Below are 113,437 nucleotides of genomic sequence, written 5' to 3'. Positions count from 1 at the left end.
ATGCCCAGGTCGGGCGCGACGACTCCGGTCAGCTGCTCGTACGCCTCGTCCGCGGCGTACCCGAGCTCCTCACCGTCCCCGTCGAGGTCCTCGTCGAAGTCGTCCAGGAGGTCGGCGAGCGTGTCGGGATCGTGCATCGCGCCCTCGAAGACCTCCCGGCCCTGGCCGATCAGCCAGCACCGGAAGAAGTCGAAGGCGTCGTCGCTCACCCCGTCGAGCAGGACCCACGCCGCGCCCCACAGATCCCAGCGGTAGGCGCGGTTGTAGCGGGCCTCGAAGTGACGGGCGAAGTCGAGCACGGCGTCCGGGTCCAGCTGGACGAGCCGTTCGACGAGCAGATCGGCGTGGTCCTCGGGGTCGCCCTCGACGGCCTCGCGGGTCGTGTCCACCAGCTCCCAGAACTCCGTCTCGTCCATCACGGGTCCAGCATCGGGCCTGAACGGGAGTGACGCACGCGGAGTGCCGCAGATTGTTATGCGCGCACATGCCGACGGTAAAACCGCCAGCTACGAGGCGTCTTCCCGCTCACTGGTACAGCGCCGCCAGCCGCGCCGCGTCCCTCGCGAGCCGGTCCCGCAGTGCCGCGGGGGAGAGCACCTCCACCTCGGGCCCGAGCCCCGTCAGTTGCCCATGGGCGACCTCCTCGGACTCGACGGGGAGGGTGACCGTCACCCAGCCCCGCCCGTCGGGGTCACCGCACTCGCCCAGCGCCTGTCTCGCGGACGCGGGGTCGACGACGTACGCAAGTCTCCGCACGCCCTCCGGAGACAGCCGTACGACGGCCTCCGCCCGCAGGAGGGACCGTGCGAACTGCTCGGCCCGCTCCGCCCAGAACCCGGGCAGGTCGAACCCGTCCTCGCGGGTGAAGCACTCCGTGGCGGGCCGCACCTCCGTGAAGCGGTCGATCCGATAGACCCGGAAGGGGCCGGATCCGGCCGCCCCGGGCTCGGGCACCCGCGCGCACAGGTACCAGACGCCCGCCTTCAGTACGAGCCCGTACGGTTCGAGGACCCGCTCCACCTCGGCCGTCCCGCGCCGGTACCCCGCGGTGATCCGACGGTCGTCCCAGACCGCCTCCGCGACCGCGGGCAGCAGCTCGGGCGTCTCGGGCTCGTTGAACCACGCGGGCGCGTCCAGATGGAACCGCGCTCCCGCCGCTCGCGAGGCGTCCCGCAGGGAGGGGAGGAGGGCGGCGGAGACCTTCAGGCGCGCGGCGGAGGCGGCGTCCTGCAGGCCCATGTCCCGCAGGGCCCCCGGCACCCCGCTCAGGAACAGCGCCTCCGCCTCTGTACGCGCCAGGCCCGTCAGCCGGGTGCGGTAGCCGCCGATCAGGCGGTAGCCCCCGGCCCTGCCCCGGTCCGCGTACACCGGAATCCCCGCCTCCGACAGTGCCTGCGCGTCTCGCGTGATCGTCCGTTCGGACACCTCGAGCTCCCGCGCCAGCTCGGCGGCGGTCATCGACGGCCGTGACTGGAGCAGCAGCACCATCTTGATCAGGCGGGCAGCACGCATACGGCCATGATGCCGGGCCCCACTGACAGCGAAGGGGCGCGCGGGAACGCCGAAGGGCGCGGCGGCCGTAGCCACCGCGCCCCTCGCGAAACACCGGAAACAGGCGGACCGTCAGAGTCCGTAGCGCTCCCGCGCTTCCTTCACCGCGGACGCCTTGACCTCGCCCCGCCGTGCCAGCTGCGCCAGCGCCGCGACGACGATCGACTGCGCGTCGACGCCGAAGTGGCGACGGGCTGCCTCACGGGTGTCGGAGAGGCCGAAGCCGTCGGCACCGAGCGAGGAGTAGTCCTGCTCGACCCACTGCGCGATCTGGTCCGGGACCTGGCGCATGTAGTCGGAGACCGCGAGCACCGGACCCTCGGCGCCCTGCAGCGCCTGGCGGACGAACGGCACCCGCTCCTCGCCGCGCAGCAGGGCCGCGTCCGCCTCCAGCGCGTCGCGCCGCAGCTCCGTCCAGGAGGTCGCGGACCACACGTCGGCGGCCACGCCCCACTCCTCGGCGAGCAGCTTCTGCGCCTGGAGGGTCCAGTGGATCGCCGTGCCGGAGCCAAGGAGCTGGATGCGCGGGGCGTTGGCGACGGGGGACAGGCCCGCCGACTCGGCCGTGTTGAAGCGGTAGAGGCCCTTGACGATGCCCTCGTCGATACCGAGGCCGCCCGGCTTGGCGGGCTGCGGCATCGGCTCGTTGTAGACCGTCAGGTAGTAGAAGACGTTCGAGTCCTCGCCCGGAGCCGCCTCGCCGTACATCCGGCGCAGACCTTCCTTGACGATCGTCGCGATCTCGTACGCGAACGCCGGGTCGTAGGACAGCGCGGCCGGGTTGGTCGCCGCGATGACCGGGGAGTGGCCGTCGGCGTGCTGGAGGCCCTCGCCCGTCAGCGTCGTACGGCCGGCCGTGGCGCCGACCAGGAAGCCGCGGCCGAGTTGGTCGCCGAGCTGCCACATCTGGTCGGCCGTGCGCTGCCAGCCGAACATCGAGTAGAAGATGTAGAAGGGGATCATCGCCTCGCCGTGCGTGGCGTACGCGGTGGACGCGGCGATGAAGTCCGCCATGGAGCCGGCCTCGGTGATCCCCTCGTTGAGGATCTGGCCGTCCTTGGCCTCCTTGTAGTACATCAGCTGGTCGCGGTCGACCGGCTCGTACGTCTGGCCCTTGGGCGAGTAGATGCCGAGGGAGGGGAAGAGGCTCTCCATGCCGAAGGTGCGCGCCTCGTCGGGGACGATCGGCACCCAGCGCTTCCCGGTCTCCTTGTCACGGACGAGGTCCTTGACCAGGCGGACGAAGGCCATCGTGGTCGCCAGGTTCTGCGAGCCGGAGCCCTTGTCGAAGGACGCGAACGCCTTGTCGGCGGGGGCGGGCAGCGGGGCGAGCGCGTGCGTACGGCGGGCCGGGGCCGGACCGCCGAGGGCCGCGCGGCGCTCCTGGAGGTAACGGACCTCGGGGGAGTCGGCGCCCGGGTGGCCGTAGGGGACCACGCCGTCGACGAACTGGCTGTCGGAGATGGGCAGCTCGAGCAGGTCACGCATCTGCTTGAACTCGTCCGTCGACAGCTTCTTCATCTGGTGGTTGGCGTTCTTGGACGCGAAGCCCTGGCCGAGCGTGAAGCCCTTGACCGTCTGGGCCAGGATCACCGTCGGCGCGCCCTTGTGGGCGAGGGCGGCGCGGTAGGCCGCGTACACCTTGCGGGACTCGTGACCGCCGCGGGAGAGGTGGAAGCACTCGGTGATCTTGTCGTCACTGAGCAGCTTCGCCATCTCGACGAGCGCCGGGTCGGAGCCGAAGAAGTCCTGGCGGATGTAGGCGGCGTCGCGGGTCTGGTACGTCTGCACCTGCGCGTCGGGTACCTCGCGCAGGCGGCGTACGAGCGCGCCCGTGGTGTCGAGCTGGAACAGCTCGTCCCAGGCCGAGCCCCACAGCGACTTCACGACGTTCCAGCCGGCGCCGCGGAACTGGGCCTCCAGCTCCTGCACGATCTTGAAGTTGGCGCGGACCGGGCCGTCGAGGCGCTGCAGGTTGCAGTTGATGACGAAGGTCAGGTTGTCCAGGCCCTCGCGGGAGGCGAGTGCGAGTGCCGCGGTCGACTCGGGCTCGTCCATCTCGCCGTCGCCGAGGAACGCCCACACGTGGGACTGCGAGACGTCCTTGATGCCGCGGCTGGTCAGATAGCGGTTGAAGCGCGCCTGGTAGATCGCCGACAGCGGGCCGAGGCCCATGGAGACGGTCGGGAACTCCCAGAGCCAGGGCAGGCGCCGCGGGTGCGGGTACGACGGGAGGCCGTTGCCGCCCGCCTCCTGGCGGAAGTGGTCGAGGTGCTGCTCGGTGAGCCGGCCGTCGAGGAAGGCGCGGGCGTAGATGCCGGGGGAGGCGTGGCCCTGGATGTAGAGCTGGTCTCCGGAGCCGGGAGCCTCCTGGGACTCCTTGCCCTTGAAGAAGTGGTTGAAGCCGGTCTCGTAGAGCCAGGCCGCGGAGGCGAAGGTGGCGATGTGGCCGCCGACGCCGTGTTTCGCGCCCCGGGTCACCATCGCGGCCGCGTTCCAGCGGTTCCAGGCGGTGATCCGGGCTTCCATCGCCTCGTCGCCGTCCACGACGGGCTCGGCGGCGGTGGGGATGGTGTTGACGTAGTCGGTCTCAAGCAGCTTGGGCAGCGCGAGACCGTTGCCCTCGGCGCGCTCCAGCGTGCGGCGCATCAGGTACGCGGCACGGTGCGGCCCGGCCGCCTGGGTGACGGCGTCCAGGGAGGCCTGCCATTCGGCGGTCTCCTCGGGGTCGCGGTCCGGGAGCTGGTCGAGCTCGCTCGGCTGGATTGCGGTGAGGTCGGTCATTGCGCCGCCTTCCGGATGCGGAGGGGGGTTCCCTCATCGGCAAGGGGTTTTCGGGGGTGCCCTTATGTCTTTGGCAGGACAGGGCGGCGGGCTCTGGTGGGAGCCCAGCGATGACTGTAACTCCCTGATCGATGATCGATCAAAGGGTTGAAGGTGAAAACCTCTTCGTATCGCGAAAGTCGGCACGGGGTGCCTTGACAACAGGCACGCGGTGCCTTGGATTCCCAGGGTTTCCCCAGGTGAGCGTGGGTGCGCTCGGCTGTGTCACGGGCGCGGCGCGCAGCCCAGCACATGCGCCTTCACCAGGTCGGCGATCAGCGGATCCCGGCGCCGGAACGCGTCCACGAGTGCCTCGTGCTCCTCCGCGTACGACTGCTGGACGGTTCCCAGCCAGCGGATGGACAGGGCGGTGAAGACCTCGATGCCCAGGCCCTCCCAGGTGTGCAGGAGGACGGAGTTGCCGGCGGCGCGCACGAGTTCGCGGTGGAAGGCGACGGTGTGACGGACCTGGCCGGTGCCGTCCGACAGCCGGTCGGCCTCGTACAGTGCCGTGACGTGCGGCTCCAGGGCCGAGCAGTCGTGGGCGAGCCGCTCGGCCGCCAGCTCGGCCGCGATGGCCTCCAGACCGGCCCGTACGGGGTAGCTCTCCTCCAGGTCGGCGGCCGTCAGGTTGCGCACGCGCACACCCTTGTTGGGCGCCGACTCGATCAGCCGCAGCGACTCCAGCTCGCGCAGTGCCTCCCGCACCGGGGTCTGGCTGACCTCCAGCTCGGTCGCGATCCGCCGCTCGACGATCCGCTCACCCGGCTTCCAGCGCCCGCTGACGATCCCCTCCACGATGTGCTCGCGGATCTGTTCGCGCAGCGAGTGGACGACGGGCGCGGTCATGAGGGGCTCCTTCGCGGGGGGCGGGCCGGACCCAAGGGCGTTTGACCTTTAGACAATAAGGCCGCAGCGCCGTCGGAGAGAGGCGTACGGGGGCGCTTTCATGCAGGTGAGACGAGACTTACACGCTGTCAGAGCGGCCGCGGACGTAAAGACCCGTACCGGGTGGGGTCCGGAGGCGTCACGTCCGTGTCACCCGGAGAACCCGCGGGCCCCGCACGGTGTGTGGGTCGGCACAGGGGTTTCGGCGCGGGGGTTTCCACGGGGCTCCCGCGAACGCAAGGGGGTCGGCATGGGCGGACGGGGACGGAAGCGGGGGCTGCGCTGGGCCGCGGCGGCCGGGGCGGTCGCGGCCGCCGCGGCCTGCGGGCCCGTGGACACGGGGGCGGCCGTGCGGCCGAGTGCGACGCGGGCCCACGGCACCTCGGCCGCCTCCGGCGGGGCGTGTGTCTTCGTCAAGCCGGACGGCGCGCAGAAGTTCGGGCACGTCGGCTGGGGCTTGCGGATCACCGGCACCGGCCGCTGGGTGTACGGCGCGGTGGAGAACCCGTCGAACGCGCTCTACACCGCGCCCGGCGGCGACATCGGCGCCTGGCACGCGGAGGGCACGTACGCGCGGATGCTCAGCGACATGTCCCGGGACGCGCACTATCCGGGCAGGTCCACCCACCCGTACAGCCGCTACCGCTGCACGGACTCCTCGACCAGTGACGTGAACTCCGCCCGCGCCATGATCCGTACGGTCGAGAAGCGGGGCTTCCTCGTCGGCGTCGACCCGCGGACGGGGGACCTCGGCTCGCGCGACTGCCTGGACGCCACGTACGACGTCCTCAGGGCGTACCGGACGCGGCACCTGGCACCCGCGTACCCGACGGAGATCCCCAACCTGTGGGTGGAGACGCTGGTGCTGTGGTCGGACCACGTGCTGAAGCCGCGGTGACCCGCGGCGGAAACGCGAAGCCCCCGTCCGGAAGGTTCCGGACGGGGGCTTCGCGCGAGCGGGGGTGGTTACAGGCCGAGCTCGACCTCGAACTCGCCCGCCTCCAGGATCGCCTTGACCGCGGTCAGGTAACGGGCCGCGTCGGCGCCGTCCACCAGACGGTGGTCGTAGGAGAGCGTCAGGTAGGTCATGTCGCGGACGCCGATGACCGTACCCTCCTCCGTCTCGATGACGGCCGGACGCTTGACCGTGGCACCGATGCCGAGGATCGCGACCTGGTTCGGCGGCACGATGATCGTGTCGAAGAGCGCGCCGCGCGAGCCGGTGTTGGAGATGGTGAAGGTCCCGCCGGACAGCTCGTCCGGAGTGATCTTGTTCGCCCGGACCTTGCCCGCCAGCTCGGCGGTGGCCTTGGCGATGCCGGCGATGTTCAGGTCGCCCGCGTGCTTGATGACCGGGGTCATCAGGCCCTTCTCCGAATCCACCGCGATACCGATGTTCTCGGTGTCGAAGTAGGTGATCGTGCCCTCGTCCACGTTGATCCGGGCGTTGACGGCCGGGTGGGCCTTCAGCGCCTGGGCCGCGGCCTTCACGAAGAACGGCATCGGGGAGAGCTTGACGCCCTCACGTGCCGCGAAGGAGTCCTTCGCCTGCGCGCGCAGCCGCATCAGGCGGGTGACGTCGACCTCGACGACCGAGGACAACTGGGCCTGCTCGTGCAGGGCCTTCACCATGTTGTCGCCGATGACCTTGCGGATGCGGGGCATCTTGACGGTCTGACCGCGCAGCGGGGAGACCTCCAGGGCCGGCGCCTTCTTGGCGGCATGGCCACCGGCAGTCACAGCGGCAGCGGCCGGAGCCGGGGCAGCGGCGGCGGCCTTCGCGGCCTCGGCGGCGGCGAGGACGTCCTGCTTGCGGATACGGCCGCCGACGCCGGTGCCCTTGACGGAGGCCAGGTCGACGTAGTTCTCCGCGGCGAGCTTGCGCACCAGCGGGGTCACGTACGCGCCGTCGTCACCGGCGAGCGCGGCGGGCGCGGGAGCCGGGGTGACGGGAGCGGCAACCGGCGCGGCGGGCGCGACCGGGGCGGCGGCCTGGACCGGAGCCGGGGGCGCGACCGGGGCGGCCGGAGCCACCGGGGCCGGGGCGGGCGCCGGAGCCGCGGGGGCGGCCGGAGCCGGGGCGGCAGCGGCGGGGGCCGGAGCCGCGGGAGCCGGAGCGGCGGCCGGAGCCGCGCCCGGGGCACCGATGACGGCGAGCTTCGCGCCGACCTCGGCGGTCTCGTCCTCGCCGACCACGATCTCCAGCAGCACGCCGGCGACCGGCGCGGGGATCTCGGTGTCGACCTTGTCCGTGGAGACCTCGAGCAGCGGCTCGTCCTCCGCGACCTCCTCGCCGACCTCCTTCAGCCAGCGGGTGACGGTGCCCTCGGTGACCGACTCGCCCAGCGCGGGCAGCACGACGTCGGTACCGGAGGCGCCACCGGCCGGAGCGGCGGCGGGGGCCGGGGCGGCCGGGGCCGCGGGGGCCTCGGCGACCGGGGCGGGAGCGGCCGGAGCCGGGGCGGCCACGGGCTCGGCCGCCGGAGCCGGGGCGGCGGCGGGCGCGCCCGTGCCGTCGTCGATGACGGCCAGCTCGGCGCCGACCTCGACCGTCTCGTCCTCGGCGACCTTGATGGAGGCGAGGACACCGGCGGCGGGGGAGGGGATCTCGGTGTCGACCTTGTCGGTCGACACCTCGAGCAGCGGCTCGTCGGCCTCGACGCGCTCGCCCTCGGCCTTCAGCCAGCGAGTGACAGTGCCCTCGGTGACGCTCTCACCGAGCGCCGGAAGGGTTACGGAAACCGCCATGGTTTCTGTTGCTCCTTACGAATGGTGCGGAAGTCTGTGGTCGTCGTCGCGCCCAGGGGCGACGCGATGACTGAATTCAGCCGGGGACTGGATCAGTCGTGCGAGTGCAGCGGCTTGCCCGCGAGGGCCAGGTGGGCCTCGCCGAGCGCCTCGTTCTGCGTCGGGTGGGCGTGGATGAGCTGGGCGACCTCGGCGGGCAGCGCCTCCCAGTTGTAGATCAGCTGGGCTTCGCCGACCTGCTCACCCATGCGGTCGCCGACCATGTGGACGCCGACCACGGCACCGTCCTTCACCTGGACGAGCTTGATCTCGCCCGCGGTGTTGAGGATCTTGCTCTTGCCGTTGCCCGCGAGGTTGTACTTCAGGGCGACGACCTTGTCCGCGCCGTAGATCTCCTTGGCCTTGGCCTCGGTGATGCCCACGGAGGCGACCTCGGGGTGGCAGTACGTCACCCGGGGGACACCGTCGTAGTCGATCGGAACGGTCTTGAGACCGGCCAGACGCTCCGCCACCAGGATGCCCTCGGCGAAGCCGACGTGCGCGAGCTGGAGCGTCGGGACCAGGTCACCGACCGCGGAGATGGTCGGGACGTTCGTCCGCATGTACTCGTCGACCAGGACATAGCCGCGGTCCATCGCGACGCCCTGCTCCTCGTAGCCGAGACCGGCCGAGACCGGGCCGCGGCCGACGGCGACGAGCAGGACCTCGGCCTCGAACTCCTTGCCGTCGGCGAGGGTGACCTTGACACCGTTCTGGGTGTACTCGGCCTTCGAGAAGAAGGTGCCCAGGTTGAACTTGATGCCGCGCTTGCGGAACGCGCGCTCAAGAAGCTTGGAGGAGTTCTCGTCCTCGACCGGGACGAGGTGCTTGAGGCCCTCGATCACCGTCACGTCGGTGCCGAAGGACTTCCACGCGGAGGCGAACTCGACGCCGATGACGCCGCCGCCGAGCACGATCGCGGACTGCGGGACGCGGTCCAGGACCAGCGCGTGGTCGGAGGAGATGATCCGGTTGCCGTCGATCACCAGGCCCGGCAGCGACTTCGGCACGGAGCCGGTCGCGAGCAGCACGTGGCGGCCCTGGATGCGCTGGCCGTTCACGTCGACCGAGGTGGGGGAGGACAGTCGGCCCTCGCCCTCGATGTACGTCACCTTGCGGGACGCGATGAGACCCTGCAGGCCCTTGTACAGGCCCGAGATGACCCCGTCCTTGTACTTGTGGACGGCCGGGACGTCGATGCCCTCGAAGGTGGCCTTGACGCCGAACTGCTCGCTCTCGCGGGCCTGGTCGGCGATCTCGCCCGCGTGGAGCAGGGCCTTGGTGGGGATGCATCCCCGGTGCAGGCAGGTGCCTCCGACCTTGTCCTTCTCGATCAGGGCGACGTCCAGGCCCAGCTGCGCCCCGCGGAGCGCCGCGGCGTAACCGCCACTGCCACCGCCGAGGATCACTAGGTCGAAAACGGTGCTGGCGTCGTTCGCCACGTCACGTCCTCCATGCATGTGCGCCACGCCGGTCTCCAGTGACCGGTCGGCGGCTGGTGTCCGGCCGCTCTTCTTCGGCCCTGTGGTGGGGGCCCTGTCCTGCCGAGAACCCATCTTCGCACTTGTCGGGAGCGTTCGAGACGCCGGGCCCGTGTGTGAGACGTCGCACTGTCCGAATACGGCGGTACCCCCGTGCCCTTGGCAGGGCGCGGGGGTACCGCGCGTCGGCCGTCAATCACCCGCGGCCGCGGAACTTCCTCAGCCGAGATCGCCCGCGGCGGTCAGCTCGGCGAGCCGCACCAGCGTCCGCACCGCGGACCCCGTGCCACCCTTCGGCGTGTAGCCGAACGGGCCGGACTCGTTGAACGCCGGCCCGGCGATGTCCAGGTGCGCCCACGTGATGCCTTCGCCCACGAACTCCTTCAGGAACAGACCGGCGACCAGCCCGCCGCCCATCCGCTCACCCATGTTGGCGATGTCGGCGGTCGGGGAGTCCATCCCCTTGCGCAGGTGCTCCGGCAGCGGCATCGGCCAGGACTCCTCGCCGACCTCCTCCGCGGCCTCGACGATCGCCGTACGGAACGAGTCGTCGTTGGCCATCACGCCGAAGGTGCGGTTGCCGAGCGCGAGCACCATCGCGCCGGTCAGCGTCGCCACGTCGATGATCGCGTCCGGCTTCTCCTCGGACGCCTTCCACAGCGCGTCGGCGAGTACGAGACGGCCCTCGGCGTCGGTGTTGAGGACCTCGACGGTCTTGCCGCTGTACATGCGCAGCACGTCACCGGGGCGGGTGGCGGAACCGGAGGGCATGTTCTCGGCGAGCGCCAGCCAGCCGGTGACGTTGACCTCGAGGCCGAGGCGCGCCGCGGTGACCACGGCGGCGAAGACCGCCGCCGCGCCGCTCATGTCGCACTTCATCGTCTCGTTGTGCCCGGCGGGCTTGAGGGAGATGCCGCCCGAGTCGTAGGTGATGCCCTTGCCGACGAACGCGAGGTGCTTGGCCGCCTTCGGCGAGGTGTACGACAGCTTCACCAGGCGGGGAGCGGCGGCCGAGCCCGCGCCGACGCCGAGGATGCCGCCGTAGCCGCCCTTCGCCAGTGCCTTCTCGTCGAGCACCTGCACCTTGATGCCGTGCTCCTTGCCGGCGGCGGTGGCGACGGCGGCGAAGGCCTCGGGGTAGAGGTCGTTCGGCGGGGTGTTGATGAGGTCGCGGGCGCGGTTGAGCTCCTCGGTCACGGCGGTGGCGCGCGCGAGGGCCGCCTTGTACGCCGCGTCCCGGGGCTTGCCGCCGAGCAGCGTGACCTCGGCGAGCGGGGCCTTGCCGTTCTTCGCGTCCTTGCCGTTCTTGCCGTTCTCCTTGTAGGCGTCGAAGGCGTACGCGCCGAGCGCCGCGCCCTCCGCCAGGACGCCCGCGTCGGCGGCGTCGGTGATCGGCAGGGCGAAGACGGCCTTCTTGGCACCGGCGAGCGCGCGGGCCGCGGCACCGGCCGCGCGGCGCAGCGCCTCGGCACTGAACGTGTCGTCCTTCTCCGGGACGGCTCCCAGTCCGACGGCCACGACGACGGGCGCCTTGAAGCCGGTCGGCGCGGGCAGCTTCGTCACCTCGCCCTCGCCGCCGGATGCGCCGAGGGTCTCCAGGATCCCGGCGAGTGCGCCGTCGTACGCGTTGTCCACGGCCTCGGCACCCGGTGCGACGACCGGGCCCTTGGCGCCCTTCGCGACACCGACGACGATCGCGTCGGCCCGCAGGCCGGACGCCGCGGCGGTGCTGAGAGTCAGAGCAGTCACTGTGGTGAGATCTCGCTTCCATTGTTTTGCTGCGGCCGAGTAGGGATGGGTCGACCGGGCCCTGACGAATGACCCTAGATCCGGCCTCAGGGAGTGTCTTTACCTGGGTGGCACATACTCGGGACGAGCCTACGCGCGCCGCCGGGTTTCGCTCATTCCTACGCTCGCTGGAAGTTCAGCCGAGGGAGAGCGCCACGAGGGCGGTGGTCGCCGCCGTCTCGGCGAGGCCGCCGAAGACATCGCCCGTGATGCCGCCGAAGCGGCGTGTGCAGTGGCGCAGGAGCAGTTCGGCGGTCGCGCAGGCGGCGAGGACGGCCAGGATGGCGCGTACGAGGTCGTACGTGCCCAGGAGCGCGCCGGCGCCGGCCGCCGCGACGGTGACGGCGAGGGTCACCAGCAGGGCGCCGCGCACGGGCACGGTGCCCGCGACCGCGGCACCCAGGCCCTCGGGGCGGGCCGGGGGCACCCCGGTGCGCGCGGCCAGGGTGAGGGCGAGTCGGGCCGCGGTCGCCGAGACGACGGCCGCGAGCACGCCCCGCGCCCACGAGGCCTCGTAGGCCTGGAAGAGCGCGGCGACCTGCGCCAGCAGCACGAAGAGCAGGGTGATCACGCCGAACGGGCCGATGTCGGACTGCTTCATGACGCGCAGCGCGTCCTCGGCGGGCTTGCCGCTGCCGAGGCCGTCCGCGGTGTCGGCCAGTCCGTCGAGATGCAGACCACGGGTGAGCGCGGCCGGTACGGCGGCGGTGGCGACGGCGGCCAGCAGCGGGCCCGCGCCCATGGCGAGCAGGGTCACGCCCACCAGGGCCGCGCCCGCCCCGACGACCAGCCCGGCGACGGGGGCGCACAGCATTCCGCCGCGCGCCGCCTCACGGTCCCAGCGGGTGACCGTGACCGGGAGCACGGTCAGGGTGCCGAAGGCGAAGCGGAGGCCGTGGGGGAGAGGGGTCCTGGACACCGGCGCAGGGTACCCGGGGAGGTGGCGGGCCGGTCGAGGACGGGTGCGGCGGCCGGGCGCGAGAGCCGCGGATAAAGTGCGCATTATGGGTCATTGGTTGCAGAGGAACATCATCGAACCGGGAAAGCTGCCGCTTCTGCTGGCACTCGCCTCCTTCGTGCTGACCTTTGTGATCACCCGTGTCGTCGTCCGCCTCATCCGCGCGGGCAAGGGTCCGTTCGGCAACGTCAAGGCGGGCGGTCTGCACATCCACCACGTCGTACCCGGTGTCGTCCTGACGGTGATCGGTGGCTTCGGCGCGGTGGCCAGTTCCCGGCACGGCTTCGGCGCCGCCCTGTTCGCGGTGGTGTTCGGGATGGGCGCCGGGCTGGTGCTCGACGAGTTCGCGCTGATCCTGCACCTCGACGACGTGTACTGGAGCGAGGAGGGTCGCAAGAGCGTCGAGGTCGTCCTGGTCACGGCGGCCCTCGTCGGCCTGGTGCTCGGCGGGTTCCTGCCGTTCGGGGTCAACGACATGACCCAGGAGGAACTCCACGACCGGGGCGGGGTCGTCCTGAGCGTCGCCGTGAACTTCCTCTTCGCCCTGGTCGCCCTGAGCAAGGGCAAGGCCCGCATGGCGATCTTCGGCGTGATCGTCCCGTTCGTCGCTCTCATCGGCGCCGTCCGGCTGGCCCGGCCCTTCTCTCCGTGGGCCAGGCGCTTCTACCGCCGCAGGCCGCGCGCCCGGGCCAGGTCGATGCTGCGCGCCTACCACCGCGACCGCCGCTGGTTCGGTCCGCGCCGCAGGCTTCAGGACTGGATCGGCGGGAAACCGGATCCCGTCCGGTCCCTGCCCGACCGCCGGTGAAAGTGACGGCGGCGGTGGCGGTGGCGGTGGCGGTGACGCAGGATCGAGATCCCGTACAGCACGAAGACCGCGGCGAGCGCGGCGATGTGCTCCTTGCCCGCGAGGTTCCCCTTGAACGCCACCTCGATCACCATCGCCGCGACCACCCCCCACCCCGTCCAGTAGGCGCGATAGCGCCAGGCGACGAAGACGGCGAGGCCGACCACGGCCGCCGAGGGCCCGGTGTCCACGACCTGTGCGTCCGTCACGGGCAGCCCCAGCGGGTTGCCCGGGCTCAGTGAGATCGCCTCGCGCGCGTAGAGCGTGCCGGCCAGCGTGGCGGCGTACGCGATGACGAGCATCCGCCACCAGCCCAGACAGATCTCGGCGATCCCGAACACGATGAGAAGTTGCAGCAGCGCGCCCCACACCGGCAGGTCGAGGGCCGGCACGAACAGGGAGAGCGGGGTGCGCAGCAGGGCCAGCCACAGTGGCTCCTCGGCCCGCACGGAGCCGATGTCCTGCACGAACTGGAAGCCCCAGGGCTGGTTCTGCACGAACTGGAGGACGGCCGTCAGACAGACGGCCCCGAGCGTCACCGGCATCGCCCGCCATCGCTGTCTCGCGAGTGCCTCGCGCACGGTGACGTACAGCAGTCCCCATTCGGCGCGGGCGAGGCGGGCGAGGGTGTTCATGCAGCGGTTCCCATCCGTCCTGCGGTCCCGGTCCCGGGCCGGCAGGTTTTCCCTGTCTGTCCGGCTGTCCTCATCGGTGCGACTCCAGGTGCCTGCGGTGCAGCCACTTCGGCAGTCCGGGCGCTTCGAGAAACCCTTCGGCGCGCGCGGCCGCGAGGCCGATGCGCAGCAGGTCCGCGCTCTTCTCGAAGAGCAGGAACCGGGGTTCCCAGATCGGCCGGTACTTGGCGTTGGCCCGGTACAGCGACTCGATCTGCCACCAGCGCGAGAAGAAGCTGAGCAGCGAACGCCACAGCCTCAGCACCGGCCCGGCACCGAGGCGTCCACCTCGTTCGAAGACGGAACGGAACATGGCGAAGTTGAGTGAGACCTGGGTGATCCCGATCTCCTGGGCGCGGCGCAGGAGTTCGATCACCATGAACTCCATCAGCCCGTTCTCGGCGTCCCGGTCACGCCGCATGAGATCGAGCGAGAGCCCCTGCGGCCCCCACGGCACGAAGGACAGCAGCGCCCGCAACTCCCCCTCGCCGTCGGTGCATTCCAGCATCACGCACCGCCCGTCGCCCGGATCGCCGAGCCGTCCGAGCGCCATGCTGAACCCGCGCTCGGTGGCCCCGTCCCGCCAGTCGTCGGCACGCTTCAGGAGGTATGCCATCTCGTCGGCCGGGATGTCCTCGTGCCGCCGGATGCGCACCTCGTACCCGGCCCGCTTGACCCGGTTGTAGGCCTGCCTGACCGTGCGCATGGCGCGTCCCTCGAGGGTGAACTCGGCGGTCTCGACGATCGCCTCGTCACCGAGTTCGAGGGCGTCGAGCCCGTGCCGTGAGTAGACGGTCCCCGCCTCCTCGCTCGCTCCCATCACCGCCGGGATCCAGCCGTGCGCGCGGGCCTCGGCGAGCCAGGGTTCGATGGCGCCGGGCCACGCCTCCGGGTCGCCGATCGGGTCGCCGGAGGCCAGCGAGACCCCGCCGACGACGCGGTACGCGACCGCGGCCTTGCCGGTCGGCGACCAGATCACGCTCTTCTCCGGGCGCAGCGCGAAGTAGCCCAGCGAGTCGCGGTCGCCGTGCCGGTCGAGCAGGGTGCGCAGCCGTTGCTCGTCGTCCTCGGTGAGCGGGTCGACGGCTCGGCGGGAGCGGAAGGCGGCGTAGAACACGGCGAGGACCAGCAGGGTGCTGAGCACGTTGATGGTGACGTTGACCCAGTTGGCGATCTCCAGACCGCGGAAGCGGGAGTCGTCGGCCGCGACGGAGACCAGTCGCAGGGCGCCGTAGCGCCAGCGGTCCCAGAAGGTCGAACGGTACGCGTCCGGCGCGCTGTTGGTGACCGTCACCAGCAGCGCGGCGAGCAGGGAGGCGACGAGCAGTCCGCCGACGGCGACGGCCGCGGCGAGTTTGGGGTTCGAGCGGTCGCCCTTCGCGTAGAACTCCCGGCGGCCGACGACGAGCGAGACGACGAAGGCGGCGGTCAGGACGATCGAGACCCAGTTCTGGGCGTACTGGCGGATCTCCGGGAACGTCATCGCGACGGCGAACAGCATCAGGAACAGTCCGCTGAGCACGAAGTTCAGGATCCACGCGGCCCGCTTGCGGCGGCGCATCGTGATGGCCAGGAACATGGTGAACACACCCGACGCGAATCCTGCCGTCAGCAGGTACGGGGTGAAGAAGTTCTCGGTGTTGTGGCGCCGTACGTCCTGCCCGAGCGACACCCACGCGGCGCTCAGGAAGTTGATGAACGCGACGGCCCGCAGGTACCAGACCGCGAAGGCGGCGGCTCTGCGCGACGCGCCCGTGGACAGGTGGTCCCCTTCACCCCGACGGGCCGGGACCCGCTCCTGGTCAGCGGCAATTCGGGCATCTCCCATAAAGGGCGATGATATGGGGCGGGGCGCGTCGTGCGGGGGAGGGGCGGTACGGGTGATGCGGTCCGGGGTTTTGTTGCGGGGTGGGTTTTCGCCCGTAGTTCCTCGGCCGCGGGCCGGTGGGGCTGGTCGCGCGGTTCCCCGCCCCTGAAAGCCTCGGGGTGGACGGTGTTCGCGGGCAAGGCCGGAGGCTGCCCCACCCGCCCCGGCCCGCGTCCTTCAGCCCGTCCGACGTTCGTGGGCGAGGCCGTTCACTCGTTCTGGTCGGAGACCTCGGGCTCGGGGTCGGGCTCGGGGGCCGGAGTTTCCGGGAGTTCGGCGGAGAGGGCGGCGGCGGCCTGGACGAGGGGGAGCGCGAGGAGGGCTCCCGCGCCCTCGCCGACCGTGACGCCGTGGTCGAGAAGGGGTTCGAGGGCCATGCGGTCCAGGGCCTTCGCCTGGGCCGGCTCGCCGCTGTTCTGGCCGGCCAACCACCAGTCCGGCGCCCGGAAGGCGACCCGCTGCCCCACGAGGGCGCACGCGGCCGAGACGACGCCGTCGAGGATCACCGGCATCTTCCGCACCGCGCTCTGCAACAAGAACCCCGTCATCGCCGCGAGATCGGCACCGCCCACCACCGCGAGCAGCTGCAGCTGATCCCCGAGCACCGGCCGGGCCCGCCGCAAGGCGTCCCGCACGGCCGCGCACTTGCGCATCCACGCGAGGTCGTCGATGGGCCGCCCGCCCCGCCCGGTGACCACGGACGCGTCGGTCCCGCACAACGCCGCGACCAGCACGGCCGCCGCGGTGGTCCCGCCGACGCTCACATCGCCGAGCACCACCAGATCCGTACCGGAGTCCGCCTCCTCGTCCGCGACGGCGACCCCCGCCCGGAAAGCGGCCTCGGCCTCCTCCAGGGTCAGCGCGTCCTCGACGTCGATCCGCCCCGACCCGCGCCGCACCCGATGCCCTGCGACCTCCGCGGGCAGCTCCTGCGGATCGCAGTCCAGCGCCATGTCGACGACCCGTACCGGCACACCGAGCCGGCGCGCCAGCACCGCTGCGGGGCTCGCGCCCTCCAGGACCGCCCGCACCAACCGGTCGGCGGTGCCCGCGGGCCGCGCCGACACACCGAGTCCGGCGACCCCGTGGTCCCCCGCGAACAGCACCACACGCGGGTGCTCGATCGGCCGCACCGGCACCGCGGACTGCGCCGCCGCCAGCCACTCACCCAGTTCGTCGAGGCGGCCGAGCGCCCCGGGCGGCACGATCTGACGCTCCCGGCGCGCCTCGGCGTCCCGGCGCACGCCTCCGTCGGGGCGCTCGATCAGATCGGTGAAGTCGTCGAGATTAAGCGAGCTCATTCGCCGAACAGTACCGGCAGCGATCGAACACGTCCGCGCCACGTCGTTGCACCCCGGATCACGATCCGCTCCGTACCGTTTGTGTCGGATTGTCGTACGGCTCGCTCGCACGCCCCGCCGTCCCCCCACCCTGCCGTCCCCAGGAGCGTCCATGCCCCCCACGCCACCCCCGAGCGCCGAGCGCCGCGCCGCCTACGCGGCCGAACTCGCCCAAGGCACCGACCGGTTCCACGAACCGCGCCGGGAAGACTGTCCCTGGTGCGGCTCGAAGCGGCTGCGCACCCGGCTGCGGACGCCGGACCAGGTGCAGCGCAAGCCCGGCACGTTCGTCGTCGACGAGTGCGCCGACTGCTCCCACGCCTTCCAGAACCCCCGGCTCAGCGCGGAGGGGCTGGCCTTCTACCACCGGGACTTCCACGAGGGACTCGACGGCCTCACCGACCGGCTCCTGGGCGCCCGGGGCAGCAGAGGGCGCCACCGGGCCGCCGCCCGCGCGCTGCTGCGCCACGCCGAGCCGGAGAGCTGGCTCGACGTCGGCACCGGGCACGGGCATTTCCCGGCCGTCGCCCGGGAGGTCCACCCGTACACGTCCTTCGACGGCCTCGACCCCACCCGGCGGGTCGAGAAGGCACGGGCGGCCGGGCACATCGAGGAGGCCCACCGCGGCCGGCTCACCGACCCCCGGATCATCGGGCGGCTGAGCGCCCGCTACGACGTCGTGAGCATGTTCCACCATCTGGAGCACACCCGAGACCCGCGCGAGGAACTGCGCGCCGCCCTGACGGTCCTGCGGCCCGGCGGCCACCTCCTCGTCGAAGTGCCGGACCCCGACTGCGCGTTCGGCGCACTGCTGGGCAGGTGGTGGGTGTCGTACGGCCAGCCGCGCCATCTGCACCTGATGCCGCTGTCCAACCTGCTGGGCGAACTGGAGTCCCTCGGCTGCGAGATCGTCGCGACGGACCGCCGTGAACCGCACATCCCGTACGACCTCGCCGGCGCCCTCGCGCTGGCCCTCGGCCGCGTCCTGCCCGACCTCGACGCCCCCTGGCGCCCCACCCCGCCGACCCCGCTCCAGCGCACCCTGCACACGGTCCTGGCCCGGGCGAGCGTCCCGCTGCTCGCCTCGGCCTCCGCCCTGGACCATGCGATGGCCCCGGTCTTCCGCCGCACCCGCTTCTCGAACGCCTTCCGGATCATCGCCCGCAGACACTCCTGATCCCTGATCAGCCCCGCAATGCCAGCGCCTGCCCCGCCACCACCAGCAGCACGTGCTCGCACTCCGCCGCGAACCCCGCGTTCAGGCGGCCGAGTTCGTCGCGGTAGCGGCGCCCGGAGGCGGTGGCGGGGACGATGCCGGAGCCGACCTCGTTGGAGACGGCGACGACGGTGCGGCGCGTGGTGCGGACGGCGGAGGTGAGTTCCTCGACGCGGGCGCGCAGCGCGCGTTCGCCGCCGCCGGCCCACTCCGCGTCGTCCCACGCGTTCACGGAGTCCATCGCGTCCGTGAGCCAGAGGGAGAGGCAGTCGACGAGGAGGGCAGGCCCGGAGTCCTCCAGGAGCGGCACCAGGTCGCAGGTCTCCACCGTGCGCCAGGAGCCGGGCCGCCGCTCTCGGTGGGCGTGCACGCGCGACGCCCACTCGTTGTCCCCGCTCCGGGACCCGCCCGTCGCCACGTACAGCACCCCCGGGAAGGACTCCAGACGCCGTTCCGCCTCCACCGACTTGCCCGAGCGCGCCCCGCCGAGCACGAGGGTGCGGCGCGGTACGTCGGGTACGTCCTCGTAGACGCCCACGTCCAGCGTCGTCCCGTCCGGCACCGCCCGCGCGCCCGCCGCCGCGAGCTGCCGCCGCAGTTCGGGGCCCGGCGGCACGTCGTGGTCGAGGTGGACCGCGATCACGTCCGTCGTCGGCCCGACGGCCCCGACCGCGCGCAGCTTCGCCAGGGCGTCCGGCCGCCCCACCACATCGGCGACCACCATGGCGTACGAGTCGCCGTTCTCGTCGAGTCCCGCGGGCGCCGCGCCCGGTGGCAGATACAGCAGCCGCTGTCCGTCCGGTCCGGTCACCGCGTACCCCGTGCCGGGCGAGTCCATCGGCACCGCCCGCACCCGGTGTCCGGTCAGCAGCGCGAGTTCGCTGCCGTCGGGAACCCGTACGGGCTGCGGGAGCCCGGCCGGCACCTCGACGGCGGGCCCGTCGTGCGGATGCGAGAGCAGGACCTGCCGTACGCCGCCCAGCGAGTGCCCGGCGCGGGCCGCGGCGAACGCGGCGCCGGGCGTGAGGTCGAGCAGCAGGGTGCCGTCCACGAGCAGCGCGGTGGCCGCCCGCGCGTCCTCGCCGAGCGCACTCGCACAGGCCGCACAGGGACAGTCGGGACGGGGCAGGCCTTCGGGGGCGCCGGTGCCGAGCAGAGTCAGTTCCACGCCCTGATTTTCCCGTGCCACCGTGGGTGGCGCGCGTTCGGGTACAGCACCTGTAGGCGCGCGGGGCCGTTCGCGACCCGCGACGCGTGCCGCGACTCGCGATCTTCTGTTCCGCGCCCGGCTCAGCGCCTAAGCGGGTCGGGCGAAGTCCGCTGCGGTTCGGCAGCGCCCTTAAGGGGCGCGGGGAACTGCGCGACCGGCCACGATGGAGCCGCAGACGATCGACGGCACCTCCCCGCACTTCCAGCGGAGCGCTTAGGCTTCGGACGGGAGCCGGATCTTGTGCGGCTTCCGCTGTGCAGTGTGCTCACACCTGGGAGGCGTACATGGCGGCATGGACGTGGCGGTTCGAGAAGTCCGACGGGACAGAGGTCCAACCCGCGGTACAGCCCGAGGAGTTCACCACACAGGGGGATGCGGAGTCCTGGATCGGCGAGGTCTGGAAGGACCTCCTGGAGGGCGGCGCGGACCAGGTGTTCCTCTTCGAGGACAGCACGAAGATCTACGGGCCGATGAGCCTGCACGCCGAACCGGAGTAGGCCGGCCGGGGTTGCCGGGACGGCTCCCGGCAGCCCCGTTCGCCGTGCGTCAACCCCTCGCCGCCGCCTTCACCCCTATCTACTGCTCACCCAGCCGCACACTGACCGTCCGCTCGGCCCCGTCCCGGACGAACGTCACCCGCGTCCGCTGGCCCGGCTTGTCGGAGGCGAGCGTCTCGGCGAGCGAGGTGAGGGTGGTGATGTCGTCGGTGCCGATCCGGGTGATGATGTCGCCGGGCCGGATGCCCGCCGTGTCGGCCGCACTGCCGGGCTTCACCTCGACCACGGCGACACCCGCGGGCGTATAGGTCACGTCGAGCACGGTACGGCCGGTGATGCCGAGCGCGGCCCGTCCCGAGTCGGTGACCGTGCCGGTCCTGATGATCTGGTCGGCGATCGTCCGCACCATCGAGGCGGGGATCGCGAATCCGATACCGGGCGCCGTGGCGCCCCCGAGGCTCGGGTCCGTCGCGGCCAGCGTGGGAATGCCGATGACCTGCCCGTTCAGGCCGACGAGTGCGCCGCCGCTGTTGCCCGGGTTGATCGCGGCCGACGTCTGCACCATGTTGGCGATGGTGGCCCCCGTCCCGCCGTCGGTGCTGCTCTCGCTGACGGTGCGCCCGGTCGCCGACACGATGCCCTGGGTCACGCTGGACGACAGCCCGAGCGGCGAGCCCATCGCCAGGACGATCTGGCCGACCTCGACCTTCTCCGAGTTCCCGATGGTGGCCGCCTTCAGCCCGCTCGGCACCTTGTCCAGCTTGATGACGGCGAGGTCCTGGCCCGGGTAGGTGTACACGAGCTTGGCCGTCAGCACGTTCTGGCTGTTGGCCGTCGTCACCCTGAACGTCTTCTCGTTCCCGACCACGTGCGCGTTGGTGACGATGTGTCCCTTGTCGTCGTACACCACCCCCGAGCCCAGTTCGTCGCTCGCCTGGATCTGCACCACCGAGGGCAGGACGTTCTTGATCACCTTCAGGTACGCGTTCTGCAGGTCGTCGGCCGCGAGCGGGACGACGGCCTGCGTCGTCCCGTCCTTCGTCCTGTCCTTCCTGGCGGGCGGTCCGGCGTCGGAACAGCCGGAGAGCAGGGCGGTGGCGCAGGCGAGGGCGGTGATGACGAGGGCGGTTATGGGGAGCAGCGGACGCGACACGGGGGCACGGGTGGCAGCCATGTCCCGAGTGTCCCTTTCGCGGCTCCGCTCCGGCTCGCGGTGCAGGGCCGAACAGGGGGCGATCGGGAAGCGACCGGACAGCGATCGGTCCTGTACGCCGCAGGGATCGATCAGCCGCGTACGCCGCAGAGATGCAGCAGGGCCGCCACCTGGCGATAGGGGTCCGTCCGCCCGGCCCGCTCCTCCGCGGCCAGGAGAGTCTCCACGTCCTCGGGGACGGGGGTCCCGTCGGGCGCTGTGTCCGTGAAGACCCGCACGCCGTACCAGGCGTGCAACGCCGCCCCGATCCCCGCGAGCGTCGACGTCAGGGTGGCGAGCCGGTCCGCGCGGACGGCGAGGCCGAGCCGGTTGACGTAGGCGTCCGTGTCGAACGCGGCCAGGGTCGCCGTCCAGTCGCCGGACAGGCCCGGCCGCATGGCCAGCGCGTCGGCGTTGCGCACCAGCAGCGAGAGCAGCCCGCCCGGGGCCAGCATGCGCGCCAGCCCCGCGAGGAGCGGGTCCGGCTCCTCGACGTACATGAGCACGCCGTGGCACAGCACCACGTCGAAGCTGCCGGGCAGGAAGTGCACGCCCGTCTCGCGGCCGTCGCCCTCGATGAGCCGCACCCGGCTCCGGATGCCCTCGGGCTCGGCGGCCAGTGCCTCCCGGGCCACGGCGAGCATCTTCGCGTCCTGTTCGAGGCCGGTCACCTGGTGCCCGGCCCTGGCCAGCCGCAGCGCCTGCGTGCCCTGGCCCATACCGACGTCGAGCACCCGCAACCGCTGTCCGACGGGGAACCGGCCGGCTATCTGCTCGTCGAGCTGCCGGGCCACCAGCTCCTGTCGTACGACATCACGCAGCCCGCCCAGCTTGCTCAGCCAGGCATCCGCCGCGCCCCCGGAGAACGATGTCGCGCTCAGGGCCGCTCTCCGCGCTTGACCTGCGGCTTCGGCAGCCGGAGGCGACGCATCTGGAGAGTACGCATCAGCGCGTAGGCGACCGCGCCCTTCTTGGGCACGTCGGGGAAGCGGGCGGCCAGCTGCTTCTTCAGGCGGATCGCGATGCCGATCGAGTCGACCACGATCATCACGATCACCACGAGCCACAGCAGCAGCGCGATGTTCTGCAGCGAGCCCACCCGCACCATGCTCAGCACGAGGATGACCACGGCCATCGGCAGGAAGAACTCCGCGACACAGAAGCGCGAGTCCACGAAGTCGCGTGCGAACTTCCGCACCGCCCCCTTGTCACGGGCGGGCAGATAGCGCTCGTCGCCGTTGGCCAGGGCCTGGCGCTGCTTCTCCATCTGGACACGACGCTCGTCGCGCTGCCGCTTGGCCGCCTCCTTACGCGTCGACGGCGTCTGGGCGACGCTCCGACGCTGGGTCTGGGCCTCACTGCGCTTGGGCGTGGGGCGGCCCTTGGGGGCCTGCGGGTCACGGGTCTGCTTGGAGTCGGTCACCTGCGCCTTGTCGGCGGGGGCCTTCTCTTCCTTGGCACGGCTACGGAACACAAAACCCAAGGGTACGGGGTGCGGCGGCATGGACGTCGTTCGAGTGGGGAACGATCCGGCAACACCGTGCGTCTGTAGTGGGACAGAGGGGACGTTGTGTACGGGTGGACCCCGAGTCCCACCTACTCCCTACGCCGGAGCGGTGCCGTACGCAGTCGTCCTTGGGGATGAGCGCATCCGTCCCCGAACAGTGCGGTAATGGATGCAGGGCCCGTACTGTGGGTTCTGTTGCAGTACCTGGAGCTGGAGTCCGTCAGAAGGGGGCGCGCGAAGCCCATGAGCGGTGTCATGAAGCGTATGGGGATGATCTTCCGCGCGAAGGCGAACAAGGCCCTTGACCGGGCCGAGGACCCGCGCGAAACCCTCGATTACTCGTACCAGAAGCAGCTGGAGCTGCTGCAGAAGGTGCGCCGCGGCGTCGCGGACGTGGCGACCAGCCGCAAGCGCCTCGAACTTCAGCTGAACCAGCTCCAGAACCAGTCCACCAAGCTGGAGGACCAGGGCCGCAAGGCGCTCGCGCTCGGCCGGGAGGACCTGGCCCGTGAGGCGCTCTCCCGCCGTGCCGCGCTCCAGCAGCAGGTGACGGATCTGGAGACGCAGCACCAGACCCTCCAGGGCGAGGAGGAGAAGCTCACCCTCGCGGCGCAGCGGCTCCAGGCCAAGGTGGACGCCTTCCGCACCAAGAAGGAGACCATCAAGGCGACCTACACGGCGGCCCAGGCGCAGACCCGCATCGGAGAGGCCTTCTCCGGCATCTCCGAGGAGATGGGCGACGTCGGCATGGCCATCCAGCGCGCCGAGGACAAGACCGCGCAGCTGCAGGCCCGGGCCGGCGCCATCGACGAGCTGCTCGCCTCCGGCGCGCTCGACGACCAGTCCGGTCTGGCCAAGGACGACATCCAGAGCGAGCTGGACCGGCTCTCCGGTGGTACGGATGTAGAGCTGGAACTGCAGCGCATGAAGGCCGAGCTCGCCGGTGGTTCGCCGCAGCAGGCGATCGAGGGCGGCACGGGACAGTCCACGTCGCAGTCCCAGCCGCAGGACACCCCGCGCTTCGACAAGCAGTGACCCACACCTAGGGCGCCTGAGGAGGGCGACATGATCGTACGGATCATGGGGGAGGGGCAGGTGAGGTTGGACGACAGCCGCCTCACCGAACTGAACAAGCTGGACGACGAGCTGCTCGCCGAGATGGAGAGCGGTGACGAGGCCGGCTTCCGCCGTACCCTGACCACTCTTCTGGACCAGGTCCGCCGCCTCGGCGCTCCGCTTCCCGACGAGGCCCTCGAACCCTCCGACCTCATCCTGCCGTCCCCCGACGCGACCCTCGAAGAGGTCCGCGCCATGCTGACCGACGAGGGCCTGATCCCCGGCTGACGGTTCCCTCCGAGGGGTGAGCGGGGTGAACTCCTCAGCTCCGGGTCCGCCCGGCTCGCCCACGTTCCCGGCGCCCCTGACCGGGGCTGCGCCCCGAATCCCGGCTCAGCGGAAGTGCTTTGTCCGCGGGCCGGTGGGGGCTGGTCGCGCAGTTCCCCGCGCCCCTAAGCGGGGCTTCGCCCCGTTTCTCCGTCGGTCGGAAGTGGCGTGGCCGCGGGCCGGTGGGGGTTGGTCGCGCGGTTCCTCGCGCCCCTAAGCGGGGCTTCGTCCCGTTTCTCCGTCGGTCGGAAGTGGCGTGGTCGCGGGGCGGTGGGGGGTGGTCGTGCAGTTCCTCGCGCCCCCGAGCGGGGCTTCGTCCCGTTTCTTCGTCGGTCGGAAGTGGCGTGGCTGCGGGGCGGTGGGGGGTGGTCGCGCGGTTCCTCGCGCCCCTAAGCGGGGCTTCGTCCCGTTTCTTCGTCGGTCGGAAGTGGCGTGGTCGCGGGGCGGTGGGGGTTGGTCGCGCGGTTCCTCGCGCGTCTGAAAGGGCGTTGCGCGCGTCTTCAGGTCGTCCGGCGTTTGCGGACGCGGTGGCGACCGTTCCGCCCCCTGCAAGGGCGCCGTACCGTAAACCGGGTGAGCACCCTAGAGCGCACGAGGTACAGACTCCGCGCGCACCCGATGGCCCTGGACGCCACCCTGGCGACCGGCGTACTCGTGACGATGATGGCCAGCTCCTTCATCGACCCCCACGGGGAGAACGGAGAGGCCTGGGGCACGCACACTCCGAACGTCCTCAGCCTCACCCTCATGGTGCTCAGCGCCGCCGCCCTCGTGTTCCGCCGCCGCGCCCCCAGAACGGTCCTCGCCGCGACCGGCGCCTTCTCCGCCGTGGAACTGGTGGCCAGCGACCCCAGAGCCCCGGTGGTGATGTCCGCCGTCGTCGCTCTCTTCACCGTCGCGTCGGCCACGGACCGCCCCACCACCTGGCGCGTCGGCCTGCTCACGATGACGGTGCTGACGGCCTGCGCGATGCTGGTCGGCCCCCTGCCCTGGTATGCGCAGGAGAACCTCGCGATCTTCGCCTGGACGGGCATGGCCGCCGCCGCGGGCGACGCCGTACGCAGCCGCCTCGCCTTCGTGCACGCCATCCGCGAACGCGCCGACCGCGCCGAGCGAACCCGCGACGAGGAGGCCCGCCGCCGGGTCGCCGAGGAGCGGCTGCGCATCGCCCGCGACCTGCACGACGTCGTCGCCCACCACATCGCCCTCGTCAACGTGCAGGCCGGAGTCGCGGCCCATGTGATGGACAAGCGCCCCGACCAGGCCAAGGAAGCCCTCGCGCACGTCCGCGAGGCCAGCCGCTCGGCCCTCAACGAACTGCGCGCCACCGTCGGCCTGCTGCGCCAGTCCGGCGACCCCGAGGCCCCCACGGAACCCGCCCCGGGCCTCGCCCGCCTCGACGAACTCGCCGACACCTTCCGCAACGCCGGACTCCCCGTCGAAGTCGCCCGCGCCGACCACGGCACCACCCTCCCCGCCGCCGTCGACCTCGCCGCGTACCGCGTCATCCAGGAAGCCCTCACCAATGTGCAGAAACACGCGGGCCCGGAGGCGAAGGCCGAGATCAGCGTCGTACGCGTGGGACCGAACGTGGAAGTGACCGTCCTCGACAACGGACCCGGCCAGGACGACGGCCCCGAGGAGGGCGGCGGGCACGGGCTGCTGGGGATGCGCGAGCGGGTCACCGCGCTCGGCGGCACCTGCACGACCGGTCCCCGCTACGGAGGCGGCTTCCGGGTCCATGCGATCCTTCCGGTCAAGAACCGCACCGCGCCCGCCCTGGGGGACTCCGCATGACCATCCGTGTCCTGCTCGCCGACGACCAGGCGCTGCTGCGCAGCGCGTTCCGTGTCCTCGTCGACTCCGAGCCCGACATGGAGGTGGTCGGCGAGGCGTCCGACGGCGCGGAGGCGCTGCGGCTCACCCGGGAGGTCCGCGCCGACGTGGTGCTGATGGACATCCGGATGCCGGGCACCGACGGCCTCGCCGCCACCCGGCTGATCAGCGCCGACCCGGGACTCGCCCATGTACGGGTGGTCATGCTGACGACCTTCGAGGTCGACGAGTACGTGGTGCAGTCGCTGCGGGCCGGCGCCTCGGGCTTCCTCGGCAAGGGCGCGGAGCCGGAGGAGCTGCTGAACGCCATCCGGATCGCGGCGGGCGGCGAGGCACTGCTGTCCCCGGCGGCCACCAAGGGACTGATCGCCAAGTTCCTCGCCCAGGGGGACGGTTCGGACGAGGGCCGGGACTCCGCCCGGGCCGAGCGGCTCCAGGCGCTCACCGGGCGCGAGCGCGAGGTGCTCGTCCAGGTCGCGGGAGGCCACTCCAACGACGAGATCGCCGAGCGGCTGGAGGTCAGCCCGCTCACAGTGAAGACGCACGTCAACCGGGCCATGGCCAAGCTCGGCGCCCGCGACCGGGCCCAACTCGTCGTCATCGCCTACGAGTCGGGCCTGGTACGGCCGAGGGTGGAGTGATCCTGCTCCGCCCCGGGGCGGAGTGATCTCCGCGTTACGGCAGCGCCAGCATCCGCTCCAGCGCCAGCTTCGCGAACGCCTCCGTCTCCTTGTCCACCGCGATGCGGTTGACCAGGTTGCCCTCGGCGAGGGACTCCAGGGTCCACACCAGGTGGGGGAGGTCGATGCGGTTCATGGTGGAGCAGAAGCAGACCGTCTTGTCGAGGAAGACGATCTCCTTGTCGTCGGCCGCGAAACGGTTCGCCAGGCGGCGGACCAGGTTCAGCTCCGTGCCGATCGCCCACTTGGAGCCGGCCGGGGCGGCCTCCAGGGCCTTGATGATGTACTCCGTGGAGCCGACGTAGTCCGCCGCCGACACGACCTCGTGCTTGCACTCGGGGTGGACGAGGACGTTCACGCCGGGGATGCGCTCGCGGACGTCGTTCACCGAGTCCAGCGAGAAGCGGCCGTGGACCGAGCAGTGGCCGCGCCACAGGATCATCTTGGCGTCGCGCAGCTGCTCCGCGGTGAGGCCGCCGTTCGGCTTGTGCGGGTTGTAGAGGACGCAGTCCTCCAGGCTCATCCCCATGTCGCGGACGGCGGTGTTGCGGCCGAGGTGCTGGTCGGGGAGGAAGAGGACCTTCTCACCCTGCTCGAACGCCCACTCCAGGGCCCGCTGGGCGTTGGAGGAGGTGCAGATCGTGCCGCCGTGCTTGCCGGTGAACGCCTTGATGTCGGCGGACGAGTTCATGTACGAGACGGGCACGACCTGCTCGGCGATGCCCGCCTCGGTCAGCACGTCCCAGCACTCGGCGACCTGCTCGGCCGTCGCCATGTCGGCCATGGAGCAGCCGGCGGCGAGGTCGGGGAGGACCACCTTCTGGTCGTCGGACGTCAGGATGTCCGCGGACTCCGCCATGAAGTGCACACCGCAGAAGACGATGTACTCGGCCTCCGGGCGCGCGGCGGCGTCGCGGGCCAGCTTGAAGGAGTCGCCCGTGACGTCGGCGAACTGGATGACCTCGTCGCGCTGGTAGTGGTGGCCGAGCACGAAGACCTTGTCCCCGAGTTTCTCCTTGGCCGCGCGGGCCCGCTCCACGAGGTCCGGGTCGGAGGGCGAGGGCAGGTCTCCGGGACACTCCACGCCGCGCTCGCTCCTCGGGTCGGCCTCACGGCCGAGCAGCAGCAGGGCGAGGGGCGTCGGCTGTACGTCGAGCTCCTGGGTCTGGGCGGTGGTCACGACACGCACCCTTTCTGTTCTGCGGCTCGCTTGGATCACGGGGGCGATCCAGCGGGACATTCGGACTAGCCTTTTCGTCGAAATGACGCTATCTATCATAACCGCTTCACGTCATGTTGACGATGCCCATAGTGTCGATGTGACGTGAATCCCGGAGGTTGTCCACAGGCCGCTGTCCGCTCTCCGGCACGTGTGCGAGCATGGGAGGCGAGAACGGAAAGACCACGGAAAAGACAGACTCTCGGCCCGGAATGAATCCGCGGCCCCGACGGTTGCAGACGTCGGCAAGCAGTCTCCGTACAACCCGGGAGAGAAGCAGATGTCCGTATCGGACGAGAAGACCACCGTGAGCGACGGCATCGTACTGTCCGACTCCGCCGCGTCCAAGGTCAAGGCCCTGCTCGACCAGGAAGGCCGCGACGATCTGGCGCTGCGCGTCGCCGTTCAGCCCGGCGGCTGCTCCGGTCTGCGCTACCAGCTCTTCTTCGACGAGCGTTCCCTCGACGGCGATGTCGTCAAGGACTTCGGTGGCGTCAAGGTCGTCACCGACCGCATGAGCGCTCCGTACCTGGGCGGCGCGTCCATCGACTTCGTGGACACCATCGAGAAGCAGGGCTTCACGATCGACAACCCGAACGCGACGGGCTCCTGCGCCTGTGGCGACTCCTTCAGCTGAGCCCCGGCCGACTGCCGAACGCGTGACGCGTACGAAGGCGGCGTCCCCCTCCGACAGGGACGCCGCCTTCGCGTATCCGGGGCCATGAGCGGAGCCGCTCCGACCGCTCCCGTGGCTACCGTGCCTGAGGCGTCTTCACCGAGGCGCCGGCCGCCTTGCCCTCCGGGATCGGCGTGCCGTCCGACCCGACGACCTTCCGGTCGCCGAGCGGCTGGTCGAGGTGCACCGTCTTCTCGTACACCTTGGCGATGAGGATGCAGATCTTGCCCTGCCACGGTGTCTCGGTCACCTTGACGGTCACCTTGTCCGCGCTCTCGCTCGCGGAGACGGAGTAGTCCGCGCACACCCCGCCCGTGAAGCTCACGGTCAGGTCCTTGCCGTCGGCCGTGTAGCCCTGCACCTTGACGTCACGGGACGTCGGCGCCGCGGTCGGCCGCGGGCTGGGGGTGGCCGTCGGCGTCGGTGCCGCGGTCGGCTCCGGCGAGGTCAGGTACTTCGGGGCGACCGCCGGATGCGTCACCGTGAAGGCGGAGCCCGTGCCCGTCGGCCGTACCTCGAACAGCCAGGACGGCACCAGTGTCTGGTGCCCGGACACGAAGTGCGAGGCCAGCCCGAAGACGGCCTTCTCGACGGCCACCGACTCCCGCTTCGGCACCGCCGTCGACGCGCGGCACGGTGTCTCGTCACGGTCCTTCAGCGGTACGGCACTGGCGCAGCCGCCGGGTCCCATGCGCCCGCCGTCCCGGGTCGCGAGAGAGGCCGGGCCGTTCATCAGATCCAGGGCCTTGCTCGCGCTGATCACGGGATAGGTGTCCCCCTTGACCGGCGTCTTCAGCTGGCCGTTGCCGCCGACCACCTGGCCGTCCGGGCCGACCTGGACGCCGGTCGTCCAGCCGTACGTGGGCAGGCCCCCGACCTTCGGGTCCGCGTTCACCACCCGTTTGGCGCCCATGAGCTCGCTCGCGTCCAGCTTGGCGTCGTCCTGGCCCAGTGCCTTCAGGACGGGCACGGCGGCCTTCTTCGCGGTGGCCTCGGTCACCGCGTGGCTGCTCGGGGAGCCGGGGTCGCTCCTGCACACGGCGCCCTTGCAGTTGTCGGTTCCGGGCGCGTACCGGCTGAACGTCCAGGTCCCGGGGGCCCGCTGGTTGACCTGGAGGCTGGGTCCCGAGCCGTCCTTGTCCTGGCCGACCTTCCAGGTCTCGCCGGTGAGCGTCGGGGTGCCCGCGATGTCCAGGGCCTTCGCGAGGCGCGCCACCTCGGCCGCCGTGACCTCGCCCTTCGCCGCGTAGACGGGCGCGGAGTCCGGGCCGGCGGGCAGGGTGCCGTCCGCGTGGTAGGTCGCGCCGTAGGGATTGGGCTCACCGGGCGCGATGTCGCCCGTGCCACCCGTACCGCCCTCGGTGTAGCCGTCGAGGACCAGCGGCGGGGGAGTGCCGTCGGCGCCGGGGGTCGCGGAGTGGTCGCGCGCGCCGCCGGACGCGGTCGCGGCGAAATAGGCTCCGCCGCCGCCGACGAGCAGCACCGCGGCCGCGACGGAGGCGACGGCCGCCGGGGAATGGCGGCGGCGCGGCTTCGCCGGCTCGCTGCCGTCCTCGGGGGGCTCGGGCGCTTCGGTCTCGGGTCGCTCGGTGCTCACCGCATCGCTCCTTCTGGTCGTACACCGCATCCCCTTTACGGGGGACAGCGATGGGACGCAGCGGGGGAGCGCACGGTTCCCTGCGGGCGCCGTCCTGGGCCGCCCTTTTCGAGGACCTTTCGGGTCCTGTCAGTCGCCGTAGTCGGACATCGCGTCCAGCAGGCGGGCGGACGCGGGAGGCACGGTCACCCCGTGGATGCGCGACGGGGACACGGGAAGGTCGGGACGGGAGACGACCGGGTCCGGTGCCGCCCAGTGCCGGGCCACAGCGCCGTCGCCGCGCAGCGACGCCAGGTCGCCTTCGAGGTCGTGAGGAGCGGAGCCGTGGACCTTGAGGTTCGTCATAACGGAACCGTATGCATGTCGGCGTCACGAAGAAAGATCTACTATCGGGTAGTTTTGACCGCTTCTGAGGGCACGTGTCGACCGGGTAGCGTGAACTGTCAATCCCCTTCCGTCGCAGGAGCGTGTCCTCGCCGTGCGTATCGCAGTCACCGGCTCCATCGCCACTGACCACCTCATGACCTTCCCCGGCCGTTTCGCCGACCAGTTCGTCGCGGACCAGCTGCACACGGTCTCCCTGTCCTTCCTGGTCGACAACCTCGACGTACGCCGGGGTGGCGTCGGCGCGAACATCGCGTTCGGCATGGGACAGCTGGGCACCCGGCCGATCCTGGTCGGGGCCGCGGGCTCCGACTTCGACGACTACCGGGCGTGGCTCGACCGCCACGGCGTCGACACCGACTCGGTCCGGATCTCCGAGGTGCTGCACACCGCGCGCTTCGTGTGCACCACGGACTCCGACCACAACCAGATCGGCTCCTTCTACACGGGAGCGATGAGCGAGGCCCGGCTGATCGAGCTCAAGTCGGTCGCGGACCGGGTCGGCGGCCTCGATCTCGTCCTGATCGGCGCCGACGACCCGGAGGCGATGCTCCGCCACACGGAGGAGTGCCGCTCCCGCACGATCGCCTTCGCCGCCGACTTCTCGCAGCAGATCGCCCGTATGAACGGCGACGAGATCCGGATACTGCTGGACGGTGCGACCTACCTCTTCTCCAACGAGTACGAGAAGGGGCTCATCGAGTCCAAGACCGGCTGGAGCGACGAGGAGATCCTGTCGAAGGTCGGTCACCGTGTGACGACGCTCGGCGCACGGGGCGTACGCATCGAGCGGGCCGGTGAGGACCCGATCGAGGTCGGCTGCCCGGACGAGGAGCGCAAGGCGGACCCGACGGGCGTCGGCGACGCGTTCCGCGCCGGCTTCCTCTCCGGCCTCGCCTGGGGAGTCTCCCTGGAGCGCGCCGCCCAGGTCGGCTGCATGCTCGCGACGCTGGTCATCGAGACGGTCGGCACCCAGGAGTACCAGCTCCGCCGCGCCCACTTCATGGACCGCTTCACCAAGGCGTACGGCGACGACGCGGCCATCGAGGTCAGGGCCCACCTGGCCTGATCGCCGAGGTCCGGGCCCACCTGGCCTGATCAGGACACTCCTCCGGCCGACCGTCTAGGACACCCGGCGGACCACATAGGCGAACCCGTGGTCCGCCGGCTCCTCCCCGACGTACTCCTGCCCCCGCATCTCGCACCACGCCGGGATGTCCAGCCGGGCGGCCTCGTCGTCCGAGAGGACGCGCACCGTGCCGCCCACCGGCACGTCCCCGATGACCTTGGCCAGTTCGATGACCGGGATGGGGCAGAGCTTGCCGAGGGAGTCCACCACGAGCGCGTCGGAGGCTGAGGGGGAGCGGGAGGGGGGCGCCGACGCCGTCGGGGCGCCGAGTTTCTCGCGTACGTCCGCGACCGCGTCCGGCAGCACCGACAGGAACCGGTCGATGTCCTCGGACGGCGTACCCGGTGGCAGCGAGATCCGGACGTTGCCCTCGCTCAGGACGCCCATCGCCTTCAGGACATGGCTCGGGGTCAGCGTGCTGCTCGTGCAGGAGGAGCCGGAGGAGACGGAGAAACCCGCCCGGTCCAGTTCGTGCAGGAGCGTCTCCCCGTCGACGTACAGGCAGGAGAAGGTGACGATCCCCGGGAGACGGTGAACCGCGTCGCCGACCACCTCGACGTCCGGGACCAGTTCGGGCACCCGTACGCGGATCCGTTCCGTCAGTTCCCGCAGGCGCGCGGCCTCCGCGACCGCCTCCGCCCGTACCGCGCGCAGCGACGCCGCCGCGGCCACGACGGCCGGGATGTTCTCGAAGCCCGCCGCCCGCCCCGACTCCCGCTCGTCCACGGGCCCTTGGGGAGCGAACCGCACCCCCTTGCGCACGACGAGCAGTCCGACCCCCGAAGGGCCGCCCCATTTGTGGGCACTTGCCGTCAGCAGGGACCAGTCGCCCTCCACCCGGCGCCAGGGCAGTGACTGCGCCGCGTCCACCAACAGCGGCACCCCCGCCGCCCGGCACGCCTCCGCGACCTCCCGCACCGGCTGCTCCGTGCCCACCTCGTGGTTGGCGGACTGGAGGCACGCGAGCGCGGTGTCGGGGCGCAGGGCGGCGGCGTAAGAAGAGAGGGAGACAGTGCCCGCGCGGTCGACGGGCACCGTCGTCACCGAGCCGCCCGCCGCCTCGTGGACCTCCGCCGAATGGAGTACCGACGAGTGTTCGACAGCTGACACGATCAGGTGGCGTCCGACGCGCCGGCGGCCCGCCAACGCACCCTCGATCCCGGAGTGCACCGCCCGGGTGCCGGACGAGGTGAAGGTCAGCTCGTCCGGGCGGCACCCCACCGCCTCGGCGGCCGCCTCGCGCGCCGCGTCGAGCAACAGCCGGGCCCGCCGCCCCTCCCGGTAGAGCCGCGCGGGATCGGCCCACCCCTCGTCGAGCGAGGCCTGCAGGGCCTGCCGGGCGACGGGATGGAGAGGAGCAGCGGAAGCAGCATCGAAGTAGGCCACACCCCCACGCTAAAGCCCCGGTCGGACCAGCGCCCCAAAGGGGCGCGGGGCTGTGACCTCCGCGGCTCCGCCGGGGGGCGCGACAAGCCGCAACGAGCCCGCTGCCGCCGAAGGACCTGGTCGACCGGGTCATGAGGCGCCCGAACCCCCGTCAGAAAGTGACCCAGGGCGGGGCATCCCACCCCTTCAGAGTGACCCGCGGCGCGTTGGGCACCCTCCCCGCGCGACCCCAAATAGCGTCCAGTAGGGTTTGGTCCGCATAAACATCCAAACCCCTGCCCGACGCAGGGCGGCGACCGACCAGCGAGAAGGCCGCAGCCAACCGCGCGGGCGAGACTCTCGGGAAGGCGCTACGTGAGTCCCAACGGCTCCGACCGCTCGCCGCGGCGCCCGATGCGGCGGAAGCTGCTGCAGGCACTGACTGCGGGCCTGGTCCTGGCGACCGCCACCGGTTGCACATACAAGGACTTCCCCCGCCTTGGTATGCCCACCCCGACCACAGAAGAGGGTCCGCGGATCCTCTCCCTGTGGCAGGGGTCCTGGGCGGCCGCGCTCGCCGTCGGCGTGCTGGTGTGGGGCCTGATCCTGTGGAGTGTGTTCTTCCACCGGCGCAGTCGCACCAAGGTCGAAGTTCCTCCGCAGACCCGGTACAACATGCCCATCGAGGCGCTGTACACGGTGGTCCCGCTCATCATCGTCTCGGTGCTGTTCTACTTCACCGCCCGCGACGAGACGAAGCTCCTCAGCCTCAAGCAGAAGCCGGACGTCACGGTCAACGTGGTCGGCTATCAGTGGAGCTGGGGCTTCAACTACATCGAGGACGTTCCCGGTGTCACCGGGAACGCCAAGATCGACCCGAACCTGGCCGCCATTCCGGACCGGTTCAAGAAGGACTTCCCGGCGAACGCCGGCGGTGTCTACGAGGTCGGTACGCCGGGTGAGCGGAACCCGCAGACGGGCAACCCCGGTCCGACCCTCTGGCTGCCCAAGGGCAAGACGGTCCGCTTCGTCCTCACTTCACGCGACGTCATCCACTCCTTCTGGGTGGTGCCGTTCCTGATGAAGATGGACGTCATCCCGGGCCACACCAACTCCTTCCAGGTGACCCCCAACAAGGAGGGCACCTTCCTGGGCAAGTGCGCCGAGCTGTGCGGCGTCGACCACTCCCGGATGCTCTTCAACGTGAAGGTCGTCTCCCCCGAGCGCTACGAGGCCCACCTCAAGCAGCTCGCGGCGCAGGGACAGACCGGTTACGTCCCGGCCGGCATTGAGCAGACGGGCCACGAGAAGAACCGGGAGACGAACAACCTGTGAGCATCCTCAACGAACCTCAGGGTGCCGGGGCAGCCGAAGACTCGTACGCGAACGAGCTGCCCGTGCGGCGCAAGCAGCCGGGCAACGTCGTGATCAAGTGGCTCACCACCACTGACCACAAGACGATCGGCACGCTCTACCTCGTCACGTCGTTCGCGTTCTTCTGCATCGGTGGCGTCATGGCGCTGCTGATGCGTGCCGAACTGGCGCGCCCCGGCACGCAGATCATGTCGAACGAGCAGTTCAACCAGGCGTTCACGATGCACGGCACGATCATGCTGCTGATGTTCGCGACGCCGCTGTTCGCCGGTTTCACGAACTGGATCATGCCGCTGCAGATCGGCGCGCCCGACGTGGCGTTCCCGCGGCTGAACATGTTCGCCTACTGGCTCTACCTGTTCGGCTCGCTCATCGCGGTCGGTGGCTTCCTCACCCCGCAGGGCGCGGCCGACTTCGGCTGGTTCGCCTACAGCCCGCTGTCGGACGCGGTCCGCTCGCCGGGTGTCGGCGCCGACATGTGGATCATGGGTCTGGCCTTCTCCGGCTTCGGCACGATCCTCGGTGCGGTCAACTTCATCACCACCATCATCTGCATGCGCGCCCCCGGCATGACGATGTTCCGCATGCCGATCTTCGTGTGGAACGTGCTGCTCACCGCGGTGCTGGTGCTGCTGGCCTTCCCCGTGCTCGCGGCGGCGCTGTTCGCGCTGGAGGCGGACCGAAAATTCGGTGCGCATGTGTTCGACGCCGCCAATGGCGGAGCCTTGCTATGGCAACACCTCTTCTGGTTCTTCGGCCATCCAGAGGTGTACATCATCGCTCTACCATTCTTCGGCATCATCTCCGAAGTCATCCCGGTGTTCTCCCGCAAGCCCATGTTCGGCTACATGGGCCTGATCGCCGCGACGATCTCCATCGCCGGTCTGTCCGTGACCGTGTGGGCGCACCACATGTACGTCACCGGTGGCGTGCTGCTCCCGTTCTTCTCCTTCATGACGTTCCTCATCGCCGTGCCAACAGGCGTGAAGTTCTTCAACTGGATCGGAACGATGTGGAAGGGGTCCTTGAGTTTCGAGACCCCGATGCTCTGGGCGGTCGGCTTCCTGATCACCTTCACCTTCGGTGGTCTGACCGGTGTCATCCTGGCCTCGCCGCCGATGGACTTCCACGTCTCGGACTCGTACTTCGTGGTGGCGCACTTCCACTACGTGATCTTCGGTACGGTCGTGTTCGCGATGTTCTCCGGATTCCACTTCTGGTGGCCGAAGTTCACCGGCAAGATGCTCGACGAGCGCCTCGGAAAGATCACCTTCTGGACGCTGTTCGTGGGCTTCCACGGCACGTTCCTGGTGCAGCACTGGCTGGGTGTCGAGGGCATGCCGCGTCGCTACGCGGACTACCTCGCCGCCGACGGCTTCACCGCGCTGAACACGATCTCGACGATCAGCTCGTTCCTGCTCGGCCTGTCGATCCTGCCGTTCTTCTACAACGTGTGGAAGACCGCCAAGTACGGCAAGAAGGTCGAGGTCGACGACCCGTGGGGCTACGGCCGCTCGCTGGAGTGGGCCACGTCCTGCCCGCCGCCGCGCCACAACTTCCTCACGTTGCCGCGGATCCGTTCCGAATCCCCGGCCTTCGACCTGCACCACCCGGAGATCGCCGCTCTCGACCAGCTCGAGAACGCCGGTCACGGTGAGAAGGCCCTCACTGGTGGCAAGGAGGCCGGCAAGTGAAGGTCCAAGGCAAGATGTTCCTCTGGCTGGCTGCCTTCATCCTCGTCATCGCCATCGTCTATGGCGTGTGGTCGAAGGAGCCGGCCGGCACCACGGCGCTCTTCCTGGCCTTCGGCCTGAGCGTGATGATCGGCTACTACCTGGCCTTCACGGCCCGGCGGGTCGACCAGCTGGCGCAGGACAACGATGAGGCCGATGTCGCGGACGAGGCCGGCGAGGTGGGCTTCTTCAGCCCGCACAGCTGGCAGCCGCTCGCGCTCGGTGTCGGCGGTGCGCTCGCCTTCATGGCCGTCGTCTTCGGCTGGTGGCTGCTGTACTTCGGGTTCCCGATCATCCTGATCGGCCTGTGGGGCTGGGTCTTCGAGTACTACCACGGTGAGAACCGCACCCAGTAGCACGCACGCGGTCCCGTAGCGATCGCTGGACACCCCGGAAGCCCGGATTCTCCTGACGGAGAGTCCGGGCTTCCTCTTTTGCCACACATCACATCCCCCACACGGCTCACTCGCCGCGCCAGGGTTGACGGGTGTTCATAGCGTGAGTCCATGAATCACGCACCGCGAATCCGCACGGTCGTCAGCCGCACCACGCTGGTGGTCGCCCTCGGCGCGGCAGCCGCTGCCTGCGGCGGAAGCGGCCACCCGCTCTCCGCCAGGCCGTACAACGCGGCGGGTCAGCTCTCCTTCACCGACGTGGTCGGCGACAGCCGCAAGGTCGACCCGGACAAGCCCCTGGAAATCACCTCCAAGGGCGACGACGAGCGCATCACCGATGTGACGGCCGTCGACGCGTCGGGGCGCTTCGTGGCGGGCGAACTCGCCGCCGACGGCTCCCGTTGGCACAGCACCTCACCACTGGCCGCGGGCGCCCACTACACGGTGCACGTGAGCACGGAGGACGGGGCCGGCGCACCCGGCCGCCAGATCGTCGACTTCGAGACCACCGCGCCCACCACGAACAAGCCCCTGGGCGTGACTCTGGGGCCCGCTTCGGGCGAGTACGGCGTCGGTCAGCCCATCACCGCCGAACTCAGTGCCCCGGTCAAGGACAAGGCCGCTCGCGCGATCGTCGAGGGCGCCCTGAAGGTCGACTCCGTGCCCGCCGTGGAGGGCGCCTGGCACTGGGTGGACGACAAGACGCTGCACTACCGGCCCAAGGAGTACTGGCCCATCCACGCCACCATCCAGGCCCACAGCAACCTCAAGGGCATCAAGGTCGCCGACCGGCTCTGGGGCGGCGACGCGAAGCCCCTGACGCTCACCACCGGGGACCGCTTCGTCGCCGTCACGGACGCCGCCGCGCACTCCATGACGATCTACAAGAACGACCAGGTGATCAACCAGATCCCCGTCACCACCGGCAAGCCGGGCTACGAGACCCGCAACGGCGTCAAGGTCGTACTGAGCAAGGAACCCTACGTACGCATGCGCGGTACCACCGTCGGCATCGCCGAGGGCAGCGCGGACTCCTACGACCTGCCCGTCTACTGGGCGACCCGGGTCACCTGGAGCGGCGAGTACGTGCACGCCGCGCCCTGGTCGGTGGGGGAGCAGGGGTCCGCCAACGTCAGCCACGGCTGCACCGGGATGAGCACCAGCAACGCGGAGTGGTTCTTCAAGAACGTCCGGCCGGGCGACATCGTGAAGGTCCAGAACTCCAACGGTGACGAGATGACCCCGTTCAACAACGGCTTCGGCGACTGGAACGTCGACTGGAAGGCCTGGCGCAACGGCAGCGCCCTGACAGCGGGCACCCCGGAGGGCCCGAAGCTGACGGACCGGGCCCGCCTACGCCCTGAGTCCGTGTGACCCAGACCCCCGCCGCCGCGCCCCGAAAGGGGCGCGGGGCTGTGTTCCTCCGCGGCTCCGCCGCGGGGCGCGTTCAGCCGCCGTCGACCCGCGGCCGCCGAACCACAGGTCCCTCCGGGCTCTCAGGCGCCCTGCAAAGCCTTACGACGCAGCAGCGAGGCCAGTGCGGAGGCGAACTCGACCGGATCCACCGGAAGGGTCACCGCCGCGTCCGCACGGCTCCACGTGGCCAGCCAGGCGTCCTGAGGCCGCCCGATGAGCACCAGCACGGGCGGGCAGTTGAAGATCTCGTCCTTGATCTGCCGGCAGACGCCCATGCCGCCCATCGGAACCGCCTCGCCGTCCAGCACACAGACGTCGATCCCGCCCTTGTCCAGCTCCGTCAGGACGGCGGCGGGCGTGGCGCACTCGATGAACTCGACCTGGGGGACGTCGGGGGCCGGTCTGCGACCGGTCGCCAGCCGCACCTGCCCCCGGGTGTTGGAGTCGTCGCTGTAGACCAGCACCGTGGCGGTCGGCTGCATTGTTCCTCCACGCATCTAAGAAGCACGGCATTGCTCGGGAACTCCTGGTACCGATGGCGCGGATGCTACCCCCTCGAACACCCCGTCAACACCGGTTCGGACAGGGCTTCGATGGGCCATACGGGCTGGACACACCCCATCAACACCCCGAACGGCACCCCCGGGCGTGAGGGCGGGATAAGCGACCGACATAATGTCGGTCGTGGCGACAGCAACGACAGTAGAAACCGGGCACGCGCACCCGTCGGTCAATCGACCGAACCTCACCAGCGTCGGAACCATCATCTGGCTGAGTTCCGAGCTGATGTTCTTCGCGGCCCTCTTCGCGATGTACTTCACCCTGCGATCGGTGACCGGGCCGGACCACTGGAAAGAGATGGCGAGCCATCTCAACATCCCGTTCTCGGCCTCCAACACCACGATCCTGGTGCTCTCCTCCCTGACCTGCCAGCTCGGCGTGTTCGCCGCCGAGCGCGGGGACGTGAAGAAGCTCCGGATGTGGTTCAGCGTCACGTTCGTGATGGGTGCCATCTTCATCGGTGGTCAGATCTTCGAGTACACCGAGCTGGTCAAGAAGGACGGGCTCTCGCTCTCCTCCGACCCGTACGGCTCGGTGTTCTACCTGACCACCGGCTTCCACGGCCTGCACGTGACGGGTGGCCTCATCGCCTTCCTGTTCGTCCTCGGCCGCACCTACGCGGCCAAGAGGTTCACTCACGAGCAGGCGACCGCCGCCATCGTCGTGTCCTACTACTGGCACTTCGTCGATGTCGTGTGGATCGGCCTCTTCGCCACGATCTACTTGATCAAGTAACCGGGCGGCGTCCGCGGCGAACCGATCGCACGCGACGAACCGATCCATTTCCCGAAGCATCGACGCAGAAGATCCTGACACCGGGGTAATCCGTGAAAAAGCTCTCCGCACGACGACGCCATCCGCTGGCGGCGGTCGTCGTCCTACTCCTCGCGCTGGCGGCCACCGGGGGGCTGTACGCCGCGTTCGCACCCGCGAGCAAGGCGCAGGCCGATACGACCGCCCAGTCCCTTGCCATCGACGAGGGCAAGAAGCTCTACTCCGTGGGCTGCGCCAGCTGCCACGGAACCGGCGGTCAGGGGTCCTCCGACGGGCCGAGCCTGGTGGGCGTGGGCGCCGCGGCGGTCGACTTCCAGGTCGGCACCGGCCGTATGCCGGCCCAGCAGCCGGGCGCTCAGATCCCGCGCAAGAAGGTCATCTACTCGCAGGCCGAGATCGACCAGCTCGCGGCGTACATCGCCTCGCTCGGCGCCGGTCCCACGATTCCGACGAAGAGCCAGGTCAGCCCCGAGGGTGCGGACATCGCCAAGGGCGGCGAGCTCTTCCGTACGAACTGCGCGCAGTGCCACAACTTCACCGGCAAGGGCGGCGCCCTGACGCACGGCAAGTACGCGCCGAGCCTTGAAGGTGTCGACCCCAAGCACATCTACGAGGCCATGCAGACGGGCCCGCAGAACATGCCGTCCTTCCCCGACACCACGCTGTCGGAGAAGAACAAGAAGGACATCATCGCGTACCTCAACGCGGTCAACGGTGACGACACCGAGAGCCCCGGCGGTCTGGAGCTGGGTGGCCTCGGGCCGGTCAGTGAAGGCCTCTTCGGCTGGATCTTCGGTCTTGGCGCCCTGGTCGCCGTCGCCGTCTGGGTCGCCGCTCGGACCGCAAAGGCCAAGAAGTCATGAGTAGCCAAGACATTCCAGAAGAGAACCTGCCCGCTGAGCAGGTCGACGAGCACGGTCACGGCGCGGTAGCCCTCGCGGACGAGACCAACCCGTTCGCGGACCCGGGCCTGCCGCCCCACGAGCACCGCGTCCAGGACATCGACGAGCGGGCCGCCAAGCGGTCCGAGCGCGTCGTCGCCATGCTGTTCACGCTGTCGATGCTGGCCACCGTCGGGTTCATCGCCTCGTACGTGGCGATCCCGAGGGACCAGTCGATCTTCGTCTTCCCGCTCGGGCACATCAGCGCGCTGAACTTCGCGCTGGGTATGACCCTCGGTGTGGCGCTGTTCTCGATCGGCGCGGGCGCGGTCCACTGGGCCCGCACCCTGATGTCCGACGTGGAGATCGCCGACCAGCGTCACCCGATCGAGGCGGAGCCCGAGGTCAAGGCCAAGGTCCTGGCCGACTTCAAGCAGGGCGCCAAGGAGTCCGCGCTCGGCCGCCGCAAGCTGATCCGCAACACGATGTTCGGCGCGCTGGCCCTGTTCCCGCTCTCCGGCGTCATGCTGCTGCGCGACCTGGGTCCGCTGCCCGGCACCAAGCTGCGCCACACGCTCTGGTCCAAGGGCAAGCTGCTCGTCAACATGAACACGAACGAGCCGCTGCGCGCCTCCGACGTCGCCGTCGGCTCGCTCACCTTCGCCAAGCCCGAGGGCCTGGAGGAGCACGACGAGGACTTCCAGCTCCAGATCGCCAAGGCGGCCCTGATGATCGTCCGGCTCCAGCCGGAGAACATCAAGGACAAGCGCGAGCTCGCCTGGTCGCACGAGGGCATCGTGGCGTACTCGAAGATCTGCACCCACGTCGGTTGCCCGATCTCCCTGTACGAGCAGCAGACGCACCACGTGCTCTGCCCCTGCCACCAGTCCACCTTCGACCTCTCCGACGGTGCCCGAGTGATCTTCGGCCCGGCCGGTCACGCCCTGCCGCAGCTGCGCATCGGTGTGAACGAACAGGGCTACCTCGAAGCGCTCGGCGACTTCGAAGAGCCCGTCGGTCCTGCCTTCTGGGAGCGCGGATGAGCACTACCACCACTTCCGACTCGCGCCCTTCGCGCGAGAAGGCCCCGGCCGGCGAGAAAGTCGCCGACTGGGCCGATGGACGGCTCGGGATCTACTCCCTGGCCAAGTCCAACATGCGCAAGATCTTCCCCGACCACTGGTCGTTCATGCTGGGTGAGATCTGCCTCTACAGCTTCATCATCATCATCCTCACGGGTGTGTACCTGACGCTGTTCTTCCACCCGTCGATGAACGAGGTCACGTACCACGGCAGCTATGTCCCCCTGCAGGGACAGCTGATGTCCGAGGCGTTCAACTCGACCATGCACATCTCCTTCGAGGTGCGCGGTGGTCTGCTGGTCCGGCAGATCCACCACTGGGCGGCGCTGGTCTTCCTCGCCGGCATGTTCGTGCACATGATGCGCGTGTTCTTCACGGGTGCGTTCCGCAAGCCGCGTGAGGTCAACTGGCTGTTCGGCTTCCTGCTGTTCGTCCTGGGCATGTTCACCGGCTTCACCGGTTACTCGCTCCCGGACGACCTGCTCTCCGGCACCGGTGTCCGCTTCATGGAGGGCGCGGTCCTGTCCGTGCCGGTCGTCGGCACGTACCTGGCGTTCTTCCTCTTCGGCGGCCAGTTCCCGGGCGGCGACTTCGTCGCGCGGTTCTACTCGGTCCACATCCTGCTGCTGCCGGGCATCATGCTCGGGCTGGTGGTCGGCCACCTGATCCTGGTCTTCTACCACAAGCACACGCAGTTCGCGGGCCCCGGAAAGACGAACAACAACGTCGTCGGCATGCCGCTGCTGCCGGTCTACATGGCCAAGGCCGGAGGCTTCTTCTTCCTGGTCTTCGGTGTCATCGCGGCCATCGCGGCGATCGCCTCGATCAACCCGATCTGGTCCATGGGCCCCTACCGTCCGGACATGGTGTCCACGGGCGCCCAGCCCGACTGGTACATGGGCTTCTCCGAGGGTCTGATCCGTGTCATGCCGGGCTGGGAGATCAACCTCTGGGGTCACACGCTCGTGCTGGGCGTGTTCATCCCGCTGGTGATCTTCCCGCTGGTCCTGGTCGCGATCGCGGTCTACCCGTTCATCGAGTCCTGGGTCACCGGCGACAAGCGTGAGCACCACATCCTGGACCGCCCGCGCAACGTCCCGACCCGGACCGCGTTCGGTGCCGCCTGGATCAGCTGGTACTTCGTCCTGCTCGTCGGTGGTGGCAACGACATCTGGGCCACGCACTTCCACCTGTCGATCAACTCGATCACCTGGTTCGTGCGCATCGGCTTCTTCGTCGTGCCGGTGATCGTGTTCGTCATCACCAAGCGGGTCTGCCTCGGCCTCCAGCGCCGCGACAAGGACAAGGTGCTGCACGGCCGCGAGTCGGGCATCATCAAGCGCCTGCCGCACGGTGAGTTCATCGAGGTGCACGAGCCGCTCAGCCAGGAGGCCCTGCACACGCTCACCGCTCACGAGCAGTACCAGCCCGCCGAGATCGGCGCGACGGTCGACGAGAACGGTGTCGAGCGCAAGGTGAAGGGCTCGGAGAGGCTGCGCTCCAAGCTCAGCGAGGGCTTCTACGGGGAGGACAGCCAGATCCCCAAGCCCACGGTCGAGGAGTACAAGGAGATCACGAGCGGCCACGGCCACCACTGATCCTGCGACCGGTTGACCGGTCTTCACTGATCGCCACGGCGAGAGCCTCCGTCCATTGCCTGGACGGGGGCTCTTTGCCGTCTCCGGGCCTGGATAGGGTGTTCCCATCTACACAAGACGTCCCTTGGCCGGGACGACGGACCCAGGAGCGGCTTATGAGCGCTGTGAACCCCGCTGGAGGCAACACCGCGGCGGGCCGTTCCTGGCCCGTGGTGCTGAACGGCCTGCTCGAGGGCCGCGACCAGAGCGCGGACGACACGGCCTGGGCGATGGACCGGATCATGAGCGGCGAGGCGACGGACGCGCAGATCGCCGGGTTCGCGGTGGCGCTGCGGGCCAAGGGCGAGACGGTCGAGGAGATCTCCGGTCTCGTCCGGACGATGTACGAGCACGCCAATGTGATCGAGGTGCCGGGGGACACCGTCGACATCGTCGGTACGGGCGGTGACGGCGCGAAGACGGTGAACATCTCCACGATGTCGTCGATCGTCGTGGCCGGGACCGGCGCCAAGGTCGTCAAGCACGGCAACCGGGCCGCGTCCTCCGCGTCCGGTGCCTCGGACGTCCTGGAGAAGCTCGGCGTCAATCTGGACCTGACGACCAAGCGGGTGGCCGAGGTCGCGGAGGAGGCCGGGATCACCTTCTGCTTCGCGGTGAAGTTCCACCCGGCGCTGCGTCATGTCGCGGCGGCGCGGGGGCAGTTGGGGATCCGGACCACGTTCAACGTGCTGGGTCCGCTGACGAACCCGGCGCGGGTGAAGGCACAGGCCGTCGGAGTCGCGGACCTGCGCATGGCGCCGATCGTGGCGGGCGTGTTCGCCGAGCGCGGCAACTCCTCGCTCGTTTTCCGCGGCGACGACGGCCTGGACGAGCTGACCACCACCGCGACGTCCCGGGTCTGGATCGTCCGCGACGGCAAGGTCACCGAGGAGCGCTTCGACCCGCGTGACGTCGGCCTCGAACTCGTCCCCGTGGAGGCCCTGCGCGGCGCCGACGCGTCCTACAACGCGGACGTCGCCCGTCGCCTGCTGGGCGGCGAGACGGGGCCCGTACGGGACGCTGTGCTGCTGAACTCCGCCGCGGCCCTCGTCGCCCTGTCGCCGACCGACGCGCCGCTCGCGGACCAGCTCCGTGCCGGGATGGTGAAGGCGGCGCAGGCGATCGACTCGGGGGCGGCGAAGCGCACGCTGGAACGCTGGGTGGCGGCGAGCCAGTCGTAGTCCGCGGGCCGGTGGGGGTTGCCCGCGCAGTTCCCCGAGCCTCTTCAGGGGTGCGGGGAACTGCGCGATCTTTGGGCCCACTCGGCGTCCCGGTATACGGACGCCGGGTTGCGGGTGGAAGATCTTGTGGCAGGATGCCGTATCAGGTCATGAGCGACAGCCATCAGGCCCCGGCCGGCTGTCCGGCAACCCTCCGTCCGTGGCGGGGTGCCCCGGGTGAAGACCAGGCCGTAGGCAGCGAGGTCTACGGCAAGCGCGGACCCCTCGAGAATCCCAGGGGTCCTGGTCGTTCGAGGGAGCCTTCTGTGAGCAAGCGAATGCGATAGGGCGTAGAGCCCCGCCTCCGCACACCCCTTTTGCCTTTCCTCCCTGCGCCGAGCCGTGCAGTCGCACACCCGTACCCCCGTGCGCCCGGCCCGCGCAGCGATTCCGCCTGCCTCTCACAGGAGCTCGCCATGTCTGTCTCCACCGCTGCCGCCGACCAGACCGTTTGTGCCCCTCTGCCCGTTCTGGGGCGAGATGTCACCGTCCCGCTCGTGACCGGCGGTGAGGTCACCTACGCCGCGCTCGACTACGCCGCCAGCGCCCCCGCCCTCCAGCGGGTGTGGGACGACGTCGCCGCGTACGCCCCGTACTACGGCAGCGTGCACCGCGGCGCCGGGTACCTCTCCCAGCTGTCCACCGACCTCTTCGAGAACGCCCGCAGGACCGTCGCGGAGTTCCTCGACTGCCGGGGCGACGACCAGGTCGTCTTCACCCGCTCCACCACCGACTCCCTCAACCTGCTGGCCGCCACCCTTCCGGCCGACTGCCAGGTGTTCGTCTTCGAGACGGAACACCACGCCTCGCTGCTGCCGTGGAAGGACGCCCAGGTCACCTACCTCAACGCGCCCCGCACCCCGCAGGAGGCCGTGACGGCCCTGGAGCGGGCTCTCGCCGTCCGAGACCCCCACGGCCCGGCCTTGGTCTGCGTCACCGGCGCCTCGAACGTCACCGGCGAGCTGTGGCCGGTGCGCGAGCTGGCCGCCGCCGCGCACGCGCACGGTGCCCGGATCGTCCTGGACGCCGCCCAGCTCGCCCCGCACCACCCGGTGTCCGTGCGGGACCTCGACGTCGACTGGGTCGCCTTCTCCGGGCACAAGCTGTACGCGCCGTTCGGCTCCGGCGTGCTCGCGGGCCGCGCCGACTGGCTGCGCGAGGCCGAGCCGTACCTCGCGGGCGGCGGCGCCAGCCGCAAGGTCACGCGGCGGGTGGACGGCGGCGTGGACGTGGAGTGGCATGAGAGCGCGGCCCGGCACGAGGCCGGTTCGCCGAACGTGATCGGCGCCTACTCCATCGCCTCCGCCTGCAAGGCGCTGACCGAGGCCGGTTTCGACACGCTCGTCGCCCGCGAAGAGCAGCTGATCGGGGCCGTCCGCGCCGGTCTGGCCGAGGTGCCCGAGGTCCGCGTCCTGTCGCTCTTCGGCGACGACGCCCCGCGCGTCGGCGTCATCTCGTTCGTCGTCGAGGGCTGGAACAGCTCGCACTTCGCGGCCGCGCTGTCCGCCGAGTACGGGATCGGGGTGCGGGACGGTCTCTTCTGCGCCCACCCGCTGGTGCGGACGCTGCTCGGCAGTGATCCGCAGACGCAGGGGGAGTGCGGGGCGCCCGAGGCGGCGCCCGGGGAGAAGTCCCTCAACGCGATCCGCGTCAGCTTCGGGGCCGGTACGCCCGACGAGCATGTGGAGCGGTTCGTGCGCGCGGTGCGGGAACTGGTGCGGGACGGGGCGAAGTGGAACTACCGCACGGAGGACGGCCGCTGCGTCCCGGCGGCCTGAGGTCGGCCGGGGGTACGTGGGGGCGCCGCCCCCACATCCCCGAATGAACCCCGCGCCTGTGCCTAGCTGTCGAGGCCGATGGCGAACGCCGCTTCCAGGTCGTGCTGGGAGTACGTGCGGAACGCGACGTGGGTGTCCGTCCCCTCGACGCCGGGGATCTTGCTGATCTTGCCGGGGATGACGTCCGCCAGGTCGTCGTGGGCCTTCACCCGGACCATGGCGATCAGGTCGTACGTACCGGTGACGGAGAAGACCTCGCTGACACTGTCCAGCGCGGCGATCGACTCGGCGATCTCGGGGATCCGGTCCACGCTGGTCTTGATGAGCACGATCGCGGTGATCACGGCTGGTTTTCTCCCTCGGGTGCTGCTGCTGGGGTTTTCACTCTAGTCGGCCGCCCGAACCGCACCCACGCGTAGACGAACCCCAGCGAGAAGCCCACCAGGTGGGCCAGATAGGCGACCCCGGGGCCCGAGGGGCTGCGGCCCGCCGCCAGCCATTGCAGGGTCACCCAGAAGGGCAGCACGACCCAGGCGGGGAAGCGCAGCGGCAAGAAGAAGAGGAACGGGAAGAGACTGGTCACCCGGGCCCTGGGGAACAGGTACAGGAACGCTCCGAGGACCGCGGAGATCGCCCCCGAGGCGCCGACCAGGGTCTGCTCGGAGCCCGAGTTGGCGATCGCGTAACCCAGCAGAGCGAGGTAGCCGCAGACCACGTAGAAGACGACGAACTGGACGTGGCCCATGCGCTCCTCGGTCATCGCTCCGAAGACGTAGAAGAAGAGCATGTTGCCCAGGAGGTGGAGCCAGCTGCCGTGGATGAACAGGGCCGTGGCCGGGGTGAGCCAGGCGCTCGGGGTCCCGTCGAAGAGCTCGGCGGGGATCACGCCCCAGCGCCGGAAGTAGGCCCGCTGGGCGACCACCAGCGCGTCCCCGGTGCCGAACGACGGATTGAGTCCCGAGGCGGGACCGATCAGGAAGATCAGGCAGCACAGGAAGATCAGCCCGTACGTCACCGGCGCGGACTGACCGCGCATCGTCCTGCCGACCGCCGTACCCCAGGTGCTGATCATGGGACAGAGCATGACGTAACCGGACCGATGCACGCAGAGTGCCTCGCCGCCGTGGACGGCCGAGCGTCGAGTACCCGCCAGGCCGTAGGGTAACGAGCCACACGCGCCGGAGACCGGCGCTGGACGGACACTAGAAGGAAAGCGACTGCCACATGACGGTTCCCCTCCCGACCGCCGAGACTCGCTGGCGCTGCACACTCTGCGGCAACCTCACGCGATTCGACGTGACCCGCTCGTCCAAGGTCGTCGAGTATGTGCACCTCGACCTGGCCGGTGAGCCGAACGTCGAGGAGCGCAAGGTGGTCAGTGAGACCATCGAGTCGGTGCGCTGCCGGTGGTGCAACGCGGTGGACCAGGTGGAACTGGTGGACAGGCCGGGCGCCGGCTCCTGAGGGAGCGGGCCCCGCACAGACATTGGGGTGACGGATGGTGGAGACCACAGGCGGGGAGCCGGACGACGGCGCCGCTGAGGTGCTCGACCGTCCGCTGCCCGACGGGGTGCGCCGACGGGTCGTACAGATCGTGTCGGACGGCTTCGGCGGGTTGACCGTCGCCGAACTGCCCGCCCCATTGCGGCAGTATGCGCGGTTCGCCCCCAACCGGCGCGCGAAGTTCGCCGGCAACGCCATGGCCACCGCGCTGGAGACGGATCCGCTGTTCCGGCAGCGCATCGCCGAGAAGCTCAGAGAGGCGCAGTCGGAGCTCGCCGACGCCCTCGACTCGGGCGCGCCGCCGCCGGCCGCGGATCCGCTGGACGTGGCGGCCGCGGCCTATGTGCTGCGCCCCACGGGCTGGGTGAAGCTGGTGACCGCCGCGGGCGAGGAGGCCCTGCGGGCGGACGCCGAGCGCGCCGACGAGGAGAGCCGGGCGGAGCTGGAGCGACTGCGCGAGGAGCTCGCGCAGGCACGTGGTCAGACCAAGGCCGAAACCGAGCGGTTGCGCACGGAGTTGGAGTCCGCGAAGAGGGAAGCGGAATCGCTTCACCGCAAGTTGCGCGGCGCTCTCAGCGACGTCAAGCGGGGCGAGGCCGCGCTGCGCAAGCTGCAGGGCGAGATGGACACCGCGCGGGCGGACGGGCAGGCCCAGGTGTCCGCCGCCGAGAGCGAGACCCGGCGGCTCAAGGCACGGCTCTCCGAGGCCGAGGCGGCCCTGGAGGCCACCCGCAAGGCGGCGCGCGAGGGTCGCAGCGTCGAGGACATGCGCGTACGGCTGTTGCTCGACACCGTGCTGGAGGCGGCCCAGGGGCTGCGCCGGGAGCTCGCGCTGCCCCCCGTGTCCGTACGGCCGGCGGAGACCGTGGACGCGGTCGAACCGGGGCGCATGACGCCCAAGGACATCGCGACCCGTGCCCTGTCCGAAAATGATCCCGCGATCCTTGACCAGCTGCTCGCGCTGCCACAGGCGCATCTGGTCGTCGACGGCTACAACGTCACCAAGACCGGCTATCCGCAGATGCCGCTGGAGAAGCAGCGCCTCAGGCTGTTGGGGCAGCTCTCGCAGCTCGCCGCGCAGACCGGGGCCGAGGTGACGTGTGTCTTCGACGGGGCCGAGCTGGCGGCGCCCGTGCTGCTCGCGCCGCCGCGCGGGGTGCGGGTGCTGTTCTCCAAGGCGGGTGTCACGGCGGACGAGTTGATCCGCCAGCTGGTGCGCGCCGAGCCGCCCGGGCGGCCCGTCATCGTGGTCTCCACCGACCGTGAGGTGGCCGACGGGATCGCCAAGGCCGGCGCTCGCCCGGTGGCCTCCGTGGTGCTTCTCAAGCGCTTCTCGCGCGGCTGAGACGGTCGTCGGCGATCTGCGCCGTACGCACCAAAGGGCCCGTACGTCCCATCCGTAACATCCAGGCGTTGTGCCCGAATTGGCGAAACCTTCACGCAACGTAGCGTCAGCCCCACATCACTGCACGTGAGTTGAGTGCAAAGAATGCGCTGGGTGACGAAGAATTTTCAGGTTTGGATTTGAACTGATCACAGGAGGGTCACTAGGGTCGGGGCTCGAACCTCCACTCGGGTGATCACTCATTGGGAGTGACGGTGGGGGGACACCGCCCGTCGGCGTCTCGGCAGGCGGCTGGAGGAAGAAGGAGCTCGCCTTCGTGGCGTCCCACCGTCGACCCAAGCAGCCGAGCCGCACCCGTGTGACCGTGCTCACCACCGTCGCCGCCGCTGCCGTGGCCCTCAGCGCCAACGCCGCCAACGCCGCGCCCAGCGAGAAGCCGAGCAAGGACGAGGTCAAGAGCAAGGTCGACAAGCTTTACGAGGAGACCGAGCAGGCCACCGAGAAGCTCGACGGGGCCAAGGAGAAGCAGGACAAGCTGGAGAAGGAAATCAGCACCCTGCAGGACAACGTGGCCCGCGGCCAGGACGAGCTGAACGCCCTGCGCGACGGGCTCGGTTCGATGGCCAGCGCCCAGTACCGCACCGGCGGCATCGACCCCTCCGTGGCGCTGTTCCTCTCCTCGAACCCGGACGACTACCTGGACAAGGCGTCCGCGATGGACCAGCTGAGCAGTCAGCAGGTCGAGGCGCTGAAGAAGGTCCAGGAGAAGCAGCGTTCGCTCGCCCAGCAGCGGCAGGAAGCCTCCGCGAAGCTCAAGGACCTCGCCGACACCCGTACGGAACTGGCCAAGCAGAAGAAGACGGTCCAGACCAAGCTCGCCGCGGCGCAGAAGCTCCTCAACTCCCTGACGGCCAAGGAGAAGGCGGCTCTCGACGCGCAGCAGTCCCGCGCCACCCGCGCCAGCGAGCGCACCGTTCTCGGTAACCCCGGTACACCCGCGTCCGGGCGCGCCGGAGCCGCCTTCTCCGCCGGACAGACCAAGATAGGCACGCCCTACCAATACGGCGCCGTCGGCCCCAGCTACTTCGACTGCTCCGGCTTCACCTCCTGGTCCTACGCCCAGGCCGGTGTCTCCATCCCGCGCACCTCGGAGTCGCAGGCGACCATCGGCACCCGCATCTACTCGCAGAGCGATCTGCAGGTCGGCGACCTGGTCTTCTTCTTCGGCGACCTGCATCACGTCGGTCTCTACGCGGGCAACGGCCAGGTGCTGCACGCCCCGCGCACCGGAACCGTCGTGCGCTACGAGTCGATGAGCACCATCGGTGGAGCCTTCCAGTTCGGCGTCCGGGTCTGATCCGGCTCTTCGAACCCTCCGAGATCCTTTCGAGGCCCCCTCGGCATGCCGCCCGAACGGGCGAATCGCGGTAACTCCCGCTGACCCCACGCCCCGTCGGTGACCTGCGTCTCCGGCGGGGCGCCGCGTTGTGCGCCCCTGGAGGTCTTTGGCCGGTGCGTAGTCGCACGGCTACTGTCTGGCGCGTTTCCCCCAACTCCGGGGGACCGTCAGCGGAAGGGAGAGCGGCTACTCGTGGGGTCCCATCGCCGCCGTCCACCGTCCGGGTTCGACCGGGGCGTCAGTGCCGCGGGCGTCGCCGGCATCGCCGTGACCATGATGTCCGTCGCGGCCGCCGCCCTCGGGGCCGTACCGGCCGCCGCAGCACCGAAGGACGACACCCGGGCCGAGGTGGACCGCCTGTACACCCAGGCGGAGAAGGCAACCGAGGCGTTCAACAAGGCCGACGAGCGCGCGGGAACCCTGCGCGAAGAGGTGAGCACGGCACAGGACCGCATCGCCCGGCAGCAGGAGCGCATCAACACCATGCGGGACGCGCTCGGTTCGCTCGCCGGGGCGCAGTACCGCGCCGGCGGCCTCGACCCCTCCCTGGCACTGCTCTTCTCCGACAACCCCGCCGAGTACCTCGACAAGGCCGCCGCGCTCGACCGGATCAACGCCCACCAGGCGGGCGAACTCAAGGACCTCCAGCTCGCCATGCGCGACCTCGCCCAGGAACGCGAGGAGGCGACTGCCAAACTCGCCGAGCTGGAGAAGAGCACCAAGGCCGTCGCCCAGCACAAGCGGACCGTCGAACAGAAGCTCGCCAAGGCGCGCATACTGCTCAACTCGCTGCCGTCCGCCGAGCGCGCCGCCTACGACCGGGCCTCCCGCTCCGGACGCTCCGACCTGCCCGGACCCGGCGGTCTCACGCCCGCCTCGGGGCGCGCCGCCGCCGCCCTCGCCGCGGCCCGCTCCGCACTCGGCCGCCCCTACGTGTGGGGCGCCAACGGGCCCGGCGGATTCGACTGTTCGGGCCTCATGCAGTGGTCGTACCGGCAGGCGGGCGTCGGTCTGCCGCGTACCTCCCAGGAACAGCGCTACGCCGGACGGCAGGTGCCGCTCTCCCAGGCGCAGCCCGGCGACCTCGTCACCTACCGCTCCGACGCGAGTCATGTCGCGATGTACGTCGGCAACGGCCAGGTGATCCACGCGCCCTACCCGGGTGCGCCGGTGCGCTACGACCCGGTGGGCATGATGCCCATCTCGTCCGTGACGCGGGTCTGACCCCCGCGCCCGGGCGCCGTACGATCGGGAACGTGGCTGGTCGAAGGCGTGCGTCGCGGGCGGGGTGCTCCCTGGTGCTGCTGCTCGCCGTGCTGGTGGGCTGCGGCGGCGGGCCGTCCCCGGACACCGCGTCCGCCGATGTGCAGCGGGTCCTCGACCGGCGGGCGGCCGCGGTCCTGGACCGGAACGAGTCGGCGTACCGGGCCACGGAGGAACCGTCCGGCTCGACCGCGGAGTTCACCCGGCTGCGCGCGGTCCCGCTGGCCGCCTGGTCGTACCGCCTGACGGACCTGCACCGCTCCGGCGACCACGCCACCGCGGGCGCCGAGCTGCGCTACCGCATCGAGGGCTATGACAGGGCGCCCGTCACGGCGGCCCGCACGCTGCGCCTGGTCCGCGACGGCGGGACCTGGCGGGTCGCCTCCGACGTGCCCGCCGAGCGGGCCAGTCAGCAGCTGTGGGAGCAGGGGGCGGTGACGGTGGTACGGGGCGCGCACAGCCTCGTCCTGGGGGTCGGGCAGTCCGGTGAGCGGCTGCGGGCGTACGCCGGCCTCGCGGACCGTGCGGTGCCCGCCGTGACGGACGCCTGGGGCGCGGACTGGACGGGGCACGTCGTCGTCCTCGTACCGAAGTCGCTGGAGGGTATGGCGGGGCTGCTCGGGGCGCCCGCGTCCGGGTACCGGGGGATCGCGGCGGTCACCACGGGAGAGGTGAGCGAAGCGAAATGGGGGTCCCCCCGGTCGAAGACTGGGGGAGGGACGGCCAGGGCGCCCGCGGACCGGATCATCGTCAACCCCGATGCGTACGGCCTCCTCGGCGACTTCGGCAAGCAGGTCGTGCTCACCCACGAGACGACGCACGTGGCCACCCGCGCCCACACCACCGCCGCCACACCCCTGTGGCTCTCCGAGGGCTTCGCGGACTGGGTCGGCTACCGCGGCAGCGGCCGTACGGCGACGCAGGCGGCGCCGGAGCTGAAGCGGGCGGTGCTGGACGGGCACGTACCGGCCGCGCTGCCGGACGACAAGGACTTCGGGTTCGCCGGGGACGCGGCGCGGCTGGCGCGGGCGTACGAGGGCGGCTGGATGGCCTGCAGGCTGATCGCCGACCACTGGGGCGAGGTCCGGCTGAACGAGTTCTACCGGGCCGTCGGCGACCACGAGAAGCGGGCGGGGGCCGTCGAGGGCGCGCTGCGGGACGTACTGCACACGACGCCGGAGAAGTTCACGCAGCAGTGGCGGGCGTATCTGGAGGCGCAGCTCGGCTGAATCGGCTCCGCCGAATCAGCGCGTCGCCGTGTCCAGTCGGGCGATGGCCTCGGCGAGCCACTCCCGCTCCGCCTCGCCCGTCGCCCGCGCCACCCGCAGCATCCCCTGCCGGAACGGGTCGCCGGCCTCCTCCGCCCGTACGGGCGCGCCGTCCCGGTAGAAGAAGCTCGCGGGCGTCAGAAGGAACTCCTGGCGGCGACGCAGGACCGCGGCCTGCTCCCGCGGGTCCGGGAGGTGGCGCAGGAACGCCAGCAGGGTGTTGAAGCGGACGTGGTCGGTGATCTCGGCCTGCTTGGGGTGGCGCAGCCGCTCCAGGAGCTCCGCACGGCCCTTCTCGGTGAGCGACAGGATGCGCCGCGGGGCGGCGCCGCTGCCGGGCTCCGTGTGCTGGTCCAGCTGTCCTGCGGCCACCAGGCGGGTGATCGCCGGGTAGAGCGCGCCGTCGCTGACCGGGCGGACGTGGCCGCTGAGCGCCTTGATGCGCTCCTTCAACTCATAGCCGTGCAAGGGCTCTTCGAACAGAAATCCGAGGATCGACAGCTCCAGCATGCGGGGGCGCTCCTTGCTTGCGGGTGTCGGACGCCCATGGTACCTCTTATCGAGCTATCTCTAAACGAGATAGCTCGATAAGAGGTAACTAAGAGAAATCAAGGGAACCCAAGGGAATCGAGGGACTCATCGGTGAACGCCCACCGGAAGCGGCTCATATCGCTCGCCCACCCCGTGTACCTCTCCCTGCTCGCCTCCGTCGCCGCCGGGATCATCAACACCGTCTGGGTCTCCCGGCTCGGCGGTCCCGCCGTGGCCGCCGTCGCCGTCGCGACCAACACCGAGAACGTGCTCCTCGGCGTCGCCCTGGTCTTCGCCTCCGGTACGACCGTCCTCGTCGCCCATGCCAGAGGGGCCCGGGATCCGGGCGCGCTCCGGGCGGCCGTACGCGGCGGAGGGGCCCTGTGCGCGGTCGTGACGCCCGTGGTCGCCGTGGGCGGATACCTGCTGCGCGAGCCGCTGGCCCGGCTGGTCCTGGACGGCGACGGGCGCGCCCTCGCCCTGGCGGTCGCCTACTTCGGGATCTCCCTGCCGGGCATCGCCGTCTTCTTCGCGCAGAACCTCGTCGACGGCATCCTGAAGGGCGCCGGTGACACCCGCACCCCGATGCGCCTCGCCCTGCTGGCCAACGGGCTGATTCTCGGCCTCGACCCGCTGTTCATCCACGCGTACGGCGTCAGGGGCGCCGCCGTCTCCACGGTCCTGTGCCGCTGCGTGGCCCTCACCGCCGGCCTGCGCGCCCTGCGCCGCAACGCGCCGCTGCGCGAGGCGGCGGCCGTCCGCCCCGCCGAGCCCACCGGCCCCGCGCTGCGCCGCACCCTGCGGACCGGACTGCCCATGTCCGCCGACTTCACCGTGCGCCAGGGCGGGGCGCTGGTCCTGGTCGCGATCGTGGCCCGGATCGGGGTGACGGCCGTGGCCGCGTACTCCATCGCCTACAAGGTCATGTACGTCGCGACCATGGCCTTCTACGCGGTGCGGCAGGCCGCCTCGATCCACACCGCGCACACCCGGGGCACCGGCCGGGACGAGCGGGGAGCGATCGGGCGGCAGGCGGTGATCGTCTCCGGGGCGGTGGGCCTGGTGGCGGCCGTCCCGCTCGGCGCGTTCGCCCCCTGGATCATGCGGGCCTTCGGAGCCGGGGAGGCGGTCGCCCACGACGGCGCGCTGTTCCTGCGCTGCGTCGGCCCGTATCTGCTGCTGATGGCCTGCTTCATCGCGCTGGGCGGGGTCTTCGAGGGGAGTGGGGGAGCCCCGTTGTTGCTGCGGGTGACCCTGCTCGGCACCGCGGTCCAGCTGCCCCTGGCGTACGCCCTGTCGGGGCTCGGGCTGCCCGGGATCTGCCTGGCGCTGGCGCTGTCCATGGCGGTGCAGTGCACGGCCGTCGGACTTCTTCTCGCCCGCGCCCGCCGCCGTCAGGAGGAGCTCAGGCGTTCCTTGCTGCGGGTGGCCTGAGCGGGCAGGGTCGGGGTCGGGTCGGACACGGTGCTCCACCACAGTTCGAGGGCGGCGAGCAGGGCCGCGATCACCAGCAGGCCGTTGCGCAGGAAGAGCAGGGTGATGCCCAGCCGGTCGCTGCCCACGACGTGCGAGAACCAGATCGGGAACTCCAGGACGGTCACGAAGCACGCGGCCAGCACCAGCCCGACCGGCAGCGTCATCCGGCTGCCCCGGAAGCACAGGCAGACCGCGCCGATCCCGACCAGCCACACCATGTACTGCGGGCTGATGACCCGGCTGGTGGCCGTGAACATCAGCACCGCCACGAACGCGGCGTCGGCGAGCGTGTGCGGCCGGAAGCGCTGGACGCGCAGCCGCCACAGCAGCAGCCACGCGAAGGCGATCGCGGTGAGCGCCAGGGCCAGCCTGCTCACCACGTCGACGTACGGGCCGAGGAACTCCACCGAGCCGTAGTTGAGCAGTACCTGACCGTCCCAGCCGAAGTGCCGGCCCACATGGAAGACGAGGGAGCCCAGCGACTCCACCTCGGTGCCCCGGTCGCGCTGGAAGGTCAGGAAGGAGAAGGCGCCGGGCATCGACAGCCCGAACAGCACCGCGATCCCGCCCGCGGTCACCGCCGCCGCGGCCCACGCGCGCCGCTTCACGGCCCCCAGGAGCAGGAGCGCCGGCCATACCTTCACCAGCGCCCCGAAGCCCACGAGAGCGCCCATCACCCGCGGATGGCGGGCGCCCGCGAGGAGCGCCGCGACCGCCAGGGCCGTCACCATCACGTCGTAGCGGGCGTAGACGGTCGGTCCGAGCAGCGGTACGCCGATCACCCACACCCAGGCGCCGCGCAGCGTCTTGCCGGGGCGCCGGCCGGCGTAGTGGAGCAGCGCGTACACCACCACGTCGGCGACGAAGGCCAGCAGGAAGAAGGCGTGCGCGTAGTCGAGGAAGGGCAGCAGCCCGGGGGAGAGGATCGCGAGCGCGGCGGCCGGCGGGTACTGCCAGGTCACGTCGTCGAGCGGGAAGGTACCGGTGCGCAGGATCTCGTACCAGCCCTGGTAGATCACCGAGACGTCACTCGTGACGTCCGGGCCCGGGAAGACGAACACCTTGAAGACGAAGAGCAGGAGCAGAAGCCTGGTCAGGCCCCAGGTTCCCAGCAACGCGTACGGAAACCCCGCCCCCCGTGTGCCCTTCATGCTCACCTGGCCCTCGTTCGTCGGCTGTCTTTGCGGTCGTGCGGTCGTGTGGTGGTGCGGTCGTGACATGGTGCGGTGGTGCGGTTGTGCGGAAACATGATGACGTGCGGGGCTGTGCGAGGCCCATGAAGCGCGGCCGTACGGAGCTGTGACCACCGATGGAATACAGCTTCGCCGCTGTGGACCGCTCGCGTGGGGATTCGAAGGTTTCGGTAGTGTCGAACGCGATGCACAAGACCTTGATCGTGACCAACGACTTCCCGCCCCGCCCCGGCGGCATCCAGGCGTTCCTGCACAACATGGCGCTACGACTGGACCCGGAGCGGTTCGTAGTCTACGCATCCACGTGGAAGCGGAGCCGGGAGGGCGTCGAGGCGACGGCCGCCTTCGACGCCGAGCAGCCCTTCACCGTCGTCCGGGACCGTACGACGATGCTGCTGCCCACACCGGGTGCCACCAGGCGCGCCGTCGGGCTGCTGCGCGAGCACGGCTGTACGTCGGTGTGGTTCGGGGCGGCGGCCCCGCTCGGCCTGATGGCGCCCGCGCTGCGCAGGGCGGGCGCCGAGCGACTGGTGGCCACCACGCACGGCCACGAGGCGGGCTGGGCCCAGCTGCCCGCCGCACGGCAGCTGCTGCGCCGTATCGGCGAGTCCACGGACACGATCACCTACCTCGGCGAGTACACGCGCTCGCGCATCGCGTCCGCGCTGACACCCGAGGCCGCCTCCCGCATGGTCCAGCTGCCTCCGGGGGTCGACGAGAAGACCTTCCACCCCGGCTCGGGCGGTGACGGGGTCCGCGCCCGCCTCGGCCTCACCGACCGCCCGGTGGTGGTCTGTGTCTCCCGTCTGGTCCCGCGCAAGGGCCAGGACACGCTGATCCTCGCCATGCCCCGCATCCTCGCCAAGGAGCCGGAGGCGGTGCTGCTGATCGTCGGCGGCGGGCCGTACGAGCAGGACCTGCGCAAGCTGGCGTACGACACCGGAGTCGCCGCCGCGGTCCGCTTCACCGGCGCGGTCCCCTGGTCGGAGCTGCCGGCCCACTACGGCGCGGGCGACGTCTTCGCGATGCCCTGCCGCACCCGCCGGGGCGGCCTCGACGTCGAGGGCCTGGGCATCGTCTACCTGGAGGCCTCCGCGACGGGCCTGCCGGTCGTCGCGGGCGACTCGGGCGGCGCCCCCGACGCGGTCCTCGACGGCGAAACGGGCTGGGTCGTGCGAGGCGACTGCCCGGACGACTCCGCCGACCGCATCATCACCCTCCTCGCCGACTCCGAACTCCGCCGCCACATGGGCGAACGGGGACGGGAGTGGGTGGAGCGGAAATGGCGCTGGGACCTGCTGGCGGAGAGCCTCAAGGAGTTGCTCTAGGTACGTGGCCGGTCACAAACCACCGGCACTCTCCCCATTCATCGCGACGCCCCCTGAAATCCCGGCAAAAACCCTAGGCGGAAGCAAATAATCCGCCGATGCTGCGCTCATGACAGAAAAACTGACTCATCATCAGATGAGTAACCGTCAGCTGACAAACCGTCACCTGACGAGACGCCAGATCCTGGGCATGGTCGCCCTCCAGACGGCCGCCGCCGCCGGCCTCACCCGCGTAGGCCTCCAGTCCGCTCACGCGGCAGAGCCCGCCGCGGTCGACACCGCGCCCGCCATCGTCATCGGATCGGGCTACGGCGCCGCCGTGGCCGCCCTCCGCCTCGGCCAGGCCGGCATCCGCACCCTCGTCATAGAGATGGGCAAGCTCTGGAACACCGCCGGCTCCGACGGCAAGGTCTTCTGTTCCACCGCCGCCCCCGACGAGCGCTCGATGTGGTTCCGCACCCGCACCGAGGCCCCGCTCGCCACCTTCCTGTGGCTGGACGTCGTCAACAAGGACATCGGCCTCTACCCGGGAGTCCTGGACCGGGTCCACTACGACAACATGTCGGTCTACGTCGGCCGAGGCGTCGGCGGCGGCTCACTGGTCAACGGCGGAATGGCCGTCACGCCCCTCCAGTCCTACTTCTCCGAGCAGTTCCCCACGGTCGACGCCACCGAGATGTACAACACCTACTTCCCGCGCGCCCGCACCATGCTCGGCGTCAACACGGTCGACCCCACCTGGTTCGAGTCCACGGAGTGGTACCAGTTCACCCGCACCTCCCGTAAGGCCGCCGCCAACGCCGGCCTGAAGACGACCTTCGTCCCGAACGTCTACGACTTCGCCTACATGCAGCGCGAGGCGGCCGGAACCGCCACCAAGTCCGCACTCGCGGCCGAGGTCATCTACGGCAACAACTACGGCAAGAAGAGCCTCGACAAGACCTACCTCGCGGCAGCGCTCGGCACCGGCAACGTCACCATCCACACCCTGGAGAAGGTCCGGGCGATCAGCAGGGCCACGGACGGCACGTACACCCTGACCGCCGACCGGATCGACACCACCGGCGCGGTCGTGGAGACCAAGCAGTACAGCTGTACGTACCTCTTCCTGGGCGGCGGCAGCCTCGGCACCACCGAACTCCTCGTCCGGGCCCGGGAGACGGGCACCCTGCCGTCCCTGGACGCGAGCGTCGGCAGCGGCTGGGGCACGAACGGCAACGTGATGACGGGCCGCGCCAACCACATCTGGGACACGGTCGGGGCGAACCAGTCGACGATGCCGGTCATGGGCATCGACGACTGGGCCAACACCGCCAACCCCGTCTTCGCCGAAATCGCCCCGATACCCACCGGGTTGGAGACCTGGATCAGCCTCTACCTCGCGATCACCAAGAACCCGGAGCGCGCGTCCTTCACGTACGACGCGGCGACGGACTCCGCCAAGCTCGGCTGGACCGCCGCCCAGAGCGCGGTCTCCGTGAGCATGGCCAAGAAGCTCTTCGACCGGATCAACTCGGCCAACGCGACGATCTACCGCTACGACCTCTTCGGCAACAACAAGACCTTCGCCGACGACTTCTGCTACCACCCACTGGGCGGCTGCGTGCTGGGCAAGGCGACGGACGGCTACGGCCGGGTGAAGGGCTACCCGCACCTGTACATCACCGACGGCTCGCTCGTGCCGGGCTCGATCGGGGTGAACCCGTTCCTCACGATCACCGCGCTCGCGGAACGCGGAATGGCGCGGATCCTCGCCGAGGACACCGCGCCATGAGAACCGCTCGACCGGGCCGTCAGCCCCGGTAGATGGCCTCGATCTCGTCCGCGTAGTCCTTCGCCACCACGTTGCGCTTGAGCTTCAGGGACGGCGTGAGGTGGCCCGACTCCTCCGAGAACTGGGAGGACAGAATGCGGAACTTCCGCACCGATTCCGCCTTCGACACCGCGGCGTTGCCGTCGTCGACCGCGTCCTGGATCGCAGCGATCAGATCCGGGTCCTGGCGCAGCGACGCCGCGGTGGAACCCGCCGGCTTGCCGTGCTCATCGGCCCAGCGGCCCAGGAACTCCTCGTCGACGGTGACCAGCGCGCCGATGAACGGGCGCCCGTCGCCGACCACCATGCACTCCGCGACCAGCGCGTGCGCGCGGATGCGGTCCTCGATCACGGCCGGGGCGACGTTCTTGCCGCCCGCGGTGACGATGATCTCCTTCTTGCGGCCGGTGATACGGAGGTAGCCGTCCTCGTCGAGGGTGCCGATGTCACCCGTGTGGAACCAGCCGTCCGCGAGCGCCTCGGCGGTCGCGGCCTCGTTGTTCCAGTACCCCTTGAACAGATGCTCGCCGTGCAGCAGCACCTCGCCGTCGTCGGCGATGCGGATCACGGAGCCGGGCAGCGGCTGGCCGACCGTACCGATCTTCGTACGGTCCCAGGGGTTGAAGGCGGTGGCCGCGCAGGACTCCGTCAGGCCGTAGCCCTCCAGGACCGTGAAGCCGATGCCGCGGAAGAAGTGGCCCAGACGCTCGCCGAGCGGGGCGCCGCCGGAGATCGCGTACTCACCACGACCGCCCAGCACCGCGCGCAGCTTGCTGTAGACGAGCTTGTCGAAGGTCTTGTACTTGATCTTCAGGCCGAGCGACGGGCCGGAGGGCGTGTCCAGGGCGCGGCTGTAGGCGATCGCCGTGTCCGCCGCCTTGTCGAAGATCTTGCCCTTGCCGTCCGCCTGCGCCTTGGCGCGCGCCGAGTTGTAGACCTTCTCGAAGACACGCGGCACACCGAGGATCAGCGTCGGCCGGAACGCGGCCAGCTCGTCGGTGAGGTTCTTGATGTCCGGGACGCAGCCCAGCTTGATCGGCGCCATCATCGGCGCGACCTGCACCAGCCGTCCGAAGACGTGCGCGAGCGGCAGGAAGAGGAGGACGGAACACTCGCCCGTACGGAACAGGGGGCGCAGCCGCTCCACGATGTTGCCGCACTCCGCGAAGAAGGCGCGGTGGGTGAGGACGCAGCCCTTGGGGCGGCCGGTCGTACCGCTCGTGTAGACGATGGTCGCCGGGTCGTCCGCCTTGGCGAGCGAGCTGCGCTCCTCGACGGTGGCGTCGCTGACGTCCCTGCCCGCGCGCCCCAGTTCCTCCACCCCGCCGGCCTCGATCTGCCAGACGTGCTTGAGGGCGGGCAGCCGGTCGCGCACCGACTCCACGCAGGCCGCGTGCGTGTCCAGCTCGACGATGCAGGCGCTCGCGCCCGAGTCGCCGAGTATCCACTGCACCTGCTCGGCCGAGCTGGTCTCGTACACCGGCACGGTGATCGCGCCCGCGCTCCAGATCGCGAAGTCGAGCAGCGTCCACTCGTAGCGGGTACGGGACATCAGGGCGACCCGGTCGCCGGGCTGTACGCCCGAGGCGATCAGGCCCTTGGCCGCGGACCGCACCTCGGCGAGGAAGGTGGTGGCGGTGACGTCCGTCCACGTGCCGCCCACCTTGCGGGCGATGACGGCGACGTCGGGATGCTGCGCGGCGTTTCTGCGGACGATGTCGGTCAGATTTCCGTCCGCAGGGACCTCGTACAAAGCCGGAAGGCTGAACTCGCGCAAGACTGCTGCTCCTCATAGGGCGCCGACGCCACGACGGTGTGTGATGCGACGGAGCGGTCCAAGGCTCGGGCAGGTACCCAGGAACATCATTGTTGAAATCCTGAGTACGACTGGACTGCCCGGACGTTACCCACCGGTACGGCTTTTTCGATAGGGGGTCCTGCCGAGATGTTCCCTGCGTCACACAGGTTGGTGCGTCGCACCCGATGGCGTTCCTTCACGCACAGTAGTCCACGCTCTTCTTGCCATGCCAGTAACCGCAGGTCCGACCGCCTCTATTCACGTTTGCCCCACACGCCTACGCTTGATCGTCATGGCACCCACACCAGGCGGTAACCGCAGAACGCGCATTCATGTGGTCAGTGACGTGCACGGCAACGCGCGCGACCTGGCCCGGGCCGGCCAGGGCGCGGACGCTCTGCTGTGCCTCGGTGACCTGGTGCTCTTCCTCGACTACGCCGACCACGCGCGCGGCATCTTCCCCGACCTCTTCGGCACCGAGAACGCCGACCGGATCGTCGAGCTGCGCACCGCCCGCCGCTTCGCCGAGGCGCGGGAGTTCGGGCGGCGGCTGTGGGACGAGATCGGGATGGACCATTCCGTGGCCATCGAGAAGGCGGTGCGCAAGCAGTACGCCGAGCTGTTCGCCGCGTTCCCGACACCGACGTACGCGACCTACGGCAATGTCGACATGCCCCCGTTGTGGGCGGAGTACGCCGGACCCGGCACGACGGTCCTCGACGGTGAGCGGGTGGAGATCGGCGGCCGGGTCTTCGGCTTCGTCGGCGGGGGACTGCGCAGCCCCATGCGGACGCCCTACGAGATCGACGACGAGGAGTACGCGGCGAAGATCGAGGCGGTCGGCGAGGTCGACGTGCTGTGCACGCACATCCCGCCGGACGTACCGGAACTGGTCTACGACACGGTGGCGCGCCGCTTCGAACGCGGCTCCCGTGCCCTCCTGGACGCGATCCGCCGCATCCGTCCCCGTTACTCCCTCTTCGGCCATGTCCACCAGCCGCTCGCGAGCCGGATGCGGATCGGGACGACCGAGTGCGTGAACGTCGGACATTTCGCGGCGTCGGGCCGCCCGTGGGTCCTGGAGTGGTGAACACCAGGTGGGGTGGCGATGGTTCGGCGGGCGCGCGGTAGCCTTCACGCTGCACACACGTGCGTACCACCCTCCCTCACCGGACCGCATCTGGAGGAGCCACCGCGATGGCGGAACACACCAGCTCGAGCATCACGATCGAGGCGGCACCGGCTGATGTCATGGCGGTCATCGCCGACTTCGCCCGCTACCCGGACTGGACGGGAGAGGTGAAGGAGGCGGAGGTACTCGCCACGGACGGGCAGGGCCGCGCCGAGCAGGTGCGCCTCGTCATGGACGCCGGTGCGATCAAGGACGACCAGACCCTGGGGTACACCTGGACCGGCGACCACGAGGTCTCCTGGACCCTGGTCAAGTCCCAGATGCTCCGTTCCCTGGACGGCTCGTACATCCTCAAGCCCGCGGGCGCCGGCGCCACCGAGGTCACCTACCGGCTCACGGTCGACGTCAAGATCCCCATGCTGGGCATGATCAAGCGCAAGGCCGAGAAGGTCATCATCGACCGGGCGCTGGCGGGTCTGAAGAAGCGGGTGGAGTCGGGCGAGGCGGGCTGATCCCGCTCCGCCCCGCCCTCGGGAGCCCCCAGGCCGAGGAGGGGACGGGGCAGGGGCGGCGGGGGCGCTCGACGCAGGTAGCGTTCATGCAATGCGCACCATCCTGATCACAGGCCAGGGCGGCACGGGCCGTACGACGGTCGCGGCGGCCACCGCGCTGAAGGCCGCCCGCGAGGGCACCCGCACCCTCCTGCTCACCGCCGACCGCACCGACACCCTCGGTACCGTCCTCGGCGTACCCACCGGCGCGGAACCCACCGGCACCGCGCCCCGCCTCACGACCTGGCGCCCCGACGCGAACGCCCGCTTCCGTGAGGACCTCACCGCCTTCCAGGACCGCGCGACCACCGCCCTGGACCTGCTCGGCGCCGCCCGCCTGGACGCCGAGGAACTCACCCCCCTGCCCGGCGCCGAGGAACTCGCCCTGCTGCGCGCCCTGCGCGACGCGGCGACCTCGCAGACGTACGACCTGCTGGTCGTGGACCTCCCGCCGACCCCACAGGCCCTCGCCCTCCTCGCCCTCCCGGAGGAACTGCGCCGCTACCTGCGCCGGCTGCTCCCGCCGGAGCGCCAGGCGGCCCGCGCCCTGCGCCCCGTCCTCGGCCGTCTCGCGGGTGTCCCGATGCCCGCCGAGTGGCTGTACGAGACGGCGGCACGCTGGGACATCGAGCTGGCCGCCGTCGCGGCGGTCGTCGAGGACCGCGCCACGACCGTACGGCTGGTCGCCGAACCGGGCCCGGCCGGCACCGACGCCGTGCACGCCGCCACCACCGCCCTCGCCCTGTACGGGCTGCGCGTCGACGCGCTGGTCGCGAACCGGGTACTGCCGGCCGCCAGCGCGGACGCCTGGCTGGGCGCCCTCGCCGCCCAGCAGCGCAAGGCGCTGGACGAGTGGCAGGAGACGTACACCGTCCACGAGGTCCCGCACCTCGGCCGCGACCCGCGCGGCACCGACGACCTCGGCGCGCTCCCCGTGCCCGGCGTCAACCGGACGCCGACCCCGGTCGAGTGGCCCGTTCTCGACCACCTCGCCGAAGACGGCGTCCTCGTATGGCACATCCCGCTGCCCGGCGCGATACGCGAGGAACTGGACCTGATCCGCCGGGGCGACGAACTCGTCGTCACCGTGGGCCAGTTCCGCAGGATCGTGCCGCTGCCGTCCGCGCTGCGCCGCTGCACCGTGGCCGGCGCCGCCCTGCGCGAGGGGGAACTCAGGGTGCGTTTCGCGCCGGACCCGGATCTCTGGCCCCGGACACGGTGAACGGCGTACCCCCGTTCGGGTACCGTCGAAAGGAAGAACCATAGGCAGGAGTCCGCCATGAGCGAAGAGCGCCCCACGTCCGACGCCGCTCAGGAGGCGAGCGACGAAGCGCGCGCGAGCGACGCCGACGCCTGGGCGAAGGCGTGCGCCGAGGACCTCGCGGCGGAGAAGGCCCGCCGCCGCGCCCAGTACGGTCCGCCGCCCGGCTCGGCCGCGGAGGAACTGCGCAAGCTGGTCGACGCGGTCGCCGACAAGCTGTCCGGACTGAACTCGCCGCTGTTCGGCGTGGTCGCCTCCGGCACCGCCCAGCAGATGGTCAACCAGGTCGTACAGCAGGCCAAGGCCGCCGTCGAACCGGTCATAGAGCGCAACCCTGACGTTTTCGATCACCTCGCGGCCGCGGGCAGCGAGCTGCTCGCCGCCTACCGTTCGGCCGTCGAGGCCCAGGAACGACGCTGGACCACCCGGGAGCGTGGCCCCCGTGACGAGGGGACCGGTCCGGGGGAGCGGATTGACTTGGACTAAAGGCTGCTCGGGTACGGTTGGCCGTAGCGGGGCTCGACCGAAACTGAGGGATTCATGGGACTCACCATCGGCGTCGATATCGGCGGCACGAAGATCGCGGCCGGTGTGGTCGACGAGGAAGGCAACATCCTCTCGACGCACAAGGTGCCGACCCCCACCACGCCGCAGGCCATCGTGGACGCCATCGCCGCCGCGGTGGAGGGCGCGCGCGCAGGTCACGACATCGTCGGCGTGGGTATCGGTGCCGCCGGATACGTGAACCGCCAGCGCTCGACCGTGTACTTCGCGCCCAACATCGACTGGCGGCAGGAACCGCTCAAGGCCGAGGTCGAGGCACGCGTGGGGCTGCCCGTCGTCGTCGAGAACGACGCGAACGCGGCGGCGTGGGGCGAGTACAAGTTCGGCGCGGGCAAGGGTCACCGGAACGTCATCTGCATCACCCTGGGCACGGGCCTGGGCGGCGGCATCATCATCGGCAACAAGCTGCGCCGCGGGCACTTCGGTGTGGCCGCCGAGTTCGGCCACATCCGCATGGTGCCGGACGGTCTGCTGTGCGGCTGCGGCTCGCAGGGCTGCTGGGAGCAGTACGCCTCCGGGCGCGCCCTCGTCCGCTACGCCAAGCAGCGGGCCAACGCCACCCCCGAGAACGCGGAGATCCTGCTCGCGCTGGGCAACGGCACCCCCGACGGCATCGAGGGCAAGCACATCTCGGTGGCCGCACGCCAGGGCGACCCGGTGGCGGTGGACTCCTACCGCGAGCTGGCCCGCTGGGCCGGCGCCGGCCTCGCCGACCTGGCCTCGCTCTTCGACCCCTCCGCCTTCATCGTCGGCGGCGGCCTCTCGGACGAGGGCGAGCTGGTGCTCGACCCCATCCGCAAGTCGTACAAGCGCTGGCTCGTGGGCGGCAACTGGCGCCCGGTGGCCGAGGTGATCGCCGCCCAGCTCGGCAACGAGGCGGGCCTGGTGGGCGCGGCGGACCTGGCCAGGGAGCCCGACCCGATCATGTAACCGACTTGATCACGCAGTACGCACACCTCGCCCGCCGCGCCCTTCAGGGGTACGGCGGGCGATGTCGTACCGTGCCCCTTTCGGCGGGGGCGCGGATGGCGCCCCTCAGGGGCGCGGGGCTGTGACGTCATGCGGCTCCGCCGCGTGGGCGCGACCGGCCCCCACCGTCCCGCAGCCGACAAACCACCGCAGCGTTCTGGCTCCCCCGAGCAGCGCATCCACGTATGTTGATCCACATGGCGACGACCCCGCTGCCCCGCTCCCACACCGAATCCGACGGCTCCGCCGTCATCCGCGTCCTCAGCTACAACATCCGCTCGATGCGCGACGACACCACCGCCCTCGCCCGCGTCATCCACGCCTGCGCCCCCGACCTGGTCCTCGTCCAGGAAGCCCCCCGCTTCTTCCGCTGGCGCAAGAAGCTGGCCCGGCTCGCGGCCGCGTCCGGGCAGACGATCCTGTCCGGCGGCGCGACCGCCGCGGGCCCCGCGCTCCTCTGCTCGATGCGGGCCACCGTCGAACGCACCGAGGACGTCCTGCTGCCCCTCACCCCCGGCCTGCACCGCCGCGGCCTCGCCACCGCCGTCGTGCGCTTCGGCGGCGCCCGGCTCGGCGTGGTGAGCTGCCATCTCTCGCTCCAGAAGGACGAGCGCTACACGCAGAGCGGCCTGCTTCTCGACCGCCTCGCAGCTCTCGGCACCCCGCACGCCCTCGTCGGCGGCGATCTGAACGAACGCCCCGACGGCCCCACCTTCACCCGCCTCGCCGACGGCCTCCAGGACTGCTGGGCCACCGCACCCTGGGGCACGGAGTACACCTCGACGCCCACCGACCCCCACCAGCGCATCGACGCGATCTTCGCCACCCGCGGCATCGAGATCCTCGGCTGCGGGGTCCCGTACGGCCATCCCGGAGTCACGGAGACAGACCTGAGGGCGGCCACGGACCATCTGCCCGTGCTGGCCGCCCTCAGAGTTCCCGCCGCGTAACCGGCCGCGTCAGACCACCGCGCCCCGCCCGGGATCGTCCTCGTCCTCGTCGTCGGGCTTCATACGCGCCACGAGGGTGGCGAAGCCGCCCAGGAAACCGCCGATGCCGACCGTGGCGAGCCACCACGTCATGTCCCAGCCGAGCAGGATGGCCAGCAGGAGCACGATCGGGCCGCCGACGACGGCGAGCCAGGCGAACTTGGCCGTGGTGTCCGCGGTGGGCAGCGGGGGCGGCTCCGGGGGGACGAAATGGCCCTCGTCGTCCCCGTCGAAGTCGTCCTCGGAGGGCTCGGGCGCCTGGTAGTCGCGCGGACCGCCGACGCCGGGCGCGAAGGAGACGGAGCCGCCGAGGGGCTTCGCTGCGGCGGGCGGCTCCCCGGTTTCGTCGCCGGCCGCGTCCTTCTCGCTCGTCCCGACGGTCCCGTTCTTCTTGCCCTTCTCGGGCCTCTCGGACGCGTCCTCGCCACCCGGGGCGTCGTTCGTCACCGGGTCGAGGAGCGCCAGGTCCTCGATCGACTTGAACGGCTTCGCGCCGGGCGGATCCGGCGGTTCCTCGCCGTACCCCGCCACGATCGCCTGCCACGCGGCGTCCTCGTCGAACGGCACCCCCTGCTCGTCACCGAGAGGCTCGCCGACCGGTACGCCCTTCTCGTCGGGCTCGCCGCGCTCCGCGTCGTGCTCAGCCACCAGTGGCCGTCCCTTCCTGCTGACCCACCTGACCCGTGCCGGACCGCTTGCCGACACCGGGCGCGAGCCGGGCGATGAACGCGTAGCTCTCCTCGAAGATCCGGTCCGCGTCATGGTCCAACGTCGCCACGTGGTAGCTCTGTTCCAGCAGGATCTCCGTCACGTCGGTGGACGACACCCGGCTCAGGATCCGGGCCGAGTCGACGGGCGGCACCACATGGTCCTGAGGGCTGTGCAGCAGCAGCATCGGCTGGGTGACCTGGGGCAGTTCACCGTCGACCATCCGGTAGAAGTTCCGCATGGAGTGGGCGGCCTGCAGGGGCACCCGGTCGTATCCCACCTCCGTGACGCCCTCCTTGGCGATGTCGCTGGTGATGCCGCTCACCGTCCGGACGAGGTGGCGGAGCACCGGGAGGGCGTGGGCCGCCGCCCCGTGCACCTTGTTCGCCGGATTGACGACGACGATGCCGCTCACCTCGTCCCCGTGCTTCGCGGCGAGCCGCAGGGTCAGCGCGGCGCCCATGGACAGGCCGAAGACGAACACCTGGGCGCAGCGCTCCCGCAGCGCACGCAGCTCGCGGTCCACCTCCGCGTACCAGTCCTGCCAGCCCGTGAGCTGCATGTCCTCCCAGCGCGTGCCGTGCCCGGGCAGCAGGGGCAGCGCGACGGTCAGACCGCGCTCGGCGAGATACTCCGCCCAGGGGCGCAGCGACTGCGGGGAACCGGTGAAGCCGTGACAGAGAAGGACACCGACCTCTCCGCCCTCGTGGCGGAACGGCTCGGCTCCAGGAAGGACCGGCACCTTCGGTCTCCTGTTCATCAGACGGGCGGAATGCGAGGCGTACTTCACCGTACGCGACGGCACTGACACCGACCAGGGTCGTCGAGGCCTTTGACAGTGCTCCGGGATAAGGTCTGACCGACGACACAGGAGGCATTCGGTTGATCTACGGCGCCATGAAGTTTTCCATCGGAGGGCCGCTGAAGCTTGCCTTCAGGCCCTGGGTGGAAGGCCTCGAGAACATTCCCGCCGAGGGCCCCGCCATCCTGGCAAGCAATCATCTGTCGTTCTCGGACTCGTTCTTCCTGCCCGCGGTCCTCGACCGCAAGGTGACTTTCATCGCGAAGGCCGAGTACTTCACGACGCCCGGCGTCAAGGGCCGGATGACCGCCGCCTTCTTCAAGGGCGTAGGCCAGCTCCCGGTGGACCGCTCCGGCGCGCGCGGCGCGGGCGAGGCGGCCGTCAAGAGCGGCATCGATGTCATCGAGCGCGGTGAGCTGTTCGGCATCTACCCGGAGGGCACGCGCTCGCCCGACGGGCGGCTGTACCGCGGCAAGCCGGGCGGCCTCGCGCGCGTGGCGCTCGCGACCGGCGCCCCGGTCATCCCGGTCGCCATGATCGACACCGAGAAGATCCAGCCGCCGGGCAAGGTGATGCCCAAGCTGATGCGCCCGGGCATCCGCATCGGCAAGCCGCTCGACTTCACCCGCTACAACGGCATGGAGCACGACCGCTTCGTGCTGCGCGCGGTGACCGACGAGGTCATGTACGAGATCATGAAGCTCTCCGGCCAGGAGTACGTCGACATCTACGCGACGGCCGCCAAGCGGCAGATAGCGGACGCGGCGAAGGCCGAGAAGCAGGCGCTCAAGGAAGCCGAACAGGCGCAGAAGGAGGCCGCGAAGGCGGCCGAAGCCGAAACCGAAGAAGGACGGGCCGGCACCTAGACGCTTGCGTCGGGGGACGGTGGGGGTGGGGGACATGGCCAAGCGCGAGAGAGTCATGAGGATGTCGGTCGAGCAGCCGCTGTGGCGTGCGCTCACCGCCTACCGCGTGCTGACGATGCTGTACGCGATCGGGCTCTTCGCCACCGCGTTCCGCAAGTTCGCCCACCCCTGGGTGGCCATCGGGTACTACGCGGTCCTGTTCGTCTGGACGCTCGCCACCCTGCCCAGGGTGGCGAACGCGGCCAGCTGCACCAAGCGCTTCCTCGCCGTCGACCTGACCGTCGCACTCACCGGCATCATGCTCACGCCCGTCGCGGACACCCACCACCGCGTGGTGACCGGCGGTCCCACCCTCCCGTCGATATGGACCGCGGGCTCCGTCCTCGCCTTCGCCATCAAGGGCGGCTGGCGCTGGGCGGCGTTCGCCTCGACGCTCGTGGCGGCCGCCAACCTCGTCGAGCGCGGCGCCCCCACCCGCGACACGGTCCACAACGTGATCCTGGTCTGGGTCGCCTCCATCGCCATCGGATACGTCGTCGAGGTCGCCCGCGCCTCCGAGCTCACCCTCGCCCGCGCACTGGAGATCGAGGCCGCGACCCGCGAGCGCGAGCGCCTCGCCCGTGACATCCACGACGGTGTCCTACAGGTCCTCGCCATGGTGCAGCGACGGGCCTCCGCGCTCGGCGGCGAGGCCGCGGAGCTGGGCCGGATGGCCGGCGAGCAGGAGGTCGCGCTGCGCACCCTGGTCTCGGGCGGCCTGGTGCCCGTCTCGCGGGTGTCCGAGGACGCCGCGCTCGGCGCGGTCGTACGGGCCGTCGAGGAACCGGACGACGACCAGGACTCCCGGGGCCCTGTCGACCTGCGCGCCCTGCTCGCCCCGTACGCGAGCGCGCGCGTGACCTTCTCCGAGCCCGGCGCCCCGGTTCCTCTCCCCCCGGCCGCCGCCCGGGAGTTGGCCGCCGCTGTCGGTGCCGCCCTGGACAATGTCCGCAAGCACGTCGGCGAGGACGCCCGGGCCTGGATCCTCGTCGAGGACGAGCCGGACGAGGTGATCGTGACGGTACGCGACGAGGGCCCGGGCATCCCGGCGGGGCGGCTCGCCCAGGCCGAGGGGGAGGGGCGGCTCGGTGTGGCCCTGTCGATCCGGGGCCGGCTGCGCGACCTCGGCGGCGCGGCCGAACTGATCTCGGTGCCCGGCCAGGGCACGGAGGTCGAGCTGAAGATACCGAAGGTTTCCAGGGTTTCACGGGGGAAGGCGGAGCAGCGATGACGGAGGTCACCGACGTGGTGGGGCAGGGTCCGATCAAGGTCATGGTGGTGGACGACCACCCCATGTGGCGCGACGCGGTCGCCCGCGACCTGGACGCGTCCGGTTTCGCCGTGGTCGCCACCGCGGGCGACGGCGAGCAGGCGGTGCGCCGTGCCCGGGCCGCCGCGCCCGACGTCCTGGTGCTCGACCTGAACCTGCCCGCCAAGCCCGGCGTCCAGGTCTGCAAGGAACTGGTCGGCAGCAACCCGGCGCTGCGCGTCCTCGTCCTGTCGGCCAGCGGCGAGCACGCGGACGTCCTGGAGGCGGTGAAGTCCGGTGCCACCGGCTATCTGCTGAAGTCGGCGTCCACGGAGGAGCTGATCGACGCCGTGCGCCGTACGGCCGTCGGTGACCCGGTGTTCACGCCGGGCCTCGCGGGCCTGGTCCTCGGCGAGTACCGCCGGCTGGCCTCCGAGCCCGCCCCCGCCGCGGGCGCCGACGAGCCCAAGGCCCCGCAGCTCACCGACCGCGAGACCGAGGTGTTGCGCCTGGTCGCCAAGGGACTGAGCTACAAGCAGATCGCCGAGCGCCTGGTCATCTCCCACCGCACGGTCCAGAACCATGTGCAGAACACCCTGGGCAAGCTCCAACTCCACAACCGGGTCGAGCTGGTGCGCTATGCCATAGAGCGCGGTCTCGACGAGGCGTAGACCCCGACGAGTGGGCGGCGTAAACCCTGGTTGACCCACCATCGAGTGAAGGCGAGTGATCAACACCCGCACAATTCACCGGAATTGCCCTTCCGCCCCATGCCGAAGTGACCTGGATCACTATTAGCGTGAGTCCCCTCAGGCAATCGCGGCGAAGGGACTTTTCCATGCGGGTCGGAGTACTGACCGGAGGCGGCGACTGCCCCGGACTCAACGCCGTCATCCGGGGCATCGTCCGCAAGGGCGTGCAGGAGTACGGATACGACTTCGTCGGCTTCCGGGACGGCTGGCGCGGACCTCTCGAGAACGACACCGTCCGGCTGGACATCCCCGCCGTGCGCGGCATCCTGCCGCGCGGTGGCACCATCCTCGGCTCCTCGCGGACGAACCCGCTCAAGCAGGAGAACGGCATCCGCCGCATCAAGGAGAACCTCGCCAAGCAGGAGGTCGAGGCACTCATCGCGATCGGCGGCGAGGACACGCTCGGCGTCGCCGCGCGCCTCACCGACGAGTACGGCGTGCCCGTCGTCGGCGTACCGAAGACCATCGACAACGACCTGTCCGCCACCGACTACACCTTCGGCTTCGACACCGCCGTCGGCATCGCCACCGAGGCGATCGACCGGCTGCACACCACCGCCGAGTCGCACATGCGCGTCCTCGTCTGCGAGGTGATGGGCCGTCACGCGGGCTGGATCGCCATCCACTCGGGCCTGGCCGGCGGCGCCAACGTCATCCTCATCCCCGAGCAGCGCTTCGACGTCGACCAGGTGTGCGCCTATGTGACCTCGCGGTTCAAGGCCTCGTACGCGCCGATCGTGGTCGTCGCCGAGGGCGCGATGCCCAAGGACGGCCAGATGGTCCTGAAGGACGAGTCCCTCGACTCCTTCGGTCATGTACGCCTCTCCGGGGTCGGCGAGTGGCTGGCCAAGGAGATCGAGAAGCGCACCGGCAAGGAGGCCCGCACCACGGTCCTCGGGCACATCCAGCGCGGCGGCACCCCCAGTGCCTTCGACCGCTGGCTCGCCACCCGCTTCGGACTGCACGCCGTCGAGGCCGTCCGTGACGGCGACTTCGGCAAGATGGTCGCCCTGCGCGGCACGGACATCGTCCGGGTCCCGATCGCGGAGGCCACGGCCAAGCTGAAGACGGTCGACCCGAAGCTGTACGAGGAGGTCGGGGTCTTCTTCGGCTGACGCGCCCCCTCCCCGTGATCCCGTCGGCCGCACGGGCCACCCGACACCCGTGCGGCCGGCGTCCTCGGCCACGGCTGCCACGACTACACGGAGGGCCGCCGCTCCGAGGGCGTGCCGGCGCCCCGCAGCCGACCGACCAGCTCCCGCACGACGGCCGTCCCGTTCAGCGTCAGTACCGACTCCGGGTGAAACTGCACACCCGCGAACCCGGGCCCGCGCAGCGCGTGCACCTCACCGCTCTCGGTGCGGCTGACCTCGATGCCGTGGGCCGACAGCTCGGCCGCCGTCTCCTCGTCGCAGTGCGCCACGAAGCTGTTGTAGAAACCGACGGTCTCGGCCCGCCCGAAGAGATCGATCTCCGTCTGCGCGCCCTGGTACGGGACCTCCTTGCGTACGATCTTCAGGCCCAGCTCCGCCGCGATCAGCTCGTGCCCGAGACAGACGCCGAGCACGCCGTGCCCGTGCCCCCCGATCACCTCGGCGGTCAGCTCCCGCAGGAACCGCATCTTGGGATCGTCCAGGTCCAAGGGGTCGCCCGGGCCGGGGCCCAGGACCAACGGCCCCTCGTGCGCCCGCACCGCCGCCCGCAGCCCCGGCTCGTCGTAGCGCCGCACGGTCACCTCGAGTCCCGAGGACCGCAGCACATGCGCGAGCATCGCCGTGAAGGTGTCCTCGGCGTCCACGACCAGCGCATGGCCCTCCAACTCACGCGCCTGCTCCTGCATCCGCAGCCAGAACGGCGCGAGCGAGGTCCGCCGCCCGTCCAGCGCCGCCCGCACCCGCGGATCGTCGGCCAGCCTCGGCCGTACGCCCTCCACGCGGGCCCCGGCCTCCACGACCCCCAGCGCCGCCAGCACCCCCGCGGCCTTCGCGTGCGTCTCGGCGACCTCGCCCGCCGGATCCGATCCCCGCACGAGGGTGGCGCCGACCGGCACCCGCAGCCGCCCGTCCGCGTCGATGTCGGCGGTCCGGATGAGGATGGGCGAATCGAGGGTCTGGGCACCGCCCGCGTCGCGGCCGATCAGGGCCAGCGCCCCCGCGTAGTAGCCCCGCCCGACGCCGTCCCGCCCGAGGGGCTCGTACCGCTCGATCACCCGGCACGCGTTCTGCACCGGCGACCCGGTGACGGTCGCCGCGAACATGGTCTCCTTCAGGACCTCGCGCACATCCAGCGAGGACCGGCCCCGCAGCTCGTACTCGGTGTGCGCGAGGTGGGCCATCTCCTTGAGCCGCGGACCGATCACCACGCCCCCCATGTCACCGACCGTGCACATCATCTTGAGCTCCTCGTCGACGACCATGGAGAGCTCCTCGATCTCCTTGCCGTCGGCGAGGAAGCCGAGCAGGTCGTCCGCGGAGGGCCCCTCGGCCGGATAGCGGTACGTGCCGCTGATCGGGTTCATCACGACGGTTCCGCCCGACATCCGCACGTGCACCTCGGGGCTCGCGCCCACCAGCGTGCGCCCACCCGTCTCCCGCCCCCGCCCGTCCAAGGAAGGCCCTTCGGGCCCTTGCCCATTTCCGGTGTGCACGACGAACGTCCAGTACGCGCCCCGCTCGCCGACCAGCAGCCGCCGGAACAGGGCCAGCGCGTCGGCCCGCCCGAACCCCGGGATCGCGCCCTCGTACGTGCGCCGGATCACGAAGTTCGCGCCCTCGCCGCGCCCGATCTCCTCCTCCAGTACGCGCCCGACGATCCCCGCGTACTCCTCGTCGGCGACGTCGAAGCCCCCGCCCGTGACACGCACCTCGTGCGCCGGCAGCTCCGCCAGCGCCCGCTCCAGCGGCAGGACGTGCGTCTCCTCGGGGGTCAGCACCGCGAGTGGCGTGCCGTCGTCGCGGACGTCGAAGCCGCGCTCCCTGATCTGGCGGAAGGGAACGAGCGCGAGTCCCTCGTCGGGGAGGTCGGCGAGGCGGTCGCAGGTGCTGACCGGTCCGAGCAGCAGCTCGACGGTGTCGTGGTCGTGACCGGGGGTGCGACGGCGCAGCAGGGCGAACGGACGGGGATCGTCCAGCAGGTCGAGCAGGTGCATCGGTCCTGTTCCTTCTCTCGGATTCTCGGATTCCCGAAAACTCGGAGAGGAACGGCCCGTGTCCGCAAACACCGAAGGCCGCCCCTCGGGCGGCCTTCGCGAAGTCTTGCGTACGCGCAGTCAGTGGGCCGCCGGATGAGCGGTCCACCACCAGTTCTGGGTCGAGTGCGCGAACATGCGCCGCACCTTACCCGACGTCAGGGGGCGGGCAACAGCGTGAACCGTCCACGCCCTGCGTTCCTACCGCTCGGTCACCGGCCATGGATGGCATGGCCCAGGAAGCCCGACCGAGGAGACGACCATGTCCGCAGCCCGTTCACCCCGGCCCCGCCGAGGCGGTGTCCGAACCCTCACCGTGTGCGCCGCCGCCGCGGCCCTCGCCGCCGGCCCGCTCGGCAGCGCACGCGCCGCGGGGACCGACGACACCGTCAAGGTCACCTACCGCGGCCACGAGTTCACCGTCCCCGCCTCCTGGCCGATCGTGGACCTGGAGAAACATCCGGACGTCTGTGTCCGCTTCGACCGGCACGCCGTGTACCTCGGCACGCCCGGCGACCAGCAGCAGTGTCCGGCGGGGGCGAGGGGACGTACCGAGGCGTTCCTGGTCCAGCCGTCCGCCGTCAAGGGCCGCACCGCCAGCGAGAACCGCACGGCCCGCACGTTCCGGGTCACCGCCGACCGGATCGCCGTGACCGCCGCGTACGCGGAGGACCGCACGAGGATCCAGGACATCCTGCGCGACGCCGGCCTGCCGGCCGCCGCCGCGGGGACCGACGCGACCGCGGGCGCGCCCGCCGCGGCGCCGCTGCCCGCAGATGCGACGTCCTTCCGCGGCGAGGGCTTCGACGCCTGCACCGCGCCGGGCCAGACGGCGATGGACGCCTGGCGGGACGACTCCGACTACCGGGCCGTCGGGGTCTACATCGGCGGGATCAACCGCGCCTGCGTCCAGAGCAGACTCACCGCCGCCTGGCTGCGGACGCAGTACGCCAACGGCTGGCGGTTCATCCCGCTCTACGTCGGCCGCCAGCCCACCTCCGGCGGGAGCAGCTGCGCGGGCGGCTGCGAGACGATCACCGATCCCGTGCGGCAGGGCACCGAGGCCGGCGACGACGCGGTCCAGCAGGCGACCACACTGGGCTTCCCCAAGGGCACGGTGATCTACAGCGACCTGGAGCACTACACACCCGGCTCCACCGTCACCAGCCTGGTGCTGTCCTACCTCGACGCCTACACCGAGCGCGTGCACGCACTGGGCTACCGCTCCGGCGTCTACGGCAACACCTCGTCCCTGGTCACCGACCTCGTGGCCAACAAGAGCCGCGTCACCCTGCCCGACGTGCTCCACTTCGCCCACTGGAACGGCAAGTCGACGACCACCGACTCGACGATCCCCGCGAACCTGTGGGCCGACCACCAGCGCATCCACCAGTACAAGGGCGACACGACCGAGACGCACGGCGGCGTGACGATCTCCATCGACCGCGACCGGCTCGACGTGGACTAGGCCCTGCCCGCCCGCTCCGGGCGGCCGCGGTGACCTGCCGTACGGCCGTCCGGAGCGCGTCCCGATCGAGCGCGGTTCGTCTCAATTGATGGGCATGGGGAGGGACGCCCGACACGACCCCGTAATGTTGTCAGGGTGACCGTGAACGCTAAGCCCAGCGCAAGCGCTGGCAACACCTGGCGAGACCTGCCCGCGGCGCAGCAGCCCGAGTACCCCGATGCCGAGGCTCTGCGCGATGTGATCGCGGACCTCGAGTCGTATCCGCCGCTCGTCTTCGCGGGCGAGTGCGACCAGCTGCGCGCCCGGATGGCGTCCGTCGCCAAGGGAGAGGCGTTCCTTCTCCAGGGTGGCGACTGCGCCGAGGCCTTCGACGCGGTGTCGGCCGACCACATCCGCAACAAGCTCAAGACCCTGCTCCAGATGGGCGCCGTGCTCACGTACGCCGCCTCCGTGCCGGTCGTGAAGGTCGGCCGCATCGCCGGCCAGTACTCCAAGCCGCGCTCCAAGGGGACCGAGACCCGCGACGGCGTGACCCTGCCGACGTACCGCGGTGACTCGGTCAACGGCTTCGACTTCGACGAGAAGGCCCGCATCCCGGATCCCGAGCGCCTGAAGCGGATGTACAACGCCTCCGCCTCCACGCTCAACCTGGTGCGCGCCTTCACCACCGGCGGCTACGCCGACCTGCGCCAGGTGCACGCCTGGAACCAGGACTTCGTGAAGTCCTCCCCGTCCGGGCAGCGCTATGAGCAGCTGGCGCGGGAGATCGACAACGCGATGAACTTCATGCGGGCCTGCGGGACCGACCCGGAGGAGTTCAAGACCGTCGAGTTCTACGCCTCCCACGAGGCGCTGCTCCTCGACTACGAGGCAGCGCTGACCAGGGTCGACTCGCGTACGGGCCAGCTGTACGACGTCTCGGGCCACATGGTGTGGATCGGTGAGCGCACCCGGCAGCTGGACGGCGCGCACATCGAGTTCGCCTCGCGGATCCGCAACCCGATCGGCATCAAGCTCGGCCCGACGACGACGGCCGAGGAGGCACTCCAGTACATCGACCGCCTCGACCCGGACCGCGAGCCCGGCCGGCTGACCTTCATCGTGCGGATGGGCGCCGACAAGGTCCGCGACAAGCTCCCCGAGCTGGTCGAGAAGGTCACGGCCTCGGGCGCGGTGGTGGCCTGGGTGACCGACCCGATGCACGGCAACACCTTCGAGGCGGCCTCCGGTCACAAGACCCGCCGCTTCGACGACGTGCTCGACGAGGTCAAGGGCTTCTTCGAGGTCCACAAGGGTCTGGGCACGCACCCGGGCGGCATCCACGTCGAGCTCACCGGTGACGACGTCACCGAGTGCGTGGGCGGCGGCGACGAGATCTTCGTCGACGACCTCCACCAGCGCTACGAGACGGCCTGCGACCCGCGTCTGAACCGCAGCCAGTCCCTCGACCTGGCCTTCCTGGTCGCGGAGATGTACAGGGACCAGTGACGGGTTCGCCTGTTACAGCTGAGTGAAGTGGGGCGCGGATCACATACGATCCGCGCCCCCTCCCACTTTTGCGGTTCCTGGGTGATGGGTAAGGTTAGGTTAGCCTCACCGATTAACGGGACGGCACCAGACTTCAACCCCGCCGGGAGGTGAACCGCGTGTACGTATGCAGTTGCTTCGGGGTCACCGAACAGCAGGTCAAGCAGCACGCGGAGAACGGCGCCTGCACGCCCCGCCAGATAGCCTCCGCCTCCAAGGCGGGCACGGACTGCGGCTCCTGCGTCCGTAGCATCCAGGCGATCCTCGGCCGTGGCACCTGCCCCCGCCGTGAGCTGGCCGAACAGGGCAAGCCGGTACTGGCCGAGCTGTCCCCGGCGCAGAGCCTGGAAGAAGCCGCCTAACTCTCCGGCTGCTCGATCACCTGGGCGATGTAGAGCGCCTCGCCGAGCTTCTCCACCAGCTCCAGCTGGGTGTCCAGGTAGTCGATGTGCTGCTCCTCGTCCTCGAGGATCGACTCGAAGATGTTCGCCGACGTGATGTCGCCCTTGTTGCGCATCACCTCGATCCCGCGCTTGAGGCGGTCGATCGCCTCGACCTCCACCTGCCGGTCGGCCTGGAACATCTCGGTGACGGTCTGCCCCACCCGGACGTGGAAGAGCCGCTGGTAGTTCGGCAGGCCCTCCAGGAAGAGGATCCGGTCGGTCAGCACCTCCGCGTGCTTCATCTCGTCGAAGGACTCGTGGCGCGTGTACTTCGCGAGCTTCGTCCAGCCGAAGTTCTCCTGCATCTTCGCGTGCAGGAAGTACTGGTTGATCGCGGTCAGCTCACCGGTCAGCTGCTCGTTGAGGAATTCGATGACCTCGGGGTCGCCCTGCATCGCAGAGGCTCCTTCCAAGCGGGGGAGTGGGCAGATTGCGCCGCATCCTTGCACCGGCGTCCCGGGTCGTCCAGTAAGTGCACGCTTAGTAGGAGTTGCCCGATTCCGTACTGGGCTGGTCATGTGCACTGTCCCCGGTCTGTCAGGATGGAGTCATGGGTCAGCCGGTGGGACGTGGAACGGGAGAAGCAGCACAGTCGGAGCTTCCGCCGGGGCAGCGACTGCAGCGCGGCTGGCCGGTCACGCACTACGGTCCCGTACCCAAGTTCCGTCCCGAACGCTGGGAGTTCAGGGTCTTCGGCGCCACCGCCGACGGTGAGAAGCACTGCTGGACCCACGAGGAGTTCACGGCCCTGCCGTACACCTCGGTCGTGGCCGATCTGCACTGCGTCACGAAGTTCAGCATGATCGGGGCCGAATGGGGCGGTATCCCGGCGCGCACGATCCTGGAGATCGCCCCGCCCGCGCCCACCGTCACCCATGTCATGGTCTGGGCGGAGTACGGCTTCAGCTCGAATCTGCGCCTCGACGACTTCGCCTCCGACCGCACGATCTTCGCCACCCACAAGGACGGCGAACTCCTCACCGCCGAGCACGGCTTCCCGCTCCGCCTCGTCGTCCCCCACCTCTACGCCTGGAAGGGCCCCAAGTGGGTGCGCGGAGTCGAGTACATGACGGCCGACCGCCGCGGCTTCTGGGAGGAGCGCGGCTACCACAACCTCGGCGACCCCTGGCGCGAACAGCGCTACTCCTACCAGGAGGAGCCCGGGGACGGCCCCGAGCTCTGATCCGGCCCGCCTCTTGAGGCGGCCTCAGCCGTCCCTGAGTTTCTTCAGGCGCTCCACGTCCGCCGCGTGCCCCTCCTTCCCACCCGGCGTCTCGATGATCAGGGGTACGCCCTCAGTGGCGGGGTGGGTCATCAGCGCGCGGAACGGGTCCTCGCCGATGTGACCGGAGCCGATGTTCTCGTGGCGGTCCTTGTGGGCGCCGACCACGTCCTTGGAGTCGTTGGCGTGGATCAGCTTGAGCCGGCCCGCGCCGACCGTGTCCACCAGCAGGTCGAGCGTCTGGTGCATGCCGCTCGGCCCGGTCAGGTCGTGCCCCGCCGCGTAGATGTGGCAGGTGTCGAGGCACACGCCCAGCTTCGGATGGGCGTCCAGCGCCTCGAAGTACGGCCCGAAGTCCCAGGTGCGCGAGCAGAGCGAGGCGCCCTGACCCGCGGTCGACTCCAGGAGCAGATACGGGTCGTCGTCATGCGTCAGCTCGTCCAGCAGGGGCAGCAGATGCTCACGCACCTGCTTCAGGGCGACGGACCGCTCCCGGCCCCCGGTGGCGCTCCCCGTGTGCACGACCACGCCGAGCGCCCCGATCTCCCGGCCCCGCCGCAGCGAGTGGCGCAGCGATTCCACGGACTTCTCGACCGTCGCCTCGGTGTGCGAGCCGAAGTTGATCAGATACGGGGCATGGACGTACGCGGGTATCGACTCGGCGGCACAGGCCGCCCGGAACTCCTCGTCCTGGCGGGGACTGCCGACGGGCGTCGCCCAGCCGCGCGGGTTGGCGACGAAGACCTGGACGGTTTCGGCGCCCATCTCGCGTGCGTAGGTCAGGCCGACGGAGCTGAGGCCGCCGGCCACGGGGACATGGCCGCCGACGGGGTTGCGGAGCTGCTTGCTGGTCACGCTCTTCAGGGTGTCACGCGCTCGGGGGCGGCCCGTCGGCGGACCTCACTGCCGTGGTCCCAGCATGGCCGTGGTCTCGGCGCTGCTTGTGGTCTCAGCGGATCACGATGGAGATCGTCGATCCCTTGGGCGCGGTCTTGCCGCCCTCCACCGACTGGCTCTTGACGTGGTCACCGAAGAGCCCGAGCAGCCCGCGGTCCTCGTTGACCTGGAACCCGGCGTCCTCCAGCGTCTGCTTCGCGTCGTCCACGCTGTCGCCCACCACGTCCGGCACCGAGACCATCTCGGGGCCCTTGGAGACGGTCAGAGTGACGGTGTCGCCACCTGCGACCTGGCTGCCCGCCTTCGGTGACTGCTGGGCGATCTGGCCCTGGTCGAACTCCGAGTTGACCTGCTGGGTGGCGATCTTCACCTTCAGGCCCGCCTGCTCGAGCTCCGAGGTGGCGTCCTCGACGGACGCGCCCGTGACGTCCGCGACCTCCACCGGGCTGCCCTTGCTGACGGTGAGGGCGATGGCCGAACCGGCGTGCCGCTCCGTGCCCGCGCCCGGATCGGAACTGATCACGAAGCCCTTGGGAACGTCCTGGTCGAACTCCCGGGTGACCATGCCCGCGGCGAGCCCGTCCCCCTTCAGGACCTCCCGCGCCTTGAACAGCGCGAGTCCCGTCAGGTCGGGCACCTTCACCGTCTCCGGGCCGTTCGAGATGGTCAGCGTCACGGAGTCGTTGTCCCGGATGCGTGCGCCGGGCGCCGGGTCGCTGCTGATGACGGTGCCGCGCTTCACGGTGTCGCTGTAGGCGTGCTTGACCTGCCCGACGTCGAGACCGGCCTGCTCGATGCGCGCCTTGGCCTGCGCCTCGGTCTTTGCCAGCAGCAGCGGGACCTTCGTGAACTGGCCGGAATTGATGTACCAGACGCCCGCGCCGAGCCCGAGCACCAGCACGACCGCGGCGATGATCGCGAACATTCCGCGCCGGGGCCGTGAGCCGCTCCGCGGGGGAGCGGGCGGTCCGGACTCGAATGGGCTGGTCTGCTCGAACCGACTGGTCCGGTTCACCGGGTCGCCGGCGTCGCCGTCGTCCTCGTTCACCGGCAGCAGGCGGGGCACGGAGAGCGAGCGCGGGATCACGCTCGTACGGTCGCCCGCGTTGTCGTGCCCCACGGCGAGCGCCTGCGGGGGTATGGCGTCGAGCTGTTCGGCGGTGAGGCCGGCCCGCGCCTGGAGGACCTGGCCGAGCAGCGCCACCGCGTCGTGCGGGCGCACCTCGGGGTTGCGGGCGGTCGCCGCGGCGACCAGCTCGTCCAGGGCGTAGGGCATCGAGGGCACGGCGGCCGAGGGCGGCGGCACATCCGCGTGCAGGTGCTGGTAGAGCACCTGGGCGGGGGAGTCCCCGGAGTGCGGTTTGCCGCCGGTGAGCATCTCGTAGAGGACGACCCCGCAGGCGTAGACGTCGACGCGGGTGTCCGCGGTGCCGTTCTCGATCTGCTCGGGGGCGAGGTACGACACGGTGCCAAGGACGGCCCCTGTCGTGTTCGTGACGGTGTCCACGGCTCGGACGAGGCCGAAGTCGGCCACCTTGACCCGGCCGTCGTCCCCTATCAGGACGTTCTCCGGCTTCATGTCGCGGTGCACGAACCCGGCGCGGTGCGCGGCGCCGAGCGCGGCGAGCACCGGCTCCAGGACGTCCAGGGCTGCCCGCGGCTGCAGCGCCCCGCGCTCGCGCAGCACGTCACGCAGGGTGCAGCCGGCGACGTACTCCATGGCCAGATAGACGTACGACCCGTCCGCGCCCTGGTCGAAGACCTGCACCACGTTGGGGTGCGCGAGCCGGGCCACCGACTTGGCCTCCCGGATGAACCGCTCGACGAACGAGCCGTCGGCGGCCAGCGTCGGGTGCATCACCTTGAGCGCGAGCACGCGGTCGAGGCGGGTGTCCAGGGCCCGGTAGACCGTGGCCATCCCGCCGACCGCGATCCGTGCGTCGACGCGGTAGCGGCCGTCGAGCACTTGCCCGACAAGCGGGTCCTGAAGGGTCGTATCCACGCAGGCGAGTCTACGAGCCGCCACTGTCACCCCCACCCTTCCGGCCAGTTCCGGAGCGGGACTGCAGCCGACCTGTGACGGATCTCGCACGCCTGATCGATCCGGTCCACATGCCGTGCACAGGGAATGTAAGGCAGCCTGCCCCTCCACCGCCCAGCCGCCAACGGCGCGCCACCCCCACAGGCGACGCACGCTTTCCAGCCGACTGGAAACGGGCGGTGCGCGGGCGGGAGAAAAAACACATCAGCGCCGGGTGCCTAGAAAGCAGGACGCTCAGGATCCAACCGGGCCAGCCCCTCCGCAGGAGACGACGCGGAGGCGAAGTGCCGCCGAGGAATCCGTCCCGCACGCCACGCGAGCCGCCCGGCTTCCACCGCGTGCTTCATCCCCTCGGCCATCAGCACCGGCTCCTGGGCCCGGGTCACCGCCGACGCCAGCATGACGCCCGCACACCCCAGCTCCATCGCGAACGCCGCATCCGACGCCGTACCGGCCCCCGCGTCCAGAATCACCGGCACACGCGCGTGCTCCACGATCAGCTGGAAGTTGTGCGGGTTGCGGATGCCGAGACCGGACCCGATGGGCGACCCGAGCGGCATGACCGCCGCGCACCCCACGTCCTCCAGCTTCCGCGCGAGCACGGGATCGTCGTTGGTGTACGGCAGCACGGTGAACCCGTCGTCGACCAGCGTCTCGGCGGCGTCCAGCAACTCGATCGGATCCGGCAGCAGGGTCCGCTCGTCGGCGATGACCTCCAGCTTGACCAGCTCCGTACCGAGCGCCTCCCGCGCGAGCCGCGCGGTCAGCACGGCCTCGCCCGCGGTGAAACACCCCGCGGTGTTCGGCAGCACCCGGATGCCCAGCTTGTCGAGCACGGACAGCACCGAGCCGTGCGCCGCGGGATTCACCCGCCGCATCGCGACCGTCGTCAGCTCCGTGCCGGACGCCACGAGCGACCGCTCCAGGACGTCGAGGCTGGGCGCACCCCCCGTACCCATGATCAGCCGGGACGAGAAGGACGTACCTGCGAGGACAAACGGATCGTCGGCCATGGTTCAGCCTCCTTGGACTGCGGTGAGGACTTCGACGCGGTCTCCCTCGGAGAGGGCCGTGGACGACCACTGCGTGCGCGGGACGACGGTTTCGTTGAGCGCGGCGGCGACGCCGGACGGCGCGACGGTGAGGGTGGCGACGAGCGCGTCGAGGGCCGTGTCGGCGGCGACGAGCCGTCGCTCTCCGTTGACGAAGATGTTCATACGGTCTGCTCCGTGAGTGCGGTGCTGAAGCGCCCGGGGGTGAAGGGGCGGGCCTCTTCCGGGAGCTCGCCGGTGGTCAGGGCGTGCGCCATGACGTCCCCGGTGACGGGCGTGAGCAGCACGCCGTTGCGGTAGTGCCCGGTGGCCAGCAGCAGCCCGTCGAGCGCAGTCGGGCCGAGCAGCGGCGCGTTGTCGGGCGACCCGGGCCGCAGGCCCGCGCGCGTCTCGGTGAGCGGCAGTTCGGTGATCCCGGGCACCAGCTCGTGGGCGTCGCGCAGCAGCTCGTAGACCCCGCCCGCGGTCACCGTCGTGTCCCAGCCCAGCTCCTCGCTGGTGGCGCCCACGACGAGCTCACCGTTCTCCCGCGGCACCAGGTAGACCTGGCTGCCGCGGACCACGGCCCGCACGGTCCGGCTCAGGAACGGCGCGCACCGCTTCGGCACGGTCAGCCGCAGCACCTGACCCTTCACGGGCCGTACGGGCGGCAGTACGTCGGCAGGCACGCCCGGGAGCTTTCCGCTGAGGCTTCCGGCGGCGAGCACCACCTGTCCCGCCGCCAGCCGTTCACCGCCCGTCGTGACGACCCCGGCGGCCCGGTCCCGTACGACGGTCAAGCGCTCCGCCCACGTCCGGTGGAACTCCACTCCGGCCCGCTCACACGCCGTGACCAGGGCCTTCGCGAGTCGGCGCGGGTCGATCTGGTGGTCGCCGTCGACCCGCAGCCCGCCGCGCACGCCCGGCGCGAGCATGGGCTCCAGACGGCGGCACTCCCGGCCACTGAGCCACTCCGATTCGAGCCCCGAGCGGTGTTGCAAGGCGTGCAGTTCGCGCAGATGAGCCCGGTCGTCGGCGTCCAGCGCGACGGCCAGCGTGCCGCACCGGCGGTAGCCGAGGTCCTGGCCGCTCGCCTCGGTGAGTTCGGCGGCGAAGTCGGGATAGCGGCGCGCGGAGGCGAGGTTCAGGCCCAGCAGGGTCTGCTCGCCGTAGTGCAGCTCGGTGACGGCGGCGAGCATTCCGGCGGCCACCCGTGCCGCCCCGCCGCCCGGCTCGGGGTCCACGACCGCGACGGTGAACCCGCGCTGCGCGGCCCGCCAGGCGGTCACCAGACCGATGATCCCGCCCCCGATGACGAGGACGTCTGACGCACGTGCGTCCGATGACGGCGCATCCGAGGAACGTGCAGGTGTACGCGTAGGCGACATGGGCGTCCAGCCCCTCCCTTCGCCGGCATGACCCGGATCAGGTTCGTACGGTCGGAGGCCGCCAGCCTCCCTCTCAGCCCGGTGCGTCCGGGCTCCCGCGAGTGCTTTACGTTGGCCACCCTAGCCGCTGCCGTATGTCTCAGTAAGGGAGCCTCCGCCCATGGCCCGTACGCTCGACGGCCTGGTCCTCGCCCCGGTCGCCGACCAGGCCCCCGGGCAGGTCGGCACGCGCACCCGGTTCACGTACCACGAGAAGGACGGCGAGATCTGGGCCGAGTACGCGGGCGGGGACGTCGTACGCGGTCACCTCGTGGGGACGCGGGAGGGCGACCGCCTCGACTTCCGGTACGTGCAGCTGAAGCACGACGGCAGCACCTCGTCGGGCCACTGCGTGTCCGTGGTCGTGGAGCTGCCCGACGGACGGTTGCGCCTGGAGGAGACCTGGGAGTGGGAGTCCCAGGACGGGAGCGGCACGAGCGTTGTGGAACAGGTCACTGCGCACGTCCCCTGACTGACAGATTGTCAGTTGTCTATGGTGATCAGGTGAGCGAGCAGACGCGGGCACAGGTGCGGGCGCAGGGGCGTACGGCACGGCGGGTCGTCATCGTGGGCGCGGGCATGGCCGGCGTACAGACGGCGGTCGCCCTGCGGGAACAGGGATTCACCGGGAACGTGACGCTGATCGGCGCCGAGCCGCACCAGCCGTACGACCGGCCACCCCTGTCCAAGGCGGTGCTGCTCGGCAAGGCCGAGGGCTCCGCCTTCGACATCGACTTCGAGGCGCTGGACATCGAACTGCGGCTCGGCTGCGAGGCGCTGGGCCTGCGCCCCGCGGACCACGAGCTGGACACCGAGGCAGGACCGGTGCCCTACGACGTCCTGGTCCTCGCGACCGGCGCGGAACCGATCCAGCTGCCGGGCGCGGAGGGCGTTCCCGGCGTCCATCTGCTGCGGACCCTGGACGACGCCGAGCGGCTGCGCCCCGTGCTCGCCCAGCAGCACGACATCGTGGTCGTCGGGGCGGGCTGGATCGGTGCGGAGTTCGCGACGGCGGCACGTGAGGCCGGGTGCGCGGTCACGGTCGTCGAGGCCGCCGACCGGCCGCTGGCCGGCGCGCTGCCCGCGGAGGTGGCCGCGCCGATGACCGCCTGGTACGCGGACAGCGGCGCGTCGCTGCGCACCCACGCGCGCGTGGAGCGCGTCGAGCCCGGCGCGGTGATCCTCGACGACGGCACGAGGGTGCCGGCGGGCGCCGTGGTCGTCGGCATCGGCGCGCGCCCCGCCACCGCCTGGCTGGCCGGCTCCGGCATCGAGCTCGGCGCCCACCGTGAAGTGGTCGCCGACAACCACCTGCGTACCTCCGTGCCGGACGTCTACGCGGTCGGCGACTGCGCCTCCTTCCCGTCGGGCCGCTACGAGCAGCGCCTCCTCGTCCACCACTGGGACAACGCCCTCCAGGCGCCGCGCACGGTCGCGGCGAACATCATCGGCGAGGCCCCGGCGGCCTACGACCCGGTCCCGTACTTCTGGTCCGAGCAGTTCGGCCGCTTCGTCCAGTACGTCGGCCATCACACCCCCGCCGATACGACCATCTGGCGGGGCGACCCGTCCGGCGCGGCCTGGACGGTGTGCTGGCTCCGCGAGAGCCGCCTCGTCGCCCTGCTGGCCGTGGGGCGTCCCCGTGACCTGGCCCAGGCCCGCCGCCTCATCGAGGCGGGCATGCCCATGAACCCGGACGTCCTGGCCGACCCTTCCCGCCCTCTGAAGGACGCCACGGCATGACCGCCCGGTTTGCGTCGCCCGGACGGCGGTCCGGGGGGCGCTCGGGTACCGAGTGTCAGTCCGGGATGGCAGGCTTGTCCCGTGACCGAGATTGACGCAAAGATCGATGCTCTCGTCCCCGCCTGGCTCACCCTCCCCGACATCGCCGAACAGCTCGGCGTCGAGGTGACCCGCGTCCGGCAGTTGGTCAAGGAGGGCCAGCTGATCGCCGTACGCCGTGGTGAGAACCGCGCGCTGCACGTCCCCGCCGCCTTCATCGACGGGAACGAGCAGAAGGTCGTCAAGGGCCTGACCGGCACCTTGACGCTCCTGCGGGACGACGGCTTCTCCGACGAAGAGATGCTCGAGTGGCTCTTCACCCCCGACCCGAGCCTGCCCGGCACCCCCGCGCAGGCGCTGAGCGAGAATCGCGGCACGGAGGTGAAGCGCCGCGCCCAGGCGCTCGCCGTCTGATTCGACCGACCCTCCGGCGTACGGACCACGGCCGGCCCCGGACCACCCCGGCCGCCGCGGTCCGTACGCACCGCACCACGTCCGTAGGGTGCGTACGACATCCGTACGCACCGCACCACGGGGGACACACGCATGCCCGAGAACGCCGCCCGCACCCGCCTCGCCGACGCCCGCGTCTACCTCTGCACGGACGCCCGCAAGCGTCAGGGTGACCTCGCCGACTTCCTGGACGCGGTCCTGACCGGCGGCGTCGACATCGTGCAGCTGCGCGACAAGGGCATGGAGGCCGCCGAGGAACTGGAGCACCTCCAGGTCTTCGCGGACGCCTGCGCCCGCCACGGCAAGCTCCTCGCGGTCAACGACCGGGCAGACGTCGCCCACGCCATCGGCGCCGACGTACTCCACCTGGGCCAGGGCGACCTGCCGGTCCCCGCCGCCCGCGCGATCCTCGGCGACGAGGTCCTGATCGGCCGCTCCACGCACGCCGAGTCCGAGGCCGCGGCGGCCGCCGTCCAGGACGGCGTCGACTACTTCTGCACCGGTCCCTGCTGGCCCACCCCCACCAAGCCCGGCCGCCACGCCCCGGGCCTCGGCCTGGTCCGTTACACGGCCTCGCTCGTCACCGACCGCCCCTGGTTCGCCATCGGCGGCATCGACCTCGGCAACCTCGACGAGGTCCTGGAGGCGGGCGCCCGCCGCGTCGTCGTCGTACGGGCGATCACCGAGGCGGCGGATCCCGGCGCGGCGGCGGGAGAATTCGCGAAGCGGCTGCGTCAGGCGTAAGGGGCGGCCGCGTCAGGCACAGGCCGTGCCCACGGGCGCGTCGATGGTCCGATCGACGATCGGACCGGTTGTCCCCACAGGTGTCCGAGGGGTGGACAAGAAGTCGACAAATCGGACAATTGGCGTCGGTTCGGTTGGGAGACCGCCGCCCCCTGACTAACCTGCGGGTATGGCCCTCGGATCTGCTTCCACCAGGACTGATCGCGCACGCACCGTGCGCGACATGCTCGCCACCGGCAAGGCGACGTACTCGTTCGAGTTCTCCGCGCCGAAAACCCCCAAGGGTGAGCGCAACCTGTGGAACGCGCTGCGTCGCGTCGAGGCCGTCGCCCCCGACTTCGTCTCTGTCACCTACGGTGCCGGTGGCTCGACGCGCGCGGGCACGGTCAAGGAGACCGAGCAGATCGTCGCCGACACGACGCTCACCCCGGTCGCCCACCTCACCGCGGTCAACCACTCCATCGCCGAACTGCGCAACATCATCGGCCAGTACGCCGACGCCGGCATCCGGAACATGCTCGCGGTCCGCGGCGACCCGCCCGGCGACCCGATGGGCGAGTGGGTCTCGCACCCGCAGGGCCTGACCTACGCCGCCGAACTCGTCCGTCTCATCAAGGAGTCCGGCGACTTCTGTGTCGGCGTCGCCGCCTTCCCCGAGATGCACCCCCGCTCCGCGGACTGGGACATGGACGTCGCGCACTTCGTCGACAAGTGCCGGGCCGGCGCGGACTACGCGATCACCCAGATGTTCTTCCAGCCCGAGTCGTATCTTCGCCTGCGTGACCGGGTGGTGGCGGCCGGCTGTACGACACCGGTCATCCCGGAGGTCATGCCGGTGACGAGTGTGAAGATGCTGGAACGACTTCCGAAGCTCAGCAACGCTTCGTTCCCGGACGTCCTGAAAGAGCGGATCCTCACAGCCAAAGACGATCCGGCGGCTGTACGCTCCATTGGGATCGAGTTCGCGACGGAGTTCTGCGCGAGGCTGCTGGACGAGGGAGTCCCCGGACTTCACTTCATCACGCTCAACAACTCCACGGCGACGCTGGAAATCTACGAGAATCTGGGCCTGCACCACCCGCAGCAGGCCTAGACCGGTCGCACCCACGTACGACACACTGCGTAGCGGCCACTGGGAGAGGGGCGTACATGGGCTGGACGGTCCTCTATATCGCTTTCGGCATCGTCGCGCTGTGGCTGCTCGGCGAGGTCCTGCTGCAGTACAAGGCGCGGTTGCGCTGGCGTCTGCTCGCGTTCGTGGGCTTCCTCGGTGTCGTCTTCGGCGTACTGATCCCCTCCGTGATCGTCATCGGGCTCGGCGCGGCGGCCTTCGCGGTCGGCCAGACGTACGTCACCCTGTCGTTCCGCCGCGGTTTCGCGGAAGGCTGGGCCGTGGGCAACCGGCAGGGTGCCGACAGCGGCGCCGGCAAGGGCTTCGGCAAGAGCAAGCGACGCCGCGGCGAGGACCACCAGGACCCGGCGCTGGAGGTCTCCGACCTCGAAACAGCCGAGGGAGCCGAGGCCGGGGCCGAAGGACCGGCCCGAGGCGCGGCGTATCCCCAGGGCGACGACTTCACCCGCGAGGACGACGTGTTCTCGCCCGCGCACTCCGACCGGTTCATGCCGCCCGGCTCCGGCGACCTGACGGCCGCCGAGGCCACCGCCGTGTACGAGCCCCAGCCCCTGCCCGACGACACCGGCTCCTACGGCGTCTACAACGCCACCGCCTACGCGGCCGCCAACGACCAGTCCTACGCCGCCGCGGCCCAGTCCCAGGACCAGCAGGCCTACGCGTACGACGGCTACTCGACCGGGTACGACCAGCAGCAGTACGGCTACGACAACAGCCAGCAGCAGTACGCGGCCTACTCCGACCCGTACATCGGCACGCAGACCTACGGCGGCGCCTCGTACGACACGACCTACGGTGGCGGCGACCAGCAGTACACGCAGCAGCAGGGCTACGACAACGGCCAGCAGCAGTACGCCACCGGCGGCTACGCCGGCGAGACCCCGGCCGGCGGCGTCTGGGTCCCGCAGCAGCGCAACACCGACGACCCCTACGGCGGCGAACTCCCGCCGGAGCAGCCCTACCCGTACCAGGGCAACGGCAACGGCGCCGGGTACGACGAGCAGTACCGGTACTGAAGGCCCGCCCCCTTCGGGCGGCCTTCGGCGCGCCGGTGCGCTCACTGAGAGCCCCGGAACCGCGGCCCCTCCACGATCAGTCCGGACACCAGGGCGCCTGACATGCCCGCGTGCGGGAGGCCGCCGCCCGGGTGGGCCCAGCCGCCGACCACGAACAGCCCCGGCATACGGGTGGTGTTCGACGCGTGCAGCAGCCGTCCGTCCGCCGCGGCGAGCGCCGGTGCGGGGACGGCGCCGCCGTCCGCGCCGGTCTCCTCCGCGAAGTCGGCAGGAGTGCGGACCTCGTGCCACAGCCGACGGTCGCGCAGGCCCGGTATCGCGCGCTCGGCGACACCGAGCATCCCCTCCACGTCCGCCTCGGACACCGACAGGCCCGACGGGGCCGTGACGCTCAGCGTGACCGCCTCGTGCTCCGCGTCCGGTGCGAGGGCGGGATCGTCCGGGCGCGACACCGTCACGGTGGGCGAGGAAGGCAACCCCGGACGCTCACCGAAGAGCCGGTCCAACTCCTCCGCCCGGTCCGCCGCGTGCACCACCGTGCGGTGTGCCACCCCCTCGGGACGCCCTCCGCGCAGCGCCAGGAGCACGGTCAGCCTGCTCGGCGCCCTGCGCTGCGGCGCGACCTCGTCACCGCCCCGTAGCGCCGTCCCGGGGACCAGGGCGTCGAGCGCTCCGGGCGCGACACCGGCGACCACGAAGTCGGCGTCCGCGACCTCGCCGTCGGCCAGCTCCACACCCGTCGCCCGGCCGTCCTTCTCGACGATCCGCGCGACCGGGGCCTCGAAGCGGAACTCCACCCTGCGGGCCACGCACCGCTCGTACACCGCGCGCGCCAACTCCCGTATGCCGCCGCGCACATACCAGGTGCCGAAGGCGTGCTCCATGTACGGCAGTACGGCCGCGCTCGCCGGGGTGACGCGCGGATCGAGCCCGTGGGCGAGGGCGTGGCTCTCCAGCAGGGCCGTGAGGCGCGGGTCGCGCAACTCCCAGGCGGCGACCTCGGCGAGGGTCGTGGCGCGGCGGGTGCGCAGCAGCTTCTTGTGCGGCACCGAGGGGTAGGGCTCACGTTCGGCGAGCACCGACCAGTTCGGCCACAGCGGCTCCTCCAGGAGCGGCCTGCGGGTGCGGTCCCAGGCCTCGCGTGCCCGCACCAGGAAGTCGCCCCACCGTGCGCCCGCGCCCGCCCCGAGGGCCTCGTCGAGGGCGGTGACGACGCCCGCGCGCGAGGCGTTCGGCAGACCGACCTGCGTGCCCTCGGCGAAGACATGGCGCGAGGACGGGTCCACCTGGACCAGCTCGACGCACGTCTCCAGGGGCTCCTTGCCCGTCTTGACGAACAGATCGCGGTAGACCGCGGGCAGTGGGAGCAGTCCCGGGCCCGTGTCGAACACGAAGCCGTCGCGCTCGAAGCGGCGCACCGCCCCGCCGTACGTCGCCCCGCGCTCGTACACCACCACCCGGTGGCCCGCGACGGCCAGCCGGGCGGCGGCCGCCATCGCGCCCATCCCGGCGCCGATCACCGCAATCCGTCCCATGCCAGCGACTTTATCGGCCGCCACTGACAACCCGGTCCGCGGTCTCAGTCGGGTGGCTGTCCCACCCGCTCGGCCAGGCGTTTCTCCTCCCGGCGCTGGGCCCTGCGGCGCAGGAACCGGCGGATCCGTGAGATCAGGAAGAAGAGCGCCAGCAGGCCCGCGAGCAGCAGCACGCCCGCGATGATCGCCGCGGCCTCGGGGTGGAACATCGCGAAGGTCAGGATCCCGGCGACCCCGAGATCCTCGGCGGTGCTCATGACGAAGTTGCTGAACGGCTCCGGCGAGGTGTTGATCGCCATCCGCGTCCCGGCCTTGACCGTGTGGCTCGCCAGCGCCGTCGAACCGCCGATCGCGCCCGCCGCCAGATCGGAGAGCGAACCGCTCTGCCCTGCGAGCAGGGCCCCGACCCACGCCCCCGCCGCCGGGCGGATCACGGTGTGCACCGAGTCCCACACCGAGTCCACGTACGGGATCTTGTCGGCGACCGCCTCGCACAGGAAGAGAACGCCCGCTGTGATCAGGATCTCAGGGCGCTGAAGGGACTCCGGGACGTCGTCGCTCAGACCGGTCGCTCCGAAGATGCCGAGGAGCAGCACCACCGCGTACGCGTTGATGCCACTGGCCCAGCCGCTGGTGAAGACCAGGGGGAGTACGGACACGGACGCGATCGTAACCAGTTGACGACGGTGCGTCCTGGGCATGAGTGCGTACGGCTGAGTATCCGTACTTAGTGAGTGAGATGAGTACGCGCGCGGATGGGGCCCGACCTGCGCGAAAGAGAGAGTGGAGACACGGAAAGGGGCGCGGCTCCGGTACCGCCGACACGGGGCGGCGGAACGGTCCTCGCGCCCTTGGCCGCTCCTTCCGTCGACTCCGTCGGCGGGAGCGAGGCACGGGGGAACCCGGGGGACGACCGAACGGGGGCCCAACGGGGAGTACGGGGGAGTACGGCGAAGCGCCGGTTCGAGGTGGCCCGCGGGGGACGCGGCCACCTCGGACCGGCGCTTCGCCGTGCCCCGTGTTCGTACCGAGCCCTGTCAGCTCACCGATTGCCGCTCACGCGGCCCTGGAGCAGCCGTGACAGCGCTGCGTGGACGTCGTCCAGGGAACGCTCCGGTTGGAAGGCCTGCCAGTCCAGGGCGGCCACCAGGACCATCCCGACCAGCGCGGCGGCCGTCAGCGGAACGTCGATCTCGTCGCTGAGCTCGCCGTTCGCCACCCCTTCGCGCAGCACGCCCTCGACGACCGCGACCGCCTCCTGCCGGACCACCATGAGCGTGGACTGCCAGGCCCGGTTGGTGCGCCACAGCTCGGCCACGTAGAGCTGGGTGAAGGCCGGGTAGCGGTTGATGAAGGCGAGCCCGGCCCTGATCATCGCGTCCAGTGCGTCGACCTTGGTGCCGCCGTCCCGGTCGGTGCGCTCCGCGGCCTCCCGCAGGGAGGCGGTGAGGAGTCCCACGCCGTGCCGCAGCAACTCCTCGAAGAGGACGGACTTGCTCGCGAAGTTGTAGTAGACCGTGCCTTTCGCGACCCCGGCCCGCTCGGCGATCTCGTCCACGGTGGTGGCGGAGAACCCCTGTTCCGCGATGAGGGTGACCGCCGCCTCGTAGAGCTTCTGCCGGGTCGCCTCGCGACGGCCGCCACCTGCCGTGGTGCTGCTGCTTTCCATGGCCCTGATTGTCACAGGCTCAGCTCGGGGTGCAGACGGTCGAGGGTCCACACCTGCTTGCGGTGTGCCGACAGGGCGGTGAGCGCGAGCGCGCCCGCGGTGAACGCCGTGAGGACGGCGCACGCCTGCCAGACCGGTCCGAGACCGCCGCCCGTGATGAGCCTGCGGAGGGCCTCGACGACGTAACTCATCGGCAAGAAGGGGTGGATCGCGTTGAAGAAGCCCGGACTGGTCTGCACGGGGTACGTACCGCCCGCCGAGGTCAGCTGGAGCATCAGGAGGGCGAGGACGAGAATCCGGCCCGCCGCTCCGAAGCGTGCGTTCAGCCACTGCACGAGCGCCGCGAAGCACGCCGTCACCAGGCACAGGAAGCCGACCGTCCCGGCCGCCCGCACCATCTCCACGCCGATCGCCCAGTGCAGTACGGACATCAGGGCCACCGTCTGGAGCGCGCCCAGGGCAGCCACTGGCAGCCAGCCCGCCAGCGCGATGCGCCAGGCCGAGGCACCCACCGCGAGCGCGCGCCGGTTCAGCGGCTGGATCAGCATGTACGCCACCATCGCGCCCACCCACAGGGACAGCGGGATGAAGTACGGGGCGAAGCCGGTGCCGTAGTTGGGCGCCTTGTGCAGGTCCTTGGAGGCGAGCTTCACCGGGTCGGCCATGACCTGGGTGCGCAGGTCGCGGTCCTGCCGGTCGTAGTCGGGGATCTGCCCGGCGCCGTCGTGCAGCCCGCCGGCGAGCTGCCCCGAGCCGCCGACGAGCTTGTACATGCCCTCGTCGAGGGTGCTCGCGCCCGTCTTCAGCTCGCCGACACCCGTGTCCAGGTCCGCCGCGCCGGTCTTGGCCGTGCCGAGCCCCGTGCGCAGCTTCTTGGCCCCCGCGGCGACCTTCTCGGCGCCCTCGTTCAGCTTGTTGACCTTGGAGACGGCGTCGGTGAGGTCTTCGGAGAGATGCGGCGAGCGGTCGGCGAGGGCCTGGGCCTGCTTCTGCAGGGTGCCCAGGTTCTTGTCGAGCCGGTCGAGATCGCCGTTCTGGTCGCCGATGAGCGTGTTCACGTCGTCGGCGACCTCGGCCACGTCCGCGGCCGCCTGCCGGGCCTTCTTCAGGTCGGGGCACGCGGCGTCGGGCAACGGGAGGGTCTCGCAGCGTGCCTTGTAGACGGCGCTCAGCGCGTCGGACGCCGTATGGGCGCCCTTGGCGGCGGCCGGGGCCGTCTTCACCAGCGTGTCGAGGTTGTGGCGGATCCCCGCGGCGGAGTCGGCGACGAGCCGGGCGGTGTCGCCGATCGACTTCTCGTTGTCCTTCAGGAAGGGGCCCACCTTGTCCGCGACCCCGTTGACCTTGTCGGCCAGCGCCCCCGTGCCGTCGGCGACCTGCCGCGAGCCGTCCGCCAGGTCGCCGGCGCCCTTGTCGAGCTTCCGCAGGCCCCCGGAGAGCTTGCCACTGCCCTCCTTGGCGTCCTTCAGGCCGTCGGCGAGGTCCTCGGAGCCCTTCCGGGCCCTGCCGATGCCACCGCTGAGTCTGTCGGCTCCCTTGGCGGCCTTCTCGGTCGCCCCGTGGATGTCCGAGAACGAGATGAAGATCTTGTCCAGGAACGACCGGGAGGCCTTCGTGGACGCCGCCGTGCGCACCTCGCCGAACACCGTCCGTGAGATCTGCCCGACGATGTAGTTGTTCGCGTCGTTCGTACGCACCTGGAGGGCACCCGTCTCCGGAGCCTGTCCGGAGCTGGAGGCGATCCTCCGGCTGAAGTCGGACGGCATGGTCAGCGACAGGTAGTACGTGCCGTCCTCGACCCCCCGGCGGGCCTCGGCCGCGCTCACCTCGTGCCACTCGAAGGTGTCGCTGTCCCGCAGCCCCTTGGTGATGTCCGCGCCCGCCGAGAGCTTCTTGCCCGCGACGCTCGCCCCCTTGTCGTCGTTCACGAGCGCCACGGGAATGCGATCCAGCCGGCCGTAGGGGTCCCAGAACGACCACAGGTAGAGGGCGCCGTACAGCAGTGGCAGCAACAGGAGCGCGGCCAGCGCGGCGCGCGGGAGTTTGCCCCGGCCGAAGCGCCTGAGCTCAAGAACGGCCAGTCTCGGCGAGCGCATCGGCCGTCTCCTCGTCGTCGGTCTCGCTGGTGTGGTCGGTCGGGCGGGTGGACACGCGGACGGCTCCGTCGGGAGCCTCGCCGCACACCGCCACGACCGTGGTGCCCGACTGGGCGATCGACTTCAACAGGGCCCAGACCTCGGCCCGTTCGGCATCCGACAACTTGAGGTCGGTGTCGTCGACGCCGAGCAGCCCCGGGCGGCCGACGAGGGCCAACGCGACGGACAGCCGCAGGGCTTCGAGCCGCTCCAGGTCGCGTACGGCGGTCCGGGAGCCCTTGGGCAGGGCCTCCCGGTCCAGCCCGGCGGCGGCCAGCGCGGAGTCGATCCGCAGCTTCCCCTCGGCCGCCCGTTCGGTTCGCGGACGCAGCGGTCCGCGCAGGGAGTCCTTCAGGGGCGTCCCGAACCGCCGCTGCAGCAGCGCCCGTTCGAGCAGGTGCTCCCCGACGGTCAGGGCGGGGTCCAGGTCGGTGACACCCGGGACATGGGCCAGCGCGCTCGTGCGGCGCACCGCGGCCATCTGCCGCGGCAGCGTGGCCCCGCCCACGGTGGCCGTCCCCTCGGTGGACCGCATCCGGCCCGTGAGCGCGAGCAGCAGGCACGTACGGCCCGAGCCGGACGGCCCCGCGACCGCGATCAGCGACCCGGGCCCCGTATCGACACCGACCCCGCGGAACGCCCAGCCGCGAGGGCCCTCGAGTCCGAAGTCCCTGGCCGTGACACCGAGTCCGAGCGGACCGTCCACAGCGTCCCCATCCCCTGAACATTTTTGAACTGACTGGTCAGTGCAAAAACTAACCCGAACCTTCGATCGAAGCAAAGGCCCAGGTCAGAACGGATTGTCAGTGGCATACCTCACGATGGGCACATACGGCCACAGTGCCGTCACACAGACGACAGGAGGTTCGTCATGGCCACCTCTTCCGCAGCAGCCGCCCACCGGCGCCGCGCCACCGGCCCTGCCCCCTCACTGGCCGGCCCGGCGGGCGACGTACACCCCGTGCTCCGCCGGGCCACGGCCCCACCCGCCGCCCTCGACCTGCTCGCCCAGGCCCGCGCCGGCCTCGACGAGGCGACCGCCCTGGAAACACCCAATGAGCGCTACGCGACGGCACACTTGGCGGCCCTGCGCACCGCCGCCGCCGTCCTCGCCGCACGGGGCCGCCCGGAGCCCACACCTCGACGCCGCGCCCGCATCCGGAGCGCCTGGGAAGTGCTCCCCGAGATCGCGCCCGAACTCACCGAGTGGAGCGCCCTGTTCGCCTCCGGAGCCGACCGGCGCGCCCGCGCCGAGGCAGGTATCCGGGGCGCGGCCGGCACCCGCGACGCCGACGACCTGATACGCGACGTGGCGATGTTCCTGCGCCTCGTCGAGCGGATGCTGGTGCTGCAGCCCGTACTGCCCCAGCCCCGTCGCGACGGAGAGGAGGAGGGGGACGGAGCCGGGGAGGTCGGGGAGTACAGGGGCGACAGGGAGGTCCCGGACGCGAGCTGACCCCGCGATCCGCCGCGCGACCCGATGCCTGATCCAATGCCTGATCCGACGCGTGATCCGCCGGGTGAGACGGAGGGTCGGGTACGACGGCGGAGGCAATAGGGTGGAGGCGCCTGAAGCCTCCTGCCGGGAGGCCCCCCGATCGCTCCGCCGCGCAAGAGGCGGTGCCGCTCCGAGGAGTCAACTGCCGTGCCGGACCCGACGCGCCCTCGCGCTTCTCTCCGTACCGCCGTGGTCTGGGAGGTCCTCAAGGACGCTCTCGACCGCCGGGTCAAGGCCACCGGGCGGGAGTCCCTGGACGTCCTCGACACCGGAGGCGGCAGCGGCAACTTCGCGGTGCCCGTGGCCCGTCTCGGCCACCGTGTCACCGTCGTCGACCCCAGCCCGAACGCGCTGTTCGCGCTCGAGCGCAGGGCCGCCGAGGCCGGGGTCGCCGACCGTGTCACGGGTGTCCAGGGCGACGCCCACGGCCTCTTCGACGTCGTCGAGCGCGGTGGCTACGACGTCGTGCTGTGCCACGGGGTCCTGGAGTACGTGGACGACCCCGCCGACGGCGTGCGCAACGTGGTGGACGCGCTGCGCCCGGAGGGCGTTCTCAGCCTCCTCGCGGCGGGCCTGGGCGGCGCCGTGCTCGCCCGTGCCCTCGCCGGCCACTTCAAGGAGGCCAAGCAGGCGCTCGACGACCCGGACGGACGCTGGGGCGAGGGCGATCCCGTGCCCCACCGTTTCACCGCCGACCAGCTCACCGCGCTCGTCGAGGGCGCGGGTCTGCGCGTCGGCGCCGTGCACGGCGTACGGGTCTTCGCGGACCTGGTCCCCGGCGTCCTCGTGGACACCGAGCCGGGTGCCGTGGAAGCCCTTCTGAAGCTCGAGGCGGCGGCCGCCGAACTCCCCGCGTTCCACTCCGTGGCCACGCAGCTTCATGTGCTCGGTGAGGCGCCGGGTGCCGATGAGGGTTGAGTCGCCACTGATGTTGCGCCCCTGATCAGGGGCGGGGCGGCAGATGGAGTACGCCACAGGCCACCCGATCGGGCGCTCGGCGCCGTATGATCGAGGGAGACCGTCCGGCATGACGGGCCGGTTGCTGGGGAATGCACGCCTCAGTGAATCGGGGTGCCATGGCGGGTTCCGGTTGGCGAATTGGCGCAGAGGGGCGGGTTTCACGGGGGCGATTCCCTGCCTATCCTGAAGGGGACCCCCGGTCGCCCCGGCGACTGCACGATGAGGAGGACGCCGTGCCGCTCTCGGAGCACGAGCAGCGAATGCTCGAGCAGATGGAGCGAGCGCTGTACGCCGAAGATCCCAAGTTCGCGACAGCGCTTGAGGGAAGCGGGCTGCGTACGTACACCCGGCGACGGGTCTACCAGGCGGTCGCGGGCTTTCTGGTGGGTATCGCGCTCCTCATGGCCGGAATGGTCTCGAAGCAGATCTGGGTCAGCGTGGTGGGTTTTCTCGTCATGCTGGGCTGTGCGGTGCTCGCCGTCACCGGTTGGCGCAAGGCTCCCAAGCCGGGTGAGCAGCCGGCCGCGCCCGGCGCACCCGCCACGCGTCACCAGGGCCGACAGCGCCGCTCCATGATGGACCGCATCGAACAACGCTGGCAGCGACGCCGAGACGAGCAGGGGCAGTAGCCCCGCGGGGTCAGTAGCCCTGCGGGCGCCCGCAGTCGAAGACAACGCGTGAGGGGTGTCCCACCCGGCCCGGGTGGGACACCCCTCAGTCGTACCCCGACAGGGCGTCCCGCCCGCGCCGAGGTGAAGCGCTGACGTGACGCGCCGATGTGAAGCGCTGACGTGAAGCGCCTGGCGTGACGCCGACGAGAACCGAACCTTCGCCTGGGGGACGCCGGCCGGTGCCGGCGGATCGCCACCGGCGGCCTCCGTCCCGATCGCGCACCAACCACATGTGGCCCGTGCCCCCGACCGGGGACACGGGCCACATGGTTCAACGCGACGTCAGCTGTTCTGCCCCGAAGGACGTCGCAGCAAGGACTCTCTGCGCGCCGCCAGCCGGGCCGACACAGCCGCCCAGGAGGCCGACGCCGCCCAGGCCACCCGGACGGCTGAGCGGGGCGCGAGCAGGGCGCGCAGGCGGGCCGTGCGGCTCGCCCGGGCGCCGAGGGCGTCCGTGACACGACGGGCGTCCTCCGCGAGCCCCGCCGTCAACCGGGGGTGCGGGGCGTACAGCACCTGCTCGACCGCCGCGGCCAGCCGGTGCACCGCCTCTGACGCCTCGGCTTCGAGGAGCCCGAGCCGCACGATCCGCGCCGCGGCCTTGCGTGGTGTCTGGGACTCGTCCGGCACGATTCCGTAGTCCCACGCCGTGTCGGTCACCTCCAGCCAGGTCGCCAGCGTGTACGCGGGCGCGTCCGCCTCACTGCGGCCGTGCGCACCCAGCCGCACGGACCGGAGCCGCATCCGCCACAGCATCGGCAGCAGCGGTACGACCAGCAGCAGGAGTCCGGCCAGTGTGTACCCCAGGATCTGCAACCACGGAGTGCCGTCGTCCTTCGAGCCCACCGTGGCCAGCGCGGACTGGCTCGGGCACGCCTCCAGCTTCTTCTGCTCGGCCAGGCAGTTGCCGCTGGCCGAGGGAGCGGTGGATGGCGCCGCGGACGTCGACGTGGACGGCTTCGGCACCGTCGGCGAGTCCGACCCGGGCGTGTCCGTCTGGGTGTACTCCGGCACCGAGCCCCGGTTCGGGGTCGGCTCGAAGCGGGTCCAGCCCACCCCTTCGAAGTACAGCTCGGGCCAGGCGTGCGCGTCCCGCAGCCCCACCGACATCGAACCGTCGGACTGCGGGGAGCCGGGCGTGAAGCCCACCGCGACCCGGGCCGGAATCCCCAACGTACGGGCCATCGAGGCCATCGCGAAGGAGAAGTGGACGCAGAAGCCCTGCTTGTCCTTCAGGAAGCGCGCGATCGCGGCCGAGCCACTGCCCACCTGCACCTGGGTGTTGTAGGTGAACCCGCCGTTCACCGCGAAGTAGTCCTGGAGTTTGACCGCCTGCTCGTAGTGGTTCGTCGAGCCCGCGGTGACCTTGCGCGCGGTGTCGGCCACCACCGCGGGCAGCGACGACGGCACCTTGGTGAACTCGCGCTTCAGGGCCTTCGACGGCTCCGGCGCGTTCGCCAGCTGCTCCGCGGTCGGCTGCACGATCAGGCTCGTCACCTCGTACTGCACGCCGCGCGTGTTCTGACCGTGGTCGCCGACGAGCGTGCGCCCGACCGGCTCGTACCGCCAACTGCCGCTGATGTTCACCTTGCTGACCGGGTACGGCATGGGCAGCCAGTCCTGCGCGTACCAGTCGGCCGCCGAGATGCGGGTCTGGATCTCGCTGCGCTGGACATCGGCCCCGAGGCCGATCGGCGTCGGGAACGTGTCCGGCACGTCCTGGATGTGTCGCTGGGCCGGCTTCCACGCCGTGCCGTCGAAGTCGTCCAGGGACACGATCCGCAGATACATGTCCTGAGTGTCTTCGGTGTTGGTGCGGTACGACATGACCTGGCGGTCCTCGTCCACGTTCAGGCTGTCGCGGAGCGAGACCAGCGGGTTCACCGCGGAGATCGTGCCGCCTCCGGAACCCGGGCCGACGCCCGCCCCCGCGCCGCCCAGCAGACCGCCGTCGAGGGCGGGCAGGGCGAGCGGCACGGCCAGGGCGACGCCCAGCGCGACCACGCCGATGCGCCGCCCCGTGCGGACTGGTGCGACCGTGCCCGAGGAGGCGTCCAGCCCCTGTGAGCGGGGCGCGCCGCCGAAGACCCGGCCCCACTGGGAGAGCCGGTCGCGGCCCTCCGCCAGGAGCAGCATCAGATAGCCCGTGGCCGCGAGCAGGAACCACAGCCAGGCCCAGCCGCCGCCCGACAGTCCCGCGGCGACCGAGTACAGCGCGAGCAGGGGGAGTCCGGCGGGGGCCGCGCTGCGGAACGTCACGGCGAGCGTGTCCACCGCGAGCCCGATCACCAGGACACCGCCGATCAGCATCAGGCGGATGCCGTCGGACAGCGGCGCCGGAATTGCGTACCGCCCGACGTCGTCCGTGCCCGCCTGGAGCAGATCGCCGAGATGCCGGAAGGCCTCCGGACCCGGGACGAAGCCGAGGAGCGCCTGCTGCTGGGCGAAGACCAGCGTCAGCAGCATCAGCGTCACCAGCGTCTGCGCCGCCACCGTCAGCGGCCGGGCCAGCGGAACCCGCCGGGTCAGCGCGCCCACACCGGACTGCAGGGCCAGCAGGAACACCGCCTGGAGGAACCACGTCGCCGGCTTGACCAGCGGCAGCAGCGCGCACGCCGCCATCAGTGTGGCCGTCGCCGAATACAGCGTCAGCCGAGCCCGTCCGCTCATGATCGCCCACCCCCTGCCGTACTCCCCGTCGAGGCGGCACCTGCGCGCTGCTGGTCCGCCTGCCGCCACAGGTCGGCGAGTTCCGCCCCCCGTGGCACCGTCACGGCGGTCCAGCCCGCCTCGCGCAGCATGCGCAGTCGGTCCTCGCTCCTGTCCAACGGGCCGGGGATGTCGGTCGGTTCCCGCACCCAGGTCTCGCTGTCCAGCAGGAAGGCGACGGCCCCGCCGCTGCGCTGGCGCATTTTGGCGAGCACCGTCGCCTGCTCCTCGTCGAGGTCGCCGAGAAAGGCGATCAGCAGCCCTTCGTTGCCCCCACGCAGGACGTCGTAGGCCCGGGAGAGCCCGGCGCCGTCCGAGTGGTCGATGACCGCGAGCGTGTCCATCATCAGTCCGGCCGCGTCCGCCGATTCCTGGCTCGCGCCCGCGAAGCCGTCGGCGCCCTCGCCGGGCACCGAGTTGCCGTCGTCCGTCAGCAGCCGCACCGAGAAGCCCCGCTCGAGCATGTGCACCAGCGTCGACGCCGTGCCGGACACCGCCCACTCGAAGGCGGAGTCCGGGCCGGCGCCCTCGTAGGCGATGCCCCGGGTGTCGAGCAGCACCGTGCAGCGGGAGCGCTGCGGCTGTTCCTCGCGACGGACCATCAGTTCGCCGTAGCGCGCCGTCAGGCGCCAGTGCACCCGGCGCAGGTCGTCGCCGTAGCGGTAGCCGCGCGGGATGATGTCGTCCTCGCCGGCCAGCGCCAGCGAGCGCTGCCGCCCGTCGCCGTACCCCTTCGCCTCACCGCTCAGCCGTACCGGCGGCAGCGGTTCCACGCGCGGGATGACCGTCAGGGTGTCGTATGTCGAGAAGGAGCGGGTCAGTTCGCACATCCCGAACGGGTCCGTCAGACGCAGTTGCAGCGGACCCAGCGGATAGCGGCCGCGCAGGTCGGAGCGGACCCGGTAGGACACCTCGCGCCGCCCGCCCGCCTCCACCCGGTCCAGGACGAACCGGGGCCGCGGGCCGAGCACGTAGGGCACCCGGTCCTGGAGCATCAGCAGGCCGGTGGGCAGCCGCGAGACGTTGTCCATCCGCAGATGGACGCGGGCCTCGGAACCGGCCGGCACCCGCCCGGGGGAGAGCCTGCGGCTGCCCGCGACCCGGTAGCGCGTGCGGTACAGCACCGTCGCGCAGACCAGCGGCAGGACCGCGAGGAGCAGGCCGACCCGGAGCAGATCGCTCTGCCCCAGGACGTACGCGCAGATCGCGGCCGCGATGCCGGCGGCCAGGAAGGAGCGCCCGCGGGTGGTGAGACCGGTGAGCGCGGTGCGCAGCCCGCCCTTGTCCTCCTCGGCGTCGCCGGTCCCCCCGGGCGTCATCACAGCCTCCGGGGCGGCTGCTGGCCGTACGCGGGCGCGCCGCGGCCCATCGTGAAGCCCGGCTGCTGCTGGGGTGCCGCGGGAACGGCGGTCTGCTGAAGGATCTCCTGGACGACCTGCTCGGCCGTACGACGGTTCAACTGTGCCTGGGCCGTGGGGAGCAGACGGTGGGCCAGGACCGCCACGGCGAGTGCCTGGATGTCGTCCGGCAGCGCGTACTCCCGGCCGCTGAGTGCCGCGGAGGCCTTCGCCGCGCGCAGCAGATGCAGCGTGGCACGCGGCGAGGCGCCGAGTCTGAGGTCGGGGTGGGTGCGTGTGGCGGCGACCAGATCCACCGCGTACCGCCGGACCGTCTCCGCGACGTGGACCGTGCGGACCGCGTCGATCAGCTTCACGATCTCGTGCGCGTGCGCCACCGGCTGGAGGTCGTCCAGCGGGGAGACCCCACCGTGGACGTCCAGCATCTGGAGCTCGGCCTCCGCACTGGGGTAGCCGATGGAGACGCGGGCCATGAAGCGGTCGCGCTGAGCCTCAGGCAGCGGGTAGGTGCCCTCCATCTCGACCGGGTTCTGCGTGGCCACCACCATGAAGGGGCTGGGCAGTTCGTAGGTCTGCCCGTCGATGGTGACCTGGCGCTCCTCCATCGACTCCAGGAGCGCGGACTGCGTCTTGGGGGAGGCGCGGTTGATCTCGTCGCCGATCACGATCTGCGCGAAGATCGCACCCGGTTTGAACTCGAAGTCCCGGCGCTGCTGGTCCCAGATGGACACACCCGTGATGTCCGAGGGCAGCAGGTCGGGCGTGAACTGGATACGCCGCACCGAGCAGTCGATGGACCGCGCCAGTGCCTTGGCCAGCATGGTCTTGCCGACGCCGGGGACATCCTCGATCAGAAGATGTCCCTCGGCGAGCAGCACGGTCAGCGAAAGCCGTACGACCTCAGGCTTGCCTTCGATCACTCCTTCCACCGAACTGCGGACACGCTCCACAGTGGCGGTCAGATCTGTAAGGCTCGCTCGATCGTCATAGGTCGTCACCCGGCCCTCCTCGGCCCGTTCTCGGGCCGACGCCCTGTGCGGACCGGCCCACCCCGAATCACGGACACCACGCGCGAGAAGTTCCGCGTGACGCCACAACCGCATTCTTGTTGCCGTTACCGGTTCGTGTCACTCGGCTGTGGATAACTGGCTGCGATATGTCAGGTCTTGCGACTCTTTGGGCGCCGGTGGGTCGGGGCTTTTTTGTGAAGTGAGGGTCCCACGAGGGCCCCAGGAGGTTTTACGAGGGGCCCGGTGGGAGCGTTCAGGCGGGGTCTATCTCGCGCAGCAGACCCGTCGTCACGTCGAAGACGAAGCCGCGCACGTCGTTCGTGTGCAGGAGGAACGGTGAGGTGCGCACGCGCTGCATCGACTGCCGTACGTCCTGTTCGACGTCCCGGAAGGCTTCGACCGCCCAGGCGGGGCGCTGGCCGACCTCCATCTCCAGGTCGTGCCGGAAGTCCTCGGTGAGGGACTCCAGGCCGCAGCCGGTGTGGTGGATGAGAACGACGCTGCGGGTGCCGAGCGCCCGCTGGCTGATGGTGAGGGAGCGGATCACGTCGTCGGTCACGACGCCGCCCGCGTTGCGGATGGTGTGACAGTCACCCAGCTGCAGGCCGAGCGCGGCGTGCAGGTCGAGCCGGGCGTCCATGCACGCGACCACCGCGACGTGCAGCACGGGGCGTGCGTCCATCCCGGGATCGGTGAACGCGCCCGCGTACTGCTGGTTCGCCTCGACGAGACGGTCGGTCACGCCGCCGCCCGTGATTATGGCGTCTTCGGGCTCTGTGGGTACGGATGCAGAAGTCGTCATAGCTATGACGTTACTGGTCAGGTACGAAGTAGTCCTGCTGTGAGAAGGGACAAAGAACGTCATCGTGTCTTGTTGTGAGGTAACCCACATGAGGGTTTAGAGATCGCCTGGATAGGTGATTTTTGCTGATTCACCGCTTCGATCGGGGGTTCGTGGAGGAGCGGTCCGCGACGCGCATGCCGGTTGATTGACCGCGAGACACCGTGGACTAAAGTGACGCGAAGCGGGAGGCGAGGCTCTCCCTGCTGGACTGCTTTCCCCTGGAGACCCGGCGATTTTCCGGCGTCTCCCCCCGCGTGCGCGGCGCGTACGTACGGCTCGGCCTCCTCCCGCTCCCGGTCGGCTGACGCCACTCACCCGGCGCCAGCAGGCCTCCCCTTCTCGAGCGGGTGGGGACCCGGCGGTGCGTGCGGCCGCGCCGGACCTGAGAGGGCCCCTTGAGCCAGAGTCGACACGTCCCGGTGATGCTCCAGCGGTGCCTGGACATGTTGGCCCCGGCCCTCACCGAGCCGGGCGCCGTGGTCGTCGACTGCACCCTGGGACTCGGCGGCCACAGCGAGGCGCTGCTGACCCGGTTCCCCGAGGCCCGTCTCGTCGCCCTCGACCGCGACAAGGAGGCGCTGCGCCTCTCCGGAGAGCGGCTCGCCCCCTTCGGTGACCGTGCCACCCTCGTGCACGCGGTCTACGACGAACTGCCCGAGGTGCTCGACCGCCTCGGCATCCCCCGTGTCCAGGGCGTCCTGTTCGACCTGGGCGTCTCCTCCATGCAACTCGACGAGGCAGACAGGGGCTTCGCCTACGCCCAGGACGCCCCGCTCGACATGCGGATGGACCAGACGACCGGCATCAGCGCGGCCGAGGTGCTCAACACCTACCCGCCGGGCGAACTGGTGCGGATCCTGCGCGCGTACGGCGAGGAGAAGCAGGCCAAGCGGATCGTCTCCGCCGTCGTGCGCGAACGCGAGAAGGAACCCTTCAGCAACAGCGCGCGGCTCGTCGAGCTGATCCGCGACTCCCTGCCGCAGGCCGCCAAGCGCACCGGCGGCAACCCCGCCAAGCGCACCTTCCAGGCCCTGCGCATCGAGGTCAACGGGGAGCTCAGCGTCCTGGAGCGGGCGATTCCCGCGGCCGTGAAGGCGCTCGCCGTCGGCGGCCGGATCGCCGTTCTGTCGTACCACTCGCTGGAGGACCGGCTGGTCAAGCAGGTGTTCGCGGCCGGGGCCGCCACCACCGCGCCGCCCGGTCTGCCGGTCGTGCCCGAGCGCTACCAGCCCCGGCTCAAGCTGCTCACCCGCGGTGCCGAACTTCCCACCGAGGAAGAGGTCGCCGAGAACCGGCGAGCGGCTCCCGCACGACTGCGCGGGGCTCAGCGCATCCGCGAGGACGCCGAGTGAGGCACGAGGAGGGGGAGATCGAGTGAGTAGGAAACCCGAACTCAGGGGGCGGGCCGCCCGGCTCGCCCGGCTTCTCCCCGCCGGCGGGGGACATGCCGCCCGTACCCCTTTCGTCCTGCTCGTCGTGCTCCTGCTCGGCGGCGGCCTGATCGGCCTCCTCGTGCTGAACTCCGCCCTGAGCGAGGGCTCGTTCCACCTGGACGACCTGCAGAGGGACACCAAGAGCCTCACCGACGAGGAGCAGGCGCTGCAGCGGGACGTGGACACCTACTCCGCGCCCGACGCCCTCCAGCGCCGCGCCCGCGAGCTGGGCATGGTGCCCGGCGGCGACCCGGCCTTCCTCAACCCGGACGGCAGCGTCAAGGGTGTTCCCGGAACGGCCGCCCAGCAGTCCTCCGCACGCAACCCGGTGGTCCGCCCGCCCGAGGTTCTCGCCCTCACCCGGACCACGGCCCCGGCCACCAGCGCCCCGGCGGCCGCCGTCCCCTCCGCAGGCACCGCCACCCCGCAGACCCCCACCCCGCGGATCCCGACCCCGCAGGCCCCCGCCCCCACCCCGTCCGCGCAGCCCTCCTCGACCCCCGGCAGGTGACGGAAGTGTCCGACAGGGAACCGCCGCGCCGTCGTGTGCCCGGCCCCGCCAGGCCCGTACGCCCCGGCGGCCAGCGGCGTCCGGGCCCCGGCGCCCGCCCCGCGCGCCGCCCGGGCGCGCCCCGGCCCGGCGGCCCACAGGCCCTGCGGCTGGGCAGCCCCCGTCCCCGGCTGCGCATGATCAGCCTCACCCTGACACTGGTGATGATCGCCTTCGTCGTACGCCTGCTCCAGGTGCAGGCCGTGGACGCCAGCGCCTACGCCGCGAAGGCCGAGCAGAACCGGTATGTCGGCCGCACCCTGGCCGCCACCCGTGGCGGGATCACGGACCGCAACGGCGTGGAGCTCGCGACGAGCGTGGACGCGTACGACATCACGGCCGACCCCACGATGTTCACGCAGGAAACGACGAAGGTGACGGACGCGCCCGAGCAGGCCGCGGCACTGCTCGGGCCGATCCTCGGCCAGGACGTGGACACCGTCGCCAAGAAGCTCCGTACGAAGAACACCCGCTACACCCTGCTCGCGCACCGCCAGACCCCCCAGGTCTGGAAGCAGATCAAGGACCTGAGGAACACGCTCGCGGTCAAGGCGGAGACCGACAAGAGCACGGTCAACTTCCTCGCGGGCGTCGTCGCGGTCCCGGCCAGCAAGCGCGTGTATCCGAACGGTGATCTCGCCGCCGGGATACTGGGCTGGGTCAACGCCGACGGCAAGGGCGGCGGCGGAGTCGAGCAGAAGCTGAACAAGGAACTCGCCGGCAAGGACGGCAAGATCCGCTACGCCCAGTCCGGCGGCCGTCAGGTGCCGACCGTAGGGTCGACGGAGACCCCCGCCGTGGCGGGCTCGGACGTCGAGCTGACCATCAACCGCGACATCCAGTGGGCCGCGCAGAACGCCATCACCCAGCAGGTGAAGGCGTCCCAGGCGGACCGCGGGTACGTGATCGTGCAGGACGCACGCAGCGGCGAGATCCTCGCCATGGCGAACTCGCCCGGCTTCGACCCCAACGACCTCACCCAGGCCAACGCGGCGGCCCTGGGCAACGCGGCCCTCCAGGACGCGTACGAACCCGGCTCCACCGCCAAGGTCATGTCGATGGCAGCCGTACTGGAGGAGAACGCCGCAACGCCCGAGACGCACGTGGTCGTGCCCAACCGGCTGCACCGCGGCGACCGCCTCTTCCAGGACGACGTCGACCACGCGACCTGGAACCTGACGCTCAACGGCGTGCTCGCCAAGTCCAGCAACATCGGCACCATCCTGGCGACCGGCCAGCTCGGCAAGACGCAGAAGGAGGCGAACCAGGTCCTCTATTCGTATCTGCGCAAGTTCGGCATCGGCAGCTATACCGGGCTCGGCTTCCCCGGCGAGACGAAGGGCATCCTCGCGCCCGCCGACAAGTGGTCGACCTCCCAGCAGTACACGATTCCTTTCGGCCAGGGCATGTCGATCAACGCGATGCAGGCGGCCTCCGTCTACTCGACGATCGCCAACGGCGGTGTACGCGTCGAGCCGACGCTGGTGCGCGGCGCGAAGGGACCCGACGGCCTGTTCACCCCGGCCGCCCAGCCGAAGAAGACGAGGGTCGTGAGCGAGAAGACGGCGAAGACCCTCGCCCAGATGCTGGAGTCCGTCGTGGACGACGAGCAGGGCACCGGCGCCAAGGCGCGCATCCCCGGCTACCGGGTCGCGGGCAAGACGGGTACGGCCAACCGCGTGGATCCGGCCACCGGCAAGTACCACGGCTACACCTCGTCGTTCGCCGGATTCGCCCCCGCCGACAAGCCCCGGATCACCGTCTACTGCGCGATCCAGAACGCCACCAAGGGCAGCTACTTCGGCGGACAGATCTGCGGACCCATCTACAAGCAGGTCATGGAGTTCGCGCTCAAGACCCTCCAGGTCCCGCCCACCGGAGCGGGGGCCGCCAATCTGCCCGTGACCTTCACGCCGTGATCGATTCCGGCCATATCCCCTGATCAGGGCTTGATCAGGGTCCGGCCAGGACCCGGACAAGACCGCACGCACAACGGACCAGGAACCAGCTCGTGACAACGATCACCCCGGATTCCGGGAACCACAGCTCGCCACGCCCCTCGCTTCGCTCCGGCGGGGGTGCGCCCGGTACGCTCACCGCCGTGCCACACGCTGATCAGTCCCAAACCACCCAGAAGGGCGTTCCTGTGACATATCCGGGGCCGCCGCGACCGGTCCAGAACTCCGCCACACCCCTCGCGGAGCTCGCCGATCAGCTGGGTGTCACCGCCCCGGCGTCGAGTGCGGAGGTCACGGGCATCACCCATGACTCCCGCGCGGTGCGCCCCGGAGACCTCTACGCCGCGCTGCCGGGCGCCCGCCTGCACGGCGCCGACTTCGTGACGCAGGCGGCCGGTCTCGGCGCGGTCGCCGTGCTGACCGACCCGACCGGCGCCGAGCGCGCCGCCGCCACCGGGCTGCCGGTCCTCGTCGTCGACGACCCGCGCGGCCTGATGGGAGAGCTCGCGGCCACCATCTACGGCCACCCGGGACGCGATCTGCTCCAGATCGGCATCACCGGCACCTCCGGCAAGACCACCACGGCCTATCTCGTCGAGGGCGGGCTGAAAACGCTCCGCTCCACCGGCCTGATCGGCACCGTGGAGATGCGCATCGGCGAGGAGCGCATCAAGTCGGAGCGCACCACCCCCGAAGCAACCGACCTCCAGGCGCTGTTCGCGGTGATGCGCGAGCGCGGCGTCGACGCGGTCGCGATGGAGGTCTCCAGCCACGCGCTGGTCCTCGGACGGGTCGACGGCTGTGTCTTCGACATCGCCGTCTTCAACAACCTCAGCCCGGAACACATGGAGTTCCACTCCGACATGGAGGACTACTTCCGGGCCAAGGCGCAGCTGTTCACACCGCAACGCAGCAAACTCGGCGTCGTCAACCTCGACGACGAGTACGGGCGCAGGCTGGCCGAGGAGGCCACCGTCCCCGTCGTCACCTTCTCCGCCGAAGGACACCCGGACGCCGACTGGCGCGCCGAGGAGGTCGAGGTCGGCCCGATGGACTCGGCGTTCGTGGCGGTCGGTCCCAAGGGCGAGCGGATCACCGCCAAGTCGCCGCTCGCGGGTCCCTTCAACGTGGCGAACACCCTCGCCGCGATCGTCGCCCTCGCCGTCGCCGGGATCGACCCGCAGACCGCCGCCGACGGCATCGCCGCCGTCCCGGGGGTGCCGGGCCGCCTGGAGCGCGTGGACGCGGGCCAGCCCTACCTCGCGGTCGTCGACTACGCCCACAAGACGGACGCCGTCGAATCGGTCCTGCGCGCGCTGCGCAAGGTCACCGAGGGCAGGCTGCACATCGTGCTCGGCTGCGGTGGCGACCGTGACAAGACCAAGCGGATGCCGATGGGCGCCGCCGCGGCGCGGCTCGCCGACACCGCCGTACTGACATCGGACAATCCCCGCTCGGAGGACCCCCTCGCGATCCTCGCGACGATGCTCGCGGGCGCCGCCGAGGTGCCGGCGCACGAGCGTGGCGAGGTCCAGGTCTTCGAGGACCGGGCCGCCGCCATCGCCGCCGCCGTCGCCCGGGCGCGGCCCGGCGACACCGTGCTGGTCGCGGGCAAGGGCCACGAGCAGGGCCAGGACATCGCCGGGGTGGTGCGTCCCTTCGACGACCGCCAGGTGCTTCGCGAAGCTATCCAGAAGACCCAGGGATGAACTTGTGATCGCCCTCTCTCTCGCCGAGATCGCAGCAGTCGTCGGCGGGCAGACGTACGACATACCGGATCCGGCGGTACAGGTCACCGGACCGGTCGTCAGAGACTCCCGTGAAGTGGAGCCAGGCAGCCTCTTCGTCGCCTTCGTCGGCGAGCGCGTGGACGGCCACGACTTCGCCGAGGCCGTCGTCGCGGCGGGCGCGGTCGCCGTACTGGCCTCCCGGCCCGTCGGCGTGCCCGCGATCGTCGTCGCGGACGTGCAGGCGGCCCTGGGCGCCCTCGCGCGTCACGTCGTCGAACGCCTCGGCGCGACCCTCGTGGCCCTCACCGGCTCCGCGGGCAAGACCAGCACCAAGGACCTGATCGCCCAGGTCCTGCGGAGCAAGGCGCCGACCGTCTTCACGCCCGGCTCGCTCAACAACGAGATCGGGCTGCCGCTGACCGCGCTGAGCGCCACCGAGGAGACCAGGTTCCTCGTCCTGGAGATGGGCGCCCGCGGCATCGGCCACATCAGCTACCTCACGGACCTCACGCCACCGAGGATCGGCCTCGTCCTGAACGTCGGGACCGCCCATATCGGTGAGTTCGGCGGCCGCGAACAGATTGCACAGGCGAAGGGCGAGCTCGTCGAGAGCCTTCCGCCGTCGGAAGCGGGCGGTGTCGCCGTCCTCAACGCCGACGACCCCCTCGTACGCGCCATGGCGTCCCGGACGAAAGCGCGCGTGATCCTCTTCGGAGAGTCCGGCGAAGCGGACGTACGTGCCGAGAACGTCCGTCTCACGGACGCTGGACAGCCCGCATTCAGGCTTCACACACCCTCCGGGTGCAGCGATGTGACCATGCGCCTGTACGGTGAGCATCACGTGTCGAACGCGCTCGCCGCGGCCGCCGTCGCCCATGAGCTGGGCATGTCCGCAGACGAGATCGCCCTCGCGCTCTCCGAGGCGGGCTCCCTCTCCCGCTGGCGGATGGAGGTCACCGAGCGCCCGGACGGCGTGACGGTCGTCAACGACGCCTACAACGCGAACCCCGAGTCCATGCGAGCCGCCCTGCGCGCGCTCGCGGCAATGGGCAAAGCCTCACAGGCACAAGGGGGTCGGACGTGGGCGGTGCTCGGTCAGATGGCCGAGCTCGGGGACGAGGCGCTCGCCGAGCACGACGCGGTCGGGCGGCTCGCCGTCCGACTCAACGTCAGCAAGCTCGTCGCGGTCGGGGGCAGGGAAGCTTCCTGGCTCCAACTGGGCGCATATAACGAGGGTTCGTGGGGTGAGGAGTCGGTGCACGTGTCCGACGCACAGGCGGCTGTCGACCTGTTGCGCAGCGAGTTGCGCCCGGGGGACGTCGTGCTCGTGAAGGCGTCCCGGTCGGTCGGGCTCGAACGGGTGGCGCAGGCGCTGCTCGACGACGGTGCCGAGGGTGAGGTCGCGGCCCGATGATGAACCAGATCCTGTTCGCAGGAGTCATTGGTCTGTTCCTGACCCTGATCGGGACCCCGCTGCTGATCAAGCTGCTGGCCCGCAAGGGCTACGGGCAGTACATCCGCGACGACGGCCCGAAGGAGCACCACAGCAAGCGCGGTACTCCGACCATGGGTGGTATCGCCTTCATCCTGGCGACGATCATCGCGTACTTCCTGTCCAAGGTGATCACGGGCAAGCCGCCGACCTTCTCGGGTCTGCTGGTGCTCGGCCTGATGGCCGGCATGGGCCTGGTCGGCTTCCTGGACGACTACATCAAGATCGTCAAGCGGCGTTCGCTCGGTCTGCGGGCCAAGGCGAAGATGGCCGGTCAGCTGATCGTCGGCATCTCCTTCGCGGTCCTCGCGCTGCAGTTCGCGGACAATCACGGCAACACTCCGGCCTCCACCAGGCTCTCCTTCGTGGAGGACTTCGGCTGGACCATCGGCCCGGTGCTCTTCGTGGTCTGGGCCCTGTTCATGATTCTCGCCATGTCGAACGGCGTGAACCTGACCGACGGTCTGGACGGTCTCGCCACCGGCGCCGCGACCATGGTCTTCGGCGCGTACACCTTCATCGGTGTCTGGCAGTTCCAGGAGTCCTGCGCCAACGCGCAGACCCTGACCAACCCGGCCGCCTGCTACGAGGTACGAGATCCACTCGACCTCGCGGTCGTCGCCTCCGCCCTGATGGGAGCCTGCTTCGGCTTCCTGTGGTGGAACACCTCGCCCGCCAAGATCTTCATGGGTGACACCGGCTCGCTGGCCCTCGGCGGCGCGCTCGCCGGCCTCGCGATCTGCTCCCGCACGGAGCTGCTGGTCGCACTTCTGGGCGGCCTCTTCGTCCTGATCACCATGTCGGTCGTCATCCAGGTCGGCTCCTTCCGGCTCACCGGCAGGCGCGTCTTCCGCATGGCACCACTCCAGCACCACTTCGAACTAAAGGGGTGGTCCGAAGTCCTTGTCGTGGTCCGCTTCTGGATCATCCAGGGCATGTGCGTCATTGTGGGTCTGGGCCTCTTCTACGCAGGATGGGCAGCAAAGAAGTGACCGACTGGCAGGGCAAGCACGTCACCGTCGCCGGGCTCGGCGTCTCCGGCATCCCGGCGGCCAAGGTGCTGCACGGCCTCGGTGCCGTCGTCACGGTCGTCAACGACGGCGACGACGAGCGCTCCCGGGCGCAGGCCGCGGAGCTGGAGGCGCTCGGGATCACCGTGCGCCTCGGTGACGGCGCCACCCTGCCCGAGGGCACCGAGCTCATCGTCACCGCGCCCGGCTGGAAGCCGGACAAGCCGCTGTTCGCCGCGGCCGCCGCGGCGGACGTCCCGGTCTGGGGCGACGTCGAACTGGCCTGGCGGCTGAGAGGCCCTGACGCGGCCCCCTGGCTGGCCGTCACCGGCACCAACGGCAAGACCACGACCGTGCAGATGCTCGCCTCGATCCTGAAGGCGGCCGGGCTGCGCACGGCCGCCGTCGGCAACATCGGGGTCTCGCTCCTGGACGCGGTCCTCGGTGAGGAGCGGTACGACGTCCTGGCGGTGGAGCTGTCGAGCTACCAGCTGCACTGGGCGCCGTCGCTGCGCGCGCACTCGGCCGCCGTGCTGAACCTGGCACCCGATCACCTCGACTGGCACGGCTCCATGGAGGCGTACGCCGCCGACAAGGGCCGTATCTACGAGGGCAATCGGGTCGCCTGCGTCTACAACCTCGCCGACAAGGCCACCGAGGACCTGGTGCGCGAGGCGGACGTCGAGGAGGGCTGCCGGGCGGTCGGCTTCACCCTCGGCACCCCCGGACCGTCCCAACTCGGCGTCGTGGAAGGCATCCTGGTCGACCGCGCCTTCGTCGAGAACCGGCAGAAGAACGCCCAGGAACTGGCCGAGGTCTCCGACGTCAACCCGCCCGCCCCGCACAACATCGCCAACGCCCTTGCGGCGGCGGCCCTGGCACGCGCCTTCGGGGTGCCCGCCGCGGCCGTAAGGGACGGGCTGCGGGCCTTCACGCCGGACGCCCACCGCATCGCGCTCGTCGCCGACGTGGACGGCGTGGCGTACGTCGACGACTCCAAGGCGACCAATACGCATGCCGCGGAAGCCTCTTTGGCGGCCTACGAGTCGATCGTGTGGATCGCGGGCGGGCTCGCCAAGGGCGCGACCTTCGACGAGCTGGTCGCCAAGTCGGCCAAGCGACTTCGGGGCGTCGTGCTCATCGGCGAGGATCGGGCTCTGATCCGTGAAGCCCTGGTGCGACACGCGCCGGAAGTACCCGTGGTCGACCTCGACCGGACCGACACTGGGGCGATGCTCGCGGCGGTTCGGGAGGCGCGGGGGCTCGCCCGCGAGGGCGACACGGTGTTGCTGGCGCCGGCCTGTGCCTCCATGGACATGTTCGCCAACTACAACAAGCGCGGGGACGCGTTCGCGCAGGCGGTCCGCGAACTCGGCGCGAGCGCCTGACGGCGGGTCTCGGACGGTCCGGGCGCGCCCGGGACCATTGGGAGGGACGCGTGACGCCATTGTGGGGGCCTCCATCGCCCTGTGGGACGCCCTCCCGGGGCATGGCGGACGGAGCCGGTGATGGTCGGTAGCCGTACTGGCCGTCCCCCCGTCCAGCGTGCCCCACGGCGCCCCGCCGGACGCCCCCGTTCGTCGCGCGACAACCCCCTGCGCCTGCTCGTCCTGCGCGCCCGCAAGGCCTGGGACCGTCCGCTCACCGCGTACTATCTGATCTTCGGCAGCAGCCTGTTGATCACCGTGCTGGGCCTCGTGATGGTCTACTCGGCCTCGATGATCACAGCGCTGCAGCTGTCGCTGCCGGGGTCGTTCTTCTTCCGCAAACAGTTCCTCGCCGCCTCCATCGGCACCGTGCTGCTCCTGATCGCCATGCGGGTACCGGTGAAACTGCACCGGGCGCTGGCGTATCCGATCCTGGCAGGCGCGGTCTTCCTGATGATCCTCGTGCAGGTCCCGGGGATAGGAGTGGCGGTCAACGGCAACCAGAACTGGATCTCCCTCGGCGGCTCGTTCCA

The 113,437-nt window shown here is 70.7% G+C and carries 104 protein-coding genes, 1 pseudogene and 2 riboswitches (2 of these 107 running past the window's edge); of the genes and pseudogenes, 60 read left to right on the top strand and 45 right to left on the bottom strand.

Annotated features, from left to right (window positions below; translation table 11 throughout):
• The 4 genes from ACZ7M2_RS02415 to ACZ7M2_RS02400 all read right to left on the bottom strand — a co-directional run.
• Window positions 1-416 carry the 5' portion of a DUF4240 domain-containing protein gene (locus ACZ7M2_RS02415; RefSeq protein WP_352052182.1) on the bottom strand. 103 nt of this gene lie to the left of the window's left edge, so only the first 416 of its 519 coding nucleotides appear in the window; it begins with the start codon at window positions 414-416; its stop codon lies beyond the left edge, outside the window.
• Between the two features lie 109 nt (window positions 417-525).
• On the bottom strand, window positions 526-1,512 hold the full coding sequence (locus ACZ7M2_RS02410; RefSeq protein ID WP_471593802.1) for a helix-turn-helix transcriptional regulator: 987 nt from the start codon (window positions 1,510-1,512) through the stop codon (window positions 526-528).
• A gap of 111 nt (window positions 1,513-1,623) precedes the next feature.
• Entirely contained in the window at window positions 1,624-4,335 is a 2,712-nt protein-coding gene (aceE, locus tag ACZ7M2_RS02405; protein WP_471593801.1) for a pyruvate dehydrogenase (acetyl-transferring), homodimeric type, read from the bottom strand.
• 264 nt (window positions 4,336-4,599) lie between these two features.
• The gene (locus ACZ7M2_RS02400; protein ID WP_352052164.1) at window positions 4,600-5,223 is read right to left on the bottom strand and encodes a GntR family transcriptional regulator; all 624 of its coding nucleotides are present in this window, start codon (window positions 5,221-5,223) and stop codon (window positions 4,600-4,602) included.
• Window positions 5,224-5,512: 289 nt separating this feature from the next.
• On the opposite strand from ACZ7M2_RS02400, the gene ACZ7M2_RS02395 reads away from it, so the two are divergent.
• Complete coding sequence (locus tag ACZ7M2_RS02395) at window positions 5,513-6,160, top strand: hypothetical protein (protein WP_471593800.1); 648 nt, start codon at window positions 5,513-5,515, stop codon at window positions 6,158-6,160.
• Between the two features lie 68 nt (window positions 6,161-6,228).
• On the opposite strand, the gene sucB is transcribed toward ACZ7M2_RS02395, so the two are convergent.
• From sucB to ACZ7M2_RS02375, 4 genes are all read right to left on the bottom strand, one after another.
• Window positions 6,229-8,010, bottom strand: coding sequence for a 2-oxoglutarate dehydrogenase, E2 component, dihydrolipoamide succinyltransferase (sucB, locus tag ACZ7M2_RS02390; RefSeq protein WP_471593799.1), 1,782 nt, complete (start codon window positions 8,008-8,010; stop codon window positions 6,229-6,231).
• A 92-nt stretch (window positions 8,011-8,102) separates the two neighbouring features.
• Window positions 8,103-9,491: a dihydrolipoyl dehydrogenase gene (gene lpdA, locus ACZ7M2_RS02385; protein ID WP_067363503.1), complete on the bottom strand. Its 1,389-nt coding sequence runs from the start codon at window positions 9,489-9,491 to the stop codon at window positions 8,103-8,105.
• Window positions 9,492-9,749: 258 nt separating this feature from the next.
• A complete protein-coding gene (locus tag ACZ7M2_RS02380) occupies window positions 9,750-11,279 on the bottom strand; it encodes a leucyl aminopeptidase (RefSeq protein WP_471593798.1) in 1,530 nt (509 codons plus the stop codon).
• Window positions 11,280-11,454: 175 nt separating this feature from the next.
• Complete coding sequence (locus tag ACZ7M2_RS02375) at window positions 11,455-12,237, bottom strand: adenosylcobinamide-GDP ribazoletransferase (RefSeq protein WP_471593797.1); 783 nt, start codon at window positions 12,235-12,237, stop codon at window positions 11,455-11,457.
• 85 nt (window positions 12,238-12,322) lie between these two features.
• Between ACZ7M2_RS02375 and ACZ7M2_RS02370 the strand changes: the two genes are divergently transcribed.
• Window positions 12,323-13,084, top strand: coding sequence for a hypothetical protein (locus tag ACZ7M2_RS02370; RefSeq protein ID WP_471593796.1), 762 nt, complete (start codon window positions 12,323-12,325; stop codon window positions 13,082-13,084).
• Here ACZ7M2_RS02370 and ACZ7M2_RS02365 read toward each other — a convergent pair.
• The 3 genes from ACZ7M2_RS02365 to cobT form a co-directional block, all read right to left on the bottom strand.
• Window positions 13,027-13,758, bottom strand: a complete 732-nt coding sequence (locus ACZ7M2_RS02365; RefSeq protein WP_471593795.1) for a hypothetical protein — start codon at window positions 13,756-13,758, stop codon at window positions 13,027-13,029. The two genes, ACZ7M2_RS02370 and ACZ7M2_RS02365, sit on opposite strands and share 58 nt — an antisense overlap.
• 70 nt (window positions 13,759-13,828) lie before the next feature.
• Window positions 13,829-15,625 carry a phosphatidylglycerol lysyltransferase domain-containing protein gene (locus ACZ7M2_RS02360; RefSeq protein ID WP_352052157.1) on the bottom strand — a complete coding sequence of 599 codons (1,797 nt, stop codon included), beginning with the start codon at window positions 15,623-15,625 and terminating at the stop codon, window positions 13,829-13,831.
• 248 nt (window positions 15,626-15,873) lie between these two features.
• Complete coding sequence (gene cobT, locus ACZ7M2_RS02355; protein ID WP_403687359.1) at window positions 15,874-16,965, bottom strand: nicotinate-nucleotide--dimethylbenzimidazole phosphoribosyltransferase; 1,092 nt, start codon at window positions 16,963-16,965, stop codon at window positions 15,874-15,876.
• Between the two features lie 151 nt (window positions 16,966-17,116).
• Between cobT and ACZ7M2_RS02350 the strand changes: the two genes are divergently transcribed.
• A complete protein-coding gene (locus ACZ7M2_RS02350) occupies window positions 17,117-18,181 on the top strand; it encodes a class I SAM-dependent methyltransferase (RefSeq protein ID WP_403687356.1) in 1,065 nt (354 codons plus the stop codon).
• 7 nt (window positions 18,182-18,188) lie between these two features.
• On the opposite strand, the gene ACZ7M2_RS02345 is transcribed toward ACZ7M2_RS02350, so the two are convergent.
• Window positions 18,189-19,388 (bottom strand): bifunctional adenosylcobinamide kinase/adenosylcobinamide-phosphate guanylyltransferase, encoded by a 1,200-nt coding sequence (locus ACZ7M2_RS02345; RefSeq protein WP_471593794.1) that lies wholly within the window; start codon window positions 19,386-19,388, stop codon window positions 18,189-18,191.
• A gap of 326 nt (window positions 19,389-19,714) precedes the next feature.
• On the opposite strand from ACZ7M2_RS02345, the gene ACZ7M2_RS02340 reads away from it, so the two are divergent.
• Window positions 19,715-19,927, top strand: a complete 213-nt coding sequence (locus tag ACZ7M2_RS02340) for a hypothetical protein (protein ID WP_054231569.1) — start codon at window positions 19,715-19,717, stop codon at window positions 19,925-19,927.
• Between the two features lie 79 nt (window positions 19,928-20,006).
• Here ACZ7M2_RS02340 and ACZ7M2_RS02335 read toward each other — a convergent pair whose 3' ends face one another.
• The 3 genes from ACZ7M2_RS02335 to ACZ7M2_RS02325 form a co-directional block, all read right to left on the bottom strand.
• Window positions 20,007-21,101, bottom strand: coding sequence for a S1C family serine protease (locus ACZ7M2_RS02335; protein WP_471593793.1), 1,095 nt, complete (start codon window positions 21,099-21,101; stop codon window positions 20,007-20,009).
• Between the two features lie 110 nt (window positions 21,102-21,211).
• On the bottom strand, window positions 21,212-21,913 hold the full coding sequence (locus ACZ7M2_RS02330; protein ID WP_190170140.1) for a class I SAM-dependent methyltransferase: 702 nt from the start codon (window positions 21,911-21,913) through the stop codon (window positions 21,212-21,214).
• 83 nt (window positions 21,914-21,996) lie between these two features.
• Window positions 21,997-22,623 carry a DUF3043 domain-containing protein gene (locus ACZ7M2_RS02325; RefSeq protein WP_471593792.1) on the bottom strand — a complete coding sequence of 209 codons (627 nt, stop codon included), beginning with the start codon at window positions 22,621-22,623 and terminating at the stop codon, window positions 21,997-21,999.
• A 246-nt stretch (window positions 22,624-22,869) separates the two neighbouring features.
• Here ACZ7M2_RS02325 and ACZ7M2_RS02320 point away from each other — a divergent pair, with 246 nt between their 5' ends.
• From ACZ7M2_RS02320 to ACZ7M2_RS02305, 4 genes are all read left to right on the top strand, one after another.
• On the top strand, window positions 22,870-23,661 hold the full coding sequence (locus ACZ7M2_RS02320) for a PspA/IM30 family protein (RefSeq protein WP_054231594.1): 792 nt from the start codon (window positions 22,870-22,872) through the stop codon (window positions 23,659-23,661).
• A gap of 30 nt (window positions 23,662-23,691) precedes the next feature.
• On the top strand, window positions 23,692-23,970 hold the full coding sequence (pspAA, locus tag ACZ7M2_RS02315) for a PspA-associated protein PspAA (RefSeq protein ID WP_471593791.1): 279 nt from the start codon (window positions 23,692-23,694) through the stop codon (window positions 23,968-23,970).
• 612 nt (window positions 23,971-24,582) lie between these two features.
• A complete protein-coding gene (locus ACZ7M2_RS02310; RefSeq protein WP_471593790.1) occupies window positions 24,583-25,806 on the top strand; it encodes a sensor histidine kinase in 1,224 nt (407 codons plus the stop codon).
• Entirely contained in the window at window positions 25,803-26,486 is a 684-nt protein-coding gene (locus ACZ7M2_RS02305) for a response regulator transcription factor (RefSeq protein ID WP_352052149.1), read from the top strand. Before ACZ7M2_RS02310 ends, ACZ7M2_RS02305 begins: the two co-directional genes overlap by 4 nt.
• 34 nt (window positions 26,487-26,520) lie before the next feature.
• Here ACZ7M2_RS02305 and nadA read toward each other — a convergent pair whose 3' ends face one another.
• Window positions 26,521-27,705: a quinolinate synthase NadA gene (gene nadA / locus ACZ7M2_RS02300; protein WP_471593789.1), complete on the bottom strand. Its 1,185-nt coding sequence runs from the start codon at window positions 27,703-27,705 to the stop codon at window positions 26,521-26,523.
• Window positions 27,706-28,024: 319 nt separating this feature from the next.
• On the opposite strand from nadA, the gene ACZ7M2_RS02295 reads away from it, so the two are divergent.
• Window positions 28,025-28,381: a HesB/IscA family protein gene (locus ACZ7M2_RS02295; protein ID WP_352052147.1), complete on the top strand. Its 357-nt coding sequence runs from the start codon at window positions 28,025-28,027 to the stop codon at window positions 28,379-28,381.
• A gap of 115 nt (window positions 28,382-28,496) precedes the next feature.
• On the opposite strand, the gene ACZ7M2_RS02290 is transcribed toward ACZ7M2_RS02295, so the two are convergent.
• Together ACZ7M2_RS02290 and ACZ7M2_RS02285 are read right to left on the bottom strand one after the other, a co-directional pair.
• Window positions 28,497-30,047 carry a hypothetical protein gene (locus tag ACZ7M2_RS02290; RefSeq protein ID WP_471593788.1) on the bottom strand — a complete coding sequence of 517 codons (1,551 nt, stop codon included), beginning with the start codon at window positions 30,045-30,047 and terminating at the stop codon, window positions 28,497-28,499.
• 99 nt (window positions 30,048-30,146) lie between these two features.
• The gene (locus ACZ7M2_RS02285; RefSeq protein WP_352052145.1) at window positions 30,147-30,362 is read right to left on the bottom strand and encodes a hypothetical protein; all 216 of its coding nucleotides are present in this window, start codon (window positions 30,360-30,362) and stop codon (window positions 30,147-30,149) included.
• A gap of 133 nt (window positions 30,363-30,495) precedes the next feature.
• Here ACZ7M2_RS02285 and ACZ7M2_RS02280 point away from each other — a divergent pair, with 133 nt between their 5' ends.
• Window positions 30,496-31,470 (top strand): carbohydrate kinase family protein, encoded by a 975-nt coding sequence (locus ACZ7M2_RS02280; protein ID WP_067363557.1) that lies wholly within the window; start codon window positions 30,496-30,498, stop codon window positions 31,468-31,470.
• 54 nt (window positions 31,471-31,524) lie between these two features.
• On the opposite strand, the gene ACZ7M2_RS02275 is transcribed toward ACZ7M2_RS02280, so the two are convergent.
• Window positions 31,525-32,916, bottom strand: coding sequence for an aminotransferase class V-fold PLP-dependent enzyme (locus ACZ7M2_RS02275; protein ID WP_471593787.1), 1,392 nt, complete (start codon window positions 32,914-32,916; stop codon window positions 31,525-31,527).
• Between the two features lie 354 nt (window positions 32,917-33,270).
• On the opposite strand from ACZ7M2_RS02275, the gene ctaC reads away from it, so the two are divergent.
• The 4 genes from ctaC to ACZ7M2_RS02255 all read left to right on the top strand — a co-directional run bounded on the left by ctaC (window position 33,271) and on the right by ACZ7M2_RS02255 (window position 37,771).
• Entirely contained in the window at window positions 33,271-34,230 is a 960-nt protein-coding gene (gene ctaC / locus ACZ7M2_RS02270) for an aa3-type cytochrome oxidase subunit II (protein ID WP_067363563.1), read from the top strand.
• Window positions 34,227-35,963, top strand: a complete 1,737-nt coding sequence (gene ctaD / locus ACZ7M2_RS02265; RefSeq protein ID WP_352052143.1) for an aa3-type cytochrome oxidase subunit I — start codon at window positions 34,227-34,229, stop codon at window positions 35,961-35,963. The genes ctaC and ctaD overlap by 4 nt, the downstream gene beginning before the upstream one ends.
• Window positions 35,960-36,358 carry a cytochrome c oxidase subunit 4 gene (locus tag ACZ7M2_RS02260; protein ID WP_352052142.1) on the top strand — a complete coding sequence of 133 codons (399 nt, stop codon included), beginning with the start codon at window positions 35,960-35,962 and terminating at the stop codon, window positions 36,356-36,358. Before ctaD ends, ACZ7M2_RS02260 begins: the two co-directional genes overlap by 4 nt.
• Window positions 36,359-36,508: 150 nt before the next feature.
• Window positions 36,509-37,771: a L,D-transpeptidase gene (locus ACZ7M2_RS02255; RefSeq protein ID WP_471593786.1), complete on the top strand. Its 1,263-nt coding sequence runs from the start codon at window positions 36,509-36,511 to the stop codon at window positions 37,769-37,771.
• A gap of 122 nt (window positions 37,772-37,893) precedes the next feature.
• On the opposite strand, the gene ACZ7M2_RS02250 is transcribed toward ACZ7M2_RS02255, so the two are convergent.
• Entirely contained in the window at window positions 37,894-38,295 is a 402-nt protein-coding gene (locus ACZ7M2_RS02250) for a response regulator (protein ID WP_067363572.1), read from the bottom strand.
• A 193-nt stretch (window positions 38,296-38,488) separates the two neighbouring features.
• On the opposite strand from ACZ7M2_RS02250, the gene ctaE reads away from it, so the two are divergent.
• The 6 genes from ctaE to ACZ7M2_RS02220 all read left to right on the top strand — a co-directional run bounded on the left by ctaE (window position 38,489) and on the right by ACZ7M2_RS02220 (window position 45,746).
• Complete coding sequence (gene ctaE / locus ACZ7M2_RS02245; RefSeq protein WP_060902037.1) at window positions 38,489-39,109, top strand: aa3-type cytochrome oxidase subunit III; 621 nt, start codon at window positions 38,489-38,491, stop codon at window positions 39,107-39,109.
• A gap of 92 nt (window positions 39,110-39,201) precedes the next feature.
• The gene (gene qcrC / locus ACZ7M2_RS02240; protein WP_054231551.1) at window positions 39,202-40,011 is read left to right on the top strand and encodes a cytochrome bc1 complex diheme cytochrome c subunit; all 810 of its coding nucleotides are present in this window, start codon (window positions 39,202-39,204) and stop codon (window positions 40,009-40,011) included.
• Window positions 40,008-41,072, top strand: coding sequence for a cytochrome bc1 complex Rieske iron-sulfur subunit (gene qcrA, locus ACZ7M2_RS02235; protein ID WP_471593785.1), 1,065 nt, complete (start codon window positions 40,008-40,010; stop codon window positions 41,070-41,072). The genes qcrC and qcrA overlap by 4 nt, the downstream gene beginning before the upstream one ends.
• Window positions 41,069-42,709 carry a cytochrome bc1 complex cytochrome b subunit gene (gene qcrB / locus ACZ7M2_RS02230; RefSeq protein WP_352046640.1) on the top strand — a complete coding sequence of 547 codons (1,641 nt, stop codon included), beginning with the start codon at window positions 41,069-41,071 and terminating at the stop codon, window positions 42,707-42,709. The genes qcrA and qcrB overlap by 4 nt, the downstream gene beginning before the upstream one ends.
• A 155-nt stretch (window positions 42,710-42,864) precedes the next feature.
• The gene (trpD, locus tag ACZ7M2_RS02225) at window positions 42,865-43,929 is read left to right on the top strand and encodes an anthranilate phosphoribosyltransferase (protein ID WP_471593784.1); all 1,065 of its coding nucleotides are present in this window, start codon (window positions 42,865-42,867) and stop codon (window positions 43,927-43,929) included.
• A gap of 145 nt (window positions 43,930-44,074) precedes the next feature.
• A riboswitch (SAM riboswitch) is annotated at window positions 44,075-44,191 on the top strand.
• Between the two features lie 193 nt (window positions 44,192-44,384).
• Complete coding sequence (locus ACZ7M2_RS02220) at window positions 44,385-45,746, top strand: aminotransferase class V-fold PLP-dependent enzyme (RefSeq protein ID WP_471593783.1); 1,362 nt, start codon at window positions 44,385-44,387, stop codon at window positions 45,744-45,746.
• 62 nt (window positions 45,747-45,808) lie between these two features.
• On the opposite strand, the gene ACZ7M2_RS02215 is transcribed toward ACZ7M2_RS02220, so the two are convergent.
• Window positions 45,809-46,090 carry an Lrp/AsnC family transcriptional regulator gene (locus ACZ7M2_RS02215; protein WP_054231546.1) on the bottom strand — a complete coding sequence of 94 codons (282 nt, stop codon included), beginning with the start codon at window positions 46,088-46,090 and terminating at the stop codon, window positions 45,809-45,811.
• Window positions 46,087-46,818 carry a rhomboid family intramembrane serine protease gene (locus ACZ7M2_RS02210; protein ID WP_470059816.1) on the bottom strand — a complete coding sequence of 244 codons (732 nt, stop codon included), beginning with the start codon at window positions 46,816-46,818 and terminating at the stop codon, window positions 46,087-46,089. The genes ACZ7M2_RS02215 and ACZ7M2_RS02210 overlap by 4 nt, the downstream gene beginning before the upstream one ends.
• A 152-nt stretch (window positions 46,819-46,970) precedes the next feature.
• Between ACZ7M2_RS02210 and ACZ7M2_RS02205 the strand changes: the two genes are divergently transcribed.
• From ACZ7M2_RS02205 to ACZ7M2_RS02185, 5 genes are all read left to right on the top strand, one after another.
• Window positions 46,971-47,210 (top strand): hypothetical protein, encoded by a 240-nt coding sequence (locus ACZ7M2_RS02205; RefSeq protein WP_054231545.1) that lies wholly within the window; start codon window positions 46,971-46,973, stop codon window positions 47,208-47,210.
• A gap of 34 nt (window positions 47,211-47,244) precedes the next feature.
• A complete protein-coding gene (locus ACZ7M2_RS02200; RefSeq protein WP_352046636.1) occupies window positions 47,245-48,594 on the top strand; it encodes an NYN domain-containing protein in 1,350 nt (449 codons plus the stop codon).
• A 316-nt stretch (window positions 48,595-48,910) separates the two neighbouring features.
• Entirely contained in the window at window positions 48,911-49,951 is a 1,041-nt protein-coding gene (locus ACZ7M2_RS02195) for a C40 family peptidase (protein ID WP_450487698.1), read from the top strand.
• Between the two features lie 234 nt (window positions 49,952-50,185).
• Window positions 50,186-51,217 carry a C40 family peptidase gene (locus ACZ7M2_RS02190; RefSeq protein ID WP_471593782.1) on the top strand — a complete coding sequence of 344 codons (1,032 nt, stop codon included), beginning with the start codon at window positions 50,186-50,188 and terminating at the stop codon, window positions 51,215-51,217.
• 32 nt (window positions 51,218-51,249) lie between these two features.
• Entirely contained in the window at window positions 51,250-52,485 is a 1,236-nt protein-coding gene (locus ACZ7M2_RS02185) for a hypothetical protein (protein ID WP_471593781.1), read from the top strand.
• A gap of 15 nt (window positions 52,486-52,500) precedes the next feature.
• On the opposite strand, the gene ACZ7M2_RS02180 is transcribed toward ACZ7M2_RS02185, so the two are convergent.
• Window positions 52,501-53,034 (bottom strand): PadR family transcriptional regulator, encoded by a 534-nt coding sequence (locus ACZ7M2_RS02180; RefSeq protein WP_471593780.1) that lies wholly within the window; start codon window positions 53,032-53,034, stop codon window positions 52,501-52,503.
• Window positions 53,035-53,166: 132 nt separating this feature from the next.
• On the opposite strand from ACZ7M2_RS02180, the gene ACZ7M2_RS02175 reads away from it, so the two are divergent.
• Window positions 53,167-54,489, top strand: coding sequence for an MATE family efflux transporter (locus ACZ7M2_RS02175; RefSeq protein WP_471593779.1), 1,323 nt, complete (start codon window positions 53,167-53,169; stop codon window positions 54,487-54,489).
• On the opposite strand, the gene ACZ7M2_RS02170 is transcribed toward ACZ7M2_RS02175, so the two are convergent.
• The gene (locus ACZ7M2_RS02170) at window positions 54,450-55,682 is read right to left on the bottom strand and encodes a glycosyltransferase 87 family protein (protein ID WP_471593778.1); all 1,233 of its coding nucleotides are present in this window, start codon (window positions 55,680-55,682) and stop codon (window positions 54,450-54,452) included. The genes ACZ7M2_RS02175 and ACZ7M2_RS02170 overlap by 40 nt on opposite strands.
• Before the next feature lie 227 nt (window positions 55,683-55,909).
• On the opposite strand from ACZ7M2_RS02170, the gene ACZ7M2_RS02165 reads away from it, so the two are divergent.
• Window positions 55,910-57,052 carry a glycosyltransferase family 4 protein gene (locus ACZ7M2_RS02165; protein WP_471593777.1) on the top strand — a complete coding sequence of 381 codons (1,143 nt, stop codon included), beginning with the start codon at window positions 55,910-55,912 and terminating at the stop codon, window positions 57,050-57,052.
• A 136-nt stretch (window positions 57,053-57,188) separates the two neighbouring features.
• Window positions 57,189-58,826 carry a GMC oxidoreductase gene (locus ACZ7M2_RS02160; RefSeq protein ID WP_471593776.1) on the top strand — a complete coding sequence of 546 codons (1,638 nt, stop codon included), beginning with the start codon at window positions 57,189-57,191 and terminating at the stop codon, window positions 58,824-58,826.
• A gap of 19 nt (window positions 58,827-58,845) precedes the next feature.
• Here the strand turns inward: ACZ7M2_RS02160 and ACZ7M2_RS02155 are convergent, their stop codons facing one another.
• The gene (locus ACZ7M2_RS02155; RefSeq protein WP_471593775.1) at window positions 58,846-60,642 is read right to left on the bottom strand and encodes an AMP-dependent synthetase/ligase; all 1,797 of its coding nucleotides are present in this window, start codon (window positions 60,640-60,642) and stop codon (window positions 58,846-58,848) included.
• Between the two features lie 313 nt (window positions 60,643-60,955).
• Between ACZ7M2_RS02155 and ACZ7M2_RS02150 the strand changes: the two genes are divergently transcribed.
• The 3 genes and pseudogenes from ACZ7M2_RS02150 to ACZ7M2_RS02140 all read left to right on the top strand — a co-directional run.
• A complete protein-coding gene (locus ACZ7M2_RS02150; RefSeq protein ID WP_471593774.1) occupies window positions 60,956-61,753 on the top strand; it encodes a metallophosphoesterase family protein in 798 nt (265 codons plus the stop codon).
• Between the two features lie 107 nt (window positions 61,754-61,860).
• On the top strand, window positions 61,861-62,307 hold the full coding sequence (locus ACZ7M2_RS02145) for an SRPBCC family protein (RefSeq protein WP_054231534.1): 447 nt from the start codon (window positions 61,861-61,863) through the stop codon (window positions 62,305-62,307).
• A gap of 91 nt (window positions 62,308-62,398) precedes the next feature.
• Window positions 62,399-63,244: pseudogene (locus ACZ7M2_RS02140) on the top strand (ArsA family ATPase); the annotation flags it as partial.
• A gap of 46 nt (window positions 63,245-63,290) precedes the next feature.
• Here the strand turns inward: ACZ7M2_RS02140 and ACZ7M2_RS02135 are convergent.
• A complete protein-coding gene (locus ACZ7M2_RS02135; protein WP_403688557.1) occupies window positions 63,291-63,359 on the bottom strand; it encodes a hypothetical protein in 69 nt (22 codons plus the stop codon).
• A 5-nt stretch (window positions 63,360-63,364) separates the two neighbouring features.
• Between ACZ7M2_RS02135 and ACZ7M2_RS02130 the strand changes: the two genes are divergently transcribed.
• From ACZ7M2_RS02130 to ACZ7M2_RS02115, 4 genes are all read left to right on the top strand, one after another.
• A complete protein-coding gene (locus ACZ7M2_RS02130; RefSeq protein WP_403688556.1) occupies window positions 63,365-63,568 on the top strand; it encodes an ArsA family ATPase in 204 nt (67 codons plus the stop codon).
• Between the two features lie 57 nt (window positions 63,569-63,625).
• Window positions 63,626-64,093 (top strand): DUF5304 domain-containing protein, encoded by a 468-nt coding sequence (locus ACZ7M2_RS02125; protein ID WP_471593773.1) that lies wholly within the window; start codon window positions 63,626-63,628, stop codon window positions 64,091-64,093.
• A gap of 54 nt (window positions 64,094-64,147) precedes the next feature.
• Window positions 64,148-65,101 carry an ROK family glucokinase gene (locus ACZ7M2_RS02120; protein ID WP_054231531.1) on the top strand — a complete coding sequence of 318 codons (954 nt, stop codon included), beginning with the start codon at window positions 64,148-64,150 and terminating at the stop codon, window positions 65,099-65,101.
• A gap of 236 nt (window positions 65,102-65,337) precedes the next feature.
• Window positions 65,338-66,090 (top strand): endonuclease/exonuclease/phosphatase family protein, encoded by a 753-nt coding sequence (locus ACZ7M2_RS02115; RefSeq protein WP_471593772.1) that lies wholly within the window; start codon window positions 65,338-65,340, stop codon window positions 66,088-66,090.
• Window positions 66,091-66,099: 9 nt separating this feature from the next.
• On the opposite strand, the gene ACZ7M2_RS02110 is transcribed toward ACZ7M2_RS02115, so the two are convergent.
• Window positions 66,100-66,777, bottom strand: a complete 678-nt coding sequence (locus tag ACZ7M2_RS02110) for a hypothetical protein (protein WP_471593771.1) — start codon at window positions 66,775-66,777, stop codon at window positions 66,100-66,102.
• A complete protein-coding gene (locus ACZ7M2_RS02105) occupies window positions 66,770-67,579 on the bottom strand; it encodes an alpha/beta hydrolase (RefSeq protein ID WP_471593770.1) in 810 nt (269 codons plus the stop codon). Before ACZ7M2_RS02105 ends, ACZ7M2_RS02110 begins: the two co-directional genes overlap by 8 nt.
• A gap of 140 nt (window positions 67,580-67,719) precedes the next feature.
• On the opposite strand from ACZ7M2_RS02105, the gene ACZ7M2_RS02100 reads away from it, so the two are divergent.
• From ACZ7M2_RS02100 to ACZ7M2_RS02085, 4 genes are all read left to right on the top strand, one after another.
• Window positions 67,720-68,505, top strand: a complete 786-nt coding sequence (locus tag ACZ7M2_RS02100) for a lysophospholipid acyltransferase family protein (protein ID WP_470059803.1) — start codon at window positions 67,720-67,722, stop codon at window positions 68,503-68,505.
• 34 nt (window positions 68,506-68,539) lie between these two features.
• A complete protein-coding gene (gene macS, locus ACZ7M2_RS02095) occupies window positions 68,540-69,775 on the top strand; it encodes a MacS family sensor histidine kinase (protein WP_471593769.1) in 1,236 nt (411 codons plus the stop codon).
• Between the two features lie 41 nt (window positions 69,776-69,816).
• Window positions 69,817-70,464 carry a response regulator gene (locus tag ACZ7M2_RS02090; protein WP_075026834.1) on the top strand — a complete coding sequence of 216 codons (648 nt, stop codon included), beginning with the start codon at window positions 69,817-69,819 and terminating at the stop codon, window positions 70,462-70,464.
• Window positions 70,465-70,631: 167 nt separating this feature from the next.
• Window positions 70,632-71,660: a 6-phosphofructokinase gene (locus ACZ7M2_RS02085; RefSeq protein ID WP_450487722.1), complete on the top strand. Its 1,029-nt coding sequence runs from the start codon at window positions 70,632-70,634 to the stop codon at window positions 71,658-71,660.
• Between the two features lie 83 nt (window positions 71,661-71,743).
• On the opposite strand, the gene ACZ7M2_RS02080 is transcribed toward ACZ7M2_RS02085, so the two are convergent.
• Both ACZ7M2_RS02080 and ACZ7M2_RS02075 read right to left on the bottom strand, forming a co-directional pair.
• Window positions 71,744-73,693, bottom strand: coding sequence for an anthranilate synthase family protein (locus ACZ7M2_RS02080; protein ID WP_471593768.1), 1,950 nt, complete (start codon window positions 73,691-73,693; stop codon window positions 71,744-71,746).
• 120 nt (window positions 73,694-73,813) lie between these two features.
• A complete protein-coding gene (locus ACZ7M2_RS02075; RefSeq protein WP_071528813.1) occupies window positions 73,814-73,870 on the bottom strand; it encodes a trp operon leader peptide in 57 nt (18 codons plus the stop codon).
• A 124-nt stretch (window positions 73,871-73,994) separates the two neighbouring features.
• Here ACZ7M2_RS02075 and ACZ7M2_RS02070 point away from each other — a divergent pair, with 124 nt between their 5' ends.
• The 3 genes from ACZ7M2_RS02070 to ACZ7M2_RS02060 all read left to right on the top strand — a co-directional run bounded on the left by ACZ7M2_RS02070 (window position 73,995) and on the right by ACZ7M2_RS02060 (window position 77,089).
• The gene (locus ACZ7M2_RS02070) at window positions 73,995-75,200 is read left to right on the top strand and encodes a glycoside hydrolase domain-containing protein (RefSeq protein WP_471593767.1); all 1,206 of its coding nucleotides are present in this window, start codon (window positions 73,995-73,997) and stop codon (window positions 75,198-75,200) included.
• 135 nt (window positions 75,201-75,335) lie between these two features.
• Entirely contained in the window at window positions 75,336-76,688 is a 1,353-nt protein-coding gene (locus tag ACZ7M2_RS02065; protein WP_054231523.1) for a class II 3-deoxy-7-phosphoheptulonate synthase, read from the top strand.
• A gap of 149 nt (window positions 76,689-76,837) precedes the next feature.
• Entirely contained in the window at window positions 76,838-77,089 is a 252-nt protein-coding gene (locus ACZ7M2_RS02060; protein WP_352046617.1) for a (2Fe-2S)-binding protein, read from the top strand.
• On the opposite strand, the gene bfr is transcribed toward ACZ7M2_RS02060, so the two are convergent.
• Window positions 77,086-77,565, bottom strand: coding sequence for a bacterioferritin (gene bfr, locus ACZ7M2_RS02055; protein WP_471593766.1), 480 nt, complete (start codon window positions 77,563-77,565; stop codon window positions 77,086-77,088). The genes ACZ7M2_RS02060 and bfr overlap by 4 nt on opposite strands.
• Window positions 77,566-77,720: 155 nt before the next feature.
• Here bfr and ACZ7M2_RS02050 point away from each other — a divergent pair, with 155 nt between their 5' ends.
• Window positions 77,721-78,353 carry a sulfite oxidase-like oxidoreductase gene (locus tag ACZ7M2_RS02050; protein ID WP_471593765.1) on the top strand — a complete coding sequence of 211 codons (633 nt, stop codon included), beginning with the start codon at window positions 77,721-77,723 and terminating at the stop codon, window positions 78,351-78,353.
• 24 nt (window positions 78,354-78,377) lie between these two features.
• On the opposite strand, the gene ACZ7M2_RS02045 is transcribed toward ACZ7M2_RS02050, so the two are convergent.
• The 5 genes from ACZ7M2_RS02045 to thiO all read right to left on the bottom strand — a co-directional run bounded on the left by ACZ7M2_RS02045 (window position 78,378) and on the right by thiO (window position 83,749).
• Window positions 78,378-79,247 (bottom strand): deoxyribonuclease IV, encoded by an 870-nt coding sequence (locus ACZ7M2_RS02045; RefSeq protein ID WP_261689544.1) that lies wholly within the window; start codon window positions 79,245-79,247, stop codon window positions 78,378-78,380.
• Window positions 79,248-79,341: 94 nt separating this feature from the next.
• Window positions 79,342-81,291 carry a Stk1 family PASTA domain-containing Ser/Thr kinase gene (pknB, locus tag ACZ7M2_RS02040; RefSeq protein ID WP_471593764.1) on the bottom strand — a complete coding sequence of 650 codons (1,950 nt, stop codon included), beginning with the start codon at window positions 81,289-81,291 and terminating at the stop codon, window positions 79,342-79,344.
• 257 nt (window positions 81,292-81,548) lie between these two features.
• On the bottom strand, window positions 81,549-82,343 hold the full coding sequence (locus ACZ7M2_RS02035) for a thiazole synthase (protein ID WP_471593763.1): 795 nt from the start codon (window positions 82,341-82,343) through the stop codon (window positions 81,549-81,551).
• 3 nt (window positions 82,344-82,346) lie between these two features.
• Window positions 82,347-82,547, bottom strand: coding sequence for a sulfur carrier protein ThiS (thiS, locus tag ACZ7M2_RS02030; RefSeq protein ID WP_352046612.1), 201 nt, complete (start codon window positions 82,545-82,547; stop codon window positions 82,347-82,349).
• Window positions 82,544-83,749 carry a glycine oxidase ThiO gene (thiO, locus tag ACZ7M2_RS02025; RefSeq protein ID WP_471593762.1) on the bottom strand — a complete coding sequence of 402 codons (1,206 nt, stop codon included), beginning with the start codon at window positions 83,747-83,749 and terminating at the stop codon, window positions 82,544-82,546. Before thiO ends, thiS begins: the two co-directional genes overlap by 4 nt.
• Window positions 83,747-83,858, bottom strand: a riboswitch (TPP riboswitch). Its footprint overlaps the gene before it by 3 nt.
• Before the next feature lie 51 nt (window positions 83,859-83,909).
• Between thiO and ACZ7M2_RS02020 the strand changes: the two genes are divergently transcribed.
• From ACZ7M2_RS02020 to ACZ7M2_RS01995, 6 genes are all read left to right on the top strand, one after another.
• The gene (locus tag ACZ7M2_RS02020) at window positions 83,910-84,260 is read left to right on the top strand and encodes an avidin-fold protein (RefSeq protein WP_054231514.1); all 351 of its coding nucleotides are present in this window, start codon (window positions 83,910-83,912) and stop codon (window positions 84,258-84,260) included.
• 32 nt (window positions 84,261-84,292) lie between these two features.
• Window positions 84,293-85,531: an NAD(P)/FAD-dependent oxidoreductase gene (locus tag ACZ7M2_RS02015; RefSeq protein ID WP_471593761.1), complete on the top strand. Its 1,239-nt coding sequence runs from the start codon at window positions 84,293-84,295 to the stop codon at window positions 85,529-85,531.
• An 81-nt stretch (window positions 85,532-85,612) separates the two neighbouring features.
• Window positions 85,613-85,984, top strand: coding sequence for an Rv2175c family DNA-binding protein (locus ACZ7M2_RS02010; RefSeq protein WP_054231512.1), 372 nt, complete (start codon window positions 85,613-85,615; stop codon window positions 85,982-85,984).
• A 132-nt stretch (window positions 85,985-86,116) separates the two neighbouring features.
• Window positions 86,117-86,767, top strand: a complete 651-nt coding sequence (thiE, locus tag ACZ7M2_RS02005) for a thiamine phosphate synthase (RefSeq protein ID WP_352046609.1) — start codon at window positions 86,117-86,119, stop codon at window positions 86,765-86,767.
• A gap of 169 nt (window positions 86,768-86,936) precedes the next feature.
• Complete coding sequence (metF, locus tag ACZ7M2_RS02000) at window positions 86,937-87,860, top strand: methylenetetrahydrofolate reductase [NAD(P)H] (protein ID WP_352046608.1); 924 nt, start codon at window positions 86,937-86,939, stop codon at window positions 87,858-87,860.
• 56 nt (window positions 87,861-87,916) lie between these two features.
• The gene (locus ACZ7M2_RS01995) at window positions 87,917-88,915 is read left to right on the top strand and encodes an SCO2102 family sporulation regulator (protein ID WP_471593760.1); all 999 of its coding nucleotides are present in this window, start codon (window positions 87,917-87,919) and stop codon (window positions 88,913-88,915) included.
• A gap of 41 nt (window positions 88,916-88,956) precedes the next feature.
• Here the strand turns inward: ACZ7M2_RS01995 and ACZ7M2_RS01990 are convergent, their stop codons facing one another.
• The 5 genes from ACZ7M2_RS01990 to ACZ7M2_RS01970 all read right to left on the bottom strand — a co-directional run bounded on the left by ACZ7M2_RS01990 (window position 88,957) and on the right by ACZ7M2_RS01970 (window position 94,960).
• Window positions 88,957-90,450 carry a phytoene desaturase family protein gene (locus ACZ7M2_RS01990; RefSeq protein ID WP_471593759.1) on the bottom strand — a complete coding sequence of 498 codons (1,494 nt, stop codon included), beginning with the start codon at window positions 90,448-90,450 and terminating at the stop codon, window positions 88,957-88,959.
• Between the two features lie 44 nt (window positions 90,451-90,494).
• Window positions 90,495-91,109 carry a DUF4126 domain-containing protein gene (locus ACZ7M2_RS01985; protein ID WP_067363688.1) on the bottom strand — a complete coding sequence of 205 codons (615 nt, stop codon included), beginning with the start codon at window positions 91,107-91,109 and terminating at the stop codon, window positions 90,495-90,497.
• A gap of 383 nt (window positions 91,110-91,492) precedes the next feature.
• The gene (locus ACZ7M2_RS01980; protein WP_471593758.1) at window positions 91,493-92,119 is read right to left on the bottom strand and encodes a TetR/AcrR family transcriptional regulator; all 627 of its coding nucleotides are present in this window, start codon (window positions 92,117-92,119) and stop codon (window positions 91,493-91,495) included.
• A gap of 11 nt (window positions 92,120-92,130) precedes the next feature.
• Window positions 92,131-94,215 (bottom strand): YhgE/Pip family protein, encoded by a 2,085-nt coding sequence (locus tag ACZ7M2_RS01975; protein ID WP_471593757.1) that lies wholly within the window; start codon window positions 94,213-94,215, stop codon window positions 92,131-92,133.
• A complete protein-coding gene (locus ACZ7M2_RS01970) occupies window positions 94,187-94,960 on the bottom strand; it encodes an ATP-binding cassette domain-containing protein (RefSeq protein WP_471593756.1) in 774 nt (257 codons plus the stop codon). The genes ACZ7M2_RS01975 and ACZ7M2_RS01970 overlap by 29 nt, the downstream gene beginning before the upstream one ends.
• Window positions 94,961-95,125: 165 nt before the next feature.
• Here ACZ7M2_RS01970 and ACZ7M2_RS01965 point away from each other — a divergent pair, with 165 nt between their 5' ends.
• The 3 genes from ACZ7M2_RS01965 to ACZ7M2_RS01955 all read left to right on the top strand — a co-directional run bounded on the left by ACZ7M2_RS01965 (window position 95,126) and on the right by ACZ7M2_RS01955 (window position 97,341).
• Window positions 95,126-95,710 carry an SAV_6107 family HEPN domain-containing protein gene (locus ACZ7M2_RS01965; RefSeq protein WP_471593755.1) on the top strand — a complete coding sequence of 195 codons (585 nt, stop codon included), beginning with the start codon at window positions 95,126-95,128 and terminating at the stop codon, window positions 95,708-95,710.
• A 189-nt stretch (window positions 95,711-95,899) separates the two neighbouring features.
• The gene (locus ACZ7M2_RS01960) at window positions 95,900-96,670 is read left to right on the top strand and encodes a methyltransferase (RefSeq protein WP_471593754.1); all 771 of its coding nucleotides are present in this window, start codon (window positions 95,900-95,902) and stop codon (window positions 96,668-96,670) included.
• Window positions 96,671-96,945: 275 nt separating this feature from the next.
• Window positions 96,946-97,341: a DUF3040 domain-containing protein gene (locus tag ACZ7M2_RS01955; protein ID WP_060902071.1), complete on the top strand. Its 396-nt coding sequence runs from the start codon at window positions 96,946-96,948 to the stop codon at window positions 97,339-97,341.
• 324 nt (window positions 97,342-97,665) lie between these two features.
• Here the strand turns inward: ACZ7M2_RS01955 and ACZ7M2_RS01950 are convergent, their stop codons facing one another.
• From ACZ7M2_RS01950 to ACZ7M2_RS01935, 4 genes are all read right to left on the bottom strand, one after another.
• Entirely contained in the window at window positions 97,666-100,053 is a 2,388-nt protein-coding gene (locus ACZ7M2_RS01950) for a transglutaminase TgpA family protein (RefSeq protein WP_471593753.1), read from the bottom strand.
• Entirely contained in the window at window positions 100,050-101,411 is a 1,362-nt protein-coding gene (locus tag ACZ7M2_RS01945) for a DUF58 domain-containing protein (protein WP_471593752.1), read from the bottom strand. The genes ACZ7M2_RS01950 and ACZ7M2_RS01945 overlap by 4 nt, the downstream gene beginning before the upstream one ends.
• Window positions 101,411-102,448 carry an AAA family ATPase gene (locus ACZ7M2_RS01940; protein WP_351701162.1) on the bottom strand — a complete coding sequence of 346 codons (1,038 nt, stop codon included), beginning with the start codon at window positions 102,446-102,448 and terminating at the stop codon, window positions 101,411-101,413. The genes ACZ7M2_RS01945 and ACZ7M2_RS01940 overlap by 1 nt, the downstream gene beginning before the upstream one ends.
• A 265-nt stretch (window positions 102,449-102,713) precedes the next feature.
• Entirely contained in the window at window positions 102,714-103,262 is a 549-nt protein-coding gene (locus ACZ7M2_RS01935; RefSeq protein WP_352046596.1) for a beta-class carbonic anhydrase, read from the bottom strand.
• Between the two features lie 437 nt (window positions 103,263-103,699).
• Here ACZ7M2_RS01935 and rsmH point away from each other — a divergent pair, with 437 nt between their 5' ends.
• The 8 genes from rsmH to ftsW all read left to right on the top strand — a co-directional run.
• Window positions 103,700-104,656, top strand: coding sequence for a 16S rRNA (cytosine(1402)-N(4))-methyltransferase RsmH (rsmH, locus tag ACZ7M2_RS01930; RefSeq protein ID WP_079064858.1), 957 nt, complete (start codon window positions 103,700-103,702; stop codon window positions 104,654-104,656).
• A 22-nt stretch (window positions 104,657-104,678) separates the two neighbouring features.
• The gene (gene ftsL, locus ACZ7M2_RS01925) at window positions 104,679-105,248 is read left to right on the top strand and encodes a cell division protein FtsL (protein WP_471593751.1); all 570 of its coding nucleotides are present in this window, start codon (window positions 104,679-104,681) and stop codon (window positions 105,246-105,248) included.
• A 5-nt stretch (window positions 105,249-105,253) separates the two neighbouring features.
• The gene (locus ACZ7M2_RS01920; RefSeq protein ID WP_471593750.1) at window positions 105,254-107,206 is read left to right on the top strand and encodes a peptidoglycan D,D-transpeptidase FtsI family protein; all 1,953 of its coding nucleotides are present in this window, start codon (window positions 105,254-105,256) and stop codon (window positions 107,204-107,206) included.
• Window positions 107,207-107,433: 227 nt separating this feature from the next.
• Entirely contained in the window at window positions 107,434-108,954 is a 1,521-nt protein-coding gene (locus tag ACZ7M2_RS01915) for a UDP-N-acetylmuramoyl-L-alanyl-D-glutamate--2,6-diaminopimelate ligase (protein WP_352046651.1), read from the top strand.
• A gap of 4 nt (window positions 108,955-108,958) precedes the next feature.
• On the top strand, window positions 108,959-110,389 hold the full coding sequence (locus tag ACZ7M2_RS01910; RefSeq protein ID WP_352046592.1) for a UDP-N-acetylmuramoyl-tripeptide--D-alanyl-D-alanine ligase: 1,431 nt from the start codon (window positions 108,959-108,961) through the stop codon (window positions 110,387-110,389).
• Window positions 110,389-111,459 carry a phospho-N-acetylmuramoyl-pentapeptide-transferase gene (mraY, locus tag ACZ7M2_RS01905; RefSeq protein WP_177323990.1) on the top strand — a complete coding sequence of 357 codons (1,071 nt, stop codon included), beginning with the start codon at window positions 110,389-110,391 and terminating at the stop codon, window positions 111,457-111,459. The genes ACZ7M2_RS01910 and mraY overlap by 1 nt, the downstream gene beginning before the upstream one ends.
• Window positions 111,441-112,865 carry a UDP-N-acetylmuramoyl-L-alanine--D-glutamate ligase gene (gene murD / locus ACZ7M2_RS01900; protein WP_471593749.1) on the top strand — a complete coding sequence of 475 codons (1,425 nt, stop codon included), beginning with the start codon at window positions 111,441-111,443 and terminating at the stop codon, window positions 112,863-112,865. Before mraY ends, murD begins: the two co-directional genes overlap by 19 nt.
• 120 nt (window positions 112,866-112,985) lie before the next feature.
• Window positions 112,986-113,437, top strand: partial view of a putative lipid II flippase FtsW gene (gene ftsW / locus ACZ7M2_RS01895; RefSeq protein ID WP_471593748.1) — the 5' portion only. The gene runs 916 nt beyond the window's last position; only the first 452 of its 1,368 coding nucleotides appear in the window; it begins with the start codon at window positions 112,986-112,988; its stop codon lies off the right edge, out of view.

The organism is Streptomyces sp. NPDC111507 (genome assembly GCF_055638955.1).
The sequence above is the reverse complement of the archived record's forward strand: the minus strand, read 5'-3'. Positions and strand labels throughout refer to the sequence as shown.

Coding starts and splice junctions, on each gene's coding strand:
- ACZ7M2_RS02410 (WP_471593802.1), bottom strand. CDS start 1,512: ATGCGTGCTGCCCGCCTGATCAAGATGGTGCTGCTGCTCCAGTCACGG.
- aceE (WP_471593801.1), bottom strand. CDS start 4,335: ATGACCGACCTCACCGCAATCCAGCCGAGCGAGCTCGACCAGCTCCCG.
- ACZ7M2_RS02400 (WP_352052164.1), bottom strand. CDS start 5,223: ATGACCGCGCCCGTCGTCCACTCGCTGCGCGAACAGATCCGCGAGCAC.
- ACZ7M2_RS02395 (WP_471593800.1), top strand. CDS start 5,513: ATGGGCGGACGGGGACGGAAGCGGGGGCTGCGCTGGGCCGCGGCGGCC.
- sucB (WP_471593799.1), bottom strand. CDS start 8,010: ATGGCGGTTTCCGTAACCCTTCCGGCGCTCGGTGAGAGCGTCACCGAG.
- ACZ7M2_RS02370 (WP_471593796.1), top strand. CDS start 12,323: ATGGGTCATTGGTTGCAGAGGAACATCATCGAACCGGGAAAGCTGCCG.
- ACZ7M2_RS02365 (WP_471593795.1), bottom strand. CDS start 13,758: ATGAACACCCTCGCCCGCCTCGCCCGCGCCGAATGGGGACTGCTGTAC.
- ACZ7M2_RS02360 (WP_352052157.1), bottom strand. CDS start 15,625: ATGGGAGATGCCCGAATTGCCGCTGACCAGGAGCGGGTCCCGGCCCGT.
- cobT (WP_403687359.1), bottom strand. CDS start 16,965: ATGAGCTCGCTTAATCTCGACGACTTCACCGATCTGATCGAGCGCCCC.
- ACZ7M2_RS02350 (WP_403687356.1), top strand. CDS start 17,117: ATGCCCCCCACGCCACCCCCGAGCGCCGAGCGCCGCGCCGCCTACGCG.
- ACZ7M2_RS02340 (WP_054231569.1), top strand. CDS start 19,715: ATGGCGGCATGGACGTGGCGGTTCGAGAAGTCCGACGGGACAGAGGTC.
- ACZ7M2_RS02335 (WP_471593793.1), bottom strand. CDS start 21,101: ATGGCTGCCACCCGTGCCCCCGTGTCGCGTCCGCTGCTCCCCATAACC.
- ACZ7M2_RS02325 (WP_471593792.1), bottom strand. CDS start 22,623: ATGCCGCCGCACCCCGTACCCTTGGGTTTTGTGTTCCGTAGCCGTGCC.
- ACZ7M2_RS02320 (WP_054231594.1), top strand. CDS start 22,870: ATGAGCGGTGTCATGAAGCGTATGGGGATGATCTTCCGCGCGAAGGCG.
- pspAA (WP_471593791.1), top strand. CDS start 23,692: ATGATCGTACGGATCATGGGGGAGGGGCAGGTGAGGTTGGACGACAGC.
- ACZ7M2_RS02305 (WP_352052149.1), top strand. CDS start 25,803: ATGACCATCCGTGTCCTGCTCGCCGACGACCAGGCGCTGCTGCGCAGC.
- ACZ7M2_RS02295 (WP_352052147.1), top strand. CDS start 28,025: ATGTCCGTATCGGACGAGAAGACCACCGTGAGCGACGGCATCGTACTG.
- ACZ7M2_RS02290 (WP_471593788.1), bottom strand. CDS start 30,047: ATGCGGTGTACGACCAGAAGGAGCGATGCGGTGAGCACCGAGCGACCC.
- ACZ7M2_RS02285 (WP_352052145.1), bottom strand. CDS start 30,362: ATGACGAACCTCAAGGTCCACGGCTCCGCTCCTCACGACCTCGAAGGC.
- ACZ7M2_RS02255 (WP_471593786.1), top strand. CDS start 36,509: ATGAATCACGCACCGCGAATCCGCACGGTCGTCAGCCGCACCACGCTG.
- ACZ7M2_RS02250 (WP_067363572.1), bottom strand. CDS start 38,295: ATGCAGCCGACCGCCACGGTGCTGGTCTACAGCGACGACTCCAACACC.
- ctaE (WP_060902037.1), top strand. CDS start 38,489: ATGTCGGTCGTGGCGACAGCAACGACAGTAGAAACCGGGCACGCGCAC.
- qcrA (WP_471593785.1), top strand. CDS start 40,008: ATGAGTAGCCAAGACATTCCAGAAGAGAACCTGCCCGCTGAGCAGGTC.
- qcrB (WP_352046640.1), top strand. CDS start 41,069: ATGAGCACTACCACCACTTCCGACTCGCGCCCTTCGCGCGAGAAGGCC.
- trpD (WP_471593784.1), top strand. CDS start 42,865: ATGAGCGCTGTGAACCCCGCTGGAGGCAACACCGCGGCGGGCCGTTCC.
- ACZ7M2_RS02220 (WP_471593783.1), top strand. CDS start 44,385: ATGTCTGTCTCCACCGCTGCCGCCGACCAGACCGTTTGTGCCCCTCTG.
- ACZ7M2_RS02210 (WP_470059816.1), bottom strand. CDS start 46,818: ATGATCAGCACCTGGGGTACGGCGGTCGGCAGGACGATGCGCGGTCAG.
- ACZ7M2_RS02205 (WP_054231545.1), top strand. CDS start 46,971: ATGACGGTTCCCCTCCCGACCGCCGAGACTCGCTGGCGCTGCACACTC.
- ACZ7M2_RS02200 (WP_352046636.1), top strand. CDS start 47,245: ATGGTGGAGACCACAGGCGGGGAGCCGGACGACGGCGCCGCTGAGGTG.
- ACZ7M2_RS02180 (WP_471593780.1), bottom strand. CDS start 53,034: ATGCTGGAGCTGTCGATCCTCGGATTTCTGTTCGAAGAGCCCTTGCAC.
- ACZ7M2_RS02170 (WP_471593778.1), bottom strand. CDS start 55,682: ATGAAGGGCACACGGGGGGCGGGGTTTCCGTACGCGTTGCTGGGAACC.
- ACZ7M2_RS02165 (WP_471593777.1), top strand. CDS start 55,910: ATGCACAAGACCTTGATCGTGACCAACGACTTCCCGCCCCGCCCCGGC.
- ACZ7M2_RS02160 (WP_471593776.1), top strand. CDS start 57,189: ATGAGTAACCGTCAGCTGACAAACCGTCACCTGACGAGACGCCAGATC.
- ACZ7M2_RS02150 (WP_471593774.1), top strand. CDS start 60,956: ATGGCACCCACACCAGGCGGTAACCGCAGAACGCGCATTCATGTGGTC.
- ACZ7M2_RS02145 (WP_054231534.1), top strand. CDS start 61,861: ATGGCGGAACACACCAGCTCGAGCATCACGATCGAGGCGGCACCGGCT.
- ACZ7M2_RS02125 (WP_471593773.1), top strand. CDS start 63,626: ATGAGCGAAGAGCGCCCCACGTCCGACGCCGCTCAGGAGGCGAGCGAC.
- ACZ7M2_RS02120 (WP_054231531.1), top strand. CDS start 64,148: ATGGGACTCACCATCGGCGTCGATATCGGCGGCACGAAGATCGCGGCC.
- ACZ7M2_RS02115 (WP_471593772.1), top strand. CDS start 65,338: ATGGCGACGACCCCGCTGCCCCGCTCCCACACCGAATCCGACGGCTCC.
- macS (WP_471593769.1), top strand. CDS start 68,540: ATGGCCAAGCGCGAGAGAGTCATGAGGATGTCGGTCGAGCAGCCGCTG.
- ACZ7M2_RS02090 (WP_075026834.1), top strand. CDS start 69,817: ATGGTGGTGGACGACCACCCCATGTGGCGCGACGCGGTCGCCCGCGAC.
- ACZ7M2_RS02085 (WP_450487722.1), top strand. CDS start 70,632: ATGCGGGTCGGAGTACTGACCGGAGGCGGCGACTGCCCCGGACTCAAC.
- ACZ7M2_RS02080 (WP_471593768.1), bottom strand. CDS start 73,693: ATGCACCTGCTCGACCTGCTGGACGATCCCCGTCCGTTCGCCCTGCTG.
- ACZ7M2_RS02070 (WP_471593767.1), top strand. CDS start 73,995: ATGTCCGCAGCCCGTTCACCCCGGCCCCGCCGAGGCGGTGTCCGAACC.
- bfr (WP_471593766.1), bottom strand. CDS start 77,565: ATGCAGGGCGACCCCGAGGTCATCGAATTCCTCAACGAGCAGCTGACC.
- ACZ7M2_RS02050 (WP_471593765.1), top strand. CDS start 77,721: ATGGGTCAGCCGGTGGGACGTGGAACGGGAGAAGCAGCACAGTCGGAG.
- ACZ7M2_RS02035 (WP_471593763.1), bottom strand. CDS start 82,343: ATGGCCGACGATCCGTTTGTCCTCGCAGGTACGTCCTTCTCGTCCCGG.
- thiS (WP_352046612.1), bottom strand. CDS start 82,547: ATGAACATCTTCGTCAACGGAGAGCGACGGCTCGTCGCCGCCGACACG.
- thiO (WP_471593762.1), bottom strand. CDS start 83,749: ATGTCGCCTACGCGTACACCTGCACGTTCCTCGGATGCGCCGTCATCG.
- ACZ7M2_RS02020 (WP_054231514.1), top strand. CDS start 83,910: ATGGCCCGTACGCTCGACGGCCTGGTCCTCGCCCCGGTCGCCGACCAG.
- thiE (WP_352046609.1), top strand. CDS start 86,117: ATGCCCGAGAACGCCGCCCGCACCCGCCTCGCCGACGCCCGCGTCTAC.
- metF (WP_352046608.1), top strand. CDS start 86,937: ATGGCCCTCGGATCTGCTTCCACCAGGACTGATCGCGCACGCACCGTG.
- ACZ7M2_RS01995 (WP_471593760.1), top strand. CDS start 87,917: ATGGGCTGGACGGTCCTCTATATCGCTTTCGGCATCGTCGCGCTGTGG.
- ACZ7M2_RS01990 (WP_471593759.1), bottom strand. CDS start 90,450: ATGGGACGGATTGCGGTGATCGGCGCCGGGATGGGCGCGATGGCGGCC.
- ACZ7M2_RS01980 (WP_471593758.1), bottom strand. CDS start 92,119: ATGGAAAGCAGCAGCACCACGGCAGGTGGCGGCCGTCGCGAGGCGACC.
- ACZ7M2_RS01975 (WP_471593757.1), bottom strand. CDS start 94,215: ATGCGCTCGCCGAGACTGGCCGTTCTTGAGCTCAGGCGCTTCGGCCGG.
- ACZ7M2_RS01965 (WP_471593755.1), top strand. CDS start 95,126: ATGGCCACCTCTTCCGCAGCAGCCGCCCACCGGCGCCGCGCCACCGGC.
- ACZ7M2_RS01950 (WP_471593753.1), bottom strand. CDS start 100,053: ATGAGCGGACGGGCTCGGCTGACGCTGTATTCGGCGACGGCCACACTG.
- ACZ7M2_RS01945 (WP_471593752.1), bottom strand. CDS start 101,411: ATGACGCCCGGGGGGACCGGCGACGCCGAGGAGGACAAGGGCGGGCTG.
- ACZ7M2_RS01935 (WP_352046596.1), bottom strand. CDS start 103,262: ATGACGACTTCTGCATCCGTACCCACAGAGCCCGAAGACGCCATAATC.
- mraY (WP_177323990.1), top strand. CDS start 110,389: ATGAACCAGATCCTGTTCGCAGGAGTCATTGGTCTGTTCCTGACCCTG.
- murD (WP_471593749.1), top strand. CDS start 111,441: ATGGGCAGCAAAGAAGTGACCGACTGGCAGGGCAAGCACGTCACCGTC.